This is a genomic window from Pseudomonas sp. NY15364 (assembly GCF_048068235.1).
Taxonomy (GTDB): Bacteria; Pseudomonadota; Gammaproteobacteria; order Pseudomonadales; family Pseudomonadaceae; genus Aquipseudomonas; species Aquipseudomonas mendocina_D.
The window spans coordinates 109,647-197,786 of the sequence record NZ_JBLUPX010000006.1 but is presented as its reverse complement, the minus strand read 5'-3'; the positions used below and the strand labels follow the sequence as shown (position 1 = coordinate 197,786).

90 protein-coding genes, 3 pseudogenes and 1 riboswitch (1 of these 94 cut by a window edge) are annotated in these 88,140 nt (G+C 61.6%); of the genes and pseudogenes, 40 read left to right on the top strand and 53 right to left on the bottom strand.

The features are described from left to right. Positions 1–143: 143 nt before the first annotated feature. A complete protein-coding gene (locus tag ACNFCJ_RS07970) occupies positions 144–836 on the bottom strand; it encodes an OmpW/AlkL family protein (protein ID WP_416770699.1) in 693 nt (230 codons plus the stop codon). A 193-nt stretch (positions 837–1,029) separates the two neighbouring features. On the opposite strand from ACNFCJ_RS07970, the gene ACNFCJ_RS07965 reads away from it, so the two are divergent. The 6 genes from ACNFCJ_RS07965 to ACNFCJ_RS07940 are packed head-to-tail and all read left to right on the top strand — an operon-like array spanning position 1,030 to position 5,895. Next, a complete protein-coding gene (locus ACNFCJ_RS07965) occupies positions 1,030–1,803 on the top strand; it encodes a DUF3450 domain-containing protein (RefSeq protein ID WP_416770698.1) in 774 nt (257 codons plus the stop codon). Further along, complete coding sequence (locus tag ACNFCJ_RS07960; protein WP_125881392.1) at positions 1,800–3,149, top strand: MotA/TolQ/ExbB proton channel family protein; 1,350 nt, start codon at positions 1,800–1,802, stop codon at positions 3,147–3,149. The genes ACNFCJ_RS07965 and ACNFCJ_RS07960 overlap by 4 nt, the downstream gene beginning before the upstream one ends. Further along, positions 3,142–3,690, top strand: coding sequence for a MotA/TolQ/ExbB proton channel family protein (locus tag ACNFCJ_RS07955; protein ID WP_003463249.1), 549 nt, complete (start codon positions 3,142–3,144; stop codon positions 3,688–3,690). The genes ACNFCJ_RS07960 and ACNFCJ_RS07955 overlap by 8 nt, the downstream gene beginning before the upstream one ends. Positions 3,691–3,701: 11 nt before the next feature. Continuing rightward, positions 3,702–4,112 carry an ExbD/TolR family protein gene (locus ACNFCJ_RS07950; RefSeq protein ID WP_104730392.1) on the top strand — a complete coding sequence of 137 codons (411 nt, stop codon included), beginning with the start codon at positions 3,702–3,704 and terminating at the stop codon, positions 4,110–4,112. Continuing rightward, positions 4,112–4,795 carry an energy transducer TonB gene (locus ACNFCJ_RS07945; RefSeq protein ID WP_079782696.1) on the top strand — a complete coding sequence of 228 codons (684 nt, stop codon included), beginning with the start codon at positions 4,112–4,114 and terminating at the stop codon, positions 4,793–4,795. Before ACNFCJ_RS07950 ends, ACNFCJ_RS07945 begins: the two co-directional genes overlap by 1 nt. Before the next feature lie 2 nt (positions 4,796–4,797). Then, complete coding sequence (locus ACNFCJ_RS07940; RefSeq protein WP_416770697.1) at positions 4,798–5,895, top strand: tetratricopeptide repeat protein; 1,098 nt, start codon at positions 4,798–4,800, stop codon at positions 5,893–5,895. Positions 5,896–6,093: 198 nt separating this feature from the next. Here the strand turns inward: ACNFCJ_RS07940 and ACNFCJ_RS07935 are convergent, their stop codons facing one another. The 4 genes from ACNFCJ_RS07935 to ACNFCJ_RS07920 form a co-directional block, all read right to left on the bottom strand. Beyond that, positions 6,094–6,615 carry a DUF3299 domain-containing protein gene (locus tag ACNFCJ_RS07935; RefSeq protein ID WP_416770696.1) on the bottom strand — a complete coding sequence of 174 codons (522 nt, stop codon included), beginning with the start codon at positions 6,613–6,615 and terminating at the stop codon, positions 6,094–6,096. A 58-nt stretch (positions 6,616–6,673) separates the two neighbouring features. Continuing rightward, positions 6,674–8,080 (bottom strand): ABC transporter permease, encoded by a 1,407-nt coding sequence (locus ACNFCJ_RS07930; protein WP_416770695.1) that lies wholly within the window; start codon positions 8,078–8,080, stop codon positions 6,674–6,676. 1 nt (position 8,081) lies between these two features. Beyond that, complete coding sequence (locus ACNFCJ_RS07925) at positions 8,082–8,789, bottom strand: ABC transporter ATP-binding protein (RefSeq protein WP_143504832.1); 708 nt, start codon at positions 8,787–8,789, stop codon at positions 8,082–8,084. A gap of 75 nt (positions 8,790–8,864) precedes the next feature. After that, positions 8,865–9,446 (bottom strand): DUF2796 domain-containing protein, encoded by a 582-nt coding sequence (locus tag ACNFCJ_RS07920; protein ID WP_416770694.1) that lies wholly within the window; start codon positions 9,444–9,446, stop codon positions 8,865–8,867. Positions 9,447–9,559: 113 nt separating this feature from the next. Between ACNFCJ_RS07920 and ACNFCJ_RS07915 the strand changes: the two genes are divergently transcribed. Then, positions 9,560–9,901, top strand: coding sequence for a hypothetical protein (locus ACNFCJ_RS07915; protein ID WP_125881385.1), 342 nt, complete (start codon positions 9,560–9,562; stop codon positions 9,899–9,901). A gap of 245 nt (positions 9,902–10,146) precedes the next feature. Here the strand turns inward: ACNFCJ_RS07915 and trxA are convergent, their stop codons facing one another. Genes trxA through ACNFCJ_RS07900 form a run of 3 tightly spaced genes read right to left on the bottom strand, consistent with a single transcriptional unit; the run spans position 10,147 to position 12,170 of the window. Further along, positions 10,147–11,019 (bottom strand): thioredoxin, encoded by an 873-nt coding sequence (gene trxA / locus ACNFCJ_RS07910; protein WP_416770693.1) that lies wholly within the window; start codon positions 11,017–11,019, stop codon positions 10,147–10,149. A gap of 54 nt (positions 11,020–11,073) precedes the next feature. Beyond that, positions 11,074–11,733 carry a class I SAM-dependent methyltransferase gene (locus tag ACNFCJ_RS07905; RefSeq protein WP_416770692.1) on the bottom strand — a complete coding sequence of 220 codons (660 nt, stop codon included), beginning with the start codon at positions 11,731–11,733 and terminating at the stop codon, positions 11,074–11,076. Continuing rightward, positions 11,730–12,170, bottom strand: coding sequence for a hypothetical protein (locus ACNFCJ_RS07900; protein WP_416770691.1), 441 nt, complete (start codon positions 12,168–12,170; stop codon positions 11,730–11,732). The genes ACNFCJ_RS07905 and ACNFCJ_RS07900 overlap by 4 nt, the downstream gene beginning before the upstream one ends. 143 nt (positions 12,171–12,313) lie before the next feature. Here ACNFCJ_RS07900 and nrdR point away from each other — a divergent pair, with 143 nt between their 5' ends. The 9 genes from nrdR (at position 12,314) to ACNFCJ_RS07855 (ending at position 19,588) form a co-directional block, all read left to right on the top strand. Beyond that, positions 12,314–12,781 (top strand): transcriptional regulator NrdR, encoded by a 468-nt coding sequence (nrdR, locus tag ACNFCJ_RS07895; protein ID WP_003243991.1) that lies wholly within the window; start codon positions 12,314–12,316, stop codon positions 12,779–12,781. Further along, positions 12,778–13,893 carry a bifunctional diaminohydroxyphosphoribosylaminopyrimidine deaminase/5-amino-6-(5-phosphoribosylamino)uracil reductase RibD gene (gene ribD, locus ACNFCJ_RS07890; RefSeq protein WP_416770690.1) on the top strand — a complete coding sequence of 372 codons (1,116 nt, stop codon included), beginning with the start codon at positions 12,778–12,780 and terminating at the stop codon, positions 13,891–13,893. The genes nrdR and ribD overlap by 4 nt, the downstream gene beginning before the upstream one ends. A gap of 63 nt (positions 13,894–13,956) precedes the next feature. Continuing rightward, a riboswitch (FMN riboswitch) is annotated at positions 13,957–14,111 on the top strand. A gap of 126 nt (positions 14,112–14,237) precedes the next feature. Further along, on the top strand, positions 14,238–14,900 hold the full coding sequence (locus ACNFCJ_RS07885; RefSeq protein ID WP_024309630.1) for a riboflavin synthase: 663 nt from the start codon (positions 14,238–14,240) through the stop codon (positions 14,898–14,900). Between the two features lie 12 nt (positions 14,901–14,912). Then, on the top strand, positions 14,913–15,992 hold the full coding sequence (gene ribBA / locus ACNFCJ_RS07880) for a bifunctional 3,4-dihydroxy-2-butanone-4-phosphate synthase/GTP cyclohydrolase II (protein ID WP_416770688.1): 1,080 nt from the start codon (positions 14,913–14,915) through the stop codon (positions 15,990–15,992). 315 nt (positions 15,993–16,307) lie between these two features. Beyond that, positions 16,308–16,784 carry a 6,7-dimethyl-8-ribityllumazine synthase gene (gene ribE / locus ACNFCJ_RS07875; RefSeq protein WP_416645512.1) on the top strand — a complete coding sequence of 159 codons (477 nt, stop codon included), beginning with the start codon at positions 16,308–16,310 and terminating at the stop codon, positions 16,782–16,784. Beyond that, positions 16,781–17,257, top strand: coding sequence for a transcription antitermination factor NusB (gene nusB / locus ACNFCJ_RS07870; RefSeq protein WP_147812126.1), 477 nt, complete (start codon positions 16,781–16,783; stop codon positions 17,255–17,257). The genes ribE and nusB overlap by 4 nt, the downstream gene beginning before the upstream one ends. 90 nt (positions 17,258–17,347) lie before the next feature. After that, positions 17,348–18,301 carry a thiamine-phosphate kinase gene (gene thiL / locus ACNFCJ_RS07865; protein WP_416770686.1) on the top strand — a complete coding sequence of 318 codons (954 nt, stop codon included), beginning with the start codon at positions 17,348–17,350 and terminating at the stop codon, positions 18,299–18,301. 15 nt (positions 18,302–18,316) lie between these two features. After that, the gene (locus tag ACNFCJ_RS07860; protein WP_416770685.1) at positions 18,317–18,844 is read left to right on the top strand and encodes a phosphatidylglycerophosphatase A; all 528 of its coding nucleotides are present in this window, start codon (positions 18,317–18,319) and stop codon (positions 18,842–18,844) included. Positions 18,845–18,859: 15 nt separating this feature from the next. Beyond that, positions 18,860–19,588, top strand: coding sequence for a substrate-binding periplasmic protein (locus ACNFCJ_RS07855; protein WP_147812130.1), 729 nt, complete (start codon positions 18,860–18,862; stop codon positions 19,586–19,588). A 22-nt stretch (positions 19,589–19,610) separates the two neighbouring features. Here the strand turns inward: ACNFCJ_RS07855 and ACNFCJ_RS07850 are convergent, their stop codons facing one another. The 5 genes from ACNFCJ_RS07850 to ACNFCJ_RS07830 are packed head-to-tail and all read right to left on the bottom strand — an operon-like array spanning position 19,611 to position 23,866. Continuing rightward, entirely contained in the window at positions 19,611–21,854 is a 2,244-nt protein-coding gene (locus ACNFCJ_RS07850) for a hypothetical protein (RefSeq protein WP_416770684.1), read from the bottom strand. A gap of 15 nt (positions 21,855–21,869) precedes the next feature. Further along, the gene (locus ACNFCJ_RS07845) at positions 21,870–22,556 is read right to left on the bottom strand and encodes a PilW family protein (RefSeq protein WP_416770682.1); all 687 of its coding nucleotides are present in this window, start codon (positions 22,554–22,556) and stop codon (positions 21,870–21,872) included. Then, positions 22,553–22,960, bottom strand: a complete 408-nt coding sequence (locus tag ACNFCJ_RS07840; RefSeq protein WP_416770681.1) for a hypothetical protein — start codon at positions 22,958–22,960, stop codon at positions 22,553–22,555. Before ACNFCJ_RS07840 ends, ACNFCJ_RS07845 begins: the two co-directional genes overlap by 4 nt. Further along, positions 22,944–23,435: a pilus assembly FimT family protein gene (locus tag ACNFCJ_RS07835; RefSeq protein WP_206409209.1), complete on the bottom strand. Its 492-nt coding sequence runs from the start codon at positions 23,433–23,435 to the stop codon at positions 22,944–22,946. Before ACNFCJ_RS07835 ends, ACNFCJ_RS07840 begins: the two co-directional genes overlap by 17 nt. After that, positions 23,432–23,866 (bottom strand): type IV pilin protein, encoded by a 435-nt coding sequence (locus ACNFCJ_RS07830; RefSeq protein WP_187272890.1) that lies wholly within the window; start codon positions 23,864–23,866, stop codon positions 23,432–23,434. Before ACNFCJ_RS07830 ends, ACNFCJ_RS07835 begins: the two co-directional genes overlap by 4 nt. 291 nt (positions 23,867–24,157) lie before the next feature. On the opposite strand from ACNFCJ_RS07830, the gene ribA reads away from it, so the two are divergent. Both ribA and ACNFCJ_RS07820 read left to right on the top strand, forming a co-directional pair. Next, entirely contained in the window at positions 24,158–24,775 is a 618-nt protein-coding gene (ribA, locus tag ACNFCJ_RS07825) for a GTP cyclohydrolase II (protein ID WP_206409207.1), read from the top strand. Next, positions 24,772–25,185: an MFS transporter gene (locus ACNFCJ_RS07820; protein WP_206409206.1), complete on the top strand. Its 414-nt coding sequence runs from the start codon at positions 24,772–24,774 to the stop codon at positions 25,183–25,185. The genes ribA and ACNFCJ_RS07820 overlap by 4 nt, the downstream gene beginning before the upstream one ends. 141 nt (positions 25,186–25,326) lie before the next feature. Here the strand turns inward: ACNFCJ_RS07820 and dxs are convergent, their stop codons facing one another. The 6 genes from dxs to ACNFCJ_RS07790 form a co-directional block, all read right to left on the bottom strand. Next, the gene (gene dxs, locus ACNFCJ_RS07815; RefSeq protein ID WP_416770678.1) at positions 25,327–27,222 is read right to left on the bottom strand and encodes a 1-deoxy-D-xylulose-5-phosphate synthase; all 1,896 of its coding nucleotides are present in this window, start codon (positions 27,220–27,222) and stop codon (positions 25,327–25,329) included. Between the two features lie 104 nt (positions 27,223–27,326). Further along, on the bottom strand, positions 27,327–30,599 hold the full coding sequence (locus ACNFCJ_RS07810; protein WP_416770677.1) for a carboxyl transferase domain-containing protein: 3,273 nt from the start codon (positions 30,597–30,599) through the stop codon (positions 27,327–27,329). A gap of 120 nt (positions 30,600–30,719) precedes the next feature. Next, a complete protein-coding gene (locus tag ACNFCJ_RS07805) occupies positions 30,720–31,028 on the bottom strand; it encodes a DUF2388 domain-containing protein (RefSeq protein WP_416770675.1) in 309 nt (102 codons plus the stop codon). A 7-nt stretch (positions 31,029–31,035) separates the two neighbouring features. Beyond that, entirely contained in the window at positions 31,036–31,923 is an 888-nt protein-coding gene (gene ispA, locus ACNFCJ_RS07800) for a (2E,6E)-farnesyl diphosphate synthase (RefSeq protein ID WP_416770674.1), read from the bottom strand. Beyond that, the gene (locus ACNFCJ_RS07795) at positions 31,920–32,162 is read right to left on the bottom strand and encodes an exodeoxyribonuclease VII small subunit (protein WP_125835311.1); all 243 of its coding nucleotides are present in this window, start codon (positions 32,160–32,162) and stop codon (positions 31,920–31,922) included. Before ACNFCJ_RS07795 ends, ispA begins: the two co-directional genes overlap by 4 nt. 162 nt (positions 32,163–32,324) lie before the next feature. Next, the gene (locus tag ACNFCJ_RS07790; RefSeq protein ID WP_416770672.1) at positions 32,325–33,098 is read right to left on the bottom strand and encodes a sulfite exporter TauE/SafE family protein; all 774 of its coding nucleotides are present in this window, start codon (positions 33,096–33,098) and stop codon (positions 32,325–32,327) included. Positions 33,099–33,278: 180 nt separating this feature from the next. On the opposite strand from ACNFCJ_RS07790, the gene ACNFCJ_RS07785 reads away from it, so the two are divergent. Beyond that, positions 33,279–34,151, top strand: a complete 873-nt coding sequence (locus ACNFCJ_RS07785; RefSeq protein ID WP_125881368.1) for a DMT family transporter — start codon at positions 33,279–33,281, stop codon at positions 34,149–34,151. Positions 34,152–34,158: 7 nt separating this feature from the next. On the opposite strand, the gene ACNFCJ_RS07780 is transcribed toward ACNFCJ_RS07785, so the two are convergent. The 8 genes from ACNFCJ_RS07780 to ACNFCJ_RS07745 all read right to left on the bottom strand — a co-directional run bounded on the left by ACNFCJ_RS07780 (position 34,159) and on the right by ACNFCJ_RS07745 (position 43,460). After that, complete coding sequence (locus tag ACNFCJ_RS07780) at positions 34,159–35,181, bottom strand: diguanylate cyclase (RefSeq protein WP_416770671.1); 1,023 nt, start codon at positions 35,179–35,181, stop codon at positions 34,159–34,161. 58 nt (positions 35,182–35,239) lie between these two features. Beyond that, positions 35,240–36,244 carry a chemotaxis response regulator protein-glutamate methylesterase gene (locus ACNFCJ_RS07775; protein WP_416770669.1) on the bottom strand — a complete coding sequence of 335 codons (1,005 nt, stop codon included), beginning with the start codon at positions 36,242–36,244 and terminating at the stop codon, positions 35,240–35,242. Further along, entirely contained in the window at positions 36,241–38,505 is a 2,265-nt protein-coding gene (locus ACNFCJ_RS07770) for a hybrid sensor histidine kinase/response regulator (RefSeq protein WP_416770668.1), read from the bottom strand. Before ACNFCJ_RS07770 ends, ACNFCJ_RS07775 begins: the two co-directional genes overlap by 4 nt. Then, entirely contained in the window at positions 38,502–39,185 is a 684-nt protein-coding gene (locus tag ACNFCJ_RS07765) for a chemotaxis protein CheW (RefSeq protein ID WP_296229834.1), read from the bottom strand. The genes ACNFCJ_RS07770 and ACNFCJ_RS07765 overlap by 4 nt, the downstream gene beginning before the upstream one ends. Beyond that, complete coding sequence (locus tag ACNFCJ_RS07760) at positions 39,178–40,425, bottom strand: CheR family methyltransferase (RefSeq protein WP_296229833.1); 1,248 nt, start codon at positions 40,423–40,425, stop codon at positions 39,178–39,180. The genes ACNFCJ_RS07765 and ACNFCJ_RS07760 overlap by 8 nt, the downstream gene beginning before the upstream one ends. A gap of 4 nt (positions 40,426–40,429) precedes the next feature. Then, positions 40,430–40,924, bottom strand: coding sequence for a chemotaxis protein CheW (locus tag ACNFCJ_RS07755; protein ID WP_296229831.1), 495 nt, complete (start codon positions 40,922–40,924; stop codon positions 40,430–40,432). 2 nt (positions 40,925–40,926) lie between these two features. Further along, the gene (locus ACNFCJ_RS07750; RefSeq protein WP_416770665.1) at positions 40,927–42,558 is read right to left on the bottom strand and encodes a methyl-accepting chemotaxis protein; all 1,632 of its coding nucleotides are present in this window, start codon (positions 42,556–42,558) and stop codon (positions 40,927–40,929) included. Between the two features lie 242 nt (positions 42,559–42,800). After that, a complete protein-coding gene (locus ACNFCJ_RS07745; RefSeq protein WP_394595412.1) occupies positions 42,801–43,460 on the bottom strand; it encodes a hypothetical protein in 660 nt (219 codons plus the stop codon). Between the two features lie 248 nt (positions 43,461–43,708). Here ACNFCJ_RS07745 and ACNFCJ_RS07740 point away from each other — a divergent pair, with 248 nt between their 5' ends. The 4 genes from ACNFCJ_RS07740 to ACNFCJ_RS07725 all read left to right on the top strand — a co-directional run bounded on the left by ACNFCJ_RS07740 (position 43,709) and on the right by ACNFCJ_RS07725 (position 47,702). Next, positions 43,709–45,013, top strand: a complete 1,305-nt coding sequence (locus ACNFCJ_RS07740) for a hypothetical protein (protein WP_394595411.1) — start codon at positions 43,709–43,711, stop codon at positions 45,011–45,013. 73 nt (positions 45,014–45,086) lie between these two features. Next, positions 45,087–45,314, top strand: a complete 228-nt coding sequence (locus ACNFCJ_RS07735) for a helix-turn-helix transcriptional regulator (protein ID WP_075749831.1) — start codon at positions 45,087–45,089, stop codon at positions 45,312–45,314. 579 nt (positions 45,315–45,893) lie between these two features. Further along, a complete protein-coding gene (locus tag ACNFCJ_RS07730; protein WP_394595410.1) occupies positions 45,894–46,592 on the top strand; it encodes an inovirus Gp2 family protein in 699 nt (232 codons plus the stop codon). A 99-nt stretch (positions 46,593–46,691) separates the two neighbouring features. After that, a complete protein-coding gene (locus ACNFCJ_RS07725; protein WP_394595409.1) occupies positions 46,692–47,702 on the top strand; it encodes a hypothetical protein in 1,011 nt (336 codons plus the stop codon). On the opposite strand, the gene ACNFCJ_RS07720 is transcribed toward ACNFCJ_RS07725, so the two are convergent. Beyond that, a complete protein-coding gene (locus ACNFCJ_RS07720) occupies positions 47,630–48,361 on the bottom strand; it encodes a GntR family transcriptional regulator (protein WP_394595408.1) in 732 nt (243 codons plus the stop codon). The genes ACNFCJ_RS07725 and ACNFCJ_RS07720 overlap by 73 nt on opposite strands. Positions 48,362–48,819: 458 nt before the next feature. On the opposite strand from ACNFCJ_RS07720, the gene ACNFCJ_RS07715 reads away from it, so the two are divergent. From ACNFCJ_RS07715 to ACNFCJ_RS07675, 9 genes are all read left to right on the top strand, one after another. Then, a complete protein-coding gene (locus ACNFCJ_RS07715) occupies positions 48,820–50,430 on the top strand; it encodes an ABC transporter substrate-binding protein (RefSeq protein ID WP_394595407.1) in 1,611 nt (536 codons plus the stop codon). 67 nt (positions 50,431–50,497) lie between these two features. Continuing rightward, the gene (locus tag ACNFCJ_RS07710; RefSeq protein ID WP_394595406.1) at positions 50,498–51,538 is read left to right on the top strand and encodes an ABC transporter permease; all 1,041 of its coding nucleotides are present in this window, start codon (positions 50,498–50,500) and stop codon (positions 51,536–51,538) included. Then, positions 51,535–52,380 (top strand): ABC transporter permease, encoded by an 846-nt coding sequence (locus ACNFCJ_RS07705; RefSeq protein ID WP_019818817.1) that lies wholly within the window; start codon positions 51,535–51,537, stop codon positions 52,378–52,380. The genes ACNFCJ_RS07710 and ACNFCJ_RS07705 overlap by 4 nt, the downstream gene beginning before the upstream one ends. Beyond that, positions 52,377–54,035 (top strand): ATP-binding cassette domain-containing protein, encoded by a 1,659-nt coding sequence (locus tag ACNFCJ_RS07700; RefSeq protein ID WP_394595405.1) that lies wholly within the window; start codon positions 52,377–52,379, stop codon positions 54,033–54,035. Before ACNFCJ_RS07705 ends, ACNFCJ_RS07700 begins: the two co-directional genes overlap by 4 nt. Beyond that, positions 54,032–54,988 carry an NAD-dependent epimerase/dehydratase family protein gene (locus ACNFCJ_RS07695; RefSeq protein WP_019751964.1) on the top strand — a complete coding sequence of 319 codons (957 nt, stop codon included), beginning with the start codon at positions 54,032–54,034 and terminating at the stop codon, positions 54,986–54,988. Before ACNFCJ_RS07700 ends, ACNFCJ_RS07695 begins: the two co-directional genes overlap by 4 nt. Next, on the top strand, positions 54,985–55,908 hold the full coding sequence (locus tag ACNFCJ_RS07690; RefSeq protein ID WP_019751963.1) for an allantoinase PuuE: 924 nt from the start codon (positions 54,985–54,987) through the stop codon (positions 55,906–55,908). Before ACNFCJ_RS07695 ends, ACNFCJ_RS07690 begins: the two co-directional genes overlap by 4 nt. Further along, a complete protein-coding gene (locus tag ACNFCJ_RS07685; protein ID WP_017736605.1) occupies positions 55,901–56,662 on the top strand; it encodes an SDR family NAD(P)-dependent oxidoreductase in 762 nt (253 codons plus the stop codon). The genes ACNFCJ_RS07690 and ACNFCJ_RS07685 overlap by 8 nt, the downstream gene beginning before the upstream one ends. 154 nt (positions 56,663–56,816) lie before the next feature. Next, positions 56,817–58,253 carry a dihydropyrimidinase gene (gene hydA / locus ACNFCJ_RS07680; RefSeq protein ID WP_086976062.1) on the top strand — a complete coding sequence of 479 codons (1,437 nt, stop codon included), beginning with the start codon at positions 56,817–56,819 and terminating at the stop codon, positions 58,251–58,253. Further along, positions 58,250–58,999: a fumarylacetoacetate hydrolase family protein gene (locus ACNFCJ_RS07675; protein ID WP_394595404.1), complete on the top strand. Its 750-nt coding sequence runs from the start codon at positions 58,250–58,252 to the stop codon at positions 58,997–58,999. Before hydA ends, ACNFCJ_RS07675 begins: the two co-directional genes overlap by 4 nt. Before the next feature lie 1,128 nt (positions 59,000–60,127). Here the strand turns inward: ACNFCJ_RS07675 and ACNFCJ_RS07670 are convergent. The 10 genes from ACNFCJ_RS07670 to ACNFCJ_RS07625 all read right to left on the bottom strand — a co-directional run bounded on the left by ACNFCJ_RS07670 (position 60,128) and on the right by ACNFCJ_RS07625 (position 67,476). Further along, entirely contained in the window at positions 60,128–60,373 is a 246-nt protein-coding gene (locus tag ACNFCJ_RS07670) for an SDR family oxidoreductase (protein WP_256203226.1), read from the bottom strand. 14 nt (positions 60,374–60,387) lie between these two features. Then, a complete protein-coding gene (locus tag ACNFCJ_RS07665) occupies positions 60,388–60,567 on the bottom strand; it encodes a hypothetical protein (RefSeq protein ID WP_394595403.1) in 180 nt (59 codons plus the stop codon). Between the two features lie 13 nt (positions 60,568–60,580). Further along, positions 60,581–61,078 carry a RadC family protein gene (radC, locus tag ACNFCJ_RS07660; protein ID WP_394595402.1) on the bottom strand — a complete coding sequence of 166 codons (498 nt, stop codon included), beginning with the start codon at positions 61,076–61,078 and terminating at the stop codon, positions 60,581–60,583. Next, a complete protein-coding gene (locus ACNFCJ_RS07655; protein WP_394595401.1) occupies positions 61,050–62,000 on the bottom strand; it encodes a hydrolase or metal-binding protein in 951 nt (316 codons plus the stop codon). The genes radC and ACNFCJ_RS07655 overlap by 29 nt, the downstream gene beginning before the upstream one ends. Before the next feature lie 91 nt (positions 62,001–62,091). Further along, entirely contained in the window at positions 62,092–63,096 is a 1,005-nt protein-coding gene (locus ACNFCJ_RS07650; protein WP_394595400.1) for a YqaJ viral recombinase family protein, read from the bottom strand. 74 nt (positions 63,097–63,170) lie between these two features. Continuing rightward, positions 63,171–64,139 (bottom strand): DUF932 domain-containing protein, encoded by a 969-nt coding sequence (locus ACNFCJ_RS07645; RefSeq protein ID WP_416770657.1) that lies wholly within the window; start codon positions 64,137–64,139, stop codon positions 63,171–63,173. A gap of 97 nt (positions 64,140–64,236) precedes the next feature. Further along, positions 64,237–64,566, bottom strand: coding sequence for a hypothetical protein (locus tag ACNFCJ_RS07640; RefSeq protein ID WP_042855647.1), 330 nt, complete (start codon positions 64,564–64,566; stop codon positions 64,237–64,239). 325 nt (positions 64,567–64,891) lie between these two features. Next, the gene (locus ACNFCJ_RS07635; protein WP_313404646.1) at positions 64,892–65,599 is read right to left on the bottom strand and encodes a Crp/Fnr family transcriptional regulator; all 708 of its coding nucleotides are present in this window, start codon (positions 65,597–65,599) and stop codon (positions 64,892–64,894) included. An 81-nt stretch (positions 65,600–65,680) separates the two neighbouring features. Then, complete coding sequence (locus ACNFCJ_RS07630) at positions 65,681–66,253, bottom strand: hypothetical protein (RefSeq protein ID WP_021219115.1); 573 nt, start codon at positions 66,251–66,253, stop codon at positions 65,681–65,683. After that, positions 66,250–67,476, bottom strand: coding sequence for a sterol desaturase family protein (locus ACNFCJ_RS07625; protein ID WP_043241603.1), 1,227 nt, complete (start codon positions 67,474–67,476; stop codon positions 66,250–66,252). The genes ACNFCJ_RS07630 and ACNFCJ_RS07625 overlap by 4 nt, the downstream gene beginning before the upstream one ends. A 212-nt stretch (positions 67,477–67,688) precedes the next feature. Here ACNFCJ_RS07625 and ACNFCJ_RS07620 point away from each other — a divergent pair, with 212 nt between their 5' ends. Beyond that, positions 67,689–68,381 (top strand): SDR family NAD(P)-dependent oxidoreductase, encoded by a 693-nt coding sequence (locus tag ACNFCJ_RS07620; protein WP_021219117.1) that lies wholly within the window; start codon positions 67,689–67,691, stop codon positions 68,379–68,381. 180 nt (positions 68,382–68,561) lie between these two features. Here ACNFCJ_RS07620 and ACNFCJ_RS07615 read toward each other — a convergent pair. The 6 genes and pseudogenes from ACNFCJ_RS07615 to ACNFCJ_RS07590 form a co-directional block, all read right to left on the bottom strand. Further along, positions 68,562–68,714, bottom strand: a pseudogene (locus tag ACNFCJ_RS07615) (integrase); the annotation flags it as partial. Between the two features lie 50 nt (positions 68,715–68,764). After that, a complete protein-coding gene (locus ACNFCJ_RS07610; RefSeq protein WP_042855650.1) occupies positions 68,765–70,009 on the bottom strand; it encodes a tyrosine-type recombinase/integrase in 1,245 nt (414 codons plus the stop codon). 187 nt (positions 70,010–70,196) lie between these two features. Continuing rightward, a pseudogene (gene ychF / locus ACNFCJ_RS07605) lies at positions 70,197–71,063 on the bottom strand (redox-regulated ATPase YchF); the annotation flags it as partial. 48 nt (positions 71,064–71,111) lie between these two features. After that, positions 71,112–71,429: pseudogene (locus ACNFCJ_RS07600) on the bottom strand (AraC family transcriptional regulator ligand-binding domain-containing protein); the annotation flags it as partial. Positions 71,430–71,529: 100 nt separating this feature from the next. After that, positions 71,530–72,324 carry a 2-keto-4-pentenoate hydratase gene (locus ACNFCJ_RS07595; RefSeq protein ID WP_092377778.1) on the bottom strand — a complete coding sequence of 265 codons (795 nt, stop codon included), beginning with the start codon at positions 72,322–72,324 and terminating at the stop codon, positions 71,530–71,532. Further along, positions 72,321–73,217: a TauD/TfdA dioxygenase family protein gene (locus tag ACNFCJ_RS07590; protein ID WP_092377775.1), complete on the bottom strand. Its 897-nt coding sequence runs from the start codon at positions 73,215–73,217 to the stop codon at positions 72,321–72,323. The genes ACNFCJ_RS07595 and ACNFCJ_RS07590 overlap by 4 nt, the downstream gene beginning before the upstream one ends. A 111-nt stretch (positions 73,218–73,328) precedes the next feature. Here ACNFCJ_RS07590 and ACNFCJ_RS07585 point away from each other — a divergent pair, with 111 nt between their 5' ends. Next, the gene (locus tag ACNFCJ_RS07585; RefSeq protein WP_092377772.1) at positions 73,329–74,387 is read left to right on the top strand and encodes an AraC family transcriptional regulator; all 1,059 of its coding nucleotides are present in this window, start codon (positions 73,329–73,331) and stop codon (positions 74,385–74,387) included. A gap of 290 nt (positions 74,388–74,677) precedes the next feature. Here ACNFCJ_RS07585 and ACNFCJ_RS07580 read toward each other — a convergent pair whose 3' ends face one another. The 3 genes from ACNFCJ_RS07580 to ACNFCJ_RS07570 all read right to left on the bottom strand — a co-directional run bounded on the left by ACNFCJ_RS07580 (position 74,678) and on the right by ACNFCJ_RS07570 (position 77,520). Continuing rightward, entirely contained in the window at positions 74,678–75,883 is a 1,206-nt protein-coding gene (locus ACNFCJ_RS07580) for a tyrosine-type recombinase/integrase (RefSeq protein WP_092377768.1), read from the bottom strand. 203 nt (positions 75,884–76,086) lie between these two features. Further along, positions 76,087–76,614, bottom strand: a complete 528-nt coding sequence (gene ppa / locus ACNFCJ_RS07575; RefSeq protein WP_013717208.1) for an inorganic diphosphatase — start codon at positions 76,612–76,614, stop codon at positions 76,087–76,089. A 78-nt stretch (positions 76,615–76,692) separates the two neighbouring features. Next, positions 76,693–77,520, bottom strand: a complete 828-nt coding sequence (locus tag ACNFCJ_RS07570; RefSeq protein ID WP_416770654.1) for a zinc-dependent peptidase — start codon at positions 77,518–77,520, stop codon at positions 76,693–76,695. A gap of 114 nt (positions 77,521–77,634) precedes the next feature. Between ACNFCJ_RS07570 and ACNFCJ_RS07565 the strand changes: the two genes are divergently transcribed. Next, complete coding sequence (locus tag ACNFCJ_RS07565) at positions 77,635–79,218, top strand: protein kinase (RefSeq protein WP_416770652.1); 1,584 nt, start codon at positions 77,635–77,637, stop codon at positions 79,216–79,218. Between the two features lie 27 nt (positions 79,219–79,245). On the opposite strand, the gene ACNFCJ_RS07560 is transcribed toward ACNFCJ_RS07565, so the two are convergent. Continuing rightward, a complete protein-coding gene (locus ACNFCJ_RS07560; RefSeq protein WP_036998299.1) occupies positions 79,246–79,701 on the bottom strand; it encodes a GNAT family N-acetyltransferase in 456 nt (151 codons plus the stop codon). Between ACNFCJ_RS07560 and ACNFCJ_RS07555 the strand changes: the two genes are divergently transcribed. From ACNFCJ_RS07555 to ACNFCJ_RS07535, 5 genes are all read left to right on the top strand, one after another. After that, on the top strand, positions 79,700–79,861 hold the full coding sequence (locus ACNFCJ_RS07555) for a hypothetical protein (protein ID WP_416770650.1): 162 nt from the start codon (positions 79,700–79,702) through the stop codon (positions 79,859–79,861). The two genes, ACNFCJ_RS07560 and ACNFCJ_RS07555, sit on opposite strands and share 2 nt — an antisense overlap. A gap of 89 nt (positions 79,862–79,950) precedes the next feature. Then, positions 79,951–81,306, top strand: a complete 1,356-nt coding sequence (gene mpl / locus ACNFCJ_RS07550; RefSeq protein ID WP_416770648.1) for a UDP-N-acetylmuramate:L-alanyl-gamma-D-glutamyl-meso-diaminopimelate ligase — start codon at positions 79,951–79,953, stop codon at positions 81,304–81,306. Next, on the top strand, positions 81,307–81,936 hold the full coding sequence (gene ubiX / locus ACNFCJ_RS07545; protein WP_064494985.1) for a flavin prenyltransferase UbiX: 630 nt from the start codon (positions 81,307–81,309) through the stop codon (positions 81,934–81,936). It begins immediately after the preceding gene. A gap of 11 nt (positions 81,937–81,947) precedes the next feature. After that, on the top strand, positions 81,948–82,238 hold the full coding sequence (locus ACNFCJ_RS07540; protein WP_099526342.1) for a DUF2845 domain-containing protein: 291 nt from the start codon (positions 81,948–81,950) through the stop codon (positions 82,236–82,238). After that, positions 82,235–82,525 carry a YceK/YidQ family lipoprotein gene (locus ACNFCJ_RS07535; protein ID WP_416770645.1) on the top strand — a complete coding sequence of 97 codons (291 nt, stop codon included), beginning with the start codon at positions 82,235–82,237 and terminating at the stop codon, positions 82,523–82,525. Before ACNFCJ_RS07540 ends, ACNFCJ_RS07535 begins: the two co-directional genes overlap by 4 nt. A 155-nt stretch (positions 82,526–82,680) precedes the next feature. Here ACNFCJ_RS07535 and ACNFCJ_RS07530 read toward each other — a convergent pair whose 3' ends face one another. From ACNFCJ_RS07530 to ACNFCJ_RS07510, 5 genes are all read right to left on the bottom strand, one after another. Further along, entirely contained in the window at positions 82,681–83,160 is a 480-nt protein-coding gene (locus tag ACNFCJ_RS07530; RefSeq protein WP_112210956.1) for a YbaK/EbsC family protein, read from the bottom strand. A 158-nt stretch (positions 83,161–83,318) separates the two neighbouring features. After that, positions 83,319–84,185 (bottom strand): MBL fold metallo-hydrolase, encoded by an 867-nt coding sequence (locus ACNFCJ_RS07525; protein ID WP_416770643.1) that lies wholly within the window; start codon positions 84,183–84,185, stop codon positions 83,319–83,321. Positions 84,186–84,223: 38 nt separating this feature from the next. Next, the gene (locus ACNFCJ_RS07520) at positions 84,224–85,402 is read right to left on the bottom strand and encodes an acetyl-CoA C-acetyltransferase (RefSeq protein ID WP_416770642.1); all 1,179 of its coding nucleotides are present in this window, start codon (positions 85,400–85,402) and stop codon (positions 84,224–84,226) included. Positions 85,403–85,689: 287 nt separating this feature from the next. Further along, positions 85,690–87,462, bottom strand: coding sequence for an acyl-CoA dehydrogenase C-terminal domain-containing protein (locus ACNFCJ_RS07515; protein ID WP_416770640.1), 1,773 nt, complete (start codon positions 87,460–87,462; stop codon positions 85,690–85,692). A 205-nt stretch (positions 87,463–87,667) separates the two neighbouring features. Next, positions 87,668–88,140: the final stretch of a solute carrier family 23 protein gene (locus tag ACNFCJ_RS07510; protein WP_416770638.1), read on the bottom strand. Its footprint extends 901 nt past the window's final position; only the last 473 of its 1,374 coding nucleotides appear in the window; its start codon lies off the right edge, out of view; the stop codon is at positions 87,668–87,670.

The following is an 88,140-nucleotide window of genomic DNA, read 5'->3' as shown; positions in this document are numbered from 1 at the left end:
GACCTGAGCGCTGCACTTTGCATCATTGCACCAGTAAAAACACAAACGCCCCGAATCAATCGAGGCGTTTGTATTGAACCGGTTCAGTTCAGAACGTTTTCACACAGTCTGATGCGCCGGCTTTTTCATTTCTGCGAGGCTTATCAGAACTTGTAACCCAAGCCGACCATGTAGATGAAGGGGTCTACGTCCACATCAACCTTGGCGCGCACGCCGAGGGCGTTGTTGTCGACATAGGCGGTGGTGTCGATGTCGATGTAGCGCACCTGGGCGTTGAGCATCAGGCTATCGGTCAGCATGTAGTCGGCACCCACCTGCCAGGCCAGGCCCCAGGAATTCTTCGCGCGGAAATTGTCGAAGCCGTTGGCGCTGGCAGCGCTACCGACGTGTTCGTCGAAAATCCAGGTGTAGTTGATACCGGCGCCGACATAGGGCTGGAAGGCCGACTTGGCGTCCAGCGGGTAGTACACCAGGCTCAGGGTCGGCGGCAGGTGCTTGAGGCTGCCCAGCTTACCATTGGCTGCACCTAGGACGGTGCCCTTGATCTTTACGTCATGCTCGAACGGGGTTGCCGCCAGCAACTCGATGCCCAGATTGTCGGTGAGCATGTAGGCGAAGTTCAGACCCAGCTGGGTGTCACTGCTCATGGTTGCTTTGCCGCCCAGGTCGGTGCCGGCGAGGCCGCCGCGATCGACCTTGACGCTGGAGGAGTCGGCCTCCGGGTTGACGGTGATGGCGCCGGCACGGATGAGGATGTCGCCAGCCTGGTGGGCTTGAGCAATGGGGGAGGCGATGGCCAGGGCCAGCAGTGAGGCAGTGAACAGTGACTTGTACATAGCGAGCTCCAGTTCGAGTCGGTTGTGTGTCTTGGCTGAAATCAATGCTAAGCCAAGCAACAATTCACTTTTTGACCTGGCTCAATAGATCGACGGGCTCTGCTGCGGTGTTTTGTCCATTGCTTCGAATGCGTCTGTAGATGATAATGTTTCTCTTTTTGAAGCAAGCCCGTCTGTCGAGGACCCTCTGCGCATGAATCGCTTCCCCCACCGTTCCCTGGTCGTGGCACTGATGTTGAGCAGCGGCTCGCTGCTCGCCGCGCCGCTGGATGCTGCGCTCGACGAAAGCCAGCGCCTGGCCGCCGAGGCGAAAGCCTCCCAGGGCCGTGTCGAACAGCTGGATGACGCCAGCCGTGAGATGCTCAATGAGTACCGAAATGCCTTGCAGCAGGCTGAGGCTTTGAAAGGTTATAACAGTCAACTTCGTGACCTGGTCGAAGCCCAGCGTCAGGAGCTGGCCAGTTATCAGAAGCAGCTCGATGGCATCGAACGTACCCAGGAAGCAGTAAGCCCGCAGATGGTCAAGATGGTTGAGGTGCTGGGTGAGTTCATCGCCGCGGACCTGCCGTTCCTGCCCGAGGAACGTGAAGACCGTCTGGCTCAGTTGCAGGATCTGCTGCCGCGCGCCGATGTCAGCCTGGCCGACAAATATCGCCGCATCCTCGAGGCCTATCAGATCGAGAGCGACTATGGACGCACGCTTGAAGCCTGGCGTGGTGAGCTGACCCGGGGCGACGGTGGTTCGCGTAGCGTCGAGTTCCTGCGCCTGGGCCGCAGCATGCTCTATTACCAGACCCTCGATGCTCATGAGAGCGGCTGGTGGAACCCGCAGACCAAGGCCTGGGAAGTGCTCGACGGCAGCGCGCGTCGTCCGCTGACCCAAGCTATCGCCATCGCCCGTCAGCAACAGGCGCCTGCCGTGCTGTCCCTGCCGATCAAGACCCTGGCCGAGGAGGCCGCACAATGAGTCGTCGTGTTGTAGCCGTATTGGCGCTCAGCCTGTTGCCGGCACTGGCCGCCGTGGCCGAAACCCTCAACCCCGATCAACTGCTGCAGCGCATCCGTAGCGAGCGCGCGGCCGAAGTCAGCGCCATGCAGGAACGCGAGCAGGCGTTTCTCGCCAAGCGTAGTGAGCAGGCGCAGTTGCTGGCTGCCGCACGTTCCGCGCTGAATACCCAGAAAGCCGAAAGCGAGCGTCTGAAAGCCGAGTTCGACCGCCAGGAAGCCGAGCTGGCCGAGCAGGAAAAATTGCTGGCGCAGCGCGTCGGACACCTTGGTGAGCTGTTTGGCGTGGTGCGTCAAAGTGCCGGTGATGTCGCCGGGCAATGGCAGGACAGCCTGCTCAACGCTCAGTACCCGGAGCGCCTGAAACGCCTCAAGGCGTTGGCTGAAAGCCGCTCGCTGCCGTCCGCCGAAGACCTCGACGGCTACTGGATGCTGCTGCTCGAAGACCTGGCTGCCAGCGGCCGTATCGAGCGCCTGCAACTGCCGGTGGTGAATGCCGATGGTTCGCGTCAGGAGCAGCAGGTGCTGCGAGTCGGCGCCTTCGCCGTATATGGCGAGGATGCCTTCCTGCGTTACGACGCCGATGCCGGGCAACTGGTGGCGCCGCCGCGTCAGCCGTCCGGCCTGGGCCAGGTCAAGGACTACCTGAGCAGCACCGATGCGCTCGCCACGCTGCCCATCGATCCGAGCCGTGGCAGCCTGCTGGCGCAACTGCAGCAGCAGCCGACTCTGTGGGACCGTCTGCAACAGGGTGGTCTGGTCGGTTGGGTAATCGTCGTGCTGGGGGCTTTCGGCCTGCTTCTCGCTGTGTGGCGCATGGTCTACCTGGCTCGCGTTGGTAGCGGCGTCAAGGCGCAGATGCACGACCTCAGTGCGCCGCGTAATGACAACCCACTAGGCCGCGTGATTGGTGTACTGGGCGCCAAGCCGCAACTGGCCGACCTGGAAACGCTGGAGCTGAAACTCGACGAAGCGATCCTGCAGGAAACTCCGCCGCTGGAGAAAGGCCAGGGCCTGCTCAAGCTGCTGGCAGCCGTTGCACCGCTGCTCGGCCTGCTGGGCACCGTGACCGGCATGATCGTGACCTTCCAGGCCATCACCCAGAGCGGTGGCGGCGACTCGCGCCTGATGGCCGACGGTATCTCCCAGGCGTTGGTAACCACCGTGCTGGGCCTGGTGGTAGCCATTCCGCTGCTGTTTCTGCACAGCCTGCTGGCCAGCCGCAGCAAGGGCCTGATCCAGGTTCTGGAACAGCAGAGCGCTGGTCTGATTGCCCTGCACCTGTCGGGAGCGCCGCGCCGTGACTGATCTGTTCGCCTTCTGGCTACGTGCAGTCGACAGTGCTCATGCACTGCTCGACTTCATGAGCGCTGGCGGCGTGGTGATGTGGGCGCTGGCGGTGCTCTGCGTGGTGTTCTGGACCCTGGTGTTCGAGCGTTTCTGGTACATGCGCAGGATTTTCCCGCGCTGGGTGCAGGAGCGCCGCGAGGCCTGGCAGCAGGTGCTGGCTGATGACAACGGCAACTGGCAGCGCGCCGTTCGCCTGGCCTGGCTGGCGCAGGCGCGTCAGCAACTGGCCGCGCCGCTGCGCCTGGGCAAGACCCTGGTGGCGCTGTATCCGCTGCTCGGCCTGCTCGGCACCGTGCTTGGCATGATCGCCGTATTCGATGTGCTGGCCCTCAACGGCACCGGTAACCCTCGCGGCATGGCCGCAGGCGTGTGGCAGGCGACCCTGCCGACCATGGCCGGCATGGTCCTGGCCATTCCTGGATTGTTCAGCCTGGCGCGCCTCGAACGCGAAGCCAGCCAGGCCATCGAGCGGCTGGCCGACCAGCTGCGTCACGACTGAGATCGCCCAACATGAGAATGCGTCGTCACCACCAGCAGGACGAAGACACCGGCATCGACCTCACGCCGATGCTCGACGTGGTCTTCATCATGCTGATCTTCTTCATCGTCACCAGCTCCTTTATCCGCGAGTCCGGCGTCGAGGTGCAGCGCCCGCAGGCGGAAACCGCCAACCCGCAGGACAAGGGCAATATCCTTATCGCTGTGACTGCCGACGGGCAGATCTGGATGGACAAGCAGCCGGTGGACATTCGCAGCGTGCGCGCGCATGTCGAGCGCATGCGGGTTGACCAGCCTGAGGGGGCCGTAGTGGTGCAGGCCGATCAGGATGCGCGTACCGGCCTGGTGGTTCAGGTGATGGATCAGGCGCGTCTGGCCGGCGTGCAGGATGTCGCTCTGGCTGCCGGTAGCGGAGTCAACTGATGCGCCTGCCGCTGTCTTTTCTCGGCGCCTGTCTGATGGCCTTGGGGCTGTTCGCCCTGATGCTGTACATGGTCGCGCCACCGAGCGCCAAGGTGAATCAGGAACCGGTCAGCGTGGCCAATTTCGTGCGCATGGACGGTAACGCCAGCGAGACCGCCAGCCGCACCCGTCAGCAAGCACCGCAGCCGCCGCAACCGCAAACGCCGCAGCCACCCACGCCGCCGACGCCGCAAACGGCCACGCCGAATGCCAACCTGCCGGCGCTGGACATCCAACTGCCCAGCCTGGCCAGCGGTATTGCTGTCAACAGCGCGCCGGCACCGAGTCTGTCCGGCCTTGCGCCGGGTGCTCCAGCGCCGACGCCACCGAGCGAGGCCGCCGAGTCCGGTGGGCAGATGGGCGGCATGGAGAGCGAAGTCATGCCGCTCAACGACGTGCGCCCGGAATACCCGCGTTATGCGCTGCAGCGTGGCATCGAAGGTTTCGTCAAACTGGCTTTCACCATCAATCGCTCTGGCAACGTGGAGAACATCCGCGTGCTGGAGGCCAACCCGCGTAACGTCTTCGAGCGCGAAGCGCGCCGTGCCGCCTCTCGCTGGCGCTTCGCGCCACGTACCGAGGGTGGTCTGGCTGTAGACCGCGAGGCGGTAAAAACCCTCTACTTCCGTCTGGAAAGGAGCTGACCATGTATCGTTGGTTGTTGCTCGTGATGCTCAGTGCTGCGGCCGTGCCTGGCATGGCTCAGCAGACCGTCGATCCGGCTGTGTTCAAGGCCCTGAATACGGCGCAGGTTGCGCAGCAGAAAGGCGACTACGCCGCCGCACAGCGCGCACTCGACGGCGTCCAGGCCAAGAGCGGCAGCCTCGAAGAGGCACTGGTCTGGCGCAGTAAGGCCTATGTGGCCTGGTCGGCCGGCAACAATGCTCAGGCCATCGACTGGCTGGACAAGGCTGTGCGCAGCGGCAAGCTCGACGCCGAAATGCTGGCTGGCGAGCGGCTCAACCTGGCCAAGCTCAATCTGGGCGAGCGTCGTTACGCCAAGGTCGTCGAGTTGCTGGCGCCGAATCAGGGCCATGCCTCAGAGGAGGTGCTGCAAATGCTGGTGCAGGCCTATCAGGGCATGAACCAGCCGGTCAAGGCGTTGCCGTTGGCCGAGCGATACGTGCAGGCCAATCCCAACGCCGCCGACATCTGGCTGCAGTTTCTGGTGGGTGCCAATGCCGACCTGAAACGTTATGCCCAGGCCGAGCGCTGGCAGCGCCAGTTGCTGTCGCGCCAGCCGAACGATGCCAAGGGCTGGCGTCAGCTGGCTGGCCTGCAGCAGATGGCCGGTAGCAACGACAAGGCGCTGGCGACCCTGCGTGCGGCGCATAGCAAGGGCCTGCGTTTCAGCGAATCCGAGCTGGACAACCTGGTGCTGCTGGCTGGCGCTGCGGATCAGCCCTGGCAAGGCGCCAAGCTGCTCGCCGGGATGCTCGACAGTGGTCTGCTGGCCAACACCGCCGCGCGCCAGGAGCGCCTGGGGCTGTTCTGGTGGCAGGCGCGTGATCGCTCTGCTGCGGTGCGGGTGCTGCGCCCGTTGGCCGAGCGCAGCGGCAATGGCAAGCATTGGCTTTATGTCGCGCAGCTGGAGCTGGAACAAGCGCGCTGGCAGGCCGGCCTGGATGCACTGGCGCGTGCCGAGCGTGGTGGTGCCGAGCGAGCCAAGGTGCGCTCCTGGCGACAATGGGCGGAAAGCGAACTGCGCTTCGAGCGGGAGAACCGGGTCGCCAGTCGCAGTTGAGTCGTTTTCGATGCGCGCGGCTCACCCTACTTGGGTGAACGCCGCCTGTAGGGTGCGCCGCGCGCACCAAGTAAAAAGCCAGACTCCAGGGTCTGGCTTTTTTTGTTGTAGGCGCGGCGGGCGGTGCTCCGATTTATCCGCGAATTTTTTCGCGGCTGAAGCCGCTCCTACAGTCACACCTACGAATGCCCGGCAGGGTCAGCTATCCGGCAATTCGTAGGCGTAGATCTTGTCCGCTTCCATCTGATAACCAACCTCGGCCAGTTCGCTACTGACATGTTCGGTTTTCAGCGGGCCTTCCACCCAGAACGGTTGGTACAACGCGTCGAGCAATACGCCGAGCTCGCTGGTGACGTGGACGATCTGGTTCGAGGGCGGTGGTGGTACGTGAATGCAGGCGCCGAAGTAGGGCACCAGCAAAAATTCCACCACTCGGCCTTCGTCAGTCACATCCAGCGGCACGATATAACCGGGCAGCTTCACCTGCTGACCATTGAGCTCCTTGACCACTGGTGCGGCCGGCGATTGCTGCATGGCGGCCGGGCCAGATTCGGCCAGGGCGTCGGCCAATTGCGAGAGGTCGTGGATCGGCGCGGGGTTAATGACCTGCGGCGGAGCGTCCGATGGAATCAGCTCGGACCAGGTGAGTTCGCGCACATCAGCGGCGGCCAGCGGTAGTGCTAGGCTCAGCAGCAGGGTGGCGAGCAAGGGGCGGGACATGAGGAACCTCGTAGTGAGAACGCCTGTGCAGTGTACGACAGGCACTCTCAACTTTTCCTTAGAGCCTGATCGACAACCCATCGGCCAACGACTGCCGATAGGCCCGCCAGGCCGGCACGCTGCCCATCGCCACGGCTGCGGCGAGAATGCCACCAAGTAGTTTCCATTCGTAACTCGACGGCGCATTGAGTGCCAGATACAGGCCGTAATTGGCCTGGACGAAGCCCTGGCTGCCGGCGATGCCCAGATAGAGCAGCGCGACACCTAAAGCCACGCCGGCCAATGCCAGAGCGAAGGCCTCCAGCACCAGCAGGCTGGCGATATGCCAGGGGCGTGCGCCCACCGAGCGCAGGATCGCCATCTCCCGGCGGCGCTCGTTGAGGCTGGTGAGAATCGCCGTAAGCATGCCGATCAGGCCGGTCAGCACGACGAACAGCGAGACCACGAACAGCGCCTGCTCGGCCGTGCCCATTAGGCTCCACAGCTCCTGCAGCGCTACGCCCGGCAGGATCGCCAGCAGCGGCTCACCGCGGAATTCATTGATCTCGCGCTGCAGGCTGAACGTGGCGATCTTGCTGTTGAGGCCGAGCAGGAAGGCAGTGATCTGCTTGGGCTGCAGCGCCTGTCCACAAGCTACTGCGCTTGACGCTGCTGCGTTGAAAGCGGGCTCGGAATGCTCATTGAGACTCGACTCAACTGCGCTTCCTCGCCCGCTTTCGCCTTGCCCCGTCCGCGCTCGCGACGCTTGTGAACAGGCGCTTGCCCACTCTCGCACCTTATCCGCGCTGATCTGCGCCGCGCCGCGTGCCGGCATGCCGTTCTGCCAGTCGATGTGCAGCGCCTCCATGCCCGCCAGGGAAATGTGCAGCGTGCGGTCGACCGGTGTGCCGGTGCGTTCGAGGATACCGACCACGGTGAACGGCTTGTCGTCGTGCTTGACCAGGCTGATGGTGGCGACGCCGTGTGCCAGAACGATGTTCTCGCCGAGGCCGTAGCCAAGCGCCTGGGCCACTTCCGCACCGAGTACTACCTCGAACGGGTCGTCGGCAAACTCGCGGCCCAGGGCCAACTTCAGCGCCTGGCTGCGGGCGTAGCGGTAGTGCTCGAAATAGGCGGTGCTGGTGCCCATGACTCGATAGCCGCGGTGCGAGTCACCGAGGGAAATGGGGATAGCCCACTTCACCTGACGATGGTTGGCGAAGTGCTCGAAACTGTCCCAGCGGATGTTGTTGGTGGCGTTGCCGATGCGGAACACCGAGTACAGCAGCAGGTTCACGCTGCCGGAGCGGGCGCCGACGATCAGGTCGGTGCCGCTGATGGTGTTGGCGAAGCTGGCGCGGGCTTCGGTACGTACACGCTCCACGGCCAGCAGCAGGCAGACCGACAGGGCGATGGCGAACACCGTGAGCAAGGCGGTGAAACGGCGGTTGGCCAGGCTGGCCAGGGCGATGCGGATCAGGTGCATCTCAGGCCTCCTGTGGGCGCGTGGCGCGGTTAAGTTCGGCCAGCGACAGGTTGCGGTCGAACAGCGAAGCCAGGCTCTGGTCGTGGCTGACGAATAGAAGGCTGGCGCCGGCAGCGCGGCATTCGGCGAAGAGCAATTGCAGGAAGGCCTCGCGTGCGTCGAAGTCCAGTGCCGAGGTCGGTTCGTCAGCGATCACCAGCTCTGGCTGGCCGATCAGTGCGCGCGCGGCGGCGACCCGCTGTTGCTGGCCGATGGACAGTTCATCGGCGCGACGGCCGAGCAGGTCGGCGCGCAGGCCGAGATGGTCGAGCAGCGCTGCTGCTGCGGCATCGATGCTGCCGTGGCGCTGGCGTGCGCGTTCGGCACGCAGGCGCGAGAAGCGGCAGGGCAGCTCTACGTTCTCGCGCACAGAAAGAAATGGCAGCAGGTTGAACTGCTGGAAGATGTAGCCAGTGTGGTCGACGCGAAAACGGTCGCGGGCACCGGCGGAGAGTTGGCCGAGGTCCTGGCCGAGCAGGCGGATATGGCCGCTTTGCGCACGTTGTACGCCGCCGAGCAGGCCGAGCAGGGTGGTTTTGCCGCTGCCACTGGGGCCTTTGAGAAACAGGGTTTCACCGCGTGCCAGGGTGAAGACGGGGATATCCAGCAGCTGCGCCTGGCCGGGCCAGGCGAAGCCGAGATTGGCGAGTTCGATCAGAGGTTCGGTCATTGTCTGCTGCGTGTCGGGAGAAGGCGTTTATTGCAGGAGCGAGGGGCGCTCACTCCGGCAATGAGACGTGGCAGGTCAGAAGCTCAAGCGTGGTTGTGCCGGCGTCAGTTCCACGCCCTGCTGACCATTCGGGCCGATCAGTTGTACCTGAATCTTCTCGGTGGCGGGGAAGCGTTTGAACAGTTCGGCGAGATCCAACTGTTTCAATTCGTTGGCCTTGGCGCATTCGAAGCGATAGTGCGCCTGGATGTCGCTGTGCTCGCCTTCATGATCGTGATCGTGATCGTGATCGTGATCGTGGTCAGCGTCGCCGAACAGTGGGCTTTCCAGTTCGACCTGGGTGGCCTTGCAATCGCCGCTGTTCAGGGCGAACAGGCTGATGGGCTGCTCCAGTTCACGCTTGGCGGCGGCGACCTTGGCCTTGTCGGCATCGCTCTTGGCGGCATGCTCGAAGCCTACCAGGTTCATTGCCGGGCTTTCGAGCTGCAGCTCCAGCAGGTTGCCGTCCAGCGCTGCGTTGAGGCTGGCGACGCCGTGTTCGTGGGCACCCAGGCTGTCGTGGGAATGTTCGTGGTCGTGATCATGGCCGTGTTCATGGGCCTGGGCGGCGACCAGGGGCAGCAGGGCGAAGGGCAGGGCGAGCAGCAGGTGGCGCATGGGTGTCTCCAGCTTGGGTGCGAGTTAATTGTTACGTTATAACAACTTTCGTGGCGAACTGGCCAGCCTGACGCTGTCATGGGAGCATGCAGGATCCTGACTGGAGGCTGAACATGGTGCGAATACGTGGGCGCATTGGCGACTGGCCGGTGGATCTGACGGTGGAGCTGGATGCCGAGGACTGGGCGCAACTGGCGCAGCATGTAGCTGTTACGCCGACACCCAGCGTAGCGGCAGCGACTGCCACAGCTGACGCGGGTGATGCGCTGTGGCAGACCGCGCTACAGCTGGTACGCGATGCAGGGCAAGTGGAAGGACCGAAGCTGATGGCGCAGCTGGCTGCGCTGGCCGGGGGGGAGGTTGCTGGCAAGCGCCTGCTGGTGCGTCTGCGTCATTGCGAGCAGATCCGCATGGAAACCGGCGCGGATGCGCCGATCTATCACTGGCAGGAGTAGCCGTCCGAACTAGTAGCATGTCGCGCGCTGCCATGCTGTGTGCAACGAGGCGCTAGCGCCGCCATCGCTGGTGCGCACCTCAAGGCGAGGGGCGTAGGGCGTATCGGGGCGCCGGCCGCTCGGAATCAGTACGCCTTTGAGGGGAGGGTTGGACGTCAGTTGCAGTGCAGAACTTGGCACGGCACGGCGGACTGTTCGCTTCGCTCCTGAGTCCGCCCTACGGCGAGCGCGATCCAACGCTGGGATCAGTAGATCGCCTGATACAGCTTGCGGCGGTAAGTGGTGACCAGCGGGTGATCGCCGCCGAGCAGGTCGAACACTTGCAGCAGGGTCTTGTGCGGCAGGCCTTCGCTGTAGCTGCGGTTGCGCACGAACAGCTTGAGCAGGCCATCCAGTGCTGCTTCGTACTGCTGGCGCGCCAGTTGTTGCACGGCCAGTTGATACAGCGCCTCGTCGTCCTCTGCGTTCTGCGCCAGGCGGCTTTTCAGCGTGGCGGCGTCTGGCAGGTCGGCGGCCTGACGCAGGAAGGTCAGTTGCGCCTTGGCACCGGCCAGTGCCTGCTTGTGTTCGTCGCCCTTGACCGCATCGAGTACCACCTGGGCTTCGCCCAGTTCGCCGCGCTCGGCCAGGCAGCGCGCGTAGAGGATCAGCGCGGCAGCATTTTCGTTGTCTTCGGTCAGCACCTGTTTGAGCAGTGCTTCGGTGTCGGCAAAACGGCCTTCGGCGAACAGCGCCTGAGCGGCCTCCATCGGGTCGGCGGCGGCAGGAGCTGGTTCGGCGACGTGAGGCTTGAGCATCTCGCGGATCGCCGCCTCCGGCTGGGCGCCGGCGAAACCATCCACCGGCTGGCCGTCCTTGAACAGCACCACGGTTGGCAGGCTGCGAATGCCGAAACGCATGACGATGTCCTGCTCGATATCGCAGTTGACCTTGGCCAGCAGCAGCTCACCGGCATATTCCTCGGTGATCTTCGCCAGCATTGGCATCAGCGCCTTGCACGGCGCGCACCACTCGGCCCAGAAGTCCACCAGCACTGGTTTGTGGAAGGAGTTCTCGATCACCAGTTGCTCGAAGTTGGCGGCGCCGGAGATGTCGAAGATGTAGGGGGAGTCGCTCATGGTCGGTCTCGAAAAACAGGGCAATGGTCTATTAATGCGGGCACTGCCGCGCGGTTACAAGGGGCGCACGGCGTGATACAGGCTGACCTCGCGGAATTCGGCGGGCTCGGCCAGGTCTGGCCAGGTGCAGCCGTCCAGCAGTGCCAGGCGCTGGTACAGCGGATGCTGGAAATCCTTGACCCGTGAATCGGCCACCAGGGCCTGACGCCCGCGGCTGAGAAAGTGGTCGAGCAGCGGCAGATTGGCGCGATCGTAGAGCACGTCGGCGACCAGAATCAGGTCGTAGCGATCTGCTTCGGCGAAGAAATCGTCCGAGTAGTTCAGCGTCACACCGTTGAGTGCGGCGTTGGCGCGGCTGGCGGCCAGTGCCACGGGGTCGAGGTCGCAGGCCACCACTTCGGCGGCGCCGGCCTTGGCTGCGGCGATGGCCGCTACGCCGGAGCCGGCGCCGAAATCTAGCACGCGCTTGCCGCGTACCCATTCAGGGCGCTCGGCGAGCCAGCGTGCCAGCACCAGGCCGCTGGCCCAGCAGAAGCACCAGTAGGGCGGCTCTTCGAGGATGCGCCTGGTTTCTTCAGGGTTGAAGGCGCGCTCCATGTTGCTGGCATCGATCAGCCACAGGGCGATATCTGTACCGGGTAGTGTTTCGGCCACCAGGCGGGCATCGCCGAGTAATTCGCTGAGCGCATGCTGCAGCGGTGCGGGTGGTTTCATGGCGCCGGCACCAGATGCAGCGGGCCAAGGTCCTGGTCGTTCAGTTCAGCGATGGTGCGTGCCGGCAAGCGCTGCACCAGGCGTCCGGATTGACTGACGCGGCCGCGCAGTTCCAGGCGCAGGTCCTGAGGCGCCTGCTGCGTGTTCAGTGGCAGATGGAACGGCAGCGCTTCGCCGTCGCCACGCAGATGAATCTGGCCAAGCAAGGCACGCGGGCGACCGCGCATGTCTACGCCCAATAATGCGAGGTCGACATCGGCGCCTGCGGCGACGCCAAGCAATTCGCCGCGCAGGCCTGGGCCCTGGATCGGTGCTGCGATGGGTTCTGCCTGTGCAGGTGCTGGAGTGGGTGGCGGCGCAGTGCTCGTGGGCTCGCCGGCGCAGGCCGCAAGCAGGCCGCTCAGGGCAATGGGTAGGAGGGGCAGATATCGATTCATGGCAGGTTCTGCTTTTGACGGGGCATGGGCATAGCTTAATTTGTCTTGCCGCCGTAAGCAGGTGATCTCAAGGCTCCTTACATTTTTCAATGACGTGCTATGCGCTACCATGGCGACTTTGCCGCCATTCGTCAGCCCTCACCATGCATTGTCCGTTCTGCGCTGCCAACGACACCAAGGTCATCGATTCCCGTCTGGTCGCCGAGGGCGACCAGGTCCGCCGCCGCCGCGAATGCGTGGCCTGCGGTGAGCGCTTCACCACCTTCGAAACCGCCGAGCTGGTGATGCCGCGCCTGATCAAGCAGGACGGCAGCCGTCAGCCTTTCGACGAAGAAAAGCTGCGCGCCGGCATGCAGCGCGCGCTGGAAAAACGCCCGGTGAGCGTCGAGCGCCTGGAGGAAGCCATCGCCCGCATCAAGCAGCAGTTGCGCGCCACTGGCGAGCGCGAGGTGAAGTCGCTGGTGCTGGGTGAGTTGGTGATGACCGAACTGAGCAAGCTCGACGAGGTGGCCTATATCCGCTTCGCCTCGGTCTACCGCCGTTTTCAGGACCTCAACGAATTCCGCGAGGAAATCGAACGCCTGGCCCGCGAGCCGTCGAAAAGCCGATGAGCGAGCGCGACCACTTCTTCATGGCGCGCGCCCTGCGGTTGGCGCGCAAAGGCCTTTACTCCACTCATCCCAACCCACGCGTTGGCTGCGTTATCGTGCGCGACGGCGAGATCGTCGGCGAGGGCTGGCATGCCCGCGCCGGCGAACCGCACGCCGAGGTGCACGCCCTGCGTCAGGCCGGCGAGCGCGCGCTCGGTGCCACCGCCTACGTCACTCTGGAACCTTGCAGTCACCATGGGCGTACGCCGCCGTGCGCCGATGCGCTGGTCGCCGCCGGTGTCGGTCGTGTGGTTGCGGCGATGCAAGACCCCAATCCGCAGGTCGCCGGTCGCGGCCTGTTGCGCCTGGCCAATGCAGGTATCGAAGTGCTGTCTGGCGTGCTGGAGGTCGAGGCGCGAGCGCTCAATGCCGGTTTTATCAAGCGCATGGAGACAGGACTGCCGTTGGTGCGGGTCAAATCGGCGATGAGCCTGGATGGCCGCACGGCCATGGCCAGCGGCGAGAGTCAGTGGATCACTGGCCCGGCGGCGCGCGCGGAGGTGCAGCGTTTACGCGCGCAGTCCAGCGTGGTGCTCAGTGGCGCCGACACCGTGCTGGCAGACGATGCCCGGCTGACGGTGCGTCCCGACGAGCTGGGATTGGGGGTCGAAGCCACTTTCATGGCTGCTTCGCGACCACCGCTGCGGGTGTTGGTCGATGGTCGTCTACGCGTGCCGCTGAGCAAAGCGTTCTTCCAGGCCGGTCCGGCGCTGGTGGCCACCTGTGCGGCTGCCGCCGCCCGTGATCGCTATCTGGCCGATGGTCACGAACTGCTGGCCGTGCCGGGCAGCAATGGTCACGTCGATTTGCGCAAGCTGCTGCTGGAGCTGGCCGGTCGTGGTGTCAACGAGGTGCTGGTCGAGGCCGGGCCGCGTCTGGCTGGCGCTTTCGCTCGTGCCGGGTTGGTTGACGAGTACCGCATCTTCGTCGCGCCCAAACTGCTCGGCTCCAGTGCGCGGCCGTTGTTCGAGTTGCCGCTCAACCGCATGGCCGAAGCGCCGGAATTGCAGATTCTCGATATCCGCGCCGTTGGCGATGACTGGCAGATTACGGCGGTGCCCAAGGCCAGATAGCGCAAGGGCCATGCGTCGCGGCGAGAAATATGGTAAAACGCCACGTGGCTGTTCACATGGCCGCAACGTTCTCAGGGCGGGGCGAAATTCCCCACCGGCGGTAATGGTTCGTAGAACCTAGCCCGCGAGCGCTCGCCACGGCACCTGCCAGGCGAGGTCCAGCAGACCCGGTGCGATTCCGGGGCCGACGGTATAGTCCGGATAAAGAGAGAGCGGGATTCCCTCCACGGGCGCCTCGTGCGTGTCCGCGAAATCCCTATCGATCGGCATTGCCCTGTTTTTGACCAAAACAGGAGTTCGTCCATGCTGTTCAGCAATACCTTCAACGTGAAACCGGAGGGCGCATGTTCACCGGCATAATCGAAGCCATCGGCAGTATCCGCGCCATGACGCCGAAAGGTGGCGACGTGCGCGTTTACGTGGCCACCGGCAAACTCGACCTGGGCGACGTCAAACTCGGCGACAGCATCGCCGTCAACGGCATCTGCCTGACCGCCGTGGAATTGCCCGGCGACGGCTTCTGGGCCGACGTCAGCCGCGAGACGCTGGCGCGTACCGCCTTCGTCGATCTCAAGCCCGGCAGTGCCGTGAATCTGGAGAAGGCTCTGACGCCCACCAGTCGCCTCGGCGGTCATCTGGTCAGCGGTCATGTCGACGGTGTCGGCGAGATCGTCGCGCGCGCCGATAACGCCCGCGCCGTGCAGTTCAGGGTGCGCGCCCCGCGCGAATTGGCCAAGTACATCGCGCATAAGGGTTCGATCACCGTCGACGGCACCAGCCTGACCGTCAACGCGGTCGATGGCGCCGAATTCGAGCTGACCATCGTGCCGCACACCCTGGCCGAGACCATCATGGTCGACTACCAGGCCGGGCGTAAGGTCAACCTCGAGGTCGACCTGCTGGCGCGTTACCTGGAGCGCCTGCTGCTCGGCGACAAGGCTGCAGAGCCCAAGGCCTCGGGCCTCACCGAAAGCTTTCTCGCCGAACACGGCTACCTGAAGAATTGAGGAGACGCCCCGATGGCGCTCAATACCGCTGAAGAACTGATCGAAGACATCCGCGCCGGCAAGATGGTCATTCTCATGGATGACGAAGACCGCGAGAACGAAGGCGACATCATCATCGCCTCCGAATGCGTCACCGCCGAGCACATCAACTTCATGGCCCGCTTCGCCCGTGGCCTGATCTGTATGCCCATGACCCGCGAGCGCTGCGAACTGCTCAAGCTGCCGCTGATGGCGCCGCGCAACGGTTCCGGTTTCGGCACCAAGTTCACCGTCTCCATCGAGGCGGCCGAAGGTGTGACCACCGGCATCTCCGCTGCCGACCGCGCACGCACCGTGCAGGCTGCAGTAGCGCGCAATGCGGTGGCCGAGGATATCGTCAGCCCTGGCCACATCTTCCCGCTGATGGCCCAGCCCGGCGGCGTGCTGGCCCGTGCCGGCCACACCGAAGCGGCCTGCGACCTGGCGCGTATGGGTGGTTTCGAGCCGAGCGGGGTGATCTGCGAGATCATGAACGACGACGGCACCATGGCCCGTCGTCCGGAACTGGAGGCCTTCGCTGAGCTGCACGGCCTGAAGATCGGCACCATCGCCGACCTGATCCACTACCGCCTGATCCACGAGCGTACTGTCGAGCGCATCAGCGAGCAGCCGCTGGACACCGAGTTGGGTCAGTTCAATCTGGTGACCTACCGTGACGGCGTCGAGGACACCGCACACATGGCGCTGACCCTGGGCACCATCTGCGCCGAAGAGCCGACCCTGGTGCGCGTGCACAACATGGACCCGCTGCGCGACCTGTTCCTGGTCAACCAGCCGGGCCGCTGGAGCATGCGTGCGGCCATGGCCGAAGTGGCCAAGGCGGGTAGCGGCGTGGTGCTGCTGCTCGGCAATCCGTTGACCGGGCCGGAGTTGCTGGCACTGATCAGCCGTCAGCAGCCGGCCAACCCGGCGACCTATAGCACCGTGGGTGCGGGCTCGCAGATTCTGCGTGATCTTGGCGTGCGCAAGATGCGTCTGATGAGCTCGCCGATGAAGTTCAACGCGATATCCGGCTTCGATCTCGAAGTTGTAGAATACCTGCCGGCTGATTAAAAGCGGCCCGAAGGGCCAAAGCTGATGACCCTCTCCCTCTGGGAGACGACTGCATGGATGCAGGAGGTAGGGCGACGCAGGATGCTCAAGCCGAGGGTGCCCGCAGGGCGGGAGAGGGTATTTCGGTGTATATCGCATGCCCTCTCCCCCGACCCCTCTCCCGCAAGCGGGAGAGGGGAGCTAAAGCACGTAGCCCGGATGAAATCCGGGAAGATCGGCACACTGGCCCCGGATTGCATCCGGGCTACGCTGACAAACGAATTTTATTTTCGGAGCGCAAGGCGCTCCGGCTCTTTAACCCATGTGAGACCCGTCATGACCCTGAAGACCATCGAAGGTACCTTCATCGCCCCGCAGGGCAAATACGCCCTGGTGGTAGGCCGTTTCAACAGCTTCGTCGTCGAGAGCCTGGTCAGCGGCGCCATCGACGCCCTGGTGCGCCATGGCGTGCAGGAAAGCGACATCACCCTCATCCGTGCGCCGGGTGCCTTCGAGATTCCGCTGGTCACCCAGAAGGTCGCCCAGCGTGGCGAATACGCGGCGATCATCGCCCTCGGTGCGGTCATTCGTGGCGGCACTCCGCACTTCGAATACGTCGCTGGCGAATGCACCAAGGGCCTGGCCCAGGTGTCCATGGAGTATGGCGTACCGGTCGCCTTCGGCGTCCTGACCGTCGACTCCATCGAACAAGCCATCGAACGTTCCGGCACCAAGGCGGGTAACAAGGGTGCCGAAGCTGCGCTGTCTGCCCTGGAAATGGTCAGCCTGCTGGCGCAGTTGGAGGCCAAGTGAGCTCCGGTAACGGCCAGCCGGCCAAGAAAGGCCCCAGCGGCAAGATTCTCGCTCGTCGCGAAGCCCGTACTCTGGCCATGCAGGCCCTGTACTCCTGGCATATCGCCGGGCAGCCGCTAAACGAGATCGAAGCGCAGTTCCGCGTCGACAATGACTTCAGCAAGGTTGACGGTGCCTACTTCCACGAGATCCTGCACGGCGTGCCACGGCAGAAGACCGAACTCGACGGCGCCTTCGCCCCGCTGCTCGATCGCCCACTGGAAGAGATCGACCCGGTCGAACTGGCCATCCTGCGCCTGTCCACCTACGAGCTGAAGAACCGCGTCGACGTACCCTACAAGGTAGTGATCAACGAAGGTATCGAGCTGGCCAAGGTGTTCGGTGCTACCGACGGGCACAAGTTCGTCAACGGCATTCTCGACAAGCTCGCGCCGACGCTGCGCGCCGCCGAAGTAAGCGCCAACAAGCGCTGAGGCCCGCTGAGATGCTCGATTCACGATCCTGCGCTCCCGTGCCCTGCCTGAACTGTGCAGGGCCGGCCCACGGCAGATCGTTGCCGGCTCATGGGTGAGTTCGAGCTGATCCGTCGCTACTTCGCCGCCGCCCCCTGTGCGCAGGGTGGTGACGGCGTGGTTCGCGGTATTGGTGATGACTGCGCGCTGTTGGCATTGCCGGCGGGTGAGCAGTTGGCGGTGTCCACCGATACGCTGGTTGCCGGGGTACATTTCCCCGATGCCTGCGATGCCTTTCTTCTCGGTCAACGCGCGTTGGCCGTCTCCGCCAGTGATCTGGCCGCCATGGGCGCTACGCCGCTGGCCTTTACCCTCGCGATGACCCTGCCTAGTGCCAGTGAAGCCTGGCTGGCCGAGTTCGCTCGCGGCCTGCAGGCGATGGCGCAGAGCTGTTCGCTGGCGCTGGTCGGTGGCGACACCACGCGTGGCCCGCTGAGCCTGACGCTGACCGTGTTCGGCCGTGTGCCGGCCGGGCAGGCACTGTTGCGCAGCGGTGCGCAGGTGGGTGATCTGCTGTGCGTCGGCGGCGAGCTCGGCGACGCCGCTGGCGCCCTGCCGCTGGTATTGGCTCAGCGTGATGCAACGCCTGAAATCGCCGAGCCTTTGCTGGCTCGTTATTGGTCGCCGCAACCGCAACTGGCCCTGGGGCAGGCACTGCGCGGCCGAGCCACGGCAGCACTGGATATTTCCGACGGCCTGCTCGCTGACTGCGGGCATATCGCCAACGCCTCGCAGGTCGCCCTGCACATTGAGCTGGCGCGTGTGCCGCTGTCTGCAGCGCTGCGCGCCTTTGCCGGCGAGCAGCAGGCACGGCTCTGCGCGCTCGGTGGTGGCGACGACTACCGACTGGCCTTTACCCTACCGCCAGCCCTGCTCGCCGATCTGCAGGCCGATTGGCCCGAAATACGGGTGATTGGCCGTGTGCAGGCCGGTACTGGGGTAGAGTTGCTGGACGCCGCCGGCCAGCCCATCGAGCCGCCGCGTGGCGGTTACCAACATTTCTGACAGGACGGAGTGCGTGTGACCGATCACCCCAACCAGGTTCCCGCCGAATACGTACCGCCCTCGGTGTGGCGCAATCCCTGGCACTTCATCGCCTTCGGCTTCGGCTCCGGCACTCTGCCCAAGGCGCCCGGCACCTGGGGCTCGCTGGTGGCGCTGCCGTTCGTGCCGCTGTGGCAGATGCTGCCGGATTGGGGCTACTGGCTGATGCTGGGCGTGACCATGCTGTTCGGCTTCTGGCTGTGCGGCAAGGTGGCCGAAGACCTGCGCGTGCACGACCACGAAGGTATCGTCTGGGACGAGATGGTCGGCATGTGGATCACCCTCTGGCTGGTGCCCGAAGGTTGGCTCTGGTTGCTGCTAGGCTTTCTTGTGTTTCGTGCATTCGACATCATCAAGCCCTGGCCGATTCGCTGGATTGATCGGCATGTGCATGGTGGTTTTGGCATCATGCTCGACGACATCATTGCCGGGGTATTCGCCTGGTTGACCATGCAGGGACTGGTCTGGGGATGGGCAAATTATGCTGCTGAGTTTGGCTTCTAGGGAGAGAGCATGGCCATGATGAGCAAGTGCCTGATGGCGTTGCTACTGGCTGGCGTGTTGGCTGGAGCTCAGGCTGAGCAAGCGCTGCCCGACGATATTCGCCTGGCTGCCGAGAGCTGGAAGGGGTACACCAATGCTGATGGCACCGGTCTGGGCTGGGACATCATGCGCAAGGTATTCGAGCCTGCCGGCGTTGCGCTGCGTACTCATAACGTGCCTTACACCCGTGCGGTTGGCCTGGTGCAACGTGGTGAAGCTGATGCCTGGGTGGGGGCCTACCGGGACGAGGTCACGGATCGAGTGTTCTACCCGCGGATGCACTACGACAACGACCATATCGTCGCGTTGGGTCTGCTCGACAAGCCTATTCCAACTCTGGAAACCCTGGGCAAGTACCGCCTGGCATGGGTGCGTGGCTATGGCTATGACGAGTATCTGCCCAACATCCACAACTTCCGGGAAGTGCAGCGCCGTGGCGGCATTCTCGGCATGCTCGACCTCGGCCACGCCGACTTCTACATCGATGCTGCCCCTGAGGTCGAAGACGTACTGAGCGAGTCAGTCGACCGCAGCCGCTACCGCATAACCGAACTGACCCGTCTGCCATTGTTTCTCGGCTTTGCTGATACTCCGCGTGGGCACCAGTTGGCAACTCTATACGATCAGCGCATGGAAGAGCTGATCGCTAGTGGCGAGCTGAGGCCTCTCTTTACTCGGTGGAGATTTCCTTATCCGTTTGACTGAGTGATATGTACCTTGGATTCGTTTAAACAGGACGAATCCAGAGTAGCTTCACGATGTTGTCTTCACCTTGTCCGCCATTGTTACCACTGTCCCCTCCCATGTCGGGAATCTCCCCTGGCGTATAGCTGGCAGGAAGATTGCGTAGATCGATAGTCAAGCCAGCGCTGAGGCTGTTGCTGGTTGAGCTGCCTAGACCTGCCGCAGTGATGTAGCCTTGAACAGTGGCGCCGCCGCCACCACTAATCTGATTGCCTGCAATCACATCACCAAAAATTCGCGTACTGCTGCCGACGGAGATATTGCCACCTTGGTATTCCGTACCGTTGTAGCTACCGGCCAGAAGCGCAATGTTGCCAACAGGGTTGCTCAGGAATGCCCCATTCTGGCAATAGTTGGTTGGGTAGAGCGTTCCATACAGGCTGTTTTGGCAGTTATTCGCGTAACCCGCGTGGTTGGTGGCATAGGTGCTGACGCTACCTGATGCCGCGTTTATATTTCCTGTCGCCAGCATTGTGCCGCGATAAAGGCCATTGCCTAGTGTAAGGTTACCCTCGAACCAAAGTACGCCAGGCGCAATGACTTGATTGTTCTGGCTACCCTCTAGCGTCCAAGTCTGTGTGCCTTGGTTGTAGGACATGCATTTGTTTTGCAGGGATTGGCCATGGCAGAAGAGTTTGAGGGCTTCAATTCCTGTGCCTTGGCAATTGCCGTTGGTTATCGGTGAGCACTCAGGTATGCAGAAACCACTTGAGTCAGTTTCCTTGCATAGGTAGCCCCAGTTGTCGGTATAGGCTTTCTTGATCTTGCCTAGCCGGTAATTACCATCAGCGAGTCCATTCACATTCTTGACCGTGATCTGTTCTTTGCCGCCTACGTACTTGAATACATAGTTGGCTGCACTCTCTAGAGGGCGTGCATCAACGGTCGGGCGTGTAAGGCTGAAAGGCTGCAGGGGTGTCATCAGGGCAATCTGTACAGGGGTAAGGGTGACTGCCAGTCCCGGTTGAATGGTTACGTTGACGTTGTTGTTCCACTGCTCTGCTTTACTCAGAGTACCGCCGATAATGCCGGTGGCTGAGCCCCAACCATTGAATGTCAGGTTCTTCTCTGCGCGTACCCTGCTGAGGCTGCCGCTGTTGACGAAGACCGAGCCTTTGACTTCAACATCGCGTGATCCCGAGCCGTTTAGTGTGGCATTGCCGATTGCTCTGATGATGCCGCTATTCGAACCGCCGGAGACGACGCTACCGTTAGCATGAATTTGATCCACATCTCGGCTGGAGGTGACATTCCCTTCAGTTCTGATGATGCCAACAGACCCCCCGGTGACGGTCACATCGCCGGCAGCATTGGCAGTGGCTGTCTTGCCGCCGTTGCTTATGTTTATCGTCCCCTTGGCGGTCAGCGCTCCTTGATTGGAACCGCTGGATACTATGATGTTGCCCAGTGAGTTGGCTGCCTCCACTGTGCCGTTGCTGATCGTGATATTTCCATTGGAATTCAATACGCCCTGGCTACCACCACTGCTGGCAGTAATGTCGCCTAGAGCCGATACCAGAGTGGCAGTCGCTCCACCTGTGAGGGTTATGTTGCCGTTGGAGAACAGTTCCTGGATACGTTCTGTGCCGCCGCTGACTGTAATGTCACCAGTGGCGCGCATGACGTTAACGCCTTTGACACCGCCGCCTATGTTGACTGAACCTTCAACGTTGAGTGACACATTGCTGCCACCAAGGAATGTCAGGCCGCCACTGAGCGTCAGGTTGTCATAGATGTTCATGGTTCCGCCGCCGCCGCCGCCGTCGCCTCCGGGCCTTGGCCCACTGTTGCCGTTGCTTCCTGTCACGCTGTAAACCACTCGGAGTGTACTGCTGGCCAAGTCGGTTTTGCCTGTTACCTCAAAAGCAAAGTTGCGCTCCGGACTGCCAGTTGGGACGTTGCTTTCATTGGCTGTGGTTGCAACTCTGGCGGCGCTGATGCGATTGCCGATGTCGCCGCTAATGAGGTTGCTATTGAGGGTGAGGGCTTCTACTTGGTCGAGGTCGGCCTTGGTCAGGTAGAGGCGGAGCAGTTCCACGCCTGTCCACGCGAGTGATTCGGCTTCCGTGCTGGCATGGGTGGCCATTTGCTGGTCTTGCGTGCTGCGTACTGTGTACATGACCCCGAGCGTGGTGGCGGTGATCGAAAGACCTGCCAGCAGCACGATAAGGATTGTGGCCATACCGCGTTGACGGGCGCGGGGATGGAAATCGACATGCTTCGTCATGTTCGTCAACTCGTGTTATGGCCTGGGGAAGTTCGGTAGACAGACAGCGGTCTGGTTGGCATCGCTGTATGTAACTGATCCAGTGGTGCTGTTCGTTAGGTTGGTGACCAGTGTTGCGGTCAGATGAGAGCTGAGCGGGCGATCATCTTTCTGATAAGGCCAGCAGTTTTCGTATTCGAGAGAAAATGCTGCGCCATCGACGGCGCTGGAGAAGTTTGCCAGGTCATTCAGCCCTGCTGCTGATGCAGCGATCAGGGGCGTGCTTGTCCATGTCCGCGATGTAAGGCTGCCGCTGCAGGAGTTGGTTGCCAGCATGAAGAGCGAGCCTCCAATGCTCAGAATCCCCCGGCAGACTGCCCCACTATTCGCCTCATAGCGCCATAGCAATGCGTTGCCGCGTTCATTGCTGGGGAGTGTGATTTGTTGGCCGCTCAGAGTATTGGTGGATAGTGTCGAGCTTTTGAGCAATACCAGATCAGTGTTCAGCACGGGGGACATACCGTAGCCAGCACTTTGCAGTTCGCGCTGCAAGGTCAGGCGTGCCGAGGCCACCTGGCCGTCCTGGCGTGCATCCTGGGTTGCGATTGCGGCGTTGATGACCAGATTCTTGTAGAGCGTCAACATGGCCATGATGCTGATGAGCGATAGCGTCATACCGACCATCAGGCTGATTAGGTTGAAGCCTTGTTGATACCTGTTCACTGGGCGTCACCCACACGGATCGGGCCGCCAAAACGCCCGTTGTGCTTGGCTGCTGTCTCCAGGGAAATCCAGCGAATTCCTGATCCCACATCGACTGCCAAGCTGCCGACAGTCACGGTCGTTGGGGCATCAGAACAGTGCACTGTGAGTTCGATGGATTCGTTTGGCGGGATCGAGATGCTTGGTGTACTACCACTGCACAGGGCGCGGCCTTGCTGCTGCAGAAGTGCTCGCATCTGGCTGACGACGATATTCTGCTGGTTCATGTCTTTCTGGCTGACTGCTACGCGAGAGGCGCTGTAAACCAGGCCAAGGCCGACAATGGCCATCAGTACGATGCCAATCAGCGACTCGAGCAGAATGTCGCCACGCTGTTTAAGCGGAGTATTAGATAAGCGGGACATTGATCGCATCCTGCGTAGTCACTGTTATTTGGAGATCTAGAGTAGTGCAGGTGTTGCCAGCGGTGATTGGCAGTCCCTGATTGTTGAAGGCACTGCAGCTGAAGCTGTTGTCATCGCTGAGTTTTACGGCAGGCTTGCTGGGAAGTGCGGCAGACCAGATGATATTGCTGGTGGCAGCGCAGTTGACGCTGGCAGTGCCGCTATTGGGTCTGTCTATTCGATAGAGCACCAATGTCTGGTTGCTGTAACACAGAGCTGCCGCGGGCTCATCGGCGTTGCGCACACCGCCTGGGTTGCGCAGTGCTTGTGCTTTGGCGCGACCGATGCCTTCGCGCAGCAAGCTTGCGGCTGTCTGTTGTTGTGCGCCGTTGGTCCAGGCGCTGGTCAGCGGGGCGCCGAGAAATAGCAAAAACGCCAATACAGTCAGCGTGATCATTATCTCGATGAGGGTAAAACCCTGTGGCTTGCTAGTCATAGCCATTTATCATCGCCGTAGGGGCAGCCGGACGTGCTGCGGTCATTTTTTTGGGTCAGGCTGATTACGCAGTTGCTGAGAGAACCGCTTTTGCCGGTTGCGGTGATGGTGTAGCTGGTGCTGTCGGCAGCGCTGATTTTGAAGTCGAAATCGCTGGCGGTTGATGCCTGCCAGTTGTTGCCTGCTGCGGTGGCAGTCGCTTCGGTGGTGCTGGTGGTGGATGTCGGATAGGAGAGCTGGCGCTGGAAGCGATTTTCCAAGGCTAGGCCAAGTGATACCAGGTCACTTTGTGCGGCCTTCATCTTGCTCTTGGTGATGTAGCCGCTGTAGGCGGGGAGTGCAATAGCCGCTAAGACGGCGATGATCACAATCACGATCATCATTTCAATCAGGGTAAAACCTCGATTGCTTGTTGAGTACGCACTTTCCATAGCAGGACTCTCTGAGAGGCAATAGTCGTATTTCGGCCGCATGCGCGTGGGCACGCGGCGTGATCCAGAATTGTACCCAATGGATAGTGTCACATGGCTACATGAGCTGTGAACCGGAATTTTTCTCAACTGTGAGCTGCATCCATCTCTGGTTTTGCCGCCCCAGGGATGTTCATACTCTACGCCTTGCCGTCGGTTAGCTGCAAGGTTGTGGCGCTCTCTTGCGTGGTGCCAGAGTGATTGCTGGTACACTAGCGCCCCGCTAAGTCATCTTCTGATCAGGAGTATCCGGTGTCCGTCGTGTTTGTCGCCGCCTCCCAACTGCCTACCCCGTTTGGCGTGTTCACCATGCATGGTTTCCTCGATGAAGCCACTGGCAAGGAACACGTGGCCCTGACCTTCGGTGATGTGGCCGATGGCGAGCCGGTGCTGGGTCGCCTGCATTCCGAGTGCCTGACCGGTGATGCGCTGTTCAGTCTGCGCTGCGATTGCGGCGCGCAACTCGAAGCTGCGTTGCAGGCCATCGCCGAGGAAGGCCGTGGCGTACTGCTGTACTTGCGTCAGGAAGGTCGTGGCATTGGCCTGCTGAACAAGATTCGTGCTTATGAGCTGCAGGATGGCGGCGCCGATACGGTAGAAGCCAACGAGCGTCTGGGCTTTGGTGCTGATCAGCGTGATTACGCCATGTGCCCGCCGATGCTGGAGCACCTGGGGATTCAGAGCCTGCGCCTGATGACCAACAACCCGCGCAAGGTCAAGGCGCTGGAAGGTTTTGGCCTGCGTGTAGCCGAGCGCAAGCCGCTGCAGGTCGGGCACAACCCGCACAACCGCAAGTACCTGGCGACCAAGGCCGGCAAGCTCGGGCACATGCTCGGTCAGGTACACCAGGGTGAAGAGGGCGCTGCGTGACGCGAGGCCAGGTCAAGCGCCGTCTGGCTCTGGCCTGGTGGCGTCAGGTGCTGGTCGCCGTGGCGCCGGTACTGGTGCTCAATCTGCTGTTCGGTGATGGTCGGCCATCGGTGCTGGCCATGCCGTTGTTCATCGCTGGCATGGCGTCGATGTTTCTCAGCCTGCCGCTGTTCCATGCCTACAAACGCGCCCTGATCACCACCGGCAAGGCGCTCGATAGCGAAGCCGAGCCTGCGGCCTGGTTGCTGCTCGATCGCGTGCGCATGCGCGCGCTGCTCGGCGCGGCGTTGCCGGCCTGGATTGCCGCGCTGGCGGTGCTGGCCGGGCTGGAAGCCGTGCCGCTGGTGCTGCTGACCTTCTCCAGCGTGGTTATCCACCTGCTGTACCGCATTCCGCGTCAGCTCGGCTGATTCCTCTCACGTCTTCTTTATTTAGCCTGACGCCGAATGATGGGCGCGGCAGGCTGGCGCTTGTCGTTTATGCAGAGGGTTAGAGCGTGAGAGGTGGGCAGTGGTCGGCGCCGGGTGCGGGGCACCCGGCGTGAACCATGGTCAGCCTTGCAGCTGGGCGAGGCGGGCGCGAATGGCCGCTTCGATGCCGGCGTCGTCGAGGCCGCATTCGGCAAGCATCTGGCTCGGCTTGGCGTGCTCGACATAGCTGTCCGGCAGGCCCAGATGCAGCACCGGCGTCTGCAGGTTCTCTCTGGCGAGAAACTCGCTGACCGCACTGCCGGCGCCACCCATGATGCTGTTCTCTTCGAGGGTCACCAGCAGGCCGTGGCTGCCGGCCAGCTCGCGCAGCAGGGCTGTGTCCAGCGGTTTGACGAAACGCATGTCGACCACGGTGGCGTTCAGCGTTGCGCCGACACGCAAAGCCTCGGCCAGTTGCACGCCGAAGGCCAGCAGGGCGATGCCCTGGCCCTGACGGCGAACCACGCCGCGGCCGATCTCCAGCGGTTCCAGGCCGGCGTCAAGTGCCGCGTTGGGGCCGCTGCCGCGTGGGTAGCGCACGGCGGCCGGACCGTCGAACAGGTAGCCGGTGGTGAGCATGCGGCGCAGTTCGTTCTCATCGCTCGGCGTCATGATCAGCATGCCGGGGATGCAGCGCAGGAAGGACAGGTCGAAGCTGCCGGCGTGCGTCGGGCCGTCTTCGCCAACCAGGCCGGCGCGGTCGATGGCGAACAGTACGTCGAGGTCCTGCACCGCCACGTCATGAATCAGCTGATCGTAGGCGCGCTGGAGGAAGGTGGAGTAGATCGCCACCACCGGCTTGGCGCCTTCGCAGGCCATGCCGGCGGCGAGGGTCACGGCGTGCTGTTCGGCAATCGCGACGTCGAAGTAGCGTTCGGGGAAGCGCTCGCTGAAGTCCACCAGGTCGGAGCCTTCCTTCATCGCCGGGGTGATGCCGACCAGGCGCGGGTCTTGCCCGGCCATGTCGCACAGCCACTGGCCGAAGATGTTGGAGTATTTCGGCCCGCTGGCTTTCTTCGGCGCCGGGGTCGGCGTCAGTGGTTCCAGCTTGGTGATGGCGTGATAGCCGATCGGGTCAGCCTCGGCCGGGGCGAAGCCCTTGCCCTTCTTGGTCACCACATGCAGGAACTGCGGGCCGTCGAGGTCGCGCATGTTGCGCAGGGTGGTCACCAGGGTGGGCAGGTCGTGGCCGTCGATCGGGCCGACGTAGTTCCAGCCCAATTCTTCGAACAGGGTGCCGGGCACCAGCATGCCCTTGGCGTGTTCCTCGACCTTGCGCGCGATTTCCCAGGCGCCGGGCAGGCGCGAGAGGATCTTCTTGCTGCCCTCGCGCATGCTGGCGTAGGTGCGGCTGGAGATGATCTTGGCCAGGTAGTTGGACAGGCCGCCGACATTCTTGGAGATCGACATGTCGTTGTCGTTGAGGATCACCAGCATGTTGGCGTTGACGTCGGTGGCGTGGTTGAGCGCCTCGAAGGCCATGCCGGCGGTCAGGGCACCGTCACCGATCACCGCCACGCTCTTGCGTTTCTCGCCCTTCAGACGGGCGGCGATGGCCATGCCCAGCGCCGCGCTGATGCTGGTGCTGGAGTGGCCGACGCCGAAGGTGTCGTACTCGCTCTCGCTGCGCCGCGGGAAGGCGGCCAGGCCGTCCTTCTGGCGCAGCGTACCCATGCGTTCGCGACGACCGGTAAGGATCTTGTGCGGGTAGGCCTGATGGCCGACATCCCACACCAGACGGTCATCGGGGGTGTCGAAGACGTAGTGCAGGGCGATGGTCAGCTCGATCACGCCGAGGCCGGCACCGAAGTGCCCGCCGCTCTGGCCAACGCTGTAGAGCAGGTACTGGCGCAGTTCGTCGGCGAGGGTTTCCAGGTCCGCTTCGGCCAGGCGGCGCAGTTCGTCGGGCGTGTTGGCGCTGTCGAGCAGCGGCGTCAACGGGCGCTCGCGGGGGATCTCGTGGAAAGTGGTCGGCATCAGGCGAATCGTTATAGGTGTAAAAAGATGCGGCAGTTTACCCGAAAAAGGTGGCTGCAAGCTTCACGCCCCGTGCGACAAGCCAGCGCTCGCGCACGGAGGCCCTACCAGGTGTCGACAAAGGGGCGCTTCTTGCCATCACGCCGGGGCGGACGCGGCGCCGCGTTGAGCCCGCGCAGCAGCCAGGCGCGGCTGTCGGCCGGGTCGATCACGGCGTCGATCTCAAGATAGCTGGCCATGTTCAGCGCCTTGCCGTTGTCGTAGGCCTTGGCCACCAGCTTGTCGAACAGCGCCTGGCGCGCGGCCTCGTCCGGCTGGGCTGCCAGTTCCTTGGCGAAGCCCAGGCGCACCGCGCCTTCCAGGCCCATGGCGCCGAATTCGCCGCTGGGCCAGGCGGCGGTGAACAGTGGCGAATGGAAGCTGCCGGCCGCCATGGCCTGGGCGCCAAGGCCGTAGCCCTTGCGCAGCACCAGGGTGAAGAAGGGCACCGTGAGGCTGGCGGCGGTGACGAACAGGCGCGAGACGTGGCGCACCGTGGCCTGCTTCTCCGCCTCTGGGCCGACCATGAAACCGGGGGTGTCGCACAGCGAGACGATGGGCAGGTCATGCGCCTCGCACAGTTGCAGGAAGCGCGCGGCCTTGTCGCCGGCCACGGCGTCGATGGCGCCACCCAGGTGTGCGGGGTTGTTGGCAATCAGCCCGAACGGCTTGCCCTCGATGCGGATCAGCGCGGTGATCAGGCCGGGGGCGAACTGGCGGCGCAGTTCCAGCACGCTGCCATCGTCGGCCAGCAGCTCGATCACCTGGCGGATGTCGTACACGCGCAGGCGGTTTTCCGGGATCACATGGCGCAGCTCGCGAGGATCGCTGCACTGCCAGTCGCTCAGCGGGCCCTGGAAATAGCCCAGGTACTGCTTGGCCACGGCGACCGCTGCGGCTTCGTCTTCCACCAGCACGTCGATCACTCCGTTGGGGCCTTGCACGCTGGTCGGGCCGACCTGCTCGGGGGTGAAACTGCCCAGGCCGCCGCCTTCGATCATCGCCGGGCCGGCCATACCGATGCTGGCGTTACGAGTGGCGATGATCACGTCGCAGCAGCCGAGCAGCGCGGCGTTGCCGGCGAAGCAGCGGCCGGAGACCACGCCCACCGTCGGCACCAGGCCGGAGAGTTTGGCCATGGCGACGAAGGTGTGGCAGTCCAGTCCGGCCACGCCGACGAAATCGGTATCGCCTGGTCGGCCGCCGCCGCCTTCGGCGAACAGCACCACCGGCAGGCGCCACTGCTCGGCCAGGGCCAGCATGCGGTCGGTCTTCTTGTGGTTCATCACCCCCTGGGTGCCGGCGAATACCGTGTAGTCGTAGGCGATGGATATGCAGCGCGCGGCCTCGGCGCCGAAGCTCGCGGCGTTCACCGTGCCGATACCGGCGACCAGGCCGTCGGCCGGGCTCAGTTCCAGCAGTTCCTCGGGTGAGCGCCGACGGCGCTGGGCGGCCAGGGCCATGGCGCCGTATTCGATAAAACTGTCTGTATCGAGCAAGTCCGCCAGGTTTTCCCGCACGGTGCGCTGGCCGGTCTTGCGCCTTTTCGCCACGGCTTCGGGACGGCGTGCATCGGTCAGGCGCGCGTGGCGCTCCAGCACTTCGGCCAGGTCGGCGCGGATATGCGCCAGGTCGACCGCCTGCTCGCCGTGCTCGGCGAGGCCATCCACCTCGGCCGGCTGCAGAAACGCCAGCGCCTGGCTCTCACCAATGGCGTCACCGGGGGCCACGGCCAGTGCGCGGACGATGCCGCTGTGCTCGGCCTTGACCTCGAATTCCATCTTCATCGCTTCCAGCACGGCGATGGCCTGGCCGGCGGCCACTGCGTCGCCTTCTGCCACCGCCAGGCTGACCAGCACGCCGGCGCTGGGGGCGCTCAGTGCCAGCGTGCCGGGCGGTGCATCGACACTGGCTTTGGCGCTTTGCAGCAACGCATCGGTGGCGAAGTAGCGGTGTGGATGGGCCTGCTCGCGAGGGGCCAGCAACTCGCCCAAGTGGCGCTCGACATAAGTGGTGTCGACCTGATTGGAGATCACCGCCTCGCAGTGCAGCAGGTTCTGCAGCAGGTGCAGGTTGCTCGCCACGCCGTCGATACGGAACTCGCACAGCCCGCGGTAGGCGCGGCGCAGGGCGCCGGGGTAGTCGCTGGCGCTGGCGATCAGTTTGGCTATCAGCGAGTCGTAGGCCGGGCTGACGGTGTAACCGGCGTAGCCGCAGCCATCCACGCGCAGGCCGGGGCCGCTGGGCGGTTGGTAGGCGCCGAGCACGCCGCTGGCCGGACGCGCGCTGCCATCAGCAAGCAGGGTCTCCAGATTCAGACGCACCTGCACGGCATAGCCGGTGGTCGCCGGTGGCGTGAGCAGGTTCAGCTCGGCCAGGCTTTTGCCGGCGGCCAGGTGCAATTGCGTGTGCAGCAGGTCGATGCCGGTGACCTGCTCGGTGACGGTGTGCTCCACCTGCACGCGCGGGTTGGCCTCCATGAAATAGAAGCGCCCCGGCTGGTCGAGGTCGAGCAGGAATTCGAAGGTGCCGATGCCGTGATACTGCACCTCGGCCGCCAGGCGCTGGGCGCTGGCGATGATCGCGTCACGGGTGGCTACATCCAGATCGGGACTTGGCGCGATCTCCACCAGCTTCTGGTGGCGACGCTGCAGGCTGCAGTCGCGCTCCCACAGGTGGCTGACCGCACCGCTGCCGTCACCGAGTACCTGCACTTCGATATGCCGCGCGCGGCGCACGCGCTTTTCCACGTACAGCGCGCCACTGCCGAAGGCGCCCTGGGCCTCCGAGGTGCAGCGGGCGAAGGCCTCGGCCAGTTGCTCCGGATCGTCCACTGCACGCATACCGCGCCCACCACCGCCGGCCAGGGCCTTGAGCATCACGCTGCCGTGTTCGGCGAGAAAGGCGGCGGCCTGCTTCAGCGTCACTGGACGATTGATACCGGGTACCAGGGGCACATTGCAGCGCTCGGCGAGATCACGGGCGGCGGCCTTGTCGCCGAACAGTTGCAGCGTCTCGGGCGTAGGCCCTACGAAGGTCAGCCCAGCGGCCTGGCAACGGCGGGCGAATTCGGCGTTCTCGGCGAGAAAGCCGTAGCCGGGGTGGATGGCCGTGCAGCCCTGTTCACGGGCGATGGCAATGAGCTGATCCATGTCCAGGTAGGCCGCGACGCCACGTCCTGTGAGCGGCAATGCCAGATCCGCCTTGCGGGTATGCAGGCAGGCGCTGTCGTCTTCGGCGTACACCGCAACGCTGCGGATGCCGAGGTCGGCGCAGGCCTGGGCGATGCGAATGGCGATCTCGCCGCGGTTGGCGATCAGCAGGGCGGGGAAGGGCATGGCGGCTCCAGACGTCTTGTCGTTATGGAGCCATCTTAGGTAACTGGCTGGAGGGGTAAAGCAAGCCTCATGTGGCGATCATGCCGACATAGATTGGAGTGATGGCGCGAGTGGCTCGGGTCAGCGCAATGAGGCGATGGCCTGTGCCAAGTGCATGTCGCTGCTAGCTACATCTGGCTGGTCACGGCGGTACTGCCGCAACGCATGTTCCAACCGGGCGCCACGGATATCGCCCGCCGAGGCGACGTAGGCCAGGGCATCGTCACGGGCGCTCTGGTAGGGGCGCAGCGAATTGCTGGTGGAGGCAGTGATGCCGGCGGTACCGAGGCTGCTACCCACGGTGAAATGGTCGGTCGAGTTGCCTTGCCCGTCCATGCCCCAGACCTGGCTGGCGCTGAGCAGAACGAGCAGAGCAACGGCGCGCTTCATGCGTCGGTCAGCTGCGCCGCTCGACGATGTAACGTGCCAGCTCGCGCAGTGGTTCGGCGCTGTTGCCGAACGGGCGCAGCACGTGCAGGGCCTGGTCGCGCAGTTCCAGTGCGTAGTCCTTGGCCGCATCGAGGCCGAGCAGGGCGGGATAGGTGGGCTTGTCGTGGGCTTCGTCCTTGCCCTGGGTCTTGCCCAGGGTGGCGGTATCGCTCTCCACGTCGAGGATGTCGTCCTGCACCTGAAAGGCCAGGCCGATGGCGCGGGCGTATTGCAGCAGGGCCTTGAGTGCCAGTTCGTCGGTGCTGCCGCTGGCCAGGGCACCGAGTGCCACGCTGGCCTCAATCAACGCGCCGGTCTTGTGCCGGTGCATGACTTCCAGCGCCTGCTGGTCGAGTTGCAGGCCAACCGAGCCGAGATCGATGGCCTGGCCGCCAACCATACCGGCCGGGCCTGCAGCCTGGCTCAGCAGTTCGATCATCTGCAGGCGCGTGTCGGCATCCTGCGGGTTGCGTCGGCGGTCGGCGAGTACGCCGAAGGCCAGGCTTTGCAAAGCGTCGCCGGCAAGGATTGCACTCGCTTCATCGAAGGCCTTGTGCGTGGTCGGCTGGCCGCGACGCAGGTCGTCATCGTCCATCGCCGGCAGGTCGTCATGCACCAGTGAATAGGCGTGAATCAGCTCCACTGCGCAGGCCGCACCATCGGCACGTTCGAGATCACCTTCGAGGGTTTCGCAGGCGGCGTAGACCAGCAGCGGGCGTACGCGCTTGCCGCCATTCATGACGCTGTAGCGCATGGCCTGGTAGAGCCGTTCGAGTTCTGTGCGCGGTGCTTGGAACAGCTGTTCCAGTGCGGTGTCGACGCGGGTCTGGCAGCGCTTCTGGTACGCCGCGATCATGCGGACTCGTCCGTATCGAAGGGGGCGGGCTGCAACTCACCATCGCGCTCCAGCAGGATCTGCACCTTCTGCTCGGCCTGAGCCAGCGCGGCCTGGCATTCGCGGGTCAGGCCGATGCCCTGCTCGAAGGCGGTCAGGGAGTCTTCCAGCGACAGCTCGCCGCTCTCTAGGCGCTCGACCAGAGTCTGCAACTCGGCGAGGGAGTGTTCGAAGTCGGGAGCGGCTTTCTTGCGGGCCATGGTGCGGGTTCTCGCTGATTCTGGAACGGGCGCGACACTAGCAGAGCCGCGCCACTCGGGCAAATCAGCGGGCCCCGGAATGTGCTTCGGAACTGGGCTCTGCGTAGGGTGTGCTGTGCGCACCAACAAGACCGCGATGGTGCGCACGGCGCACCCTACGGCCTATCCTAGATAGGTGCTCCAGAAGTAGTACAGCGTCATCGTGCTGCCGACCAGAATGACGAAGCTGCGCAGCAACGCAGGCGGCAGTTTCTCGCCCAGTGCGCCGCCGACATAACCGCCGATGGTGGCGCCGGTAAGCAGGATGGCCAGCTCGTACCAGCTGACCCGGCCGGCGATGACGAAGGTCAGTGTGGCGATGCTGTAGATGACTGCCGAAATCAGGTTCTTAAGGGCGTTGGCGCGGGCCAGCGGGTGACCTTCGATGGAGAACGCGGCGAGCTGCAGAATGCCCATGCCGGCGCCGAAGTAGCCGCCGTAGATCGATACGCCGATATGCGCGCCCAGCGACAGTGGCGTATGCGGTGGGTGTGCGGATGCCTTGTTCTTGCGCCGCTCCGCCAGCCAGCGTCCCAACCATGGGCTGGCAGCAAATAGCGCAGTGGCGGCCAGCAACAGCCAGGGGATCAGCACGCGGAACACATCGTCGCCGCCTGCCAGCAGCAACAGACCGCCGAGCAGGCCGCCGGCCAGGCCGGCCAGCAGCAGTGGAAGCAGATACCGACCCAGCGGCCGCAACGAGGCGCGCGCGGCCCAGGCACCGGCCAGGCTGGCCGGCCACAATGCGACTGCGTTGGTGGCATTGGCCGTCACCGGTGGCAGGCCGGCGGCGAGCAGGGCGGGGAAGGAAAAGAAGGTGCCGCCGCCAGCCAGGGCGTTCATGCCCCCAGCGGCGAAACCGGCGAGGGCCAGCAGCAGTAGATCGAACAGGGACATCGAGCAGGCTCGCACAAAAAGAGTGCAGCATATGGCTGATCGTTCGGTCAGCCAAGTGTGGTCAAGGTGAGTTGACGCCTTTCTTGGAAGTGGAACCTGTGATTGGCAGGGCGGCTCAAGGAGGCATATAGTTAGTTGCCTTGCTAATCATGTGCGCTGCAATGGCGCGTCGAGTAATCAATGACCTCCCTTCCGTTGTCAGGTGCCAACCGTCCACTTCAGGGAATTGGCCTTATGGTCGTGGCGACTTTTATGTTCGCCAGCCATGACGCCATGTCCAAGTACCTGTCGGGGTTCTATCCGATCATCCTGATCGTTTGGGCGCGCTATCTCGTTCACACATTGCTCATGGCAGGGATCTTCCTGCCGCGATCGGGATTGCGCGTTCTGCGTACCAAGCGACCACTCCTACAGGCACTCAGGGCGCTTTGCCTGCTGGGGGTCAGCCTGCTGTTCACGACTGGGCTTATGTACATGCCACTGGCTGAGGCTACGTCAGTGATCTTTCTGGCGCCTCTACTAGTGACGGCGCTTTCCGTGCCTTTTTTGGGGGAGCGTGTCAGCGTTGGTCAGTGGGTCGCGGTAAGCGTAGGCTTCGTTGGAGTACTTGTTATCGTGCACCCTGGTGGAAGCCTGTTCACTCCAGCGGTCCTACTCCCGCTAAGTGCAGCCCTTTGCTTCAGCTTCTATCAACTGCTGACCCGTCGCTTGAGCGAGGTCGATAGCGCCACCACCAGCAATTTTCTCGCTGGGTTGGTAAATACACTGGTGATGAGCGCTCTGGTGCCATTCTTTTGGCATGTGCCCAGCCTCACGCACGGTTTGATGATGTTGGCACTCGGTGGCTTTGGTATGGCCGCGCATCTATTGCTGACTCATGCATTTCGTCATGCCGCGCCAGCAATACTGGCTCCCTTCGGTTACGTGCAGATCGTCTTTGCCGGCTTGTTGGGCCTGCTGGTGTTCGGCCACCTGCCAGACTCGACGGCTCTGGTGGGCATTCTGATCATTTGCCTGAGCGGCTTGGCGGCTGCCTGGCAGAGTCGACGGTAGGACGGGTTCATTGGTTCTCGCCTGCCTGCGCGACCTGATTGCGGCCGCTGTGCTTGGCCAGGTACAGGCCTTCATCGGCTTTGATCACCAGGCTCAGTGGATCGCGCTCGGGGGAGGGCCTGACGGTGGCAATTCCGATGCTCACACTGATTGGCGAGCCGGGTTTGGGCAGGTTGTGGGGAATACCTAGCGCTTCGACCGCGCGGCGGATTTTTTCTGCCTGCAGGCGCGCACCGCCGGCTGCGGTGCCAGGCATGATCACGGCAAATTCCTCGCCACCGTAGCGGGCCGCCAGGTCGGTGGCGCGTGTGCAACTGCCGCGCAGCGACTCGCCAACGCGGCGCAACACTTCATCGCCAGCGACGTGGCCGTGCTGGTCGTTGTAGGCCTTGAAATAGTCGACGTCGATCATCAGTAGCGACAGTTCGCTCTGGTCGCGCAGGGCGCGCTTCCACTCGATCTCCAGGTATTCGTCGAAATGGCGGCGGTTGGCCAGGCCGGTGAGACCGTCGGACTTGATCAGGCGCTGCAGCACCAGGTTGGTATTGAGCAACTGCTGCTGACTCTCGCGTAGTGTACGGTAGGCTTCGTCGCGCTGCAGCATGGTCAGGTAGGAGCGCGAGTGGTAGCGAATGCGTGCGAGCAGCTCGATCACGTCCGGCAGTTTGACCAGGTAATCGTTGGCTCCGGCGATGAAGGCGGCGCTCTTGACCTTGGGGTCTTCCTTGGTCGACAGCACGATGATCGGCACATCACTCAGGCCGGGCGCCGCGCGGTATTGGGCGAGCAGCTCGAGGCCGTCGACACCGGGCATGATCAGGTCCTGCAGGATCACCGTCGGCTTGATCTGCTGGGCCACGCTCAGCGCCTGGTGCGGGTCGGAGCAGAAGTGGAAGTCGATGTCGCTCTCTTCACTCAGGGCACGTCGCACGGCTTCGCCGATCATGGCCTGGTCGTCGACCAGCAGCACCATCATCGAATAGTCGGGCAAGCCGTTATGATGGTTGGAGTTATCTTGAGGCCGTTGCATAAGCGCGTCTCCGCTTTTTTCGTAGGTTACGCGGCTGCTTTGGCCGCGGTTGGCGTTTTTAGCCCAGGCGCTCGATCAGGCGCGTGGGAATTCTGTCCAGGGCTAGCACTTCTGCTGCGGCGCCTAGTGCCACGGCGGCCTTGGGCATGCCGTAGACGGCGCTGCTGGCCTGGTCCTGGGCGATGGTATGAAAGCCGCGTTCGCGCATCAGCTTCAGGCCCCTGGCACCATCGCTGCCCATGCCCGTCAGCAACACGCCGATAGCATCACCTCGCCAGTAGGTGGCCACACTTTCGAAGAATACATCGATAGAGGGCCGGTAGACCTGATCGGCAGGTTCGCGTCGATAGACCAGGCGCCCCTCGGGCGCCAGGTAGAGGTGGTTGTTGGTGCCGGCCAGCAGCACGGTCGCCGGCTGCAACACTTCGCCTTCCCGCGCCAGGCGCACGGGTATGTGCGATTCACTGCCGAGCCACTGGGCCATGCCGGCGGCGAAGACTTCGTCGACATGCTGCACCAGCACGATGCTGGCAGGAAAATCCGCCGGGATCTGCCGCAGCAGCTCCACCAGCGAGGCTGGGCCGCCCGCCGATGCACCGATGGCCACCAGGCTCTTGCTGCGGCCTTCAGTGCTGCGCATGGGGGGCGGTTTGACCGAGCGCGAGGTCTTGTGGCCGATCATCCAGGCGATGTTGTGGATCTTGCGCCGCACGGTCGCGGCGTCGAGCACCTGCTGCGGGCCAAGCGACGGCGCGGCAACCACATCCAGCGCACCGGCGCCCATGGCGTCGAACACCCGTGACATGTTGCGCTCGACATCCGAGGTGACGATGAGAATGGCGCAGGGGGTGTCGTGCATGATCCGTCGGGTCGCTTCCACGCCGTCCATGCCGGGCATGAGCATGTCCATCAGCAGCAGGTCGGGTAGGTCGTCGCGGCAGCGGCTGACCGCTTCCTCGCCGTTGCTGGCGACCCAGATCAACTGGTACTCAGGTTCTGCCGCCAGCGCACGGCGCAGGGCTTCGACCGCCAGGGGCGTGTCGTTGGCAATGGCGATCCTCATTCTCGGGCCTCACCGATCAGGGTTTGTACGGCGTCCAGCAGCGCTTCGTCGTGGAAGCTGGCCTTGGCCAGGTAATAATCGGCGCCGGCCTCCAGGCCGCGGCGGCGATCTTCCTCGCGATCCTTGTACGACACCACCATCACCGGCAGCGAGCGCAGGCGTGGGTCCTGGCGCACCAGGGTGACCAGTTCGATACCGTCCATGCGCGGCATGTCGATATCGGTGATCAGCAGGTCGAAGGTCTCGGCACGCAGGGCGTTCCAGCCGTCCATGCCATCCACGGCGACCGATACCTGATAACCGCGGCTTAGCAGCAGTTTGCGCTCCAGTTCGCGTACGGTGAGCGAGTCATCCACCACCAGCACGCGCTTGCTGACAGTCTGGCGCGCATGGCTGGCATGGTCGACACGCTCCAGGTGACCGGTGTCAAGCAATTTACTCACCGAGTTGAGCAGGTCGTCGACGTCGAGGATCAGCACCGGCGTGCCGTCGTGCAGCAGAGCGCCGGCCGCGACGTCGCGCACCTTACCCAGGCGCCCATCGAGGGGCATCAGCACCAGGGTGAACTCGCCGAGGAAGGCTTCGACCGCCAGACCGTGGTATTGCTCGCGGTCGCGAATCAGCACGATGGGGATGCTGTCATCATCGCCCTGTTTCTCATTGCATTGCAGCAGCTGTGCGGCGGAGATCAGGCCGACGTGCTCGTTCTCCAGCCAGAAGTGCTGGCGCCCCTCGAGCTGGACGATGGCGCTGCGTGGCAGGCGCAGCATGCGTTCGATCTGCGCCAGCGGGAAGGCATAGGCCTCGCCGCCGATGGTCACTACCAGGGCGCGCACCACCGAGAGCGTCAATGGCAGTTCGAGATGGAACAGGCAGCCCTGGTCGGGGTTCTGCAGCAGCCGCACGTTGCCGCGCATGCGGCGAATCTCGTGTTGCACCACGTCGAGGCCGACACCGCGACCGGAGACTTCGGTGACCTGCTGGCTCATGCTGAAACCGGGTAGGAAGAGGAAGGCCAGCAGCTCTTCCTCGGTCATTTGCTCGACCTGTTCGGCGGTGGCGAAACGGCGTTTGACCACCGCCTGGGCAACGCGCTCGAGGTCGATACCGGCGCCGTCGTCGCTGACCTCCAGCACCAGCATGCCGGCGTGATGACGCGCGCGCAGTTGCACCACACCTTCTTCCGGCTTGCCCTTGCGAGCGCGTAGCGCCGGCGGCTCGATGCCGTGATCGACAGCGTTGCGCAGCAGGTGCGTCAGGGGGGCTTCCAGGCGCTCCAGTACGTCGCGGTCGACCTGGGTGTTTTCTCCCTCAATTTCCAGGCGCACCTGCTTGCCCAGCGAGCGGCCCAGGTCACGCAGCATGCGTGTCTGCCCGGTGAGCACGTCGGCGAAGGGGCGCATGCGCGAAGCCAGGGCCAGGTCGTACAGTTGTTGCGTGCGTTGCCCGCCGTACCAGACGAAGTCGTCGAACAGTTCCTGATGGGCTTGCAGCTGTTGCTGGCATTCGATCAGCAGGTTGCGGCTCTCGGCGAACAGCGCCTGGGCGGAGGCGTCCAGGTCCGTGCCGAGCAGGTGCTCGCGCAGGCTCTCCAGGGTACGTCGTGCCGACTCCTGCTGGCGTTTGAGGCGATGCAGCGAATCGTTCAGCGGCTTGGTGCGCTGGAACTCCACCAGCGATTTGCCGGACAGGTCGATCAGGTGATCGAAGCGCTCGGCCGACACCCGCAATACGCGGCTGATGCGTTCGTCGGCGACCGGCTCGGCTGCTTGTGGCGCAGTTGTCGGCAGTGGTTCGGGTTTGCTGGGGGCTGCCGTTTCGGTGGCAAACGCGGTGCTTTCACCTGGCTGCACGCGCAGTGCCGGTACGGCGTTGCCAAGCAGCACCTGCAGGCGTGTGGTGATAGTTTCCACCCGCGCCTCCAGCTCGGCGTCCTGCTGTGCCTGGCCGATGCGCAGGAGCAGGTCGGAGCCTTGCAGCAGGGCGTCGATGTGGTCGGGCAGCAGGCGCAGTAGGCCTTCCTGGGCGGCGACCAGCAAGTCTTCCATGGCGTGGGCGATCTGCACGCCATGGTCCAGGCCGACGATGCGCGCTGCCCCCTTGAGCGAGTGCGCGGCGCGCATGCAGGCTTCCAGCTGGCTGGCGTTGGTCGGGTCACGCTCGAGAATCAGCAGGCCGGTATCGAGCACCTGCTTCTGTGCCTCGGCCTCCAGCCGGAACAGGTCGAGCAGCGATGCATCCCTCATCTGGTCCGGTGTCACGTGAGGCTCCCAATCATGGTTTGCAGCAACTGTTCGTCGTCGAGCAGGGTAATGCTCTGTTCCTGCCATTGCAGGACACCGGCGGTGAAACGGCTGATGGTGCGCTTGTCGTCGTGTCTGCTGCTACTGATGCGCGCCACGGGGATGCGCTGGATGCCTCTGACTTCATCCACCGGTGTCACCAGCGGGCCACTGCTGCTTTCCAGAATCAGCATGCGCGGTATCACCCGGCGTTCGCTGCGGCGCGCATCCTGTGGTGCGTCGAGGTCGAGCAGCTCGGCCAGCGACAAGCAGGCGACCAGGGTGCCGCGCACGTTGGTTACACCTAGCAGGCCACGGCTGTTGCGGTGCGGCAGCACGTGAATCGGCGACACCGGCATGACTTCGGCTAGGCAGCGCGTGGCGATGGCCAGCCATTGCTCGCCAAGGCGGAAGATCAGTAGCGAGCGCTGTTCGCCCTGCGCTTCCTGAGCTTCGCCCTGGCCGTAGTCGTCATCGCCACGCTCCAGCGTGCTGCCGTAACGGTCGAGCAGGGCGATGGCAGCCGCGCCGTAAACCTCGCAGTTGCGGCAATGGATATGCCGCTCCAGCTGCGGGCAACTCTTGTCGCCAAATACGCCGATGCGATTCCAGCAGTCGTCGACGGCGGGTTGGCTGTTTAGCAGGTCCTGATCAGTCACCTTCGCCTACCTCGGGGTTCTGCGCTCGTCGATACAGGCGCTGGGCGCCGCTCTGGTCGCCTTGCGCTTCCAGATGTGCGGCCAGATGCGTGAGCGCCTCACGGTGCTGTGGTTCGAGATAGATCGCCTTGCGGTAGTAGGCGCAGGCCTGATCGCCCTGGCCTGCCGCGTCGCAGAGCAGGCCCAGCCAGTAATAGGCTGTGGCGCTGGGGCCGTTCTGCTGCAAGTGCTGCTCAGTGCGCTGGCGCGCCTCGTCGGTGCGGCCGGCGTTGGCCAGGCTGGCGACGTCGGCCCAGGTATCCGTTACGACCGTTGCCGGCACCGCTGCGCTGAGTGTTCTGCCCAGCGGTCGTGGTCGGCTTGGCGGGACAGGGCGCGGTACTGTAACCACCGCCGGGCGCGTACGCGGGGCAGGCGCTCGTGGCGCTGCGCTGATGGGCGTCTGGGCCGGGGCCAGGCGAAAGGCGAAGGTCTGCTGCCGACCCAGCGCCTGCAAACCGTTCTGGCTGGCCAGGCTGGCCTCGGCCGGGCCGATGAACAGCGTGCCGCCTTCTTGCAGTTGGCGCTTGAGCAGCTCCAGCACGCGCACCTGGGTTGGGCGGTCGAAGTAGATCAGCAGGTTGCGGCAGAAGATGAAGTCGTAGCTGGGCTCGCCGGCGAACAGGCTGGGATCGAGCAGATTACCGGTGCGCAGCCTGACGCATGTGCGCACCCGCTCGTCGAGGAGAAAACTGCCAGCGTCCTGCTCGTGAAAGAAACGATCGCGAAAGGCCAGGGCATCGCCGCGGAACGAGTTACGCCCGTAGAGGCCCTTGCGAGCTTGCTCCAGCACTTTGTCGCTGACGTCCAGCGCGTCGATCTGGAACTGCTCGGCGGAAAAGCCGGCATCGAGCAGGGTCATGGCGATGGAGTAGGGCTCTTCACCGCTGGAACTGGGCAGGCTGATCAGGCGCAGCGGCCGGGCGCCGTGCAACTGTGCGTGACGCTCCTGAGCCAGGCTGGCCAGTGCGTTGAACGATTCCGGGTAGCGGAAGAACCAGGTTTCCGGCACCACTACAGCTTCCACCAGCGCCTGCTGTTCGCGCGTCGAGCCGCCAAGGGTGGTCCAGTAGCCTTCCAGGTTCTGCTGGCCGAGGGCGCTCATGCGTTGGCGCACGGCGCGTTCGATCACCGGGCGGCCGACCGATTCGGCTTCCAGGCCGATACGGCTTTTCAGCAGGCGCTCGATATGCTCGATCATGCCGTCAGCCCTGGTCCGCAGGTTGGAACAGCAGGGCGCGCATCTCGTCGTCGAGCAGCCCGGCGACCTCGATGCGCTGGATCATGCCACGGGCATCACGCTGCAGTGGCCCCAGGTAATCCGCCTGGCCCGCTTCCAGGCCGCTGGCCTTGAACGCCTCCCTGGGCAGGCGCAGGGTGTCGGTGGCCTGCTCCAGAATCAGCCCTAGCACTGGCGACTGCTCACCCAACTGCAGGTCGAAGCGCACCAGCACCACGCGTGTGCTGCTGCGGGATTGGGCGGCGCGCCCCAGCACGCGACGGCTGAGATCGATCACTGGGGTCACTCGACCGCGATGCTCGAACAACCCGGCTACCCACAGCGGCGCTTCGGGCACCTGTTTCAGACGGCGTAGCGGCAGCACTTCGACCACCTGACTGGCGGGAAGGGCGTAGCGATCATCACCGAGCGTGAACTGCAGGTGCAGTTCACCCGCTGCTGCTTTGCTGGGGGCTGGCATGTTCAGACCTTGAAGCGGCTGACGCCAACGCGCAGGTTGTTGGCCACCTGGTTGAGTTCATCGATGGCGGCGCCAGCCTGACGCAGCGAATCGACGGTCTGGCTACTGGCTTCACCGAGCTGCAGCAAGGCCTGGTTGATCTGTTCGGCGCCGGTCGACTGCGCCTGCATGCCTTCGTTGACCATCTGGATACGCGGCGCCAGGGCCTGCACCTGCTGAATGATCTGGCTGAGCTGGTCACCCATCTGCGCCATCTCGCCGATGCCGCGGCGCACCTCTTCGGAGAACTTGTCCATGCCCATCACGCCGGCGGATACCGCGGACTGGATCTCGCGCACCATCTGCTCGATGTCGTAGGTGGCCACTGCGGTCTGATCGGCCAGGCGGCGCACTTCCACGGCGACCACGGCGAAGCCCTTGCCGTATTCACCGGCCTTTTCCGCCTCGATGGCGGCGTTGAGCGAGAGCAGGTTGGTCTGATCGGCCACCTTGACGATGGTGGTGACCACCTGGGTGATGTTGCCGGCCTTCTCGTTGAGGATCGACAGCTTGCCATTGACCACGTCGGCGGCGCCCATCACCTGATGCATGACCTCTTCCATGCGCGCCAGGCCGAGCTGGCCGGTGCCGGCGAGGATGGAGGTCTGTTCGGCGGTATCGGACACCTCGCTCATGGTTCGCACCAAGTCGCGCGAGGTGGCTGCGATCTCTCGCGAGGTGGCGCCGATCTCTGTGGTGGTGGCGGCGGTTTCCGTCGCGGTAGCCTGCTGCTGGCGCGAAGTGGCGGCAATCTCGGTGACCGAGGTGGTCATCTGCACGGCGGAGCGCTGGGCGTTGCCGACCAGCGTCTTGAGCTCGGCCACCATGCTGTTGAAACCCTGCTCGATGACATTGAACTCGTCACGACGTTGCAGATCGAGCTTCGTCGACAGATCGCCGCTTTCCAGATTCTTCAGGCTGCTGACGATGAGATTGACCGGGTGAAGAATCGAGCGTAACAGCAGCAGCCCACTGACCAGCGCGACCATGATGATCAGCACGATGGCAACCGGGATGCTCAGCTCCAGCCAATATACGGTGCTATTGATTTGCTTGGCGGTGTCGGTGGATTGCTCGCGGTTGATCTGGCTCAAATGCGCCAGATTCAGCTGACCTTCATCCCACTTGGGAAACACTTTGCCGCCGCCGAACTGGCGGGCCGTTTGATAGTCGTCAGCCTCCAGGAGGGTCAGCAGTTGCGCATGCAGCTTCAGGTATTGCTGATAGTTGCGTTTGAAAGTGTTCAGCAGATCCTGCTCTTGCTCGCTGGCCACTGCGCTCTGGTATTGGCCAAGCAACTCGTCGATGCCTTCCTGATAGGTCGCGCATTGGTCGCGATAATGTTGAATCAGCGTCTCGTCTTTCTCATCGAGCAGGCGTAATTGCAGGCGGCGGGTATCGAGCATATGGCGAGCCCACAGATCCTGCAGGCTGCTGACGTAGTAAGTACCTGGAACCGACTTGGTGACCATCTGCTCCGTTTCGCTCTTGATCCGCGAGGTCTGCAGGTAAGCCATCATCGCCATGATGAGATAAATGACGATGATCACGGTGAAGCTGGCAATGATGCGGTTGCGTAAGGTCAGGGTTTTCATAGTTCTCGTTGCCCAAGCTGAGCCCTGCGGGAAAGTCGATTACAGCATAGCGGCAAAGGGCCGCTGGTATTTCAGTCGCTGACTGTGCAGTGCGGTGTTGTAAAAAGGCAATAAAAAAGCCGGCTTGTGGCCGGTGTTTTTATGAGATAACTGATTGATTTGTAATATTTTATATTTCAATGTAAGTTTAGACCCACACATTGACCCACACTGAGATGCACCGCTTTGCTCAGGAAGATACCTTAGATGTTTCTTGGGCTAGTCAACTGGTGCTTTGCCACAGCCGCATCGATGGCCTCATGAATTACGTGCAGGCGCTGCTTTGTGAGGGCCGTTGCGGCAGCTTCATCTTCGGGGGATAGAGCCGGTTGCTCTTCCTTTAAAAAGGCTTCCCATCGTGCGAGCTGGTTTAGGCAGTGACGTAGATGTTTCTCGGTCTCATCAGTACGAACCTTGGCTAGTTCTTGTTCGAGCCTGCGCGCATTGCGTATGGCTTTCATTGCTTGAGACTCGTGCCGCGCTTCCTCTCTTTGTATCGAGGCTTGTTGAGAGGCTCTTTCAATCAGCCGTTCGATCAGTCCTGTTTCAGTGGTTTTGTATCTTTTCGCCAGGGTCTTGAGCGTGGCCTTGGTTGTGCTTGGGAGCGTGAAGGAGCAGGTCTTTCTCCCTCCCTTGGACAAGCGATACCGCCTTTGTCTGATGGCATTTCTCAACCGCTCGATGAGCTTTACGCCTTCAGCCTCGGTTTCGAGGGCATGGATCGATCTGACCAGATGGCTGAAGCCACTTTCGGCAAGGAAGCTGATCTTGCCTTGCAGCGACGGAGAGCACCGGCTCGATAGGTAACTTGCTGCCCATTGCCACTCACCTCTGTCCTTCTCGTTCAGCCAACTCGGCGTCATCCCAGTCTCCTTCATCCTTGGAACCTCCTAATTGATACCCGCACCTGGGTAGCGGTGGCTCTCAGTTATCGCTTGCTGTTAACGCTACTGGTACATGTTCTGTTAGAAGATTTTTTCACGTAACATTAATGCTTATGTTATCTGATCTGTTAACAGTTTCGTTAACACATTCGTTACATGAATTATCATATCTGAAAATATAGGTATAAAATCTCATCTAAATTTGCGGGCTTTTGGATGTGTTGTAGATGTCTACGCTGATAGTTCTGTCAGAAACCCTAGATCTTGAAGCAGAGTCAAGGTTCTTCCTTCAAGCGCTGATCTGTAGGGGGCAGGCCGGCCTGGGCGCTTCGTTCAAGGTCAAGCCGGTTGCAAAGCTCCTTTGCCTGACAGAAAGGTTGGTCAGAGACGCCACGCGCGAGCTGGTTGAGGCCGGACTTCTGGTGACCCAGAAGCAGGTAGATAAGGTCGGGCGTCCCGGGCAGGAATATGAGGTGTCGCAGTACCTGCTCGATCTGCTCGCAAAGCCAGGAAGGGGCGAGGTCGCTCATCAGGATCTGGTCCTGCGTCTCTTTAGAGAGCCTGAGATTTATGCTGAGGGGCTGCTGACTGAAGCCGAGGCGGGGAGGGAGAAGGTCGCTCGTAAGCAGGTGCGCAAGGATGGGCGACCGGCAGCTCCAGGAGCCTGTGGGCGCCTGGGTGCCTCCACGAGAGTGCTTCTGGCTGCACTTTTGACATTTGCCGATCAGTGCGGGGTTGTGGCTGGGGTCGGGGTGGCGAGGCTTCGAGCGATAACGGGCTTGAGCCCGGTTGCGCTCAAGCATCAGGTCGGGCGGCTAGTCAGCCTGGGGTTCATACGTGTTCATGTTCCGGGTGTATCCAATGGCTTCTTCGTTGGGGCCAAGGTCCCCAGCACTTACTACCTGAATCTCGACCATCCGCAACTGGGTGAGCGGCCCCCGCTCTGTGCCGTACTGGTTTACGCAGAAGCGGGGATTCCCCGCGACAAAAGGCTGACCAGTGGGCTATCTCCTGATGTCGCAGGAGCTCTTCTCGCTCTGGAGCCTGCCGTATTGGATATTCTCTTTCACAAACTGGCCAGGTACGTATCGCATTTGCTCTCACTGACATGGGGAGCGCCGGGTGAGAAGTACGGTGCCGTTCCTGCATCTCTGGCTGGCATGATCGCTCGAGAATTGGGGCAACTGAAGGTCGGTAAGCCGGGAGAGAGCAAGGCGGGTTACTACTGGTCTGAAGTGCTCGATCACTTCTTTGAGGTGGCGTTCAAGTGGGCGGAGCATTTGAAGAAAAGGCTCAATGGACAGGCGTGGCAGGGGTACAAACCCCAGTTGGTCCGGTTGATACCTGCGCCGGAGCCGGAAGAGGGTGATGATCGCTTGAGGATCGTTTCCTTGATCGTCTATCCGGCGCCCAAGAATCAGGAAGGCTGCATTGTGTGTCGGGAGGAGGGGTTTCTTAAAAGATTCGAAAGCGAGGCGGACTTGGATGTGCAGTACCGTTATAGGTATGGCCTTCTAACGCCTCCCGACTAGCCACGCTATAGCCCCTTCAGGTCATTTTTTACCTCCGTTGCAGATCCTCTGAACGAATACGAGGAGCCCGTTCATGAGGATCATTCGCTTGAAAGAGGTTATCGATTCGACCGGTCTTGCCCGGTCGACCATCTACAAGTACATCGGAGAGGGCACCTTCCCGAAGCCCGTCTCGCTGGGCGACCGTTGCGTCGGCTGGGTCGATAGCGAGGTGCATGACTGGATCCTGGCAAGGATCGAGGAGCGCGATTCTGCTGAGGACGCTTCAGCCCGACCCGGTCGCCTGAGTATGGCCAGCTAGAAACCACCATTTGCGCCATGACCGGTTGGAAGCTGGTCATGGCGTTTGTGCCGGGTGGCCTCTTCAGGCTGCTCGGCACTCGTCAGGAAGCCGGAGCAATGTTGCTCCCCATCGATCCGGCAGACTCTGGCTAGGCATCGGTCTCCATGGGCTTTTGGTCTGGTTTATGTCCGGAATACGTCTTCAGCAAAAAATGCCGTTGCGGCTTGGTGCGCAGGGTGGATTTTTCCGAGCCAGCCGGAGCTGTCAGTTGCGGTGTGGGTAGTATGCTTTTACTAGCTATTCCTACCCGAAGGGTTCTTGCCTCACTAACCGTGCAGTAGCAAGCATCACCGACCAGATCCCATGTACCTGGAGGGGCTTAATCATCTGGCACTATCTGAAGGGGCAATTATCCGGGGGATCTACCAACCACCAAGCAACACGATCAGTTCACCACGGGAGACCAGCTACCCATTCATCGCGGATGAGCTTCGTCACCGAGCATCCAGTCGAGGGTGATCAGGCAGGGAAAGGTATCCAGTAAATTAAAACTCCGCAGGCATGGCTTATGAAACTCAACCATGAGAGGTCATAACCATGTTCAGCGATACCAATACCACCCAGCGCTACCCACTCCGTCACCCTGACAATCCCAACCTCCATCTGCACTACGGGGATACCTTCGAGGGCTTTCCCATACAGAGCGAAGTAGGCCCCTTTATTCGAGAGTGCCTGTCTGATCTCAAGCGCACCATCGACCTGGCTTTGGCTGAGTATCCGAGGGTGCTGGCGTTCAGGGTGGATCTCAGGCTACCCCAAGGTATCGAGCTACCCGACTTCGCCTATACAAACCAGCTCATCAGCCGGTTCTTCGAATCGTTTACGAAGAAGATCCAGTACCACCAGGGGCGGGTAGCTGAGCGTAGCTACTCGCGTGGGTGCAAAGTACGCTATGTCTGGTCGAGAGAGATTGGCCAGGGAGGTCGGCAGCATTATCACCTGCTGATCCTGTTGAATCGCGATGCCTACTACACCATCGGGCGTCTGGGTTCGGATCGGGTCAACATGATCAGCCGTATAGATGAGTCTTGGGCAGGTGCGCTGGGGCTTCCAGTCGACCTGGTGACGGGACTGGTGCATATCCCGAAGAATGCTGAGTACCTGATCGATCGAGTAAAGCGTCAAGGCAAGGGCGATGAGCTGGATGATCTGTTCTACCGGGCTAGCTACCTGTGTAAGACAGCTACCAAGTCCTACGGGGATCGTCAGCGAGGGTTCGGCGCCAGTCGAGGGTAGTGGCTGCCTACTGCGCAATAGCGTCATGCCCATGGAATCCTGGCCTGCCGATGGTTTAGGCTCCGGCCAGGAATCAAGTGCTGACGAGAGCGCTGCGGGATGACGGAAAATGGCGAGCGCTGCCGACGGCATTACCAGTCGGTATACGAACGGAATCAGCCAGAGATCAGCAAGGGCCGTGCTCTTGATGAAAGCCTGCATCATTTCCTCGACCAGCGCCCGGCGGGTAAGAACCAGTCAGCACTTGAGCGTGCGCAAGGCCTGGCAGCGGCATTGTTTTGGTTTGATGCGGATGCGGTTGCTCAATCCGAACTCGCTAGCCTAGCACTCAGCAGGGTGCTGCATTTCGATAATGCAGTCAGCATCGATCTGCTGTTGCACCTTGCCAGCCATAACCCGGAAACCCTCAGGTGGGCGATTGGTTACGCGAAGCTGTTTGAGCGTACAGAATCGCCGCTGTGGCTTGCGCTGCGTGCGGCGCTCGTCGGGAATGAGTGGCAAGTTTTCTTCGGTGTCTGTGATCGCCTGCTTGATCAGCTCAGGCCTTTTGATGAGCTGATAGCCATGGCTGAAAAACAGCTTAAGCACTTATCGCTGCTGGAGCTGTTTTCCTACCTCAGTGTTCTGGCCTATGAGGCCTTTGCGGAAGATGTGCCCGCTGATCGCTCCGGTCAGCAGTGGAAGGTCTACAACCGCATTATTCTGAACAAGCTCCGTGCTTGCTCGGAAGAGGATTTCCGCCTGAGCGAATCACGACTCGGACAATCGCTGAAACGGCACCTGTCACCGATTATCTTTCCCGGATCCAGCAATTCTGACGTGGTGAAATGTCGTCAAAATCTTGAGTCTTTAGCCCTTTTGATCGGGGCCACCCAAGAGCGGATCGACTACGAAGATTCCATCGACTGGTTCTGCTTCGGTCCGGAGTGCAATTACCAGCTAAAACCGGGTGTCGAAGGAGCGGCAAACACCGTTGTGGGATGGACCTTAATGCTCTGCAAGGAGGGGTTCGGAATATCTTCCCAATTTCGTACCGTTCAACCGAAGATTTCGTCCAGATCCACTTCCTGTTCTTCCCCTATCGAAAGATCCAGCGTGTTCTCGATGTGATTCAGGTGCTCTATCACGAGCCTGACCGCCTCCTCAGTTTCGCCTGACTTGATAGCGTTCACGATCTCAAGATGCTCATGGTTTGGGCATGCCAGCACATTGGGCGCGTCGTACAACAGGATGATCAGACAGGTCAGCGAAGACAGCTCTCGCATAAGTTTCAAAAGTGGGGGACTGCCGACCATTTCTGCGATCCGTAGGTGGAACTCTCCAGACAAGCGAATAACCGCGCGCTTGTCATTGTTTTCCCGAGCAGCGCGCTCTAGGGCCACATGGTCATAGAGTTGAGTGATCTGGTTTTCACCCGCGTGCGCTACGAGCGTCCGAATTAGCGCCGGCTCCAGAATCCTGCGTGCGTTAAATATATGCCGAGCTTCCTCTACAGACGGACTGGCTACGAACGCGCCACGGTTGGGAATCGTGGTGACAACACCTTCATGTGCGAGCCGGGCGAGCACTTCGCGAATGCGGGTGCGGTTGACCTCAAATACGCTGGCAAGCTTCTCCTCCACAAGCTTGGTACCAGGGATGAGCCGGTGTTCCATCACCGCATTCAGGATGCGTTCATAAATGGTGTCGCGTTTCTCGGCTGTTCCAAGAATCTGGCCAGTAGTGCGGGCTTTGCGAGGACGTGCTGTGGGTGAGTCGTCGATGAGCATGGGTGCCGTCTGCATGGTTTGTTACCAAAGAATTGGCGATTGTCACAGAATTACCCGGGATTGTTCAAATGTGCACCTCGAATGACCACGAATCATGGGCGCGCACCGAGAGTGAGCAAGAACTCGGCCAGGGTTGGTTGGTGCTTGACTGGCTGTTGGCTTACCCGTTGCACATCGTGAAGTTCCTGATTTCGGGGCCTGTAAGACTATTGTCATTGGCGTTCAAACCGGGAACGAGGTTTTGTCACACCGATGGCACAGGGATTGCTATGTGATTGTCACAATTTCAAATTGTTTAGCAACAATCTTGGGGCTGCATGTCAGCTATCGATTCTCTCACTGCCCAAGCCGTAGACAGCCATTCTAGAGCGGGGGAGGTGAGCCATAAGTTTATTGGCATCACGTCTTCGTATTTGAGAAGGGCTTACTCAATCACCTCCAACAAAGAATCCCATCCTATGAATACGAAAATAATGCGGTTCCTTCTGAGGCCCGCTGCGCAGGCGCTGGCAGTCGTTTCGCTACTTGGTGGGGCTGTTGCTCCGAATGCATTTGCCCAGAATGCGAGCTCCATCCTGGTGGTTGCAGGTCCTCGCACGCCTGAGTCGCTCGATCAGGAATATCCGCCGACCGAAGCCACCCACGAAGCCAAGCGCAACATCTACGAGCGCCTGCTGGCCTACGACACCAAGGTCGTCGACGGTGTGCAGGTGGAAAACTTCGACAAGCTGGTGGGGGCGCTGGCTGAAAGCTGGACGGTGGCAGACGACAAAACCTCGATCACCTTTCATTTGCGCAGTGGCGTCAAGAGCGCAGCGGGCAACACCCTGTCCGCCGACGATGTGATGTGGTCGTTCGAAAGGGGCTGGAACAAGAACGCGAATTTCCGCTGGTACATGAGCCAGATCCTCGGCATCAAATCCTTTGAAGACGCGTTCAAGAAGCAGGATGAAATGACCGTCACGGTCACCTTGCCCAAGACCTCTCCGCTGATCGAGCGAATCTGGGTCAACAATGACCTCGGCATTCTGGACGCCACTGCTGCCCGCAAGAACGTCACCAGTGACGACCCTTACGCATCCAGTTGGCTGGCCACTCACTCGGCCTCGTTCGCGCCCTATCAGGTGACGAAATTCCAGTCAGGCCAGGAGGTGGTGTACGAAGCCAACCCGAATTATTACCGGGGCGTGCCGCGTCTTTCGAAAATCATATTCCGCGAAATGCCGACATCGGCCAACCGCCTGGCAGCACTGCAAGCTGGGGCCGTGGATGTAGCCGAATGGCTTTCGCCACGTGAGCTGGCGATGCTGGAGAAGAATCCTCAGCTGAAGATTTGGCAGGTGTTTGGCAACTACATTCACCGCGTTGAAATGAACAACACCACACCTCCGTTCGATAACCCCAAGGTTCGCCAGGCGTTGAATTATCTGGTGCCGCGCGAAGATATTCTGAAGGCGGTGTATTACGGCAAGGCACGGGTAACCAAGAGCCCGATCTCTGAAATCTATCCGTCCTATACCGATGAATATTTCATGTACACCCAGGATGTGGAGAAGGCCAAGGCACTGTTGAAAGAGGCGGGCCAGGAATCGGGCTTCAAAACCCAGCTTGGCTACCGTACCGGTGATCAGATCGAGGAAGAGATTGCCGTCATCCTCAAGACCGCGTTCGCCCGCGCCAACGTTGACGTGGAACTGGTGAAGTTGCCCGCCTCGACGCTGGTGGAGAAGTACTCCAAGGGCACGATCCCCATGTATTTCTTCCGCGACATGGCCATTGTCCCCGATGCGGCTTATGTGGCGAATCTCTGGCTTAACAGCGCCTCACTTATCAACTACCCGAAATTCAACAATGCCGAAGTCGACAAGCTGATCAACGACGCGTTGTCGAGCACGGACGAGGCGGCGAGGGATGCTGGCATGAAGCGCGTCCAGCAAATTGTTGTGGACGAGGCGCCTTGGGTGTTTTTGATGAATCCAGGCTACCAATTGGCCACCCGCGCCAATGTCGCTGGTTTCAGTTGGTACACGCCCAACAGCAACAGTTGGTACGACCTCTACAAGAAATAAGTAGAGCCAGCAGCGGGGTGGTGCTTTGCCCCGCTAGCTGCGCAAGACTACTTGCAAGGAAACCAGTATGAGACTTAGCAATTCATTGCGGTCGCTGCCTCGCCCACTACGTATCGTACTGGCCAGGCTGACTATTCTTGTTCCGCAGATGTTTGGCGTGCTGCTTGCCACGTTTCTGCTGATTCGTTTACTGCCTGGTGACCCGGCCCTGCTGATGCTAGGCAATATGGCCACGCCCGAGCAGATTCTGAGCCTGCGCGAGCGGCTGGGCCTCAACGGCAGCATCTGGTCGCAGTTCACGAGCTACCTTTCAACGGTCGTTCACGGTGACCTGGGAACGTCGATGTTCACCTCCAACCCTGTGGCCGTTGATTTGCTCGACCGGGTGCCGGCAACGCTCGAGCTGATTACCTACGCAATGATTCTGACGATCATGGTGAGCGTGGTGCTTGCGGTTGTTGCAGTGACCAAGCCCAACGGAATGATCAATCGGTTCAGCAAGGTCTACGGCCTGGCGGCGGGCGCGGTGCCTGACTTCTGGGTGGGTCTCCTGCTCATCTACTTTCTGTTCAATGTCGCCGGCATTGCTCCCGCACCGTTCGGCAGGCTGGACCCGATACTCACTGCGCCGCCAGCCGTTACCGGGTTTCTGACCATAGACACGTTGCTTGCCGGTGATACCACCGCATTCGCCTCGGCTGTCGGCCGCCTGTGGTTGCCGGTGCTTACGCTGACCATCGTCAACGCCGGCGCGTTGATGAAGATGACCCAGATTGTTTTCGCCGATAACTACCGCAGCGAGTTCATTCGTCATGCACGGGCGAGCGGTCTTTCTGAATGGCAGTTGGTTCGGATCGCGATGCGCAACAGCCTGCCACCGATCATCACCATGGTCGGTTTTCTCTTCGGTTTTCTGCTGGGCGCGGCGGTTCTGGTTGAAACGATTTTCGCCTGGGGCGGCCTCGGGCAGTACGCGGTATCCGCTGTCATGAACAGCGATTACCCCGCGTTACAGGGATTTGTGCTGGTCGCTGCCGCTTTCATTCTCATCGTTTACACCGTCGTAGATGTTCTGTACGGCATTGCTGATCCGAGGATTGAAGTATGAGACCGCTATCTGCACAGCGTAGCGTTGCCGGCAAGGCAACCTTGATCATCGGCCTGGTGCTGCTGGCTATTCAGTTTGTGGCGATCATCTTTGCGCCATGGATTGCCCCTTACTCGCCGGAAACCGCTGATCCGATAAATGCACTGCAAGAGCCATCGTTGATTCATTTTTTCGGCACCGATGTGTCCGGCATGGACATTTTTTCCCGTGTCATTTTCGCGACCCGAATCAACCTTCTGATCAGCGTGACCGCCGTGGCCATCGCCTTTGTCATTGGCGTTCCACTCGGGCTCGCCATTGGCTACTACAAAGGCTGGGGCAGCTCCCTGGCGATGCGTTTTTTTGACTTTATCCAGTCATTTCCTGTGTTTGTGCTGGGCATGGTGCTGGTGTCCGTCATGGGCCAGGAAATATGGAACGTTGCCATTGTGCTGGCCGTACTTTTCACACCGGTCTTCGCCCGGCTGATCCGGGCTGAAGTCTTGTCGCTGCGTGATCGTCCGTTTATTGCCGCGGCCAGATGCAGTGGTGCCACGGACAGCGCAATCATGTTCCAGCACATCCTGCCAAATGCGTTGACGCCTGCCATCGTGCAGATATCCATCAGCATCGGCATGGCCATTCTGCTGACGGCGGGCCTGTCCTTCGTCGGTGCCGGCGTGCGCATGCCTACTCCGGAATGGGGTCTGATGGTCAGCAACGGCGCGCAGCAAATGATCCTGGGTATCTGGTGGGTCGCGCTGTTTCCAGGGCTCGCCATCGTTTTTTCAGTACTGACGTTTGCGCTTCTCGGAGACGCGGCCAAGCAACTGTTCGACCCGCAGACAAGGAGCTCCTCATGACAAACACTAACGAACCCTTACTTGAGGTACGCAACATCAGCGTCGGGTTTTCGGACCGATCAATGCCGCCTGCCTTACAGGAAGTGAGTTTCTCGCTGAAGAAGGGGGAGATTCTCGGCATTGTTGGTGAGACAGGTGCAGGAAAGTCGCTTCTTGCGCGCGCCATTATCGACATGCTGCCAGGCGACGGATGCATTGTTGACGGCGAGATACGGGTCAACGGGCACGCGATTTCCACGATGACACCGCAGCAAAGACGCGGCTATCGAGGCGGCGAGGTTGCGCTGATCGGAACCAACGCTAAATCGTTGCTGGACCCGGTAGTGAAGGTGGGCGAGCAAATCGCCAGAGTTCTTCGGGCCCATCGAGGGATCAACAAAAAAGACGCATGGCAGGAGTCAATTCGCCTGTTTGAGCAAGTCGGAATTGTGAACCCTGAGAAAAGGGCGCACGCCTACCCGCATGAGCTTTCCGGTGGTATGGCGCAGCGGGTGGTAATCGCCATGGCGTTGATCGCACAACCGAAAATTCTGCTCGCCGATGATGCGACCCTGGGGCTTGATGCAACGATCCAACTGCAGGTGCTGGACCTGCTAGTGGAAAAAGGGCGTGAGCTTGGGCTGGCGGTTGTTCTGATTACCCATGACCTCGGCATGGTGGCCAGCTACTGCGATCGGGTCGGCATCATGAAATCCGGACGTTTGGTGGAGCTCACCACCATCCGCTCTTTTCTTAACGATGGTCCTCAGCATCCCTATAGCCGGGAGTTGCTGGAGGCAGCCCGTGTACGTCCGTTGCCGATGGATGGCCAGCCGGCACAACCCGGCGCCGAGGCTGCACCGCTGCTAGAGGTCACGAACCTGGTGAAGTTGTTCCATGTGGAGGGCTCCACTGAGCCGGTTCGCGCGGTAGACCATGTGTCGCTGACCATCGGCAAAGGGGAGACCTTGGCCCTGGTTGGGGAAAGCGGATCCGGCAAAACCACGACCGGCCAATGCCTGGTTCGTTTACTGCAATCGGACTCGGGCTCGATCCGGTTCGATGGCCAGGAAACACTGACCCTCTCTGATAAGCAGTTCAGAAACGTGCGCCGGCGGATGCAGATGGTGTTCCAGGAGCCTTATGTGGCGCTTAACCCCAGGTGGCGGGTGCGCGATCTCGTTGCCGAGCCTCTCAAGTTGGGCGCACCGCTGACCCGCGCGGCCAAACAGGCGCGGGTTTTGGAGTTGCTCGATCTGGTTGGCATATCCAGGGCCAAGGCAGATGTTTACCCCCATGAGCTGACGGCCGGCGAGCAGAAGCGCGTAGGCGTGGCCAGGGCCTTGGCGGTCAATCCTGATTTCGTGATTTTCGATGAGCCGACAACGGCACTCGACATTCGGGTTCGAGCGCAGATCATCGACCTTGTGCGGGATTTGCAAAAGCGTATGGGGCTGTCGGCGCTGTTCATTACCCATGATTTGAACTCAGTCCGGTCATTGGCGCATTACGTTGCCGTGATGCGCCACGGCAAGATCATCGAGCAAGGCCCGACGGAGGAGATTTTTGCCAATCCGAAGGAGGCCTATACCCGCAAGCTGCTCGAGGCCGAACTGCCTATCGAGGTCCGAGAAGAGGCGCCAATGCGCGCCCCACAGGCGGAGCTGCGCGCATGAGTTTCGATCAATCGATAAGCAAACCGGTATTGGTCACCGGAGCGGCAGGGTTGGTAGGTCGCCAGGTGGTGCGTCGCCTGGTCGAGCAGGGCCGACCGGTGCTGGCACTGGATCGGCTCGCCTCGGTCACCCAGGAGGGGGTCAAGATCACAGCGTGCGACCTTGGCGATATCCATCGCCTGCATGCCATCGCTCTGGATGGAATCGATTCCATCATTCATTGCGGTGCGTTTTCCGGGCCAATGGTGGCGCGTGATGCGCCGTATTCGATGGTGCAAGTGAACATTGTCGGTACCGCCAACGTACTTGAGTTGGCGCGTGTTCACGCTGTTCGGCGCTTTGTGTATTGCTCCTCGACCAGTGCTTATGGGGTGGTCGAGTCGGGTCCCGTTTACGAAGACGTTTTACTCAAGCCAGGCAGCCTCTACGGTGCCAGCAAGGTTTCTTCCGAGTACATCACCACGGCCTACGCCGAACAGTATGGGCTGTCTGCGGCGAGTGTTCGACTGTCCTGGGTCTACGGCCCGGGGAGAACCACTGACTGTGTGATTCGTAAGATGATTGAAGATGCCTTGGCCAGGCGCGCCACCCGAATGTCTTTCGGAGCGGACTTCCCCAGGCAATTCATTCACGTTGAAGACGCCGTTCAGGGCTTGCTTTGTGCGCTGGATGCCCCCGTGCTGCCACGCACCACCTACAACGTCACCGGCGACACCCGTGTAACGCTTGAAGAGATCGCGCAGGTCGTGCGCACTATCTTTCCCGGTGCCGATATCGCACTTGAGCCGGGCGCGGATCCTGTCGATGAATTCCAGCAGAAATTCAGTATTGATGCGGCGCGCCGTGACCTGGGTTACGTGCCAAAAATATCCCTTGATGACGGCATTCAAGCGTACGCGCGCTGGCTGGAATCGACTCACCTTCCTCATAGTTTCGAGGTGCAGAAAGCATGAGTGATCTTCAACGAGATTTTGTCGGCTATGGCCGTAATCCTCCTGATCCTAAATGGCCCGGGGGCGCCCGACTCGCACTGAATTTCGTCATGAACTATGAGGAAGGCTCGGAGCCGTCCATTCAGGACGGCGAGGACAGTAGCGAAACGTGGTTCACCGAAAGCAGCGGCCTCAATACCGGTGTAAAGGGCCGGGATCTGGCCGCTGAAGGGCTATTCGAATATGGCAGCCGAGTGGGTTTCTGGCGGGTGATGCGCCTGTTCCAGGAGCGTTCCCTGCCAGCGACCATCTATGGCTGCGCGCTCGCCCTGGAGCGTAATCCGGATGCCTGTGAAGCCATCCGCGAATCGGGCTTCGATGTGTGCTCCCACGGCTGGCGGTGGATCCAGCACTACCAGCTCAGCGAGGAACAGGAGCGCGAGCACATCCGTAAAGCGGTGGAATCCCTTGAGCGTACAACGGGCGTTCGGCCCCAGGGTTGGTATTGCCGCTACTCCCCGAGCGTCAACACCCGTCGGCTGCTGGTCGAGGAGGGCGGGTTCACCTACGACTCGGATTACTACGGGGACGAGTTACCGTTCTGGACCCAGGTAAGCGGCAAACCTCACCTGATCATCCCGTATTCGTTAACCAATAACGACGGACAGTTCGCCGCTGGCGTCAGTACCGGAAGCCAATGGTTCAGCTTCCTCAAAGATGCGTTCGACATGCTCTACAAGGAAGGAGAAACCCAACCCAAGATGATGTCGGTCGGTCTGCACCTGCGCTTGGTGGGGCATCCGGCCCGGGCAGCTGCATTGGAGCGATTCCTCGATTACGTTTTGAGTTTCCCTGACGTATGGATCACTCGACGCATCGATATTGCCAACCACTGGCAGAGCGTCCATCCCGCTCGAACACTGGGAGTCGGTCATGAGTAACGTGTTTGATCTTTCGGGCCGCAAGGCTGTTATCACCGGCGCAAGCAGGGGAATCGGTGCGGCGATTGCGCAATTGTTTCTGGAGCATGGTGCAGAAGTTGCCATTTGCCATGTGGCAGATCATCAGAATGCCGAGGCGTTCCAGAATCGCGTGCGCTCGCGAGGCCTTGAACTACACGCCAGCGAATGCGACGTCTCTGATCCGGCGGCGGTAAACCGTTTCTGCACCTGGGCGCAGGAACGTTTGGGGCAGGTCGACATCGTGGTCAATTCGGCCGGTGTGGGTGGCGGCGACCGTCCATTTGCCATGACCGATGATCAGGATTGGGATCGTATCATCGGGATAAATCTGCGCGGGACGATGCTGGTCACTCGCGCCTTTTTCGCCGGGATGCTCGAACGCCAGTATGGCCGCGTCATCAACGTTGCTTCACAACTGGCATACAAGGGCGCGCCAGGGCTGGCGCATTACTGTGCGGCGAAGGCCGGGGTGGTGGGGTTTACCCGAGCACTGGCTTATGAGGGTGCGCCACACAATGTGATGGTCAACGCGATTGCGCCGGGGCCGGTCGATACCGACTTGTTGCGCAATCACAGCGCGCAATGGCTTGAGGCCAAGAAAGCACAGTTGCCGGTGGGGCGCTTCGGCCAGGTAGATGAAATCGCACCTACCGCTTTGCTCCTGGCTTCGAGCGCTGGCGCATTTTATGCCGGGCAAACACTGTCCCCCAATGGCGGCGATGTAATGCTCTGACTACGTAATGCGCGCGCGAGGCATGGCATTCGAGCGACGCAATGTGAACCCGTGATTCCAGATACCACCCGTAGGTTCGAACGCTTCGAGCACCCGGGCGTGGCTTGCTACGCCCGGAATAACGGTGGCTGGCTCCTGCTTGAAAGAGGTTGATATGCAAATTCTGGACACTGTTATCCGTAATGCCCGCGTGGTTACAGCCGCTGACATTTTTACCTGCGACATCGGCATTCGTGATGGACAAATTGTTTCACTGGCGACTGACTTGCCCACTGGATTGAAAGAGATTGACGCGGCGGGGCGGCACGTTACGCCGGGGGGCGTCGATAGCCATGTGCACCTGGATCAGCCGACCGGCGACGGTTCTGTCATGGCGGACGACTTCTACAGTGGCACCGTATCTGCCGCCTGCGGTGGCACTACCACGGTCATTCCCTTTGCCTGCCAGCAGAAAGGCGAGAGTTTGCGTGCCGCTGTCGAGGACTACCATCGGCGAGTTGGCGACAAGCCGGTGATCGATTACGCATTCCACCTTATCGTGACTGACCCCACGCCTGATGTGCTGCAACGGGAGTTGCCCGCTCTGATTGCCGAGGGCTATACCTCGTTCAAGATCTACATGACCTACGACGCGTTGAAGCTCGGTGACCGGGAAATTCTCGAGACGCTGTCGGTGGCACGTCGGGAAGGAGCCATGGTGATGTTGCATGCCGAGAACAGCGATTGCATCGCCTGGCTTACCGAGCGCCTGCTGGCTGCAGGCCTGGACGCGCCCCGTTATCACGCCACCTCCCGGCCCATGCTGGTTGAGCGTGAGGCCACGCATCGAGCGATTGCATTGGCCGAGTTGGTGGATGTGCCAATTCTGATCGTCCATGTGTCTGGTCGTGACGCAGTCGAGCAGATTCGCTGGGCGCAGAGCAAAGGCCTGAAGGTCTACGCGGAGACCTGTCCTCAGTATCTGTTCCTGACGGCGGCTTCGCTCGGATGCGACGACAGCTTTGAAGGCGCGAAATGCATCTGCAGCCCACCACCGCGCGATCCTGCCAACCAGCAGGTCATCTGGGACGGCCTGGAAAATGGTTCATTCGAGGTGTTTTCATCGGACCATGCGCCGTTCCGGTACGAAGGCCACGACGGTAAAAAAGCCCATGGTGAAAGCCCGACGTTTGAACAAGTCGCCAATGGTATTCCTGGGATCGAAACGCGAATGGCGCTTCTCTGGTCCGAAGGTGTTCGCAAAGGCCGGATTACCCCGCAGAGTTTCGTCGCACTCACATCCACCAATGCCGCAAAAATGTATGGTTTGTACCCACGCAAAGGCAGCGTCGCAATTGGCGCCGATGCTGACCTGGTCATCTGGAACGAAGGTGAGCCAGTACGCATTACCAACGACATGCTGCACCACAATGTGGATTACACCCCCTATGAAGGTATGCAGTTGAGTGCATGGCCGGCCATAACGCTGGCACGAGGAGAGGTCGTTTGGGACGGCGAACCAAGAGGCGCCGCGGGCCGCGGGAAGTTTTTACCGTGCCAGAAGCCTGCTCCCGCTCAAACTCGTCGTCGCCCGCATGAACTGCCGCTATGAACGGCGCGACCCAGGTAGCGGCGGCATTGGTCCAAGCATGGCGACAGCGGCGTAATGTGCCATATGACGGGCTTGGTTTGCTGACTGAAGCCGATGCTTACCAGGTTCAGGAACTTGTCGCCGCCGAGCTTGGCTGGTTCGGTGACTCGTCGGAGACTGCGTGGAAGCTTGGCGGCAGCCCTGGAGGGCTGGTCAGCACTGCGCGCGTGCCGAGCCACTCCATTCATTTATCGGGTTGGGCGGTCCCTGAGGGCTATTGCAGCCGTTTCGGCATCGAAGGTGAGCTGATCGTGCGACTTGGGCGAGATGTCGATGGCGATTCCGATCATGCAGCAGCCTATGAAGCGATTGATGCATGGCATGTCGGGATCGAGCTGTGTGATACCCGCTTTCAACAGGGAGAGCAGGCGCATCCCTTGCTTCGCCTGGCTGATCAGCAACTCAACCGCGCATTGGTGCTGGGCGAAGCGACTCAGCCTCCGGCAAACTGGTCGCAGCAGGCAGTCGAGGTCTGGGTGGATGGGCGGCTGCAGATAGTTGATGTTGGAAGCCATCCCTTCACTGATCCACTGGCTTCGCTGCCGTGGTTGGCGAGGCATGCTGCATCGCAGAACCGGCCCTTGAGGGCTGGTGATCTGATCGCCACAGGAAGCTGGACAGGCCTTTTTTGGGCCCCGCCAGTCGCAAATGTGAAAATTAAATTTCCAGAATTAGGAGAGGTATTGCTCTCAACAGGACCCGCTTAGAGGCGACTTGAAGCTGTCACCCGCCCTGAGAGCGTTGAAACATGGCCTTTTATGGAATGCGAGGAGTTATGGCGAACCGCGCAATCTGATGGCGATGCTGCGCGAAAGGTTCTGAAGGTAAAGGGTAAGCCAGCCTCTGGTTTCCGACAGTTCAATTCTGTCGGCGTGGGAAAAAACGCCCCGACAAAACCCTAAAACAGGGACTCAGATAGCTGAGTCTTTGCAGGAAATGGCTGATTAGTCGGTGCGCATCAAGCCGAATTTTCTGGAATCAACGATAACGCCCCCGGGCAGCTACTTCGTTCGTAGCTGAAGCTCTCAATCTGATGCTTGGCGGACGGCTTCCAGATTTACCTCATCAGGGCCTAGCACATAGGCCGCGTAATATCCGGCGTGGTAATGGGACCTGATTCCTGGCGCTCCGTTGTCTTGACCCCCAGCGACCAGCCCGGCCGCATGGAACGCGTCGACTGCCTCATGACTCTGGGCGATCAAAGTTATATGCGCCCCGATGCTAGGGGAGGTGGTGGCATGCACCCAGAGAAATGGCTTGCCAGAACAGCCGAAGCCCAATCTCCGAGAAGCTGATTACGGAGGGGGGCTTCTATGCTCGCGAGGAGGGTAATCCCCAGCGGCTTCAGCGCTTGTTCGTAGAAGGCGCGAGCATGTGAAATGTCCGAAACACCAATACCCAGATGATCGATTAACGAACCAGAAAATTCATCCATCAGAGTGTCCTAAGGAAGTTGAAGTTAGGTAGGTCAAGCTCACATTGGCCGCGGGCGCCGCATTGGTCCGTCTCCCAAGGTCGCCAGAAGCAACGTCGCCGGCCAGCGTGAGGACAATGCCGCCATAGCAAAGGTCGCGGCCGATCCAGCAAATGAACTTGTTCGGTGCCAAGAATGTATGTGTACGCAGCGGCACCTAGAGCATGGCCTATCTGCTGATCCCTTTGCGTCAGTCCTTACACGCTACCGGGGTTCCGCCTGGAGGCTCTACGTATACCCGCACCGGCAACACGACACCACGGCGACGGTCCAGCATCCGCACCAGCACTACACCGATGCAGCTTCCTTAGAAATCCACCTAAGGGTCGGCGTTAACCGGAGCGAATGGTTGGTGGCCTGCTCAGGTCTGGGAGGCGCCGCCGTCCGCGAACAGTTCGGCGCCGTTGACGTAGCTCGACGCATCGCTCGCCAGGAAGAGCGCGGCGGCCCCAATCTCGTCTGCTTGGCCAATGCGGCCCAGGGTTCTCTGTTCGTCATAAGGCTGCGAGGCTTGGTCAAACACTGCCAGAAATTCAGCATTGCCCGATGAACAGGGGAAAAAAGAAAATACTCCTGTTCCAGTATGGGCAGCCTTGCGACTGCCCATACTGATTATGCCGCTTACCGAGGTGCTCCTCGTGAATATTTCAGCAACCGATTGACGATCCAGCATGCCAGCACCACGGCAATCAGCAGTGGTGGAAAGCGCACCATCAGAAGTACCAGCAGTAGAAGGGTCAGGCAGCCGGCGAGGATGCCGGCGAACATGAGCACGGCAGCAAAGATCCGCAGTAGCTTCATCGTCGTGTTCTCCTCACAGGTAGCCCTGTTCCGCCAGCGATACGCAGCCCTCGTGGCCCACCACGATATGGTCCAGGGTTCGTACCCCGACCAGGTTCAGGGCCTCCCGCAGGTTGTGAGTCAGGGTGAGATCTGATTGGCTGGGTTCTGGATCACCGGAAGGGTGGTTGTGGACCAGCACGGTTGCCGCGGCGTTGTGCTCCAGGGCCGCCTTGACGACTTCCCGGGGATAGACGCAGGCGCTGTCCAGGGTGCCCCGGAACAGTTCGTGAAAGACGATCACCCGGTGCCGGCTGTCGAGCAGAAGCAGGGCGAATACCTCATGCTCGTAATCGCCCAGCAGCGCCTGCAGGTGGCCGAACACTTCCTTCGGTGAGGTCAGTGCTCGCCCTCGGCGCAGACGCAGATTCGCCAACTGTCGGGCCATCAGCAGGATGTCAGTTTCGGTGACCGGTGAGTCGACCAGGTAGGTGCCTGTCGATTCACTGGCCTTCAGCTTGTGCAGGCGCATGGTGGGCTCCTTGATGGTTATCGATCGGTGGGGTGTGGCGCTGGGCTTGTGCGTCCAGCTTCTCGGCCAGGCTGGCTTTCGCAGAACGCTGGGGAGTGTTGGTGGCTGGAGATGGGGGTTCTTCGGCGGGGTAGAACTCCTCGGCGACGACGCCAGCGTCTTCCTCGCTGTCCTCGAAGGCGCCATTGCCAAAGCCACGCTGCGCCGCTTCATCCAGTGCGGCCTGATCGAAACCTGCTGCTTGCCGCTGCGCATCGAGCTCATTGGCGGCCAGCAGCGCCTCGGCCATGTCCACACCGCCGCGTACCGTCAGGTCGACGTAGAAGATCGGCGTGCCATGGCTTTGTCGGGTGGATTTCCCGCGTAAACGCAGCTCCAGCGGTAGACAGGCCAGACGGTTGCCGGAGATGGCCTGGAAGTAATGCAGACGAGCGGCCAGGGTGCGGATGCTGTTGAAGCCAGTGGTGCGAAACACGAAGCTGCCCAGCGGATCCTCATCGCCAATGACCACATTCAGTCGGCCATAGGGCTTGCAGGCACCGCCTTTGGCGAGTGGGCAGGCATCCGGTGAAGGGCAAGGCAACGACTGCATACCGTCCTGGGTAACCCGCTTACAGGTCTCTCCATTGCCGACGCAAACCGGCCGACCCGATTGCCGGTCGAACAGTGTGTAGTCAGCCCGGAAATTCAGCTCCGGTTCGTTGAACAGCAGGCGTACCGGAATGCTGCGCAGCTTGTCGTCCTTGCCCTGACGCAGCTCGTCATTGAGCGGGTGCAGCAACCAGCCGTCCTTGCCTTGCACCTGGGAAGTGATGGTGAATTGGTCATCCTTCTCCGGCAGTCGCTTGCCGTTCTTCTCGATGACCTTGCCGATGGAAATCCGCCCGAGTATCGGCGGAGTGATAGCCAGACCTTTGAGCATGGTGACTCTCCTGAAAATGAAAAAAAGCCAGCCACGCAGCGCGAACTGCATGGACTGGCCAAGGGGAGGGAATGGTTGGAGAAGTTGGGTTTCAGCCGACCAGGAAGCGTCGTGCACCCGGTTTCAGCAGTGGGTACTTGGCCTGCAGGTAGGGCTTGTCCTTGAGTAGTTGAGCGACATCGAGGCCGATGCTGTCCTTGGCTTTGCGCCAGCTGACAGAGCCGCTGGAAAACTCCGCGTGACTGGCATCGCCCATGGCCTGCTGCAGCATCTGCTTGAGCTCGGCCTCGCGCTTTTCCTTGTCGGCAATCGACTGGCGCACGGCTTTCAGCTCGATGTAAGCCGCAGCGAGTCCTGCATGCTGGCTGAAGTCGACGACCTGGCCGTTGTCCTCTGGATAGAGGCAGCGCAGCGCTGACTCTGACGAAGCGGTGCCATCGGCCGGTGGTGGCGTATCAGTCTCCACGTAGTGCCAGAACTTGCGCTCCAGCTCGATCAGACGAGCGATCATCTGCTCGTCCCGCTCGATGCGGTGGATCTCCAGCGTTTGACCACCGAGTAGCACCGCTACATCAGCAGCCTGCTTGCCGGTGACGGCGAGCTGGTGCATTACCTGCAGCTGTACATACTCTGGCACGCCCTCTTTCCAGAGGCGTGCCCCGTTTATGCCGGCTGTCTTGCATTCGAGAATCTGCACATCGTCGGCACCGATCACCTCGCGGTCGATGTTGGCGAGCATCCAGGGCAGCTCGGCGTCGGGATGCTGCAGCACTGCGTTGATGCGCCGTACCTTGTTCTTGGTGCGCTTGCTGTAGTGCCAAGCGACGATAGGCTCCAGCACGTTGCCCCAGTACATCGGGCTTTCCTCATCCTGAGGATCAGCCTTGGGCATGCCAGCATCGCGACCGGTCTTCTCCATCCAGAGTTCCAGCTGCGACTTGTAGGGGTTGAGTCCTACGGCTGCGGCAGCATCCGAACTGCCGATGCCTTGCTTGCGGATCTGCAGCCAGTCCTCGCGTGGCAGCTCCTTGGTGCTGACCAGGCGCAGAGCCGGACGGGACTTGCTGGTGCTGCGATTCAATGAAGTAGCTTTCATAGCGTTCACCTTGCAGAAATAGAAACGCCCGACCTGCAACAAAGCGGGTCGGGCGTTATGGGGTGGGTAAAAGGTCAGGCGACCAATTGCAGGGCTGTATCCAATGCGCGCTGTTTGATCTGGGCACCCTGGCCGAACCAGGCTGAATCGAGGCGGTACTCAGTGCTGCGTGCCCGGCGCTCGTGATCGACGTACTCGGTCACGGCATTGAGCAGGCCCCAGGCGGTGCCGCGTGCCGAGTCCAGCTGGCTACCGCGACCACGGCCTTCGTACAGCTCCTGCACTTTGCGCAGGGCGCGCTCGTTGGTCAGTTGCTCCGGTAGTGCGCCGGTCGGGCTGGTCTCGCACATCACGCTCATGAAGAAGCCCAGTGCTTCATGCCACTGCACCTTGCGTTCAGCCAGGTGGCGCATGCGGTACATGAAGTCATCCCATTGCGAGACGGCGATACCGAGCTGCTTCTTGACCAGATCGCCGTCGAAGCGGGTGCTGTGCGGCACCTTGATCGCACGGCTGTGGCCGTCCAAAGCGATGGTCAACGTGTTGTTGCAGACCACACGAATGGTGGTGGGCGTTGCTGTGGTAGCCAGGGTGCCGTCACAGGAAGTGGCCAACAATAGGTAGCCATTCACCTGGTCGTTGCCCTTGAGCGCAGCGTTCTGCCCGGTACGTGCCAGCGCCCAGAACTTGCGGCCGCCCTTGAGCACCCCAGCGGTTTCCAGCTCGTAGCCAGACACTTCGGTCAGGTCTCGGTAGAACTCCAGAACATCCTTTGGCTGCACGGTGTGGTAGCGCTGCGAGACCACCGACAGCGGTGCCTTGGTGTCCGAACGGTAGAGCACCTTCTGTTCGGGGAAAGAATGTATCGCGCCCAGATGGCCGATGGCGTCCGACTTGAAGTGCACGGGGCTTTCCAGGATCTGCCAGTCCATACCGGCTTCGCGTTGCCAGACTTCGATGGGCTGTTTCTGCGGCAGGTTGTTGCCCAAGCCGTGCCACGGAGTAGCGCCAACGTAGGCCATTTGTTCGATTTGATGAGCCATGACGAGTTTCCTTTAGGTGCAGGCCGGCAAAAAGCGCTGCGCATGGCGCAGCACCGGCAATCAGTGATGGAGAAGGAAGAGGAGAGCGGTGGCCGGATCAGGTCGGCAGGTTGAAGCGATGACCGCAGATCAGGCAGAGGTTGTGGGCCAGGACGTGACGGTCGAGTGACTCGCCGAGCTGAGCGCCGAGCGCACAACCACCGACGCCTCCGACCAGGCCACCGAGAATGGCGCCGGATGCCGAGCCGAGTGTGATACCTACAGGGCCGGCAATTACGCCGAGTGCTGCGCCGGCCTTGCCGCCTGCCAGAGCAGCACTGATGCCGCGTGCGAGGCCGCCGACAGCGCCGATGGCCGCGCCGGTTTTCATGGCGTGATGGAACGAAGCGACTTTGGGGGAGTGACAGCGAGGGCACTGCAATGACATGGGGGGAACCTCTTTGGTGCGGATGTCATTGCAGTAATGTGTGGTTGAGATTTTTTTGAATCGAATGGCTGCTTTTCAGCAGCGCTAACTGAGTGCGAACTGGCTGGAGTCGGCCAAAAGCAGTCTTTGATTGGTGACCAAGCGGCCCTCGTGCGGGGGCAGTTATTAGGCCCAAAGGTCTCTAGGAAAGCCGGGGCTATTGATAGGGCCGGTTCACCTCTAGCATTGTGGTCAGGTGGTACTGATGAAGTCAGGTGGTGAGTCCACTCATGATCAACAGCGATGCACTCGGCCCTGCGAAAATTACATCGAGATTAGTGCCGGCTCAGTTAGCCGCGTGCTCAGAAAGCCCAGCTGGATCAATTACTCGAATATGCCGAAAACCGATCTTAATCAGTCCCGCCTTTTCCAGTTGTTTTAGCAGCCCGTTGATAGTCTGGCGGGAAGAACCAAGTATGGAGGCTAAATCCGCCTGAGAAACATTCAAAATAACTTCCTCAGAGCCTGTTGCCTGTGGTTGCAGCAACAACAGTTCTGCTAAACCTGTACGCAGCCGTTGCAGCGGCACGATCATCTGGCCATCGGCAAAGTGCCGCATAAAAGCGGCATAGCGCTTGGCAATAAAAAGTGTAATTGCCTTGCAATAGAGAGGTTCCTCTTCAAGGATTCGCTCGAATTGCTGCAGAGGCAGCATTAGTAATTGCACATTGGTATCGGCGATCACAGCCACATCGGCCTTTTCGCCTGTAATCAGGTCGAGGAAGTTGAACCAAAATCCTCTCTCGCCAATCATATAAAGCTTCTCCTCACCCTCGAATAGCAGCCGCGAAACCCGCACGCGCCCCTCAAGCACTACTGAGGCTGCAGTCGGTCGGCTGCCTTGGGCAGTGATCACCTGCCCTTTGCGATAGTGGCGCAATACGGAAGACTGGATGATTTTGTCTTGCACTTCCCCCGGCAAGCTTGCGAACCAGTCATCTGCCTCGCGCAGGCGGTAGATTGTCTGATGGGCTGCGTCATCTATGTTTTGCATTTGGAAACCTTGGAAACATCGATGTTGGGTCTTAACCACATTCGACAGTTTCCCAAGATATGGGATGCAGGGGAAGCCGAATTAACGGCTCGCAGCTAACAGCGGCACCACCCTATCCCGGTGCAGCAGCAGCAGGGCTAAAGACAGCAAGTAGTGCAGCCATTGGATGCCAGATAGCGGTCCGAGCATCTCTTCACCGGTTGCACCGGCCGCTAGACTAACGATGAACACTAGCGCCGCCCCGAGTGGCATTACCCGCCGCGTCACTAAGGCTGTGGCACAGATTAACAAGACAGAGCCAAGAGGCACCAGCATGCGCCAGGTGTCAAATCCCGACACGCTAATCACCACCCCGAAGCTCCCAACCAAGAGCGCGAAGCGCCCTGCGGCCGTGATGCGCTGAGCAACAGAGTCATCTGGCCAGCGCAGTGCAATGACCAGCAGCGGGAAACCTGCGCTGGCGGCAACCAGGCCGGTAAAGCGATGTGGGCCGGCGAACAACTCACCATACTGGTAATGCAGTGTACCAATCGCTGCCGCCAGGCCGATCAGGCCGCAACCAATGGCTAGAGCAGGGCGCTGGCGCAGCTGGACAAAGGCAATGGAAAAGGCAACCACAGCCAAGATCAAGTCGGAAATGGCATCGGCATTCATTGGGAAGTCCACAAAGCAGCAGGTTTGAAGGAAGTGCGGCTGAGCCATGCAGCGCTGCCTAGCATTACAACCAATAACATCAGCTTGAGTGCGATGGGCATACTAAAACCGAACCAGTCAGGTAGAGCAGCAAAGGCAATGCCCAGTCCTATGACACGGCACTGCTCAAAACGCCGTGCATTGGCACGTCCTTCCAATAGTGACGTGAGAGAGATTGCCGAAATGGCAAAGCCAGCGGCGTAGAGTGCCAGTAAGGTCTTCGGCAAGGTGTTGACTAGCGTCAGAAAATGCATGAGGAACAACATTGCAAGCACCTGATGCACTACCGCATAGCGTTTGACCGCATCGGGTGTACACGGATCGTAATACTTAAACTGCGACGGCTCGTAAGGCTCGCTCGCCTCATCGTGCCAGCCACCAGGTGGTGCCAGCCAGACGCCAAGTTTAGCCCGCCAGCCCGGGGTGGCTTTGGATTTCTGCCAGAGCTCAATGTAGTAATGCATGTTGCCCCAGAATGGGTTAAGGCTCTGCAACGGTGTGCGCACGCCGTAGATGACCTTCTCGTCCTTGCGCTCCTCGGCGAAGGTACCGAATAGGCGATCCCAGAGAATCAGAATGCCCCCGTAGTTTGTGTCCATGCAGTAGTCATTTTGCCCATGATGGACGCGATGGTTTGAGGGTGTGACGAAGATGCGATCAAGCCAGCCCAAACGACCAATTACCTCGGTATGCACCCAGTACTGGTAAAGCAAGTCGATCAGCAACACCCCGGCAAACACGCTGGGCGGCACACCGGCCACTGCCATCGGTAGATAGAATATCCAGCCCAGAAGTGCGCTCGTCGAGGACTGGCGTAAGGCTGTTGCCAGGTTGAAGTACTCGGAAGAGTGATGCGATACGTGCCCGGCCCACAGCAAGCCAATTTCATGGTTCATACGGTGATGCCAGTAGTAGAAAAAGTCGTAGGCCACAAGGGCTCCGACCCATACCCACAGGCTATCGCTAGGCAAGGTCGTGGCGCGGTAGGCTTCGAATACCAGAGTGTAAACGCCCAGTTTCGCCAACTTGGTGAACGCCCCAACCACCTGGCTCAATAGACCATATTGGTAGCTGCTGATGGCATCAGGTATGGAATACGCCGCTAGCCCGCGGCGGTGCGCCAGCCATGCTTCCAGCAAGGTGGTGGTTAAAAAAATCGGTATGGCAAACACGATCAGATTCATTGCGCGCGATCCTTTTCTCTCGACTCAAGAAAGTTGAGCGGCTGATGGCTTTCAGCGACTCAGCGACCAGGCAAGTTAGCACTCTTGACTGTGCCCACTTGTCGGCTCGGCGACAGGTTCTGCACGGCAATAGTGGCAACCTAGCTGACCACTCGTGCCGGGGCTCAGTGCTCAGTGCAGCCCTGGTGTAGTCCACTTCAAGGAGAATAAGCGTGAGTAAAGTAGTCGCAATTAGCGGTGGATTCGGTTGTCTAGGTATAGCGGTAGGCGAGGCGTTCGCGGCCAATGGTTGGCGGGTGGCCCTGATTGATCAGGCCAGCGTGCCGCGACCCCTGGCCGACACGGCGCGCTCTGAAAAACTGCTTATCGGCGCGGTCGATCTAACCGATCTGCACATGGCAAATTGTGCAATGCAGCAGGTGCAGCAGCATTTTCAAGGATTAGATGCGCTCATCAACGTGGCGGGTGGTTTTCGCTGGGAGACCATCGAGGGCGGCGATCTTGCGACCTGGGATTTGATGTATCAAATGAACGTGCGCACTGCCGCAACGGCTAGCATGGCCGCGCTGACACACCTGAAGAAAGCCGAAGCCGGGCGCATTATCAACATTGCAGCCGGAGCGGCCAGTAAGGCCAGCCTAGGCATGGGGGCCTATGCTGCAGCAAAGTCCGGGGTGATGCGCCTTACGGAGGCGTTGGCCGAAGAGTTGAAAGATCAGCGCATCACGGTCAATGCGATCATGCCATCGATCATCGATACCCCGCAGAACCGCCTCGATATGCCTGATGCGGATGCCACCCGCTGGGTTACGCCAGAGCAGGTCGCTAATGTGATCGTATTTTTAGCCTCTCAGGAGGCTAGTGCAATCACAGGTGCAGCTATCGCTGTAAATGGGCGGTGCTAATTTATTAGGCCGGCTGTCGACATAGCAGAGTGGCTGCCTAGAGCCGTTCTTCTCACCCAGGGTTCGCCCGATCCTAATGATCCTAATGATCCTAATGATCCTAATGATCCTAATGCGGCATGCGTGGCCTATGCGTGGGGAACTGCCTGTTGTTACCGGCTGCTTTGGGCTTGCTGTGGGTCACTTCTTGCTCGTGCAGAACTTGGCCCATTCCGCCATCAGTGCACTGCGCTTCTCCAGAAGGTCGGAGCGCGAATAGGCCGCCTCGGTCTGGTCGCGTTCATCATGGGCAAGCGCAAGCTCACAAACCTCTCTCGGGTAGTTGGTGCATTCGGGTGAAAGCGCCAGCCGATGTTTTCGTAATCAGCGACGTCTCTTTCCATTCAGCCTAAGTCCTTTTTCCAGCTGTCCAGCATGTCCGCCCATCTCTGCATCATCATGGCTCGATCACTCAAATACTCGGCATGGTTGTAGGTGCGGCGGACAGCGTTTTGCTCGGTATGGGCGAGCTGTCTTTCGATCCAGTCTGCTGAATAGCCCATCTCATTGAGTCTGGTGCTGCCCGTTGTCCTCGTGGCATGCGGGCTGTATTTACCTCCCCAGCCAAGGGTGTTGAGCATCTGGCGGAATGAGGCCGCAACCATTGGGCGGGTGCGTACGTCGCGGTGAGGAAATACGTGGGTGTATTTTCCTGTGATGGAATGCAGGCCTCGCAGTATTTCGACTGCCTGTCGCGGCAGTGGCACCGTGTGCTCTTTGCGCTTTTTCATCCGCTCGGCGGGAATGCGCCAAAGCGCCTTCTCCAGGTCAAATTCTGCCCACTGAGCCTCTACAGCTTCATTGGGGCGGCACAGAGTCAGCCACATGAGCTGGAAAGCGCAGAGGGTCTCATGGCGTCCGCCGTGAGATTCGACATCGCGTAACAGTTGGCCAATTTCTTCGGTGGAGAGAGGGCGTTTGTGCTGAGTCTTGTTGGCTGGCAGGGCTTTTCGAACGGGGTGTACCGGGTCGGTGCTGGCTCGCAACGTGGAAATTGCCAGTTCGAAAACTCCGGACATGCTCCGCTTGGCCTCTGCGGCAACAGATGGGCCATTATCTTGAGCGGCTGCTCTGAGCACTTCAAGAATGTGCATGGGGGTGATGGCTTTGATCGGCAGTTCACCGATTTTGGGAAATACGACGCGTTCAAGCATGTTGAGTCGTCTGGACTTGGTGATCTCCTCCCAGTCCTTCAGTGAAAGCCACTCTTTGGCGACGGCTTCAAACGTAATGGCCTTCTCGTGGTCGCGCTTCACCCGCTCCTGTTGCCGGTGGTGCGCGGGATTGATGCCCTGTATGACTAGGGCACGGGCTTTCACGCGCTCATCGCGTGCCTCTGCAAGAGTGAAGCGGCGCCCTTTGCGGCGCTCTTCGGCGTGCTCGGGTGATTCCCCTTTGGGCGCGATTACATAGTCCCCAATCGCGAACACGCTTTCCTTCCTGCTAGTTCCGTCGTTCAGCTCGAACCGATAGCGCCATGCCTTAACCCCGTTAGGCTTCACCTCAAGGTAAAGGCCATTGCCATCTGTGAGCTTGTAGGGCTTTTCCTTGGGCTTGGCGGTACGGCACTCGGTATCGGTAAGCGGCATGGCTGCTCAATCCTGGTATACCCGGTTATATGGGGAGGTGAATTTTTCGATACCCGGTAGCGTACCCGGTAAATATGCGGATCGTATAGATTCTTTTCGGACCTTTTCGGAAAAGAAAAACCCCTTAAGGCTTTATTCCTCAAGGGGTTTCGTATCCGGTAAGATCCGGTGAAATCCTAATTTCTGTTTAGACGTTGAAGCGGAAGTGCATCACGTCGCCATCCTTGACGATGTATTCCTTGCCTTCCAGGCGCCATTTGCCGGCCTCCTTGGCGCCAGCCTCGCCCTTGTACTGGATAAAGTCGTCATAGCTGATGACTTCGGCGCGGATAAAGCCTTTTTCGAAGTCGGTGTGGATCACGGCGGCGGCCTGCGGGGCGGTGGCGCCGATGCGCACGGTCCAGGCGCGTACTTCCTTGACCCCGGCGGTGAAGTAGGTCTGCAGGTTGAGCAGCTGGTAGCCGGCGCGGATCACGCGGTTGAGGCCCGGCTCGGTCATGCCCATGGTTTCCAGGAACATCTGCATTTCTTCCAGATCGTCCAGTTCGGCGATCTCGGCTTCGATCTTGTTGCACACCGGCACCACGATGGCGCCTTCTTCTTCGGCAATAGCGCGCACCACGTCGAGGTGCGGGTTGTTGTCGAAGCCGTCCTCGGCGACGTTGGCGATATACATCACCGGCTTGGTGGTGAGCAGGTGGAAGGTCTTGGCCAGGCGCTTGTCGTCGTCACCCAGGTTCTTCAGCAGGCTGCGTGCGGGCTTGCCTTCGGTGAAGTGGGGGATGAGCTTTTCCAGCAGGGCCTTCTGGGCCACGGCTTCCTTGTCGCCGCCCTTGGCGCTGCGGGTGACGCGCTGCAGTTGCTTCTCGCAGCTGTCGAGGTCGGCCATGATCAGTTCCAGGTCGATGATCTCGATATCGCGCTTGGGGTCGACGCTGTTGGCGACGTGGATGACGTTTTCGTCTTCGAAGCAGCGCACCACGTGGGCGATGGCGTCGGTCTCGCGGATATTGGCGAGGAACTTGTTGCCCAGGCCTTCACCCTCGGCGGCGCCCATCAAGCCAATGCGCAGCGGCTGACCGGCAGCCGGACAAACGCTGCGCACTACGCTGAGCAGGGCCATCACATGCAGCTGCTCCAGCAGCCTGTCGGGACGCCCGAAGCGCTCGTCCCAGCTGATGACCACCTGCTCCCGTGTGACGCTGACCTGGGCCCAGTCGCAGCCATAAAACCATTGATCCAGCAGCAGGTAGGTCTCGAAAAACTCGCTCAGAGTGCGGGTGTTGACCAGCAGGTAGCCCAGCGGTCCGACATGCTGCAGGCGCACATGCCGACCGATGTCGAGTCCGCGCGCGGGGCCAGGGGCCAAGGCAATCGCCGCATGCACTTGCGCCTCCCACTGTTCGAGTGAGAGCGCCACCCCACGCGGGGCGGCGGAAGGGCGAGACAGACCAAGGCTGGCCAACCAATCGTTGAGAATGGCACCAAAGGCGCAGGGCACTACGATCAAGCGAGCAACCTCAAATGAACGCGCACGTTACCTCACCCAGCCCGCCGATACGGAAGCTCAGGCGGTCGCCGCGCGCCAGTTCCAGCATCGGCGCCTGGGCGCCGGTGAGCAGCACATCGCCAGCACGCAGCGGCTGGCCCAGGCTGGCCCGCTTGCGCGCCAGCCACAGGGCCGTGGCCAGGCAGTCGGACAGGGACAACTCGATAGCGGAGTGCACCGACTCGCCATTGCGTTGCAACTCGGCACTCAGCGTCTGCCCCGCCAGCTGCGCCAGCGGCACCACCTGTTCGCCCAGCACATAGAGCCCGGACGACAGGTTGTCGGCAACCGCGTCGAGCAGGGTCAGTTTCCAGCCCTCGAAGGCCGAGTCATTGATCTCCAGCGCCGGTACCACTCCGGCTATGCCGGTCAGCAGCTGCTCCAGCTCGATCTCACCTGCCGGCAGATCCTGCCCCAGCACCACAGCCAGCTCGATCTCCGCCCGGGGCTGCAGCAGCCGTTCCCAGGCGATGCTCTCGCCCGAGCGGCAGGCGGTATCGGCGAACAGCCAGCCATACACCGGTTCCTCGACCTTGAGCGCGGCGCGCAGGGTCGCCGAGGTGAGCCCGGCCTTGGCGCCGCTCAGGTGCCGGCCCTGTTCCAGGGCCTGACGCATGCCCACGGCCTGCACCTGATAGGCGTCGTCCAGACCTTTCAGGGCGAAGCGCTCGCTGACCAGCGGGCCGGGCTGGCGCCGACTGCGCGCCTCGGCCAGATGGTCGGCGGCGGCCTGCAGATATTCACTGACACCCAATGCTTGGCTCATCGGCTGGGCACCTCGCCGACCACGGTGGTCCGGAACATCTCGCGGCGCATGCCGTGGTAGTCGGAAATCGGCAGGTGCCAGGTGCTGCGGTTGTCCCAGATGGCCAGGGTGCCCTGGCGCCAGCGCATGCGGCAGGTGAAGGCCGGCGATGTGGCCAGGCTGAACAGGTAGTCGAGCAGCGGCTTGGACTCTTCCGAGCGCAGCCCCTCGATGCCCACGGTGTAACCCGGGTTGACGAACAGCACCTTCTTGCCGGTTTCCGGATGGCGGGTCACCAGCGGATGGCTGCGGGTGTCCGCGGAAGTATCGTTGCCGAAGTTGATCGCCATGTTCTCCAGCAGCGCATTGTGGTTGGCGCCAACGCCGTAGGCGCGCTCGGGACTGTGGATTGCGTTGAGGTTTTCCAGCAGCGCCTGCATGCCCGGCGACAGCCACTCGTAGGCCAGCGCCATGTTGGCGTAGCAGGTGTCCCCGCCAAAGGGCGGGATGTCGTGGCCATAGAGCAGGGTGAAGGCCGGCGGACGCTCCTGGAAGGTCCAGTCGGTATGCCAGGCACCGCCGAACACGAAGGGCGCCTTCTCGTCAGCTTCCTTGACTACCTGCACCACGTGCGGGTGCTCGGCCATGGTCTTCACATAGGGCTCACGGCCGAACTCGCCGAACTGCTGGGTGACCCGTTCCAGATCGGCGGGGCTCAGCTCCTGCTCGCGGATGAAGACCACCTTGTGCGCTAGCAGGGCCTGGCGCAGCTCGGCATAGCCCTCCTCGCTCAGGCTCTTCAGGTCGAGCCCCTCGACATCCGCGCCGATGGCGCCGGTGGTCGGGGTGACCTGGATATGGCGATAGTCGGCCGCACGGTTGTGGCTGGGCAGGGCGTAGATGAATTCGTTCATGGCAGGGACTCAGGCTGTTGGACGTGGCAGCAGAATGCGACGCGAGCGGCTGAACGATCTATGATAATTACCGCCAAAAATTGTTAACTACTGCCAAACAAGAGGCCTGCGATGAACTGGCGCCAGAGCCGCCCGCTGACCGGCGTGCGCTACCTGCTCGAAGTCGCCCGCGCTCAGGGCGTGGGCCCAGCAACCTGCCTGCTCGGCAGCGCCATCGCCACGGATGCGCTGCAACAATCCAATGCGCAGATCGAGGCCTGGCAGGAGCTGGCGGTGATCCGCAACCTGCTGGAACACGCTGGCCGCCCCGGCCTGGGTTTTGTCGCAGGCAAGCACTACCACCTGACCTCGCTCGGACTGCTGGGCTTCACCATGCTGGCCAGCCGCACGCTCGACGAGGCCTTCGCCGCCTTCCAGCGCTATCAGCTGCTCGCCCTCACTCTCTGCCCGGCCCGCATCGAAACCGACAAGCGCGGCACTTGGTTGCTTTTCGATGCCAGCGTACTGCCACAGGACGCCCGGCGCTTCGTGATCGAGCGCGGCCTAGCCGGTTGCCTGAGCGTGACGGCCGAACTGCTTCAGCGCCCGGCCGTGCCCCTGGCGGTAGAAATGACGGCCGCGGCTCCGGGCGACCTGGAAGCCCTGCAACGTGACTTCCCCTACCCGGTGCGCTTCGGTGCGCCGCGCGACGGCATCCTGTTCAGCAACGCCGAACTGCACCTCAACCTGCCGCAGGCGCATATCAGCGCCCAGCTTGAAGGCGAACAATTGTGCGAGCGCCTGTGCAACGAGATTTCCCATGATCTGGTCGCCCCGCCGACGGCCCGTCTGGTGCAGCAGGTAGTGATCCGCGACTCGGCCAGCCTGCTCACCAGCCGCACCGTGGCCCAGCACCTGGGGCTGTCCGAACGCACCCTGCACCGCCGCCTGGCCGCCGAGGGGCACTCCTTCCAGCAGCTCAACGAACAGATCAAGCGCCGCCTGGCCGAACGCCTGCTGCTCGACTCACGCCTGGATCTGGGCAGCATCGCCCAACGCCTAGGCTATGCCGATGGCGCCAGTTTCTCGCGCGCCTTCAGCCGCTGGAATAAGTGCTCGCCTGGTTATTGGCGTAACCGAACCAGCTGCTTGGTAGTAAATGATGGAAGTAGTGATGGCAGTGAAACTTAAACACCTCCATCGTGGGATTCAGGAGCCCCTCTGACCCTTCCCAGCTTTACGTGGGTAGTCGGTAGCGAACTAGGGGGCCTCGCTCCCCGAAGTCCTTTCATCTAAGCCTGTTGGGGGCGACTTTCTTGTGATAGCGCAGCGCCTCATTTCTCACTTTGGCAACCGTGTGAGAATCGCCCCGGTTTTTGATACCCCCAACCCTCAAAGAGGGTCCGCTAACCCCATGCATGAGCGCCCGCTATTGGCCGGTTTCTGTCTGTTGTTACCGGCTGCTTTGGGCTTGCTGTGGGTCACTTCTTGCTCGTGCAGAACTTGGCCCATTCCGCCATCAGTGCCCTGCGCTTCTCCAGAAGGTCGGAGCGCGAATAGGCCGCCTCGGTCTGGTCGCGTTCATCATGGGCAAGCGCAAGCTCGCATACCTCTCGCGGGTAGTTGGTGCATTCGTTTGCCCAGTCCCGGAAGGTCGATCGAAAGCCATGTCTCGTGATGTCTGCATACCCCAGCTTGTGCAGCAGGTTGCGTATGGCGTTGCCATGCATGACACCATTCTTCCCTTGCCCAGGGAAAAGATATGTTGAATGAGTCGTATTCATGATATTCAGCATCTCGACTACCGGGGGTGATAGAGGAATGACGAAAGGTTTTCGCATCTTCATGCGCTCAGCCGGCAGTGCCCAAGTGCCAGTTTCGAGGTCAAACTCAGACCATTGAGCATGTTGGATCATGTGGTAACGAGCACCGGTCAGAATCAGCAACCTGGTTGCGATGGCGTCACGTGTATCGATGTTGGCCAGGGTGGATATCAGCTTCGGAGTGTCTTTCCACTGCAGTGCTGGGAAGTGCTGGCGCTGCCTGGCCTTCTTCTTCTCTGCCTTGCTCAGCAAGTTGTCCAAGTGCCCGCGCCAGCGGGCAGGATTGTCTCCCTCGCGTAAACGCCGAGTCTTGGCTGCATCCAGTATTTGCTCGATCTGGCCCCTGATTTCATCAGCAGTCCGTGTCTTGGTTACCCAGATGGGTTGCAATGCAGCAAGCACATGCTCGGTGCTGATGATGTCGGCCGACAACTTGCCCATGGTCGGGAAGGCGTAGAGCTCCAGTTTGCGCAGCCAGCCTTTCCGCCACTTCTCAGACCAACTGCTGCCGTGTGCTTGTTGGTATTCGCGAGCGAGATCTTCGAACGTCGTGCGACGTGCTGCAGCCTGGCGTTCGGCTTCGCGCTTGGCTTCCTTTGCTGCATCGCGGGTTGCCAGTGGGTCGCTTCCGGAAGCTAGAAGCTTGCGTTGATCGGCGGCCAACTGCCGGGCTTGGCTGAGTGTGACGGTTGGGAAGGGGCCTAGCCCCATTTCGCGGCTGCGGCCATCCAGCTTGTAGCGGAAGATCCAGCTGGTGCCGCCGCTCTTGGATACCTGGAAGTACAGGCCATCGCCATCATTGGTTTTTCCTGGCGTTGCAGCCTTGGCTATCGACTCCACGGTCTTGCTGGTCAGCTTGCCCATTACTCGCTCCTACTCCAACCCACACCCCTCGACCCACACTTTGACCCACACCTTGGTCGCGGATTTTATGGATGGTTACTGGATGTCTTAGGACGAATGCTAAGCTGCAGGGCCCGTATTTGCTAGTGCTGTAGGATCTTGTCGGATTTCTTCGGGCAATAAAAAAGCCGGCTTGTGGCCGGCTTTTCGGAGGTGGTCAGGGCTTATTTTTGGTAAGCCGCGACTGCCTTGTTGATCAGGCCGCGGGCTTCTTCAGCGCCGCCCCAGCCTTCTACCTTGACCCACTTGCCCTTCTCCAGATCCTTGTAGTTCTCGAAGAAGTGCTTGATCTGCTCGATCAGCAGCGCGGGCAGGTCGGTGTATTCCTGAACGTCTTTGTACAGAACGGTCAGTTTGTCGTGCGGAACGGCAACCAGCTTGGCGTCGCCGCCGGCTTCGTCGCTCATGTGCAGTACGCCGACCGGACGAGCGCGGATCACCGAACCCGGCGCGACCGGATAAGGAGTCACGACCAGCACGTCGAGGGGGTCGCCGTCGTCAGCCAGAGTGTGCGGGATGAAACCGTAGTTGGCCGGATAGAACATCGGGGTGGCCATGAAGCGATCGACCATCAGGCAATCGGTGTCGTGGTCGATTTCGTATTTGATCGGCGCGTGGTTGGCCGGGATTTCGATGGCAACGTAGATGTCGTTCGGCAGGTCTTTACCAGCCGGGATCTTGCTGTAGCTCATGGGGGAAACTCCCAGGGAGGGCCAAAAAAGTGGGGCGCATTATAGGCGTATTCGCAATGCGTTACTACGGCGGCCTACTCAGCCATTGGTCGCGTTTTCGACCGTCCTGTAGTCGGGGTGTTCCGCTTGCAGCCGTCGCAATCGCGCCAGGCTGTCCTGGCGGTAGAACAAGGACAGCTGCTGGTAGACGTCCGGAAAGGCGTCGGCCAGCAGGTCCGGGGCGGTGAAGAAGTATTCGCTGGTGACGGCAAAGAACTCTGCCGGGTCTTCGGCGGCGTAAGGGTCGATGGCGGTTTCGGCCTCGGGGTTGGCGTCCAGCTCGGCGTTCAGGGCGTCATAGGCGCTCTGCATGGCGTGGGCCCAGTCCTGCACGCGCATGTCGCGGTGCAGCGGCGGCAGGCCATTGGCGCCGCCTTCGAGCATGTCCAGCTTGTGCGCCAGTTCGTGGATCACCAGGTTGTAGCCTTCCCAGCCGCCGCTGCTTTCGACGCCCGGCCAGGCGAGGATCACCGGGCCTTGTTGCCAGGCCTCGCCGCTGCGCGCGTCGTCCCATTCGTGTTCGATACCGCTGGCGTCGCGGTGGCGCTGTGGGCTGAGGAAGTCGTCCGGGTAGAGGACGATCTCGTGAAAACCCCTGTACCAGTCCAGATCGCCCAGGTGCAGCAGTGGCAACTGCGCCTGGGCTGCCAGCAGCAGATGCTCGATTGGCCCGAGCTGCAGGCCCGGCAGGGCGGTCAGGTGCTTGTCATGCAGAAACAGCACGGCGCGCTCGCGCAACTGCTGCTCTTCGCGCCCGTCGAGGCCATCGAGGATCGGCAGGCGTCTGCGTACCTCGGCCCAGTTGGCGGGATCGACAGGGTTGTTTTCTAGGGTGCGACGACGGCGCCAGGCCTTGAAGGACCACATGCATGCGGGCTCGTTGGGAGGACCCGGCCACCATAAGGGCGCCAGGCGCTCGCTACAAGTCGGCATAAAGGCTGCAACGCCTCTTGCAGCTTCGCTGCAGCAGGAGGGCTGAGCATGGCGCTACAACTGCTGGAACACCCGGGCATCACGCTGGCGAGCGGCACCGGGCTGGACTTGCCGCACCAGGCCGCGCGGGCTCGGGCAATGTGGCTGGCCGGTCGCCAGCAGCGTCCGCCATTGCTGCTGGTCGTGCTGCTTTGGGCACGTCACTGCCCTGATGTGGTGCAAAGCCTGGAACGTCATCTGGACGCCCTGTTCGCCGATTTTCGCTGTACGCCTGAGGGCTGGAGTGAAACCCAGGCGGCGCGACAGGTGCTGGCCGCGCTGAACATACAGCTGTTCCGGCGGCAGCAGGCCGGGCGGGGCGCCGCCGACTTGCATGCCGGTGTGTTGCTGATGCAGGGCGATGAGTTGCAGTTTCTGCAGGCGGGTAGTGTCGGTCTGGCGCGTGCGCACAAAGGTGTCTTGCAAGTCCTGGCAGGGCGTGAGGGGCAGGCTCTCGGTGCTCAGGCCGAGTTGGCGCTGGTTCAGCACAGTCTGTTGCCGAGCCGCGGCGAGCATCTGTTGCTGGCGCCGCAACCGCTACTCGATGTGAGTGATCTGCAAGGGCTATGTATCCAGGCGGAGGGTGGCTTGGGCGAGCGGCTGAAGCCGCTGTTGCAGGCTCCCGGCGCTGCAGTTCTGCTGCGTCTGGGGGAAACCCAGTGCCTGGCGCCGGCACCGTCCGCTGTGGCGTGTCCGGCGCTGATGCAGATCGCCTGCGGCCAGCAGCTCGATGGCTGGACGCTGTTGCGCCAATGTCCTTATGGTCCGCCTGGACGGGTATATCTCGGGCGTGACGAGTCCGGACGGGAAGCCGTGCTCTGGTTCGCCGAAGACGAGGCAGGCGAAGCCTTCTGGCAGCACGAGTGGGCTCTGCGACGCAGTACGCAGCAGGCGTTGCCGCAGGTACTGTCGCCGCATCAGGCGCGCAGCCATGCATACCTGGTGCTGGCCAAACCGCCTCGCGGCATGCACAACCTGTTCGATTGGGTGGCTGCTCATGGGGCGCCGGATACGCAGACGCTGATAGGGATAGTGACGCAACTGATCGCCGCCGTGCGTTCGCTGCAGCGCCGTGGCATGCAGGGGCTTTGGTTGAGCCCGAGGCAGATCTTGCTCGGTGATGACGGGCGCGTGCTGTTTCTGCCCGGTGCAGCTGCGATCCTGCCCGGTGTGGCGCGTCAGTCTTTGCCTGAGCAGGCTGTACCGCTAGCGCCGGAACTGCGCAGCGGCCGAGCACTGGATGGTCGTGCCGATCAGTTCGCCCTGGCGGCGCTGATCTACTGGCTGATGTCGGGGCAATGGCCGGAGGCGGCGCGCAGCGACGTCAGGCCTGGACACTGTTATGTGCCCTTGGCGACCTTGATCCGGTATGTGCCGCAAAGCTGGGATGGCGTGCTGGCCCGTGCCCTGGCGCCGCAGCCACAGGCACGTTTCGAGGCGCTGTCGGAGTTTCAGCTGGCATTGCAGCAGCCCTTGCAGGCGCGTCGCAGTCAAGCGCTGCGGCGCGTGCCAATGCAGCCGGCACGCCTGGCTGCGCTAGGTCTGGTCACGTTGCCATTGCTGTTGGGGCTGCTGCTCAGTCTCGGCGGCTGACGGGCAGCCGCTACACCTGCGAGTCGATCAATCGGAGTTGATCGGCAGCACGTAGTTCTTGAACTGCTCGTCCTCGACGAAGCCGATGGACTCGTAGACCTTCTGTGCCACCTCGTTGTCGCGGCTGGTGGCCACGCGCATACGCACGGCGTTGGTTTCCTTGGCCATCTGCTTGGCGGTGTGCAGCAGTCGGTCGGCCACCAGTTGGCGGCGAGCATCCTCGGCGACATAGATGTCGTTGAGAATCCACACGCGTTTGAGCGACAGAGAGGAATAGCTGGGGTAGAGCTGACAGAAGCCGAGCAGCTTGTCTTCGTCGTCGGCCAAAGCCAGGTAGATCACCGACTCCTTGCGGCGCAGGCGCTTCTCGAGGAACTTGCGTGACGACTCGGGGTAGGGCAGCTCGTTATAGAACTCTCGGTATTTGACGAACAGCGGGGTCAACAGGTCCAGGTGCTCCAGGGTGGCTTGGACTATGCGCATGGTGGGCCTCGGCTTTTCTCTATGGTGGGGCAGCAGTGGCGATGCAGCTGTTGTGCCAGCGGGTCAGCCGATGCTGCCTCAAAGCCAGTTGAAAGCGCAATCCAAGCAAGCGTTTGATTTTCTGGCTGCGGAGCAACTTGGTATTGGTGCATCTGTCTGAACTGGGCGCAGCAGTCGCCTGGCGGGCGCTGTGCTAACCTGCCGCCATCGCTTTAAGCCCTACGAGTAGGGCGCGTTCAGAGGTCATTCATGCACATTCATATTCTCGGCATCTGCGGCACCTTCATGGGCTCGCTCGCGGTGCTGGCCAAGGAGCTCGGCCATCGCGTCACTGGCTCCGATGCCAATGTCTATCCGCCCATGAGCACTCAGTTGGAAGCCCAGGGCATCGAGCTGATGCAGGGCTTTGATCCGGCGCATTTGCAGCCGACGCCCGATCTGGTGGTGGTGGGTAATGCCATGAGCCGTGGCAACCCGGCGGTGGAATACGTACTGAACAAGGGCCTCCCCTACGTTTCCGGCCCGCAGTGGCTAGCCGATCACGTGTTGCAGGGGCGCTGGGTAATGGCGGTCGCCGGCACCCATGGCAAGACCAGCAGTTCGAGCATGCTGGCCTGGGTGCTGGAACACGCCGGCATGGCGCCCGGCTTCCTGATCGGCGGCGTACCGCAGAACTTCGGCATCTCCGCGCGTCTGGGCGACACGCCGTTCTTCGTGGTCGAAGCCGATGAATACGACAGCGCCTTCTTCGACAAACGAAGCAAGTTCGTCCACTACCGCCCACGCACGGCGATTCTGAATAACCTGGAGTTCGATCACGCGGACATCTTCCCGGATCTGGCCGCCATTGAGCGGCAGTTCCATCATCTGGTACGTATCATCCCCAGCGAAGGCCTGGTCATCCATCCGGCTAGCGAAAGCGCGCTTGCGCGGGTGATCGAGATGGGCTGCTGGACGCCGGTACAGACCACCGGCGAAGGCGGCCAGTGGCAGGCACGTTTGCTCAGTGCGGATGGCTCGCGCTTCGAGGTGAGCTTCGACGGCAAGGTCGAGGGCACCGTAGAGTGGAACCTGACCGGCCAGCACAACGTCGCCAACGCCCTGGCCGTGCTCGCCGCAGCGCGCCATGTCGGCGTTGTGCCGGCGCTTGGGATCGAGGCGCTGGGCCAGTTCATCAATGCCAAGCGGCGCATGGAGAAAGTCGCCGAGGTGAACGGCGTGACCATCTATGACGACTTCGCCCATCACCCAACCGCTATTGCCACCACCCTCGACGGCCTGCGCAAGCGCGTTGGCGACGACACTCAGGTGATCGCCGTGATCGAGCCGCGCTCCAATTCGATGAAACTCGGCGCCCATCGTGACGGCCTGGCCGAGTCCGCCGAACAGGCCGATGCGGTGTTCTGGTACGCGCCGCCGAATCTTGGCTGGGACCTGGCCGCGACCGTGGCGCAGGCGCGTAACCCGACGCGCGTGTGCGACTCGCTGGAATCGATCATCGACGGTGTGAAGGCCTTGGCGCGCCCCGGTACCCAGGTGGTGGTCATGAGCAACGGTGGCTTCGGTGGTTTGCACGGCAAGCTGGCAGCAGCTCTGGAGGGATAAATGTCTGGCCCTGAGAGAATAACCCTGGCGATGACCGGCGCCTCGGGCGCGCAATACGGCCTGCGCCTGCTCGATTGTCTGGTGCAGGAAGAGCGCGAGGTGCACTTCCTGATCTCCAAGGCCGCGCAACTGGTCATGGCTACCGAGACCGACGTGGCGCTGCCGGCCAAGCCGCAGTCCATGGCTCAGTTCCTGACCGAGTACACCGGTGCGGCGCCGGGGCAGATCCGCGTCTACGGCAAGGAAGACTGGATGGCCCCGGCCGCCTCCGGCTCCGGCGCGCCCACAGCCATGGTGGTGGTGCCGTGCAGCACCGGCACCCTATCGGCCATCGCTGCCGGTGCCTGCAACAACCTGATCGAGCGCGCCGCCGATGTGGCGCTGAAGGAGCGCCGCCAGCTGATCCTGGTGCCGCGCGAGGCGCCGTATTCGAGCATCCATCTGGAGAACATGCTCAAACTGTCGAATCTGGGTGTGACCATCCTGCCGGCATCACCGGGGTTCTATCACCAGCCGCAAACGCTGGATGATCTGGTGGATTTCGTCGTGGCGCGTATCCTCAATTGCCTGAATATCCCCCAGGACATGCTGCCGCGCTGGGGCGAGCATCATTTGGTATCAGATGACTAAGGAGAGTGCTGATGTCCATTGTGAGTCGCTGTGTGTTGGGAAGCGTCTTCACGTTGTCGTTGCTGCCGGTTGCAGAGGCCTCCATGCGCTGCGGTACCGCCCTGGTTTACGAGGGCGAGCGTAGCGTCGAGGTGCTGCGCAAATGCGGTGAACCCGATCAGCGTGAGGTGACACCACCCAGCAGTCCGCAGGGTGGCGGCGTGACAGTCGAGCAATGGGTGTATGGGCCTCGCAATGGCGTCTATCGATACCTGCGTTTTCTCGATGGCAAGCTGGTGGAAATAAGGACCGAACGCGGATGAGACGGCCTGTAACGCTCACCCTGTTGCTGGCGCTGAATCTGAGCGGCTGCGCCACCGTACGCACGCTGGACGCGGCCAAGCCTGGTGCGCCAGTGGTCTACGCCGGCACACGGCTGGATTGGTACACGATCAATGGCGGGTGCTGCCCGCTGGACCGTTTCGGCGCCGAAGCGCCGAGCTATCCCAGGCTTGATCTGCCGGGCAGTGCGCTGCTCGATACCTTGTTGCTGCCCCTGTCACTGGCCACTGCTCTGGGTGTCAGTCTCGGGGTTAGCGGCGGGCTGTAGGCCAACGAGATACGCCACTTTCTGATAATCCGGAGAGGTGCCATGACGCCGTAGGGTGCGCTGTGCGCACCGGATTTTTGCGGCGGCGTATAGCCCGGAGTCAATCCGCTAGCGCCTTGGTGCGCGCGGCGCACCCTACGCTTACGTTGACCCGTTCAGCAGGGCTCGGTTTCCACTTCCTGACACACGTCGATCCACTCTGCATCGACCAATTCGGCCATGCGCTGCGGGGCGATGCGTACGGCGCTGTGGGTGGCGCCGGCCGCCGGTAAGACTTCATCGAAGGCCAGCAACGAGCGGTCGCAGTAGACGCTGAGCGGTGTAGCCAGGCCGAATGGGCAGACGCCGCCCACCGGGTGGCTGGTCAGCTCGATCACCGTTTGCGCATCGAGCATGCGCGACTTGGCGCCGAAGCATTCCTTCATCTTGCGGTTGTCGATGCGGGCGTCGCCACGGGCGACGATCAGCACGTCGCGTTCGGCGATACGAAAGGCCAGGGTCTTGGCGATCTGTCCCGGCGATACGCCATGCGCCTCGGCAGCCAGCGCCACGGTGGCGGTGCTGGACTGCAGTTCGATGATCGCGATGTCGGGCGCCTTGGCGGCGAAGAAGGCGCGTACAGAGGCCAGGCTCATGAAGCGGTTCCCCAGGGCTGTCGAGGTGAGCACGACGCGGTACCAGTCTGTGCTGGTCAGGCGCAGCCCCGTCCTGGCGCTGGCGTGGTCGTGAGCACGGCGAAAAAACAAGCGGCCATGCTCGCGCCGCATGGCCAGCACGTCAAGGCCTGATGGCGTCAGTTTGCCAGCAGATGTGCTGTTTTCGCCGCCTCATTGAGGCCGTAGCGACCTTTTTCATCTCGCGTCACCCGCCCCATCGCTACATCCGGGTCGTGGGTGAACACCAGTCGGCCGCCCCGTGAAAACAGATCGCTGAGCAGCGCTTCCTTTTCCTCGATAAGGCCTTCGGGAAAGCGGTCATAGCCCATGGTGATCGGCAGGTGCACCCAGGGCGATCCGGGGATCAGGTCTCCGGGAAACACCACCGGCCCACCCGGCATGACCACCTCCGGTAGCAACTGGCCCGGTGTGTGGCCGTCGCTCCAGTGCAGGCGCCAGTCTGGACCGAGTAGCTCGCAACTGTCGGTTTCGTCGATCAGTTGCAGGCGGCCGCTGGCTTCCAGCAGAGCCAGCAGCTCCGGGATATAAGAGGCTTTATCGCGGGCGTGTGGATTGCAGGCGCGCAGCCACTGGCGACGCCCCGTGACGAAGCGGGCATTGGGGAACAGCAGGCGTGCGGGCTGGCCTTCTTGCCAGGCGGCGAGCAGGCCGCCGGCATGGTCGAAGTGCAGGTGGGTCAATACGACGATGTCGATATCAGCATCGCTCAGGCCGACGGCTGCCAGGCTGTCGAGCAGCACGTGGCGATCTTCCTGCACGCCGAAGCGCTGCTTCAGCTCCGGGCTGAAAAAGGCGCCGATGCCAGTCTCGACCAGTATGTTGCGTTCATCTTCCTGTACCAGCAGGGCGCGGCAGCCGAGGTCGATACGGTTCAGTTCGTCGGCCGGCATCCAGCGCTGCCAGAGGGCCTTGGGCGCGTTGCCGAACATGGCGCCGCCATCGAGTTTCTGGCTGTTGCCGGTCAGGGTTGTCAGGGTTCGCATGGGGTTTCTCTTGTTCTTGTCCGTTCGTGGCGATTGTTTCAGCGTTCGATGGCCAGGGCCACACCCTGGCCGCCACCGATGCACAGGGTGGCCAGGGCACGACGGGCATCGCGGCGCTGCATCTCGTGCACCAGGCTGACCAGGATGCGGCAGCCGGAGGCGCCGATGGGGTGGCCGAGGGCGATGGCGCCACCGTTGACGTTGACCTTGGCGCTGTCCCAATGCAGTTCGCGGCCGACGGCGATGGCCTGGGCGGCAAAGGCTTCGTTGGCCTCGATCAGGTCAAGTTGTTCCAGGCTCCAGCCGGCGCGTTCCAGCGCCTTGCAACTGGCGAATACCGGGCCGATGCCCATCACTGCCGGATCGACCCCGGCGCTGGCGTGGGCAGCGATACGGGCCAGCACCGGCAGTTGCAGTTCGTCGGCTTTCTCGGCGCTCATCAGCAGTACGGCAGCGGCGCCATCGTTGAGGGTCGAGGCGTTGCCTGCGGTCACCGTGCCGTCATTCTTGAAAGCCGGGCGCAGCTTGCCCAGGCTGTCCAGGCTGGTGCCGGCGCGCGGTTGTTCATCTTGGGCAAAGCGCAGTGGTTCGGCGCCGCGCTGGGGGATTTCCACCGGGACGATTTCGTCGGCAAAGCGTCCGGCGTCGATGGCGGCCTGGGCGCGCTGCTGCGAACGCAGGGCGAAGGCATCCTGCTCGGCGCGGGTGACGCCGTACTGCTCGGCCAGGTTCTCGGCGGTGATGCCCATGTGGTAGTTGTTGAACGCATCCCACAGACCGTCCTGAATCATCGTGTCGACCAATTGCGCATGGCCCATGCGCAGGCCGCTACGGGCGCCGGGCATGACGTAGGGCGCGAGGCTCATGTTCTCCTGGCCGCCGGCGATGATGATCTCGGCGTCGCCGCCACGAATGGCCTGGGCACCGAGGATCACCGCCTTGAGGCCGGAGCCGCAGACCTTGTTCAGGGTCATGGCCGGCACCGTATGTGGCAGGCCGGCGAGCAGGACACTCTGGCGCGCCGGGTTCTGTCCGGAGCCCGCGGTGAGCACCTGGCCGAGAATCACTTCGTCGATCTGCTCGCCCTCGATTCCCGTGCGGGCCAGGAGTTCACGGATCACCGCGGCGCCCAGTTGCGGCGCGGGTATGCGGCTCAAAGCGCCCTGAAAGCTGCCGATGGCGGTACGGCAGGCGGCGACGATTACGACTTCACGCATAGAGGGTCCTCGTCGGCTGAACATGGCTCAGCCGAGGTTTGAATAAAAAAGCGCGGCTTGACGCCGCGCGAACGCTCAATCCTGTAGGGCGGGTGCAACCCGCCGGCTTGGCGGTGGCGGGTTGCACCCGCCCTACGTTTAGAACTGTTCGGCAGTCAGGCCATACAGCGGCTGGCTGCCAGCACGGATGCTCGCTTCTAGACTGCGGTCTTGTAGGGTGGGCTTTAGCCCACGCGGCTGCTCGGTCCACCCCATGAGCTCCGGCACCGATAACGCAGACACGGTCTTCAGAATTGCTCGGCAGTCAGGCCATACAGCGACTGGCTACCACCACGAATACTCGCTTCCAGGCTCAGGGTGCGCGGCAGCAGGCGGGCGAAGAAGAATTCGGCGGTGGCCAGCTTGCCGCCGTAGAAGGCTTCGTCGTCCTGCTGCTTGCCCTGCGCCACCGCCGCCATGCGTGCCCACATGTAGGCGTAGGCGACGTAGCCGAACAGGTGCAGGTATTCCACCGAGGCGGCGCCGACTGCGTTGGGTTCGCTCTTGGCCTGCTCCAGCAGCCAGCCGCTCACCGCTTCCAGGCGCTCCAGCGCCTCGACCAGGCGCTCGCCGTAGGGTGATTCGTGGGCGTGAGCGAAGTCGCGCACTTCGCTGGCGAACAGGCGCAGCGCGGCGCCGCCATTGGCCACCACCTTGCGCCCGAGCAGGTCGAGTGCCTGGATGCCGTTGGTGCCTTCGTAGATCTGCGCAATGCGCACGTCGCGTACCAGCTGCTCCTGACCCCACTCGCGGATATAGCCGTGGCCGCCGAATACCTGCTGGCCGTGCACGCAGCTCTCCAGCCCGGTGTCGGTGAAGAAGGCCTTGGCCACCGGGGTGAGCAGGGCGACCAGGGCCTCGGCGCGCTGCCGCTCGTCGGTGTCCTCGGCGTACTTGGCCAGGTCGAGCTGCTGGCCGACGTAGCAGGCGAAGGCGCGACCGCCTTCGTTCAGCGCCTTCATGGTCAGCAGCATGCGGCGCACGTCGGCGTGGACGATGATCGGGTCGGCGATCTTGTCCTGGTTCACCGGGCCGGTGGCGGCGCGGCTCTGGATGCGTTCGCGGGCATAGGCCACGGCGCTCTGGTAGGACGCCTCGGCGCAGCCGATGCCCTGGATGCCGATGGACAGGCGCTCGTAGTTCATCATGGTGAACATCGCCGCCAGGCCCCGGTTGACCTCGCCGATCAGGTAGCCAGTGGCGCCGTCGAAGTTCATCACGCAGGTGGCGGAGGCCTTGATGCCCATCTTGTGCTCGATGGAGCCGCAGCTCACCGCGTTGCGCGCGCCGAGGCTGCCGTCGGCGTTGACCAGCATCTTGGGCACCAGGAACAGCGAGATGCCTTTCGGCCCGGCCGGTGCGTCCGGCAGCTTGGCCAGCACCAGGTGGATGATGTTCTCCGTTAAGTCTTGTTCCCCGCCGGTGATAAAGATCTTGCTGCCGGTGACCTTGTAGCTGCCGTCGGCCTGCGGCTCTGCCTTGGTTCTGATGATGCCCAGATCGGTGCCGGCGTGGGCCTCGGTCAGGCACATGGAACCGGCCCAGCGACCTTCGTACATCGGCGGCAGGTAGGTAGTCTTCAGCTCCTCGCTGGCGTGGGCGTCGATGGCCAGGCAGGCACCGGAGCTCAGCGCCGAATACAGGGCGAAGCTGGAGCTAGCGGCGTAGAGCATTTCCTCGAAGGCCACGGCGAGCATCTTGGGCATGCCCATGCCGCCGTACTGCGGATTGCCGGAGAGGCCGACCCAACCGCCTTCGATATAGGTGGCGTAGGCCTCGCGGAAACCAGCCGGGGTGCGCACCTCACCATCGACCCACTGTGCGCCTTCCTCGTCGCCGCTGCGGTTGAGCGGGGCGATCAGATTGCCGGTGACCTTGGCCGCTTCTTCGAGGATGGCGTCGGCCGTGTCGGCATCGACGGTGTCCGCCAGGGCCGGCAGCCGTGCCCACAGGCTCGGCGCCTGGAAGACGTCATGGAGGACGAAGCGCATGTCGCGCAGCGGGGCGTTGAATTCGGGCATGGTGCAACCTCGACAGCGGAGGCGCCGCGACAGGCGCGGCGCCGGGTGAACGAAAAAAGCGTTAGCAGGCCGTTGAAAAACGTCGGCGAGGCAGCCAGTGCAAGGCAAAAACAGGCGAAAAAGCGGAGTTTACGAGCTGTAAATGAGCATTTTGAGCCTGTTTTTAACGCAGCAATGGCAACGCAGGTAGTTTTTCAACGGTCTGTTAGTCGGCTTCGGCCGGCTCGCGCGGCTTATCCTTGACGCTGGTGAATTTAAGCAGATGGGTGCGTTCGACCAGGATGTACAGCGCCGCGCCTGCAGCCAGGCCCCAGCCCGCGCCGTAGACAGCGAGCACCACACCCATGGTGCCGGCGATGCCGCGCTCGGTGTTGTTGTTCAGTTGCTCGAAGCCGACCATCAGGCAGATATAGCCGGTGAGGATCAGCGTCAGCGACAGGGCGATCGGCAGCACCGGCTGGAAGAAACTGACCAGCGGCAGCATGAACAGCGCGGCGAAACCGGTGATCCAAAAGGTGCCTGCGCCGCTGTAGATCGAATCCATCGCCTTGCGGCCGTACTTGTAGCGCTCGGCCATGGTCGCCGCCACCGCCGTCCACAGCGGGCCGGCCAGGCCTGGGTAGGGTGCGAAGAAGGCATGCAGGGCGTTGCGGATGGCAGTTACTAGGTGGATGCGGT

What these genes read in the sequence shown, in the direction of transcription:
- ACNFCJ_RS07970 (WP_416770699.1), bottom strand. Translation starts at nt 836, where the DNA reads ATGTACAAGTCACTGTTCACTGCCTCACTGCTGGCCCTGGCCATCGCC.
- ACNFCJ_RS07965 (WP_416770698.1), top strand. Translation starts at nt 1,030, where the DNA reads ATGAATCGCTTCCCCCACCGTTCCCTGGTCGTGGCACTGATGTTGAGC.
- ACNFCJ_RS07960 (WP_125881392.1), top strand. Translation starts at nt 1,800, where the DNA reads ATGAGTCGTCGTGTTGTAGCCGTATTGGCGCTCAGCCTGTTGCCGGCA.
- ACNFCJ_RS07950 (WP_104730392.1), top strand. Translation starts at nt 3,702, where the DNA reads ATGAGAATGCGTCGTCACCACCAGCAGGACGAAGACACCGGCATCGAC.
- ACNFCJ_RS07945 (WP_079782696.1), top strand. Translation starts at nt 4,112, where the DNA reads ATGCGCCTGCCGCTGTCTTTTCTCGGCGCCTGTCTGATGGCCTTGGGG.
- ACNFCJ_RS07940 (WP_416770697.1), top strand. Translation starts at nt 4,798, where the DNA reads ATGTATCGTTGGTTGTTGCTCGTGATGCTCAGTGCTGCGGCCGTGCCT.
- ACNFCJ_RS07935 (WP_416770696.1), bottom strand. Translation starts at nt 6,615, where the DNA reads ATGTCCCGCCCCTTGCTCGCCACCCTGCTGCTGAGCCTAGCACTACCG.
- ACNFCJ_RS07930 (WP_416770695.1), bottom strand. Translation starts at nt 8,080, where the DNA reads ATGCACCTGATCCGCATCGCCCTGGCCAGCCTGGCCAACCGCCGTTTC.
- ACNFCJ_RS07925 (WP_143504832.1), bottom strand. Translation starts at nt 8,789, where the DNA reads ATGACCGAACCTCTGATCGAACTCGCCAATCTCGGCTTCGCCTGGCCC.
- ACNFCJ_RS07920 (WP_416770694.1), bottom strand. Translation starts at nt 9,446, where the DNA reads ATGCGCCACCTGCTGCTCGCCCTGCCCTTCGCCCTGCTGCCCCTGGTC.
- ACNFCJ_RS07915 (WP_125881385.1), top strand. Translation starts at nt 9,560, where the DNA reads ATGGTGCGAATACGTGGGCGCATTGGCGACTGGCCGGTGGATCTGACG.
- trxA (WP_416770693.1), bottom strand. Translation starts at nt 11,019, where the DNA reads ATGAGCGACTCCCCCTACATCTTCGACATCTCCGGCGCCGCCAACTTC.
- ACNFCJ_RS07905 (WP_416770692.1), bottom strand. Translation starts at nt 11,733, where the DNA reads ATGAAACCACCCGCACCGCTGCAGCATGCGCTCAGCGAATTACTCGGC.
- ACNFCJ_RS07900 (WP_416770691.1), bottom strand. Translation starts at nt 12,170, where the DNA reads ATGAATCGATATCTGCCCCTCCTACCCATTGCCCTGAGCGGCCTGCTT.
- nrdR (WP_003243991.1), top strand. Translation starts at nt 12,314, where the DNA reads ATGCATTGTCCGTTCTGCGCTGCCAACGACACCAAGGTCATCGATTCC.
- ribD (WP_416770690.1), top strand. Translation starts at nt 12,778, where the DNA reads ATGAGCGAGCGCGACCACTTCTTCATGGCGCGCGCCCTGCGGTTGGCG.
- ACNFCJ_RS07885 (WP_024309630.1), top strand. Translation starts at nt 14,238, where the DNA reads ATGTTCACCGGCATAATCGAAGCCATCGGCAGTATCCGCGCCATGACG.
- ribBA (WP_416770688.1), top strand. Translation starts at nt 14,913, where the DNA reads ATGGCGCTCAATACCGCTGAAGAACTGATCGAAGACATCCGCGCCGGC.
- ribE (WP_416645512.1), top strand. Translation starts at nt 16,308, where the DNA reads ATGACCCTGAAGACCATCGAAGGTACCTTCATCGCCCCGCAGGGCAAA.
- thiL (WP_416770686.1), top strand. Translation starts at nt 17,348, where the DNA reads ATGGGTGAGTTCGAGCTGATCCGTCGCTACTTCGCCGCCGCCCCCTGT.
- ACNFCJ_RS07855 (WP_147812130.1), top strand. Translation starts at nt 18,860, where the DNA reads ATGATGAGCAAGTGCCTGATGGCGTTGCTACTGGCTGGCGTGTTGGCT.
- ACNFCJ_RS07850 (WP_416770684.1), bottom strand. Translation starts at nt 21,854, where the DNA reads ATGACGAAGCATGTCGATTTCCATCCCCGCGCCCGTCAACGCGGTATG.
- ACNFCJ_RS07840 (WP_416770681.1), bottom strand. Translation starts at nt 22,960, where the DNA reads ATGTCCCGCTTATCTAATACTCCGCTTAAACAGCGTGGCGACATTCTG.
- ACNFCJ_RS07835 (WP_206409209.1), bottom strand. Translation starts at nt 23,435, where the DNA reads ATGACTAGCAAGCCACAGGGTTTTACCCTCATCGAGATAATGATCACG.
- ACNFCJ_RS07830 (WP_187272890.1), bottom strand. Translation starts at nt 23,866, where the DNA reads ATGGAAAGTGCGTACTCAACAAGCAATCGAGGTTTTACCCTGATTGAA.
- dxs (WP_416770678.1), bottom strand. Translation starts at nt 27,222, where the DNA reads ATGCCGACCACTTTCCACGAGATCCCCCGCGAGCGCCCGTTGACGCCG.
- ACNFCJ_RS07810 (WP_416770677.1), bottom strand. Translation starts at nt 30,599, where the DNA reads ATGCCCTTCCCCGCCCTGCTGATCGCCAACCGCGGCGAGATCGCCATT.
- ACNFCJ_RS07805 (WP_416770675.1), bottom strand. Translation starts at nt 31,028, where the DNA reads ATGAAGCGCGCCGTTGCTCTGCTCGTTCTGCTCAGCGCCAGCCAGGTC.
- ispA (WP_416770674.1), bottom strand. Translation starts at nt 31,923, where the DNA reads ATGATCGCGGCGTACCAGAAGCGCTGCCAGACCCGCGTCGACACCGCA.
- ACNFCJ_RS07795 (WP_125835311.1), bottom strand. Translation starts at nt 32,162, where the DNA reads ATGGCCCGCAAGAAAGCCGCTCCCGACTTCGAACACTCCCTCGCCGAG.
- ACNFCJ_RS07790 (WP_416770672.1), bottom strand. Translation starts at nt 33,098, where the DNA reads ATGTCCCTGTTCGATCTACTGCTGCTGGCCCTCGCCGGTTTCGCCGCT.
- ACNFCJ_RS07785 (WP_125881368.1), top strand. Translation starts at nt 33,279, where the DNA reads ATGACCTCCCTTCCGTTGTCAGGTGCCAACCGTCCACTTCAGGGAATT.
- ACNFCJ_RS07780 (WP_416770671.1), bottom strand. Translation starts at nt 35,181, where the DNA reads ATGCAACGGCCTCAAGATAACTCCAACCATCATAACGGCTTGCCCGAC.
- ACNFCJ_RS07775 (WP_416770669.1), bottom strand. Translation starts at nt 36,244, where the DNA reads ATGAGGATCGCCATTGCCAACGACACGCCCCTGGCGGTCGAAGCCCTG.
- ACNFCJ_RS07760 (WP_296229833.1), bottom strand. Translation starts at nt 40,425, where the DNA reads ATGATCGAGCATATCGAGCGCCTGCTGAAAAGCCGTATCGGCCTGGAA.
- ACNFCJ_RS07755 (WP_296229831.1), bottom strand. Translation starts at nt 40,924, where the DNA reads ATGCCAGCCCCCAGCAAAGCAGCAGCGGGTGAACTGCACCTGCAGTTC.
- ACNFCJ_RS07750 (WP_416770665.1), bottom strand. Translation starts at nt 42,558, where the DNA reads ATGAAAACCCTGACCTTACGCAACCGCATCATTGCCAGCTTCACCGTG.
- ACNFCJ_RS07745 (WP_394595412.1), bottom strand. Translation starts at nt 43,460, where the DNA reads ATGACGCCGAGTTGGCTGAACGAGAAGGACAGAGGTGAGTGGCAATGG.
- ACNFCJ_RS07740 (WP_394595411.1), top strand. Translation starts at nt 43,709, where the DNA reads ATGTCTACGCTGATAGTTCTGTCAGAAACCCTAGATCTTGAAGCAGAG.
- ACNFCJ_RS07735 (WP_075749831.1), top strand. Translation starts at nt 45,087, where the DNA reads ATGAGGATCATTCGCTTGAAAGAGGTTATCGATTCGACCGGTCTTGCC.
- ACNFCJ_RS07730 (WP_394595410.1), top strand. Translation starts at nt 45,894, where the DNA reads ATGTTCAGCGATACCAATACCACCCAGCGCTACCCACTCCGTCACCCT.
- ACNFCJ_RS07725 (WP_394595409.1), top strand. Translation starts at nt 46,692, where the DNA reads ATGACGGAAAATGGCGAGCGCTGCCGACGGCATTACCAGTCGGTATAC.
- ACNFCJ_RS07720 (WP_394595408.1), bottom strand. Translation starts at nt 48,361, where the DNA reads ATGCTCATCGACGACTCACCCACAGCACGTCCTCGCAAAGCCCGCACT.
- ACNFCJ_RS07715 (WP_394595407.1), top strand. Translation starts at nt 48,820, where the DNA reads ATGAATACGAAAATAATGCGGTTCCTTCTGAGGCCCGCTGCGCAGGCG.
- ACNFCJ_RS07710 (WP_394595406.1), top strand. Translation starts at nt 50,498, where the DNA reads ATGAGACTTAGCAATTCATTGCGGTCGCTGCCTCGCCCACTACGTATC.
- ACNFCJ_RS07705 (WP_019818817.1), top strand. Translation starts at nt 51,535, where the DNA reads ATGAGACCGCTATCTGCACAGCGTAGCGTTGCCGGCAAGGCAACCTTG.
- ACNFCJ_RS07700 (WP_394595405.1), top strand. Translation starts at nt 52,377, where the DNA reads ATGACAAACACTAACGAACCCTTACTTGAGGTACGCAACATCAGCGTC.
- ACNFCJ_RS07695 (WP_019751964.1), top strand. Translation starts at nt 54,032, where the DNA reads ATGAGTTTCGATCAATCGATAAGCAAACCGGTATTGGTCACCGGAGCG.
- ACNFCJ_RS07690 (WP_019751963.1), top strand. Translation starts at nt 54,985, where the DNA reads ATGAGTGATCTTCAACGAGATTTTGTCGGCTATGGCCGTAATCCTCCT.
- ACNFCJ_RS07685 (WP_017736605.1), top strand. Translation starts at nt 55,901, where the DNA reads ATGAGTAACGTGTTTGATCTTTCGGGCCGCAAGGCTGTTATCACCGGC.
- hydA (WP_086976062.1), top strand. Translation starts at nt 56,817, where the DNA reads ATGCAAATTCTGGACACTGTTATCCGTAATGCCCGCGTGGTTACAGCC.
- ACNFCJ_RS07675 (WP_394595404.1), top strand. Translation starts at nt 58,250, where the DNA reads ATGAACGGCGCGACCCAGGTAGCGGCGGCATTGGTCCAAGCATGGCGA.
- ACNFCJ_RS07670 (WP_256203226.1), bottom strand. Translation starts at nt 60,373, where the DNA reads ATGGGCAGTCGCAAGGCTGCCCATACTGGAACAGGAGTATTTTCTTTT.
- ACNFCJ_RS07665 (WP_394595403.1), bottom strand. Translation starts at nt 60,567, where the DNA reads ATGAAGCTACTGCGGATCTTTGCTGCCGTGCTCATGTTCGCCGGCATC.
- radC (WP_394595402.1), bottom strand. Translation starts at nt 61,078, where the DNA reads ATGCGCCTGCACAAGCTGAAGGCCAGTGAATCGACAGGCACCTACCTG.
- ACNFCJ_RS07655 (WP_394595401.1), bottom strand. Translation starts at nt 62,000, where the DNA reads ATGCTCAAAGGTCTGGCTATCACTCCGCCGATACTCGGGCGGATTTCC.
- ACNFCJ_RS07650 (WP_394595400.1), bottom strand. Translation starts at nt 63,096, where the DNA reads ATGAAAGCTACTTCATTGAATCGCAGCACCAGCAAGTCCCGTCCGGCT.
- ACNFCJ_RS07645 (WP_416770657.1), bottom strand. Translation starts at nt 64,139, where the DNA reads ATGGCTCATCAAATCGAACAAATGGCCTACGTTGGCGCTACTCCGTGG.
- ACNFCJ_RS07640 (WP_042855647.1), bottom strand. Translation starts at nt 64,566, where the DNA reads ATGTCATTGCAGTGCCCTCGCTGTCACTCCCCCAAAGTCGCTTCGTTC.
- ACNFCJ_RS07635 (WP_313404646.1), bottom strand. Translation starts at nt 65,599, where the DNA reads ATGCAAAACATAGATGACGCAGCCCATCAGACAATCTACCGCCTGCGC.
- ACNFCJ_RS07630 (WP_021219115.1), bottom strand. Translation starts at nt 66,253, where the DNA reads ATGAATGCCGATGCCATTTCCGACTTGATCTTGGCTGTGGTTGCCTTT.
- ACNFCJ_RS07625 (WP_043241603.1), bottom strand. Translation starts at nt 67,476, where the DNA reads ATGAATCTGATCGTGTTTGCCATACCGATTTTTTTAACCACCACCTTG.
- ACNFCJ_RS07610 (WP_042855650.1), bottom strand. Translation starts at nt 70,009, where the DNA reads ATGCCGCTTACCGATACCGAGTGCCGTACCGCCAAGCCCAAGGAAAAG.
- ACNFCJ_RS07595 (WP_092377778.1), bottom strand. Translation starts at nt 72,324, where the DNA reads ATGAGCCAAGCATTGGGTGTCAGTGAATATCTGCAGGCCGCCGCCGAC.
- ACNFCJ_RS07590 (WP_092377775.1), bottom strand. Translation starts at nt 73,217, where the DNA reads ATGAACGAATTCATCTACGCCCTGCCCAGCCACAACCGTGCGGCCGAC.
- ACNFCJ_RS07585 (WP_092377772.1), top strand. Translation starts at nt 73,329, where the DNA reads ATGAACTGGCGCCAGAGCCGCCCGCTGACCGGCGTGCGCTACCTGCTC.
- ACNFCJ_RS07580 (WP_092377768.1), bottom strand. Translation starts at nt 75,883, where the DNA reads ATGGGCAAGCTGACCAGCAAGACCGTGGAGTCGATAGCCAAGGCTGCA.
- ppa (WP_013717208.1), bottom strand. Translation starts at nt 76,614, where the DNA reads ATGAGCTACAGCAAGATCCCGGCTGGTAAAGACCTGCCGAACGACATC.
- ACNFCJ_RS07570 (WP_416770654.1), bottom strand. Translation starts at nt 77,520, where the DNA reads ATGTGGTCCTTCAAGGCCTGGCGCCGTCGTCGCACCCTAGAAAACAAC.
- ACNFCJ_RS07565 (WP_416770652.1), top strand. Translation starts at nt 77,635, where the DNA reads ATGGCGCTACAACTGCTGGAACACCCGGGCATCACGCTGGCGAGCGGC.
- ACNFCJ_RS07555 (WP_416770650.1), top strand. Translation starts at nt 79,700, where the DNA reads ATGGTGGGCCTCGGCTTTTCTCTATGGTGGGGCAGCAGTGGCGATGCA.
- ACNFCJ_RS07560 (WP_036998299.1), bottom strand. Translation starts at nt 79,701, where the DNA reads ATGCGCATAGTCCAAGCCACCCTGGAGCACCTGGACCTGTTGACCCCG.
- mpl (WP_416770648.1), top strand. Translation starts at nt 79,951, where the DNA reads ATGCACATTCATATTCTCGGCATCTGCGGCACCTTCATGGGCTCGCTC.
- ubiX (WP_064494985.1), top strand. Translation starts at nt 81,307, where the DNA reads ATGTCTGGCCCTGAGAGAATAACCCTGGCGATGACCGGCGCCTCGGGC.
- ACNFCJ_RS07540 (WP_099526342.1), top strand. Translation starts at nt 81,948, where the DNA reads ATGTCCATTGTGAGTCGCTGTGTGTTGGGAAGCGTCTTCACGTTGTCG.
- ACNFCJ_RS07535 (WP_416770645.1), top strand. Translation starts at nt 82,235, where the DNA reads ATGAGACGGCCTGTAACGCTCACCCTGTTGCTGGCGCTGAATCTGAGC.
- ACNFCJ_RS07530 (WP_112210956.1), bottom strand. Translation starts at nt 83,160, where the DNA reads ATGAGCCTGGCCTCTGTACGCGCCTTCTTCGCCGCCAAGGCGCCCGAC.
- ACNFCJ_RS07525 (WP_416770643.1), bottom strand. Translation starts at nt 84,185, where the DNA reads ATGCGAACCCTGACAACCCTGACCGGCAACAGCCAGAAACTCGATGGC.
- ACNFCJ_RS07520 (WP_416770642.1), bottom strand. Translation starts at nt 85,402, where the DNA reads ATGCGTGAAGTCGTAATCGTCGCCGCCTGCCGTACCGCCATCGGCAGC.
- ACNFCJ_RS07515 (WP_416770640.1), bottom strand. Translation starts at nt 87,462, where the DNA reads ATGCCCGAATTCAACGCCCCGCTGCGCGACATGCGCTTCGTCCTCCAT.